This window comes from Bacillus sp. FSL P2-0069 (assembly GCF_038593315.1).
Taxonomy (GTDB): Bacteria; Bacillota; Bacilli; order Bacillales; family Bacillaceae; genus Bacillus; species Bacillus safensis.
In genome coordinates this window covers 1551537-1666879 of sequence record NZ_CP151984.1, presented here as the reverse complement: position 1 = coordinate 1666879, position 115343 = coordinate 1551537, and the positions used below count along the sequence as shown (strand labels likewise).

The window sequence follows — 115343 nt, the reverse complement described above, 5'->3', positions numbered from 1 at the left end:
GGCTTTACAGGAAAATGGTATGAATACAAAAAATCAACCTAATATACTCGTTACGGGCTCAACTGGTGGAGTTGGTAGCATCTCTATACAATTATTATCTAAAATTGGGTACAAAAATATCTTTGCTTTAGTGCGTAAAGATAATCAAGTTGACATAGCAAAATCTTTAGGAGCAAATGATGTCATTTTTGCAAACCAGTTAGGAGAGTTAAAAAAACCATTAAACAAGCAAAAATTTGACTTCGTATTAGATACTGTTGGAGGAGATGTAGCTTCTGTATTAATCCCTCAAATTTCTTACGGTGGAAGCATGAGCATGTGCGGAAATGCAGGTGGAATTAAATTAACAACAACTGTGTTACCTTTTATTTTAAGAGGGATCAACCTTCTGGGGATCGATTCTGTAAATGTGCCAATCAATAAACGCAAAGTAATTTGGAACGAGATAGCAAACGAATGGAATATCTCCCAAACGACTCTAGTCAATGAGATTACTCTCGATACGTTACCTGAAAAAATTGAAGCCATTAAAAATGGCCAACATTTAGGAAGAACAATTATTAAATATTAAAATAAAACAAACTTTATTACACAAGACAAAAATTGAATTTATTGATACAGCTACCCCATCCGGTTCAAGATGGGGTACATTTGTTTTAATATCCCGGATAGAAGTATACAGCAACCAGAGTCTTTTACTGATAATTAAAACTCTTGATTTTAGAGCAAAAAATCAAATGATCTATTGAGACCCAAAACCTTTACATCAATACGGCTCATAACATGACGCTAGACTCGTTCTTAATGACGTTTACCTGTATGAGTTGAATTTAGTAACTCTAATTGAAAGATGGATATCCCCTACCGAAATCATTTTTATTCAATGCATATGAACGTATGCTTAAACAAGCAGCCACACCGAAAATGCTCATCTATGCCCTTCGTTATACCCCAAAAAACAAAAACCCCCTGAAGCCAATGGCTCCAAGGGGTTTTTTATTAATACTGAGACATATACTGATCGCGTTCCCATGGGTGTACTTGGGTGCGGAACATATCCCATTCAATTTCTTTTGATTCGATGAAGTGCTCGAATAGGTGATCGCCTAGTGCGTTGATCATGACTTCGTTTGATTTCAGCAGCTCGAGTGCTTCTGCAAGTGTTGCAGGAAGGTCAGAGATGCCGTTTTCAAGACGCTCTTCTTTGTCCATGACATAGATGTTTCTGTCGATTGGTGCTGGTGCTTCTAGTTTGTTTTTGATTCCGTCAAGACCTGCTGCAAGTAATACGCTTAGTGCAAGGTATGGGTTTGCAGATGGGTCTACGCTGCGCACTTCTACGCGTGTACTGATGCCGCGTGATGCTGGGATACGGATCAATGGGCTGCGGTTTTGTGCACTCCAAGCCACATAGCAAGGTGCTTCATAGCCAGGTACAAGACGCTTGTAAGAGTTTACCGTTGGGTTTGTGACCGCTGTAAAGCTTGTTGCGTGCTTGACGATACCTGCGATAAAGTGTCTAGCTGTCTCGCTTAATTGTAAATCTGCTTTTTCATCAAAGAATGCGTTTTTACCATTTTTGAATAATGATAGGTTACAGTGCATACCAGAACCGTTTACACCGAACAATGGTTTTGGCATGAATGTCGCATGAAGACCATGCTTTCTCGCAATGGTTTTGACAACGAGTTTGAATGTTTGAATGTCGTCACAAGAACGGATCGCGCCTGCATATTTGAAATCAATTTCGTGCTGCCCTGGTGCTACTTCGTGGTGAGATGCTTCAATTTCAAAGCCCATTTCTTCAAGCTCAAGTACGATATCACGACGGCAGTTTTCGCCTAGATCTGTTGGCGCAAGGTCAAAGTATCCGCCTTTATCGTTTAATTCAAGCGTTGGCTCGCCTTTTTCATCTAATTTAAATAAGAAGAATTCTGGCTCAGGTCCAAGGTTGAAATCACTAAATCCTAGTTCTTCCATTTCCTTTAAGATACGCTTTAAGTTGTTACGCGGGTCTCCATCAAATGGTGTCCCGTCTGGCTTATAAATGTCACAAATAAAGCGTGCAACTTTACCTTTTTCTGCTGTCCAAGGGAAAATAACAAATGTGTTTAGATCTGGGTATAGATACATATCTGATTCTTCGATACGTACGAATCCTTCAATAGATGAACCGTCAAACATACATTTGTTATCGAGAGCTTTTTCTAACTGGCTCACAGGAATCTCAACATTTTTAATCGTTCCGAGAATGTCTGTAAATTGCAGACGGATGTACTTTACGTTTTCCTCATTTACTAATTTTACGATATCTTCTCTTGTGTACTTTGCCATTTCGTAAAACTCCTCCCCTACAAAAGGTAAAATGTGTATAGCAATGCTTTTGCTAATTGGTTAACGGAAGAACCTTGACATATCCCCCTGCCTAAAGGTCGTTCCTTGTTGGAAACGTCCAGCCTGAATGAGTTCCTTCTTCAGTAGCTTCCTGAGTTCATCATCTGTCAAGTTGTGCTTAGCTGCAGCTTTTTCCTCCGTCTTTGTATCAGACGATGGATTTTCTGCCTCAGCTTTGGCAAAAAGTTTTTTGATTCCTGCCATGTTTACACCTTGTTCGATGAGGTTTTTAATTTCTAGTAATTTATCAACATCATGAAAAGAAAATAATCGGCGGTTTCCATCACTTCTTGCTGGAAATACTAAACCATTTTCCTCATAATAGCGAATTTGTCTTGCAGATAATTCTGTTAGCTGCATGACAATCCCAATTGGGAATAAAGGCATTGAGCGGCGAATGTTATCACTCATCTCAACTGTCTCCTCCTCTTTGCTTAAATTTATTATATGTCATGTTATATTATGTGTCAACAAGATGTTAGGAATATTAACATGGATTTTTTTATTGAGCAGGTACTTCAATAAAACCTTGTTCCAATAAGGCATCGACAGCACTGCAAATCGCATTTTTCACATGGGCATACGTGAGTCCGCCTTGAACATAGGCAGTATAAGGCGGTCTGATCGGACCATCGGCTGATAATTCGATACTAGCTCCTTGTACAAAGGTGCCCGCTGCCATAATGACATCATCCTCGTAGCCTGGCATATAGCTTGCATGTGGTGTGACGTGACTATTAATCGGAGATGCATACTGGATTGCCTGACAGAACGCAATCATTTTTTTAGGATCCCCAAATTCGACTGATTGAATCAAATCCGTTCTTTTCGCATTCCACGCCGGGTTTGTTTGGAATCCGAGCTTCTCAAGAAAACGAGCCGTAAACACCGCGCCTTTTAAACTTTGAGCTACAACATGCGGCGCCAAGAAAAAGCCTTGATACATTTCTTGGAGCGCATACAGCGATGCACCCGCTTCACTGCCGATGCCTGGAGATGTCATTCGATAAGAGCAAGCTTCTACCCATTTTTCTTTTCCAACGATGTAGCCGCCTGTTTTGGCAAGACCTCCGCCTGGGTTTTTAATGAGTGAACCGGCCATGAGATCAGCTCCGACATGACACGGCTCTTTTAATTCAGTAAATTCACCATAACAGTTATCTACAAACACAATGATTTCTTCATTTATCTCTTTCACAAATGAAATCATTTGCTCAATTTCTTCTATAGTAAAGGAGGGTCTTGACGCATAGCCTTTCGAACGCTGAATGCCGATGACTTTTGTTTTAGAGGAAATTGACTCTTTAACTTTCTCATAATCGACGGATCCATCTTGTCGTAAATCAATGGCTTTGTAGTCAATCTGGAAGTCTTTTAATGAGCCTGTCCCTTCTTTCCCGCGAATCCCGACAATTTCTTCTAGCGTATCGTATGGTTTTCCCGTCATATAGATCAATTCATCGCCAGGTCTCAGCACACCAAATAAGGCAATGGAAATTGCGTGTGTACCGGAAATAATTTGTGGACGCACAAGCCCGCTTTCTCCGCCGAAGACATCCGCATAAATCTTTTCTAATGTGTCTCTCCCCATATCATCGTAGCCATATCCAGTCGTCGGATTAAAGTGAGAGTCACTGACTTTGTGCTTTCGATAGCTTTCAAGCACCCGCCACTCATTTTGTTCACTCGTTTGATCAATTTGCTGATGCACGTGTAAAATCTCTTGTTCTGTTTCTGCTGCTGCTTTTTCTAAAATACTGCCGTGTTTTAATGTGTGAAACATCTTGATTTAATTCCTTTCCAACATATACTTCTTGATTTGACCTAAAATGGTCTGATCCTCACCACTATATCCGGTGATGTCATATATCTCTGCTTCTTTTTGAAATTCTAGTGATTCCACAAGCGTATCTGATTTTAATGCGGAGATGAGCTTGCCTTCATGCGCTGGAATCTTTACATGATATGGTTTTAAAAAGGCTTTTTTCAGCTCAGCCATAATATCCGCTTTTAACCTTTTTACATCTTCTTTGCGCTTAGCACTGATTAAGATGTGGCGATGCTTTGAAGATGGGATGAAATCTGGTCTAATTTGATCTTCCTTGTTATAAACAGTCAGCATCGGAATACGGTCCGCTTCTAATTCTTCTAAAAGCTCATGAACCGTTCGTTCGTGCCCTTCATAATCCTCATTAGAAGAGTCGATGACATGAAGCAAATAATCGGCTTCCTTCACTTCTTCAAGGGTGGAACGAAATGCGGCAATCAGTGTGGTCGGAAGGTCTTGGATAAAGCCAACTGTATCTGAAATCAGCACACTGTAGCCAGATTCTAATGTCATCTTACGTGTCATTGGATCAAGTGTCGCAAACAGCAGGTCCTCTTCATGACTATCCGCTTCTGTTAATTGGTTAAACAAAGTTGATTTTCCGGCATTCGTATACCCGACAATGGCAATTTGGAACACACCATTTTTCTTTCGGCGCTCCCGGTATCTTGTTCGGTGTTCTTTGACTGCAGATAACTGCCCGTTAATTTCATGAATGCGGTTTCGAATATGACGTCTGTCAGTTTCAAGTTTTGTTTCACCTGGACCTCTTGCGCCAATTCCGCCCCCTTGTCTTGAAAGGCTGATCCCTTGTCCACTTAGTCTCGGCAAGGCATACTGAAGCTGGGCAAGCTCTATTTGCAGCTTCCCCTCTCTTGTACGGGCTCTTTTTGCAAAGATATCTAAAATCAGTTGCGTACGATCAATAATTTTCACATCTAAAGCAGTCGCCAAAGCTTTTAGCTGGCTTGGAGAAAGCTCGTCATTAAAAATAATGACATCACATTCGAGTTCCTCGCAAAGCACTTCAAGTTCTTCTACTTTCCCTTTCCCGATATACGTTGCACTGTCTTGTCTATTTCTCTTCTGCGTCATCACGCTGACAGCTTCACCGCCAGCCGTTTTGGTTAACGAAGCTAATTCTTCCATTGAGTATTGAAAGCGTTCATCCGTTACATGCGGCAATTGGCAGCCGACAAGGATCGCTTTTTCAGTCATTTCATGTTCATTCAACGTTAGTTGTTTCCTTTCTGTACTTAAGTTTTCAGTAGTACCATCATACCAAACACATCACACGTATACCACTATTCGGATGGTTTATTTTAGTGACTCTTTATAAAAAGGATACGCCATTTCAAGAAGGCGTATCCTCTTTCATTTGAAGATCGTGACTTTTAATGGTCAGCAGATCTTTTTTATCATAATGATCCACAAGAAGCAGTCTCATCGCCTGGGTTCGTATGGCCTTTTCAATGGTGTTTCGCACAAACCGGCCGTTGCTGAATTTTGCCGGGCTTGTGGTACTTTTAATGTGCATTAAATAATCCCGCAGCTTCCATTCAGCTTCTTGTGTAAATACATATTCTCTGTCTGCCATCATTCGTTTTGCAATATCCATGAGCTGATCGACTGTATAATCAGGAAAGCTGATGTTGATTGGAAATCTTGATTGCAGACCGGGGTTTAAAGAAAGAAAATGATCCATTTCCTTGGAGTAGCCTGCAAGAATGAGAATGAATTCGTGCTGTTTGTCCTCCATATGTTTTACAAGGGTATCAATCGCTTCTTTTCCAAAATCCTTTTCTCCTCCGCGTGCAAGAGAATAGGCTTCGTCAATGAACAAAATACCACCTAATGATTTTTTAATTAAATCCCTTGTTTTTTGCGCTGTATGACCAATGTACTCTCCAACTAGATCACCGCGTTCTGCTTCAATTAAGTGACCCTTTGAGAGCACATTCATTTCAAAGAAAAGCTTCCCGACAAGTCTTGCAACTGTGGTTTTTCCTGTGCCAGGATTTCCTTTGAACATCATATGAAGCGCTTGTTTTCCTACCTTTAACCCTTGTTCCTGCCGTTTTTGATTAACAAAAATCCAGGCATAAATCTCTTTTATGTTTCGTTTCATTTCATCCATACCGACAAGGCTGTTCATTTCACGCTCTATTTCCCGTAAGATGCTGTGTTTTGCCTCATTTTTCTGCAAGGCTTCTAGGTATTCTGCCTCTGAGTCTGCATCAACCAATACTTGCTTTTGTCCGTTAAGTATAATATTGATTTGGCCGTTGTTTTTATATGTGACAGCTCGCTCCAACGTATTCACCTCTCGCTCTTCTCTCTTTATTCTATTCGGGTGGAGCTGTAATCGTGACAATCGCCCGCTTAAGCCCAAGTTTGCTGTCAAAATGACCCGAGATACCGAATATTGTAGGGATTTCTGCGGTTTCCCAGGAAATGATGTGCTATTTCCATTGTATTCATCCCGTTTGGGCGGACAAACCAACAATTTGCTTTTTCTTAGAAAAATGTAGCTTTTTAATCACAAATGATGCAGAAAAGAGTCTCAATGATTTCCGCATTTTGTACAGGCAATTCTTCTATTTTCTCATAAAATAAAGACGAGGTGATGAATAGATGGTGAAAATTTTTATTGATCCTGGCCACGGAGGAACAGATTCTGGAGCTAGTGCTAATGGACTTTTGGAGAAAAATATAACACTTCAAATCGCGCTTTTATTGAGAGACATGTTGATTAGTGAATATGATGGGGTTTCCGTCCGCTTAAGTCGTTCAACTGACCAATCCGTCACTTTGTCCCAGCGTACGAATGCGGCAAACAGCTGGGGGGCAGACTATTTCGTGTCTATTCATATTAATGCTGGCGGGGGCACAGGGTTTGAAAGCTATGTGTATCCTGGCGTTTCAGCACCGACCACCACGTATCGCAATGCCCTTCATGATGAAATTGTCCGCTCGGTTGATTTTGCGAACCGCGGCAAGAAAACTGCGAACTTCCACGTTCTTCGAGAAACTTCTATGCCCGCTATTTTAACAGAGAATGGTTTCATCGATACGGCAGCTGATGCTAATAAGCTCCGCAACGCAACCTTCCTTCAAGGCATCGCTCGCGCTCATGCGACTGGTCTAGAAGAAGCCTTTCAATTGAAAAAAAAAGCAAGTAATCTTTATAAAGTGCAGGCAGGAGCTTTCAAAGTGAAAGCCAATGCAGATGAATTAGCAGCAACACTTAAATCCAAAGGCTTTGACGCGTTTGTTGTATTAGACGGCGGCATGTTCCGAGTGCAAGCCGGGGCTTTCCGTACAAAGCAAAATGCAGATGATCTCGTCGCAAGATTGAAACAGGCCGGTCACGACGCATTCGTTTTCCAATAAGCTGAAGCTGTTGTAACGAAACAAACCGGCTCAAGTCTTCTGCTGAGCCGGTTTGTTGTGTATTCATTTACGCTAAGATGTTAACGACAAATTGAGACCATGTTTCAAGACGATCGAAGTATTCAGGCTTTTTCAAATCGGCTGCTTTCATCCATTTTCCTGAGATTTGATCTGTTTCTTTTACTTCCACATGAGCACCCGGAGATAGTTCAAGTGCTGATAACAGTCCGATGTGCACACGACCGACACTGTTGTCATCGTCATTGATTAATCCAAGGGTTTTCATTTCAAGTTTGTCTTCTTCTTGAATTGAAAGTTCTTCGTCCAGCTCACGATCTGTATTTTCTTTTAAAATCTCAGCAAAGTTTTTTCCTTCGATGAAATTCATATGCCCCCCAAAGCCAAGAGATAACTTATGATGTAAGCGAGTCTCTCCTCCGCCTTGAAGCCTTTCGTATACATACACTTCGTCCTCACGCTTAATCACGACATAAGGAATCGGCTGCTTGAAGTCAGGATTTTCTTCTGCATCGCCTCTTCGCATTTGCTCGAAGTGCTCTTCGATTTCTTTCATAATGGTGCTGATTGTTTTCTCTTCACTGTTCACACCATTAAACGCAAGTGTTTCGTTTTGAAACACGCGTGCGCGTGGTGCTACTAAAATGATTTCGTCCATTTTTCCCATGTTGGTAACCTCCAATATGTAACTATCACATTGTTAGAAATGGCAAAAAGCCAAAACGAGTGATGCGTTTTGACTTTTACGCTTTCCTTATGATTCATCTCCAAAGAAGAAGTCGTCATCTTTTAACGGCTCAACTGTTGCTTTTTTGTAGCCGTTCCCTTTCATTGAGAAGAAGTCATGCGATTTTGTTTTTGTATTGAGTCCGTTCAATACAATAGGGTTGATCTCTTCTTCTTCAAAATAAGGGGCAAATCCAAGGTTCATTAACGCTTTATTGGCATTGTAACGAATGAACTTTTTCACATCATGCGATAAATTGACTTGGTCATAAATATCTTCAGTGTAATGAAGTTCATTTTCATAAAGCTCGTTTAAAAGGTCAATAGAGAAATCATACAGCTCTTTTTGCACGTCAGGTGTTTGTTTGTTGTAAATTTCTTGTGCTAATAATCCAACGTACACACCATGAATCGCTTCATCACGCAAAATTAAGTTGATGATTTCACCACTTTGCATGAGCTTTCCTTGTCCATAGAAATAAAGCGGGTAGTAAAAACCACTATAAAATAGGAAACTTTCTAAATAAACAGAAGCAACCATTGCTTTAAAGAGAGAAATAGGATCGTCCTTTTGAATCGAACGGTATAAACTGACAATCATATCTGCTTTCTTCTGCAGGAATTTATTCTTCTTGACCCATTCAAACACTTCACTGATCGTTTCAGTTGGTGCGAGTGTCATGAAGATATTTGAGTATGATTTCGCATGCACCGCATTTTCCATCATTGCCATAAAGTTTAGTACAGCTTTACGCTGATGGCCGTCCACATGTTCAGCAACAATCGGCATCCCTGTATTTCCTTGTTCTGTATCAAGTAAAGTCAGTCCAGCAAGTACCTTCATGTACGTATCTCGCTCTTTTTCACCTAAATATTTCCATGTTAAGAGATCTCCGTTTAGGGAAATCTCTTCTGGAAGCCAGAACTGCTTCACATTTTGGTTGTAAAACATTTGTGTAAAATCGTCTTCGTGTTTTGACCAGTTGGCTGCATCATAAATTTTTGTCACGTTAAACTCTCCTTTAATCAAACAACACAAGAAAGACAGCCTTCCTGCCCTGTATCCTTCGTTCTTGCATAATAAAGTGTCTTAATGCCTTTATGGTGTGCATAAAGATCGATGCGGTTTAAATCACGCGTTGTCATCGTATCTTTTAAGAATAGTGTAAAGCTGATTCCTTGATCGACGTGCTGCTGAATCGTTGCGATCATATCGACCACTTTAAACATGTCCATATCGTACGCTTCTTTATAGAAGAACCAGTTTTGTGCTGAAAGACCTGGCATTGGGTAATAGGTTTTGCTGTTGCCGTATGTTCTTTCTTCGATACGTTCCATAATTGGCATCACAGAGGCTGTTGCCGATTGAACATAAGAAATGGAACCTGTTGGTGCAATACATAAACGATAGCTGTGATACATGCCATGTTCCGCTACAAATTCTTTAAGTGCTGCCCAGTCTTCTTTTGTTGGAATGTGCATGCCTTCAAATAGCGCTGCTGCTTTTTCTGTTTTTGGTGTGAAATCATTCTCCACGTATTTATTGAAGTACTCACCAGTTGCATAGCCAGAGCCTTCATAACGATGGAATGTTTCTCCTTTTTCTTTCGCAAGCTCACTTGAGCGTTTAATTGAATAATAGTTCACCATCATAAAGAATGTATTTGCGAAATCTCTTGCTTCTTCACTTTCATAGGCAATTTGGTTTTGAGCTAAATACCCGTGAAGGTTCATCGCACCAAGTCCGATTGACTTCATCGCTTTGTTCGCTTTTCGAACAGCTGGTGCATTGCGAATGTCTGTTGTTTCAGACACAAGCGTTAGTGAGTCTGTTGCAAGCTTAACCGTTTTTTCAATCGATTTGTTTTTCATGACATTCATGATATTTAACGAACCAAGGTTACAAGAAATATCAAGACCGATTTCATCTTCTTGATCATAGTCCGTGTAAGAAGAAACCTCTGAAGCCTGAAGCACTTCTGAGCAAAGGTTTGAGAATTTCACTCGTGAAATATGGTTCAAGGCATGCTCTCTGTTTACATTATCTTGGAACATGATATATGGATAGCCTGATTCTGAGCGTAGAACAGCCAATTTTTCAAGAAGCTTCCTCGGATTGACTTTTTCTTTTTTGACTTTCGGGTTTTCTACAAGCTCGTCATACATTTCTTCCATGTCCATCTCATCAAGATGCTGTCCATATTCTTTATAGACTGTATGCGGATAGAAGGTATAAGCTGTTTTATCTTCTCTAGCAAGCTCGATAAATTTATCCGGGATGACGACTCCGATGGACAGAGTTTTCACGCGAACATCTTCATCGGCAGAGATTTTTTTCGTATCTAAGAAATCATTGATATCTCTGTGGAAAATATTCAGGTAAGCACTGCCTGATCCTTGTCTTTGCCCCATTTGATCTGCATATCTGAATGCATTATCAAGAAGCTTCATCACGCCGACGACACCTTTTGTCGCGTTTTCGACATCTTTGATTGCTTCGCCTTTTGCACGAAGTTTTGACAGGTTCAAACTGACGCCGCCGCCTAGTTTTGACAGCTGCATGGAAATATCAATCGCTCTTGAAATATCGTTTAGTGAGTCATTTACTTCAAGCAAGAAGCAGCTCACAAGCTCACCGCGTCTTTTACGTCCAGCGTTCAAGAAGGTTGGTGTACTTGGCTGGTACTCTTGATTGATCATCAGTTCTACAAACTCAAGTGCTTTTTCTTTATCCCCACCTGCAAAGAAAAGTGCTACAACTGAAATGCGGTCTTCATAGCGTTCAAGAATTTTCTTTTTATCATTTGTTTTCAGTGCATAGTCATTGTAAAACTTAAACGCACTCATAAATGATGGGAATCTAAATTTTTTGGCATATGCAGCTTCAAAGACTTCTTTAATATCTGCCATGCTGTATTGTCTTAAAAATTCTTCCTCATAGTAGTCGTTTTCTATTAAGTAATCAATCTTCTCTTCTAGATTGTGAAAAAAGACCGTGTTTTGATTAATGTAATCTACGAAATAACTATGTACAGCTTCTTTGTCCTTATCGAACTGAAACTTTCCTTCTTTTTGAATCATAATCTCGTTATTTAATTGTATCCACTTTGGAACCTGATTTTGTGACAATTCTTTCTACCTCCTGTGTAAACAATTCAACATCCCTTTTTGTTCCGCTTAGTTCAAAGGTGTGCAAAATAGGAACTTGATATTGTTTAGAAATCGTATCGGCGCTTTTTGCAAAATTATCTCCCCACACTTTGTTGCCACTCACCGCAACACCTAGTAAAAGGTGAGCATTTTTCTCTAAAAAGGACTGAGTGGTACTAGGGACTTGTCCAAATCCTGTCGTAAAGGTGACGAGAATAAACGGCGTATCCAAAAACTCTTCTCCAGTCAATTTTCGTTTGTCTGTAAAAGGGGTCTTGTCCAAAAAGCGTTGAACATTTCCTGTTTTTGAATCAAATACGATTTGAATCAATTCCATCACGACCTAGTTTTTAGTATTGTTGATCATTTCGTTATTCACTATATATAGTATACTATGTTTTTTCAAAACACAACATATAGATGTTCAAAACGAAAAAAATCAACCAACCCGGCCGAACCTTCACAGCCGAACTCGTACGTTCAAATAAATAGAGCAGAACAGGATCTAAAAATAGACTGCTCTACTCCCTATTCAACTGAAACCGAAATCTATCATAACACGAAAAAAAATCGCTTAGTAGACTAGACTTTTTGTTTTATTTTTTGTAGGCATCGCACTGTAAATCTTCTGACACTTCTGTAATTTCCACTTCAACACCTAATTCTTTTAGCACCGCTTCAAGCGCAGAGACGATTGAAGCTTCTCTCACTAATTCTTTCCCATTTACAGAAACACTCGTTCCATATTCGAAACAGGAATCGTCTTCACAAGTTTGTTCCCAATGATTAATTTTAATTTTATGTGTCATGAACTCATCCTTTTCTGTCTAGATGTCTGATGCATGATTATAGTGTAGCGGCTTCACATTCATTTGTAAATTTACGTGCTTACTCTTCTTCATCAAGGTCATCATCATATTCTTCGTCGTCCCATTCATCTATGTATTTCGTTGTAACGAGAGTCAGCTCTCCTTCTTTTTCATCAAACCGGTACACATGTACTTGATCATCTTTCACAACAGCAAAATGATTATTTTTTAGTGCAGCAGATGATGGTAAAACTCCATCTGCATTTTCATGAGAATGGTTATTCCAACTTTCTTGTCTCGTTTCAATGTTTGAGACAGCGCACGATCCAAACAAGACAACAATTCCAATCAAAAGGAGGATCACTCTAATCCTTCTTAATTCAAGCTCTGCATTTTCCATATGAATCCCCTCACCCTTCTAATATCCAATAAGGAATTATACGGAAAATTGGCAGAAAAGTTTCATTGCATACAAAATAGCCCCTCTGCACTGACAAAAAACGTAGCGGGTTCCGGCCGGTTTATTCGCAGAGGCATGGGGCTATTTTAAATACAACATATCCTATTCTAATTCTAGATTTACATTCTTTTGAGGTGCAAATGTAGAAATGGCGTGTTTATAAATAAGCTGCTGCTTCCCTTCTGTTTCAAGCAGCACCGTGAAATTGTCAAACCCTTTCACTTGACCGCGAAGCTGAAAGCCATTCAGCAAGAATACTGTGACAAATGTATTGTCTTTGCGGATCTGATTCAAAAACTGCTCCTGAATATTAATCGGTTTCATGTTTCGTCCTCCTTGATTCTGATAACTACAGTTTCGCTTTAAGTCCAAGCTTTCCTGCTATATATGCGAAAATTTCCTCTTTTTTGTCTGAAAAGTGGCAAGGCGGTGTCATATCAAACCAAGTGACCGCCATTTTATTACGGAACCACGTGAACTGACGCTTCGCATATCTACGGGAATTTTGCTTTAATTGCTGGATGGCTTCATCAAGTGAGCAGTCACCTTGAAAATAGGCATACAGCTCTTTATAACCAATGGCTTGAACAGACTGACAATCCTTCAAGCCAGATTGATAAAGTGCTCTCACTTCTTCAATTAAGCCCTCATCTATCATCATATCAATTCTTTGATGAATGCGCTCGTACAAAACCTCTCGATCCATTTTCAGCCCAATGAAGGCTGTATCATAAAGAGGAACTTCTTGATGCCCGTTTTGCATCTCCGACATTTTCTGACCTGTTGTATGAATCACTTCCAGCGCCCGGATCACGCGGCGGACGTTATTTGGATGAATAGCGTTTGCCGCATCAGGATCTACTGCCTTTAGCTTTTCGTGCAGCAAAAGCGCGCCGTGCTGCTGTTCAAAGAGCGTCATTTCTTCTCTAAAAGCAGGATCACTTTTCTCATCCGTAAATGTGTAATCATATAAAACAGATTGGATATAGAGGCCTGTTCCGCCGACAATCATTGGCGTTTTCCCTCTAGCGGCAATCTCTTTGATTTTCGAACGAACCAGCTGCTGAAATTCAGCTGTCGAAAAAGATTCGTCCGGCTGTTTAATATCAATTAAATGGTGCGGGATGCCATTCATTTCTTCAGGAGTGATTTTAGCTGTTCCGATATCCATCCCTTTATAAATCTGCATAGAATCCCCGCTGATAATCTCTCCATTAAATGCTTTGGCTATATCAATGCTCAATTTGGTTTTGCCGACAGCCGTCGGCCCTACTAACACGATTACTGGCTGCTTCGCTTTATTCATAACATCACTCACTTTTACAAAACTGCCTACAGTATAGCATAACTTTTCTTACTCTCCTATATGCTGCCCATCACCAGCCAAGCGGTTCGTTTCCAACCACTTCATATGTTTTTCCTTTTAAACGATGCTTATGGGTTGGCCGATTCTCATCTGGACTATAGACGACACCTCCATATGGGATGGGAACAGAATCGAGATAGGCAGAATAGGTGACTTCCTCAATCTCGTGATAATGCGTTCCATCCACTCTCGGAATTGCAGGCCCTGTGATGCCGTAGTACCTGTGGAAGTGCCCTCTTTCAAAGGAGGTGATCCCCCGATAAAAATGAGTATGCCGGTCGGTATTGCTTCCATTCACAGGCTGAGAAATACCTTCTATTAAATGATAATGCCCCTCCGTTACATCTGTACGTGCTTTATATGCATGAGCATGCGGCGGACATTTTGCCCAATCAGATGGATACAGGCCCATTTCTAACATTCCTCCTTATATTAGGCGTTCACCCAAACATCTGTAGGCTGCTGGAATACACTGATGTCAGTTACAGTGATTTTATGAGAAAGGAGCCTTTTATTATGAATTATTTTGACGCCCCTCCGTTTATTCAAGAAGACATGAGAAGACCTTTTGGATTTGGGTTTGGCCGACCTGGTTTTGGCTTTGGGAGACCTGGTTTCGGATTTGGCCGCCCAGGCTTTGGCTTTGGAAGACCTGGATTCTTTGGACCTCCATTTTTAGGTGGTTTTGCTGGCGGCCTGCTTGCTGGATCTTTGCTTGCTCCAGGATTTGGATATCCTTATCCGCCATTCCCGCCATATGGACCATACCCTTGGTATTAAATATGACGTTTAAGTGAAAACATCCGTTCATAAAATGAATCGATTGACACACTCTTTTTTCATGGGTTAACATTTACTTTACCGACTGTTCAGTAAAGTAGGTGTTTTTTTTATGTCTAAAACCAAAAAAAGCAAATTTTTGATGCAGCTGCCAGTACGATTTTAAAAGAAAGGTTAAGCCAGCTCACCCTTCAGCAGGTGGCAGAGCATGCAAATATGACCAAAGCCGGTCTGCTTTATCATTTTTCAAGCAAGGAAGAGCTCATCCAACAAATGAATGAGCATGCGATTCTTTGTTTTCGTCAGCAGCTCGAGACGTATCAAGAAACATACAAACACGAAAAAGCGCCTTATGTACGCGCATATATATTGGCCACATTACATGATTTAGATATGCAGCATACGACCCAGCTATGTACAAGTATGCTGGCTACGATGTCATTTGATGATGCGCTGCTGCAACCTTGGCGTGATTTTTATGCGGAGTTCAAAGAAAAAGCATCTGAGGAAATAAGCGATCCTGCACTGAGTCAGCTGATCCGCCTTGCATGTGATGGGATATGGTTTTCAGAAATGTTTCAGCTAGAACCGCTGAAAAGAGAGGAAAAAAACCTTTTACTTCATCGGATTTTACACCTATTAGAGGAGGGATGATCATGATCCTCGGATATCTTTTTTTGGCTGTGGCCATTTTTTCAGAAGCCATTGGCGCCGCGATGTTAAAATTATCTCATGGCTTTACGCGCTGGAAGCCTAGCGCGGTTGTTGTGGCTGGCTATACACTTGCTTTTTATATGCTGTCATTGACGCTCAATATCATTCCGCTAAGCATGTCTTACGCAACATGGTCTGGGGTTGGTACGGTCCTCACGGCTATTTTTGGCGTGCTCTTTTTCAAAGAAACCTTGAACAAAAAAGCAGTCATTGGCATGGCGATGCTTGTCTCAGGGGTCGTACTATTGAATATGTCATAAAGGATGTGAGAGATCATGAAAGGAATGCTCTACTTAACAGGAGCCATTTTAACGGAGGTTTTTGGCAGTACAATGCTGAAGCTTTCTCAAGGCTTTACGCAGCTGCTGCCGAGTATTGGGGTACTGATCGGATTTGGCTGCGCCTTTACTTTCCTCAGTTTGGCACTAAAAACCATTGAGCTTTCGTCTGCCTATGCAACCTGGTCTGGCGTTGGAACAGCCCTTACCGCTCTTGTAGGACTTGTGCTGTTTAACGAAACCATCAGCACGAAAGGCTTCATCGGCCTTGCACTTGTCATCTGCGGCGTGATTGTCTTAAATCAGTCCAAGAAGCAACAGAACGAAACCAAAGCACAACTCGATCAAACCGAATGGACGTCATAAAAAAAGTCATTTTCTCCATATTTCAAGAGAAAATGACTTTTTTGTTTTTAACGGCCGACTTGAATGGTTTCTTCTAAAGAAATGTTCACATTCCCCTGAACAGCTCTTGAGATCATACATGAGCTTTCGGCTTTATGCGCAAGCTTACGAGCAAGCTCAATTTCATGTGCAGAAGCGGACTCTTTAAGGGTGATGACAGGTCGATGAATGATTTCCTCATAAGTAAACACACCATTTGTCACATCTACGACGGCTTCAGAGCTCATCGATAGATCCTCTTTCTCTAATTGACTCCGCTCCATCATGGCTGCAAGTGTAATGATATAACACGTAGCCGCTGCACCTAAGAGCATCTCATCTGGATTGGTTCCAACACCAGGACCGTCCATTTCCTTTGGAATCGAAATCTTTGTTTTTAATTGTTCACATGCGATTGTACCCACATCGTTACGCAGACCAGGCCAGCTTGCCTGAAGATGAAAATGATGACGCGCCATATCCGTCTCTCCTTTTGTTATCACTGTTCATAGTGTAACAAGAATTCCCCTGCTTGTCTTAGCATGTGCACGGCCCTTATGTATATTCTTCATCCAGCACTGTCCGAATCGCCCTGACATAACGATAGAATGTTTCGTTTTTTGTACTTGACCGCCTCCGAAAATCGAAACTGTCAAATAAAGCTTCACGCTGACTTCTACTAATCTCAAGCTGCACACTCTGCCCTGTTTTTGTAAGATTATTAATATTATGATTGCTTGTCCCGCTCAGGGTTGCGTGTGCGACAGCTAGTTCAGCAGAAAACCCGTTCCGCTCTAATGAGTTGACAATTTTCTCTGCACGGTCGTAATCTGTTCCGCCGACGAGAGTATGGTCAATTCCTTCCTCGCCTTTGTATCCATGCACTGCTAAAATGTAATCATGTGCTTTTGCCTGCGCGACGCCGATTGGCTCATCAAAGTTTGTACTTGTAATATGAAGTTCTGATGCATTCTCTCTTAGACCTTCAAATAAATACGTCGAAAAATCGTTGTCAAAAAAATGGACGATCTCGCTCACACCGCCTTCGATCCTCCCGCCATGAGGTGACATCACAAGAAGGCGGCTGCCGGGCACTGGGTTGGCTGTAATGTTATAGCTGCTCGTTGATTCGTTTTCTTCAAGTTCTTTAAAATTTCGATAAATATCATTTGAACCGCTTTCGTCTTCCCCACCTGATGACACTGGCTCATCATGTTCCTGTGCTTGCATGGTATAATAAACGCCCCATCCGATCGCAAGCAGGAGAAGCAAAGCAAAAAACTTCTTCATTCCCGTTCTCCTTTAACAGATTTCTAAGCCGTTTCTATGATTTATATTGAATCATCATTTCTTATCATTTTTTCCACATTTTCTCTTCACGTTTGATCATAACACTCTAGATCATGAGATTCCTCAAAAATAAGATAATTGCATTTATATACACAGAAACGCCTCTCCTCTTTGAAAACAGAGTTAGAATAGTATGACAAACAAATGACGTTATGTTTAATATGACCTAGTCCTATCCAGTCTGTTTTCTTTAATTCGGCTTTTTTTGATAAGGATTTGATGTTTTCCATCTGTCACGCATCACATTTATATGAGCATTGACCCTGTCCACAGCCCTCCTTTTTCTGCAAAATCCTTTGTTTCACTGGTTCTCTCAGAAGAACTCTCCCACCTATCATCGGCAGATTCTATATGATTTCCACCTTTTTCTATTATTTTACAAAATGTAAGCGCTTTTCTTTTTTTAAAAAACATAAGCAAGCCGCCAATATAAAGAAAAGGAGGGACAAGAATCCGAACCAAGCAGTTCTCATTCTCATAACGTAAGAGTGTACGAGAATGGATAGCTGAATGGAGGGCATCACATGTTTGGATTTTCTATGGTGCAAATGGTCAGAACACATGCTAGTAAACTAGATCAGCCTTTAAGAGAGACCGTTCTTCACCTTTATAAACCTTTTAAATGGACGCCATGCTTTCTTCATCGTTTTTTCGAAGGCAGGCTGAAGAAGAAAAAGAAGCTTCGTGTGATCATTGAATTTAAGGAAGGTGCAGCCGAAGCAGAGATTCAAAGCACAAAACAGCTCATGAAAAAAAGCAGAAAAACAAATATAAAACGGCATTTTTCACATATCGACTGCTGCGCTGCTGATCTAACGCCTGCTGCTTTAGAGGAGCTATTAGCAAATGGGGAGCATATTCGTAAAATTTATTTAGACCGGAAAGTTCATGCGCTGCTGGATGTAGCCACACAAGCAAGCCATGCTGAAGAAGTCATCCGAAACAGGACAACTTTAACCGGAGAAGGAATTACGGTCGCTGTCATTGACACAGGAATTTATCCGCATGAAGATTTAGATGGAAGAATTCGAGATTTTGTGGATTTCGTCAAACAAAAAACAAAGCCTTATGATGATAATGGCCACGGTACTCACTGCGCGGGAGACGTCGCGGGAGATGGAGCCGCTTCAGACGGCTTATACAAAGGACCTGCCCCAAAAGCAAATCTGATTGGCGTGAAAGTGTTAAATAAACAAGGGGCTGGATCACTTTCTACTATTATAGAAGGTGTTGAATGGTGCATACAGTTCAACGAAGACCACCCTGATGATCCGATTCATATTATCAGTATGTCGCTAGGCGGCGCTGCCCAGCGTTATGATGACGAACAGGACGATCCAATGGTGCGTGCTGTCAATGCGGCTTGGGATCAAGGCATTGTTGTATGCGTCGCTGCAGGAAACTCTGGTCCTAACAGCCAGACAATTGCAAGCCCTGCTGTCAGCCAAAAAGTCATTACGGTCGGAGCCTACGATGACAGGAATACACCAGAATCAAGTGACGATGTCGTGGCACCGTTTTCAAGCAGAGGGCCAACTGTTTATGGGGAAGCAAAGCCTGATATCCTCGCACCAGGCGTAAACATCGTTTCTCTCAGATCACCAAGATCCTTTCTGGATAAACTCGATAAATCAAGCAGAGTCGATGAGGATTATACAACGTTATCTGGCACATCGATGGCAACACCGATTTGTGCTGGTATTTGCGCTCTACTGTTAGAGCATTCACCGGATTTAACGCCAGATGAAGTCAAAACCCTGTTAAAAGAAAATACTGGCAAGTGGTCTGGGGATGACCCGATGATTTATGGAGCAGGTGCAATTGACGCAGAAAAAGCAATCAAAGAATAAAGAAAAAAGCCCTTTACGTTTATGCGTAAAGGGTGTTGTTTGTCTCATTTTTAAGTGTGAAGTCTTTCATCTACTTGAGCAGCTGACATGTTATGCTTCGTTCTCATACATCTCATCTCCTTTTTGAATGTGCGTACGCGCTTCGATCACAATCTCAAAAAAAGTGGAGGATTCCTTGTACATGTCGCGTTCCTTATAATAATTAGCCGCATCAAGTGCTAATTCCTCTAAATCAGCAAACATTTTTTTATTTCTCAGACCAAAAAGGGCCGACCTCAATTGCTCACAGCCGTCTTTCTCTATATAGAGCGCCTGCAAAAATTGGAATTTCAACTGATAAATTTCATCTTCCAATACACAAGCCTCTTTCATTCCTGTAGATATGGCCTCGCCCGCCCGCTGAATATCTCCGAGTTTAAAACAAGTAAGGGCAAGTGAAAACAATGATTTGATCATCGTGGATGCTTGATCTTTCTGATAAAGTGAGATGGCTTGTTCAAAAAAGGCAGTCGCTGTATGGTACGTTCCCATACTATAATGGCAAGTGCCTAAGTTATTAAGAGCCATTGCTTTAAAGTAAGATGTGCATTCTTTTTGTTCCATCGCTTCACAGACCTTTAACGCTTTTTCTAAATAAGGAAGCGCTTTTTGATACTGATTAACATCAATCCAATTACCTGCCATGACAAAATCACATTGAATGCTTCTTTTTCCATAAAGCTGATGTTTCTTGTAGATGTCTCTTGCCTTTTTAGCGTAGTGCATGGAGAAATAGGTTTGTTTCATATGATAGTATACTTCTGCGATTTTATAGTAAAATTCTGCTTTTTCAATCTCATCTGTCACTAAAATCAGTTGATGTTCAGCATGCTTGTAATATGAAATGGCCTCGATATAGCGGCGCTGGATAAACGCATACATTCCATGAAAAAAATGAAAATAATAGCCGAGTAAGCCTGTCATCTCATCTTCTGCATCGTCAATTTCTTTAGGAAAGGACACTGCTTGAAGCGTTTCACTCCCTGCATGGACTGGCGCTAAGTGCTGAAGCATCATTTGATGGCGAAAATCCATTAGAGAATAGTATAGGAGTAAATCTTGATCCTCTTCCATATCATGAATTTCTTCTTCAACAAGGCGCTTCATGCCGTTTGCCTGTTCAACTTCAAATTTGCAAATATGCGTGTACCATTGATTGATCTTTACACCTACTTCGGAAGATGGTATTTTGTGTGCCATCCACTTCAGCCCCATTCTATCATATCAAACTGATAACTATTATTTTACATAATTTATGTTTTTAAGGCAAATTGTAAGTTATTACATATTTTATGTTCAAATCGCATATTCCTATCTTTTTTACCAAGTTTAAATAGAGTACTTTTGCCCATCAAAATTTTATTACGAAGAAGGGTCGAATTCTCTGAGCACTTCTTTTAACGCATTAATATAGCGTCTGAATGCTTTTTTCTTTCCCTTTCTCGTATCAAAATTGTCAAAAAAAGCTTCTCTTTGCGCTGTACTAATTTCGAGCTGAACGCTTTCACCACTCGCATTTCGATTATTTATATTTTTGGGATCTGTACCAGAAAGCCGTTCGCCTTTTTGTACCATTTCTGCGGAAAATCCCCGATCTTTTAGTTCTCGTACAACTGCTCTTTGCATTTTTTCATTTGTGCCGCCAACGAGCGTGTGTCTTTTATCACTTTTATAGCCGTGGATGGAAATTGAAAAAGGATACGTTTTAATCATTTGAACCAAAATGGGTTCATCAAAATTGGTACTCGTGATATGCAGGTCCCGGTTATTGTCTTGCTTTGTACCTTCAAACAAATACGTAGAGTAGCTTTCTTGAAAGGCTTCTACAATTTCACTTGTTCCTGGTTCAATGTCACCTCCATGAGGAGAAAATACGAGTAAATCACTTCCGCCCTTTTCGTGAAATTCTATCTCATAACCGTCTCTTTCATATCGCATGAGCTGTTTAAAGTTTTCATATTGATCGCCTTGTTTTCGCTCTTTTTGATACTTTTCTACCTCTTGATGATGCTGCTTTTGCTCTTTTTTTTCTTGAACAGAATGGCTGCATTTCACCATTAAAAGAGTACACAGAATAAGAAAGATGAATCCACATATTAGTAACCTTTTCATTTCACCGCTCCTTTTTTCTCTTAGGTGTCATCTTACCGCAATATTTTACTATCAATGGCTTAGAAAATTCAAAGGTTGTCCGGCTCATTTGAATGAATCAGGAGAAGTTACCTGTTTTTAATGTTATCTAGGTATTTCAGAGGTCTTTAAATTTTTGTTGTGAACGTACAAACTAAATCGTATGACCTCATTTCAATTTTAGTTAAAACCACCTACAAAAATGGCAATATTACTCTTTTCTTCAAACAAAAAAGCTGTAAACAAAAGGAGTGCCCCCTTCAGTTTACAGCTAGTCTCTGTATATCATCATTACATTCTTAATTCATTCTCTAAAGCTGTCATCACTTCATCTTGCGTCAGTCCCTGTGCAAGTGAAATCTCACTTACTAACATGCCTCTTGCATCTTCAAGCATCTTCTTTTCACTTGAATTTAATGCTTTCTTCTGATTTCGTCTCATTAGATCTTTGACAACGTCTGCACCATCTTCGATCGCACCTGTTTTTAGCTTTTTCAGATTTTCATCATATCTTTGCTTCCAAGTAAGCGTGTCGTCGTTTGTTTCTTCTGCAAAATTGTTCATCACAACTTTCAGCGTTGCTTGATCTGCTACCGGACGTATACCTAATTGATTGATTCTGCCTTTTGGGACCATCATCTGCATATTCGGCATTTGAATCAGGAAATATTCCTGCGTCTTACCTAAAATCTCTTTTTCTTCCATTCCTTCAATCACACCGGCTCCATGCATTGGATAAACAATTTTATCACCTATTTGAAACAAATCCGCCACCTCCGAAAGTATTCACAATATCATTATAACACATTTCATCAGAGGATAAAAATTTATATTTTATCATGTTAATTTAGCACTAGTCAATTCTTTTTATTTGAGTTTTTTCAGAAAAAGGCCTTTTTTTATAAAAGAAGCAAGAGCATCCAGTCCTCATGACTCTTTCTTGCATATACTAGCATTGAGTCACATTTAGGAGGGATGACAATGTGCAAATGCAAGTGCAAACATTCCCACTCACACTGCCATAAAAAGCATGACGATCATTGCCATGAGGATCCATGTAAAGAAAAAAAGTTTTGTCATAAAAAAGATAAATGGTTTGAGAGCGATTTTTGGGATACCTCTCGAAGCTACGATCCCTGTTATTTTCCTAAAAGTGTCTGCAGCAGATGTAAAAAGCGTCGCAGAAGAAGACACAGCTACACAATTTAAGGCTTGACGCTTTACCTGCTTTTCCTTTTCCCGGCTGAAAGGCCGGTTTTTTTCTTTTATATGGATAGGCTCATGAAGCAGATCTGTCTCATAGGATATGGCAACCTGACATAAAGGATGAGATATACATGAACGATATGAACAGCCAAATGAATCATTATCACCAAGAAAATCCCTATCACCAAGAAAATCCCTATCACACATTTGAAAATGTGTATACAGCCAATCATGAGCATATGGTCGCGCCAAACATGCATGATCATATGAATATGCCAAACCATTATCATAGCGGCAAAAAAGATGTGTATAACGCGCACCATCCACATCATCACTCAGTTTATTCACCGTTTCCAAATCAGCATGATACCTTTTCAAAGCATGGTCAAATGAAGGACCATCATCATCTAGGCCATTATGGTGGATACGGGATGATGCCACACCATCCATATGGTTATCAAGATATGCATATGATGATGCCAACAAACCAGCAAATGCCAGGCCATTATTATGGAATGAATCAACCAAATGCGCTATTTTCCCGCTATTACTAAAGAATGACAAAATAAGGGTATAATATCCCATTTAATACCATATGGTAATATGGTAACATTATAGGTAAATAATGGGTGTAATCATCTATTATTTACCTATATTCAACAAGGGGGAAGGAAAAAATGAAAAAAACGTGGACGATTCTTATGATGGGGATGCTCACATTGGTTATGGCACTGTCAGTACCGCTTTCTGCATCTGCTGAGGAAGCCGGCAAAGCAACAACCAATGCAAAACCAGCTGCACTTTACGCAAAAATTACAGGAGCAAGTAAGCAGGAATGGTCTTTTTCTGACATTGAGCTGACGTACAGCCCAAATTCTGTTCTAAGTCTTGGTGCGGTTGAGTTCACTCTGCCAAAGGGTTTCCAAGCAACAACTAAAGACATTATGAACGGTAAAGCATTAAAAGACAGCTACATTTTGAACAACGGACAAACCGTTCGTATCCCGCTCAGACTGGATTTACTTGGAATTTCCAAATATACATTAAAGCTTTCACATAAAGTACTCCCTGCTGCAGGTACATACACGTTCCGTGCAGAAAATCGAGCCATCAGCATCGGTTCCACATTTTATGCAGAAGATACGATTGATATTAATACACGACCAGTTGTGGTCACACCGCCAGATCCTTGCGGATGCTAAATAAAAAAGCGCTCTGATTAGAGCGCTTTTTTTATATCACATCACCCGTTTAAACATCTTCTCCATTTCATAAGTGGAGTGATGAATGATGATCGGCCGGCCGTGCGGACAGGTGAATGGGTCCTTCGTTTGCCGAAGTTCATCTAATAAGGCTTTGATTTCATCATGACGCAAATGACGATTTGCTTTGATTGAGCCTTTACAGCTCATCATAATCGCCGCTTCTTCTCTCAGTTTCTTGATATCAACACGTTTTTCATCAAGCACTTGCTCTATAATCTCTTCGATCAGTTCAGCCTCTTCACCTTTTGGAAACCACTGCGGATGCGACCGAACGATGTAGCTACCTGAACCAAAGGGCTCTAAGAAGACCCCCACTTTCGCTAGAATATCCTTATGCTCTTCAATGATCAGCATATCGTTTTTTGAGTAGTGAAATGTTAAGGGGACGAGCATTTCTTGCACTTCCTGCTTGATCTCTCCCACCTTCTCACGATAATACTCATACTTGATTCGCTCTTGAGCCGCATGCTGGTCGATGATATAAAGACCTCGTTCATTTTGAGCCAAAATATATGTGCCGTGCATTTGTCCAATTGGATACATCACAGGGACGCGCTCATTTTCAGGAATTGTTTCTGTCATTTCTTCGTGCAGTACCGTCTCTTCATATTCAAGTGAAGCGGCGGATTCCTCTAAATGAACACGCTCAGATGAGGCTTCTTCATAACATACTGGTGATGATGCTTCTGTCTTCTCTTGTTTAGGCATTCCGTATGCATCGGTATGACTTGTCTCGTATACGATCGATTCGAGCGGCTCCGGCTGATAAGTTAGCGGTGTTTCCGCTGGGCTTTGATTTCCTTGTTTCGCATCGAAGGTTAAGGATTGCTGCTCATTTTTCACAGCTGGCATTGGTGCTTTTTTTGGTACTGAAGCACTTGGAATGAGCTGCTGCTTTTGAAATACTTCCTTAATTCCTTGTTTAATCAGCTCATGAAGTTCCTGCTCTTTACTTAGTCTCACTTCAAGCTTCGAAGGATGAACGTTCACGTCCACTAGAATGGGATCCATCTTCATCTCAATAAATGTAATTGGATGGCGGCCAATCGGAAGCAGCGTGTGATACCCTTCATGGATGGCTTTCACGAGCGGAAAATGTTTGACATATCGGCCGTTTACAACAGAAGACATATAATTCCGTGATGCCCTCGTCACTTCTGGTAAGGAAATATATCCTTTCACTTCAAAATCAAGTGATTGTACGTGAAGCGGCAGCATTTTTTTAGCCACAGCTGTCCCGTAAATGGCTGCAAGTACATGACGTACATCTCCGTTTCCATTCGTCTGTAGCAGGATTTTCCCTTGATGACGCAAACGGATCGAAACTTCGGGATGAGCTAACGCAATTCGATTGACCACATCCGATATGTTGCCAAGTTCCGTATGAACGGTTTTCATGTATTTTAGGCGGGCTGGCGTATTGTAAAATAAATTGGTGACCACAATCTCGGTGCCGCGGCGGCCAGAGGTTTTTTTCTCTGAAATAATCTTCCCGCCTTGCAAAGCTAAGTGTGTCCCAGCTCCTTCGCCAGTACTTGTTTTCATTTCTAGATGAGAGACGGACGCAATACTTGGCAGCGCCTCTCCTCTGAATCCGAGCGTTCTGACACGAAACAGATCATTTTCGTCTTTGATTTTACTCGTTGCATGACGCTGGAAGGCGAGCTTACAATCTTCAGCATCGATTCCAACACCATTATCAATAATCCTGATAGAAGAAAGACCTGCTTCTTCTACATCGATTTCAATCACTGTACTTTTTGCATCGATCGCATTTTCCACAAGCTCCTTTACAACAGAAGCCGGACGCTCAACCACTTCACCTGCAGCAATTTTATTGGATAGGTCATCGGATAACTGAATAATCTTTGCCATTTCTGCTCACCTCACCTTACATTATAATTTCTTTTGCAATTCATACAGCTTTGTCATTGCTTCAAGCGGCGTCATATCCATTAGGTTGAATGACTTTAATTCGTCGATGACCGCTTGATCCTTCTGTTTTAGCGCAGCTTTCGGCTGCGGTTTTTCTTCTACTTCAAAGAAAGATAGCTGCTGTTTTTCTTCAGCCTTTTCTGCTTTTGGTGCTGCAGATACGGTTGGGGTCACGTCATGTGATCCGCTCTCAAGCTCCGTTAAAATAGTCTGGGCTCTATTAATGATGGCATCAGGCAATTCAGCAAGCTGCGCTACATGAATACCATAGCTTTTATCAGCTGCACCTTCTTTGATTTGATGTAAGAAAACGACCGTGCCTTCATGCTCTTCAGCTCGCACATGAACATTTTTCAGCTCGCTTAATTGAGATTCAAGGACAGTGAGCTCATGGTAATGTGTAGAGAATAGGGTTTTAGCCCCAATATGATCATGAACAAATTCAATGATCGCCTGCGCAAGAGCCATTCCATCATAAGTGCTTGTCCCGCGTCCAATTTCATCAAATAAAATCAAGCTGTTTTTCGTAGCATGCACCATCGCATTTTTTGCTTCGAGCATCTCTACCATAAAAGTACTTTGACCAGAAATCAAATCATCTGCTGCACCAATACGTGTAAAGATTTGATCGAAGATTGGAAGCGTCGCCTTTGACGCAGGCACGAAGCAGCCAATCTGCGCAAGAATCGAGATGAGCGCCATTTGTCTCATATACGTACTTTTCCCTGACATATTCGGTCCAGTGATGAGTAAGGTTTGTCTGCCTTTTCCCATATGGCAGTCATTCGGTACATATTCCTGGTGATCCAGCACTTTTTCAACGACAGGGTGACGGCCATCTTTGACATCCACATCATCCTCTGAGAATTCCGGCCGGATATAACGGCGCTTTTCACTGACAGTCGCAAAGCATTGAAGCGCATCAAGCTCGCTCATTTGTTTTGCAAGCAGCTGTAATCTAGGAATATAGCCTTTTACTTGCTCCCTGAGAGCTGTAAATAGTTCATATTCCAATTCGTTAATATTTGATTCTGCTTCAAGAATCAGTGCTTCTTTTTCTTTTAATTCAGGTGTGATATACCGCTCTGCATTGGCAAGCGTTTGTTTTCTTTCGTAACGCCCTTCCTCCAGCAGATGTGTATTTGCGCGTGTCACTTCGATATAATAACCAAACACTTTATTAAACCCGACTTTTAAGGAGCGAATGCCGGTATATTCTCTTTCCTGCTGTTCAAGCCGTGCAATCCAGTCCTTTCCGTTTCGGCTGGCATCACGGTATTCATCTAATTTTGCATTGTAGCCATCTTTAATCAGATTGCCTTCTTTTATCGTCATCGGCGGATTTTCATGAAGTGCATCTTCTAATAAATCAAGGAGGTCACCACAAGGATCAATCTCATTCGCTCTTGATTTTGCCATTTCCTCTGGTAATGAATGAACGAGTTGTTTAATATCCGGTACTTGTTTTAAGGATTCTTTGAGCTGGATGAGATCACGTGCATTCACGTTGCCAAATGCCACGCGGCCCGCTAAACGCTCAAGATCATATACTTGCTTTAATCGTTCGCGCAGATCCTCTCGCTCAAAGAAATGATCCATCAGAATTTGCACCATTTCCTGACGCTCGTTAATTTGCGAAAGGCGAATGAGCGGCCGGTCGATCCATTGCTTGAGCAGTCTGCCGCCCATCGCTGTTTTTGTTTCATCTAACAGCCATAATAAAGAGCCCTTTTTGCTTTTTGAACGAATCGTTTCTGTTAATTCAAGGTTTCGTTTTGAGTAAAGATCGATTTTCATCGTTTGTTCAAGCTCAAATACTTGAACTTTCTGAAGATGGTCCAAGCTTCTTTTTTGCGTTCTTCTTAAATAGGCATATAGTGTTAAAAATGCTGTTTTTAACTTTTCATCAAGATGGGAAATGAGCTGTTCAGCTTCATCTAATAATTCATCACTATCTTCGTATGAAATGGTCGCTTGGCAGCGTTCTTTAAGGGTTTTGATTGTTTCCTCATCCAGCTGCTTTGACACCACAATTTCTTTTGCACCGACAGAATAAATTTCTGATACGACTTCATCTAATCGATCGATGAAAGCCGCCATGTTTTCACCTGTTGATAAATCAGACAGCGCAAGACCGTACCCATTTTGAAAGCTGGTAACAGACGCAATAAAGTTGTTCTCGTTTTCACTTAAACCTTTACCATCCATGACGGTTCCTGGTGTAATCAGTTGAACGACTTCCCTTTTGACTACACCTTTTGCCGTTTTTGGGTCTTCCACCTGCTCACAAATGGCGACCTTGTAGCCTTTTGAAATCAACTGTTCTATGTATGCAGACGCAGAATGATAAGGAACGCCGCACATTGGAATTGTGCCGCCGTCTCTGCTTGTTAACGTAATTTCTAGTTCTTGCGCGGCTTCCTTTGCATCATCAAAAAACATCTCATAAAAATCGCCTAGGCGAAAAAATAAAAAGGCATCTTGATAATCTGCCTTGATCTTTAAATATTGTTGTATCATGGGCGTATAACTTGCCATATTTCTAATCCCTCACTATATTACTTTCGAATTCATACCATCTCTAATTATAGCATAAAAAATCACCTTTTTTCTCCTAGATCAGGCACAAAAAAACTAGGGGGATATGCGCCCTAGTCATTCATTACTCTTCTGTCTCACCTGCTAGGAATTCTGGATGAATATCCTCTAACTCCTCATCCACTTCTTCTTCCCACTCGTGATCATCTTTTTCTTTCCAGCTTGAATCGACCTCTACGACAATTTTTGTTTCACCGACTACCTCAGCAATGAATTCACGCTCTGCCTGAACGATAATTTTATTGCCATTTGGAGAAATGGTCACTTCTAAGCAATTGGGCTGCTGCAATACTTTCGCAATTACTTCGTGCTCATCATCAAGGAAATTCTTATCTTTATATCTCAGTTTAATGATGTCTACATACTTCACACGCTCTGTGACGACTTCTGTTTTCGTGTTGTCGGCGTAAGAGTACCATACGTTAATATCAAATGTTCCTTCGATCTCAACGGTTTTACCGACCTTTTCAGCATCATACTTATGATTAATGATCCAACCACCTAGGATGCTGGTTGGTTTTTGCGATGGAGAAATGGTGTGTGTGCTTTGGGTGAATTTCCTCCCTTTTGCAACCACCGCTTTTGTAATAATTTCTCTGTATTCAGACATTCCGGCATGCCTCCTTGTTCTTGATCGTTTTATCTTATGCTGGGCATTCGTCTAGTGTGTCACGATTTTGAACTTCATGTTCAATTAAATTCATTTCTGTTTCAGTGTATGCATGGTCGCCCATAAACTTGCCTTGAAAATTGGAAAAGTTGGAGAGTGAGAGGTTTGGAGACGATGAAGCATGAAAAAGAATGGATAGTGCTTTTCAAAAAATGTTAATATGAAAGCAAAAAACCCCGCATCTGCGGGGTTTTCTCATTTAATGGAGCAACTTGGTGATGAGTTTTTCACTTTTGAACCGGTTTCTCCTAATAAGAGGTCACCGCCGGTTGAAAGAATGATTTCATCTGTTACTTGATTCGAAATCGTGTGCGCTACAAGCTGAAGCAGGGAATTGACTTCCATTTGTGATTCTTTGAATTCTTGAATCACTGGGATGTCATCCAGTTCTTCTTGCAGGGCATCGATTTTTTCTTCGACTTGCTTTAAGGCTTCATGTTTGCCATAATGCTTTAAGTTCACAGCTTGTTTTTGAAGCGCCTTAATTTGATTAATGATCGTTGAAATTTTTGTATTTTCATTGATTTGCGCTTCTGCTTTTTTGAAGAAATCAACTTCTTCAGTTTCAGAAATCATTTTAGCGAGCTCTCTTGCGCGCTCGACAATCTCTTTCTTTGAATAAAGTGTCATTTTAATTCACCTCGATAGCTTCTCCAACCATTTCTCCGTCAAGAGACCAAGTTTTGGCTTGTGTGATTTTCACTTTGACGATGTTGCCAATCGCTTCTTTTGGTGCTTTAAAATTCACAAGCTTGCTTTTACTTGTATATCCGGCTAGGATCTCAGGGTTGTTTTTACTTTCACCCTCTACTAATACTTCGACAATCTGCCCTTCATATTCCTTCATTTTTTTCGCAGAAATTTCATTCACAAGTGCATTTAGGCGCTGCAGACGTTCTTTTTTCACACGCATTGGCACGTTGTCTTTCATTTTCGCTGCAGGCGTTCCTTCTCTTGGAGAATAAATGAATGTATAAGCAGCATCAAACTCAACCTCGCGATAGAGGGAAAGTGTTTCTTCAAACTGCTCATCTGTTTCATTTGGGAACCCAACAATAATGTCCGTTGTTAATGAAGCATTCGGCATAGCTTCTTTGATTTTGCGCACAAGATCAAGGTAACGCTCACGGTCATATTTTCTCGCCATAAGTTTCAGCACAGAAGAACTTCCGGATTGAACTGGCAGGTGAATATGATCGAGAAGGTTTCCGCCCTTGGCAAGCACTTCAATTAAGTGATCATCAAAATCACGCGGGTGGCTTGTTGTAAAACGGATACGCGGAATATCAATTTTTCGCAGCTCATCCATCAGGTGGCCAAGACCATATTCCATATCTTCAAAATCTTTTCCATATGCATTCACGTTTTGACCAAGAAGGGTAATTTCCTTATATCCTTCTGCCGCTAAACGTCTGACCTCTTGAATAATTTCATCTGGGCGGCGGCTTCTTTCCTTGCCGCGCGTGTAAGGCACGATACAGTATGTACAGAATTTATCACAGCCGTACATAATGTTCACCCAGCCCTTGATTTTACCTTGACGGGCTCTTGGAAGGTTCTCAATCACGTCGCCTTCTTTTGACCAAACCTCAATGACCATTTCTTTTGAAAGGTAGCATTCAGATAACAGCTCTGGCAGGCGGTGAATGTTGTGCGTGCCAAAAATCAAGTCAACAAATGGGTGTTTCTTCAAAATACGGTTCACGACAGATTCTTCTTGTGACATACATCCGCAGACACCTAAAATTAAATCTGGCTTTTCACGTTTTAATGCTTTTAAATGTCCAAGCTCTCCAAACACTTTATTTTCTGCATTCTCACGAATAGCACAAGTGTTTAATAAGATGACATTTGCATCTTCCGTTGAGTTTGTTGGTTCATAGCCAAGCGCCATAAAAATACCAGCCATCACTTCTGTGTCATGCTCATTCATTTGACAGCCATATGTGCGAATATAAAACTTGCGGCCGTTTCCTAACCCTTGAAACTGCTCGTCAATTTGAAATTGATTGTATTCAACTTCTTCTTTACCCCGTTTTTTTGCATCTTTTAAGGAAGGCGGAATGTACACAGCTTCAAAATATTTGCTGTAGTCCTTCTCGGATTTTTTGTCCGATGAACTCACTTGTCCGCTCGCTTTTCTCTGCTCTTCATTCATGAATTTGTACTCCTTTCAAACCAAGTTCCACCCTACAGTATAGACTATTTTGTGATGAATTGAAAATAAATCATATACGGTTCTTCTATGAAAATTGCCAATTAGTCATAGCCATTTTTCACAAAAGAAAAAGAGAGCCTGCGCTCTCTCAATCAAGTATGTTTAGTTTTTTTGCTTCTTCTTCAATGATTGTCAGTGCCCGGTCTAGTTCTTCTTTTGTGTGCTCGGCTGTGATGATGGCTCTAATTCTTGCCTTGCCTTTTGCTACAGTTGGGAAGGCGATGCCTTGGGCAAACACGCCTCGTTCTATTAAAGTCTTTGAGAAACGAAAAGTAAGTGCTTCGTCTCCAATCATGATTGGGATAATCGGTGTCTCTGTTGGAGCGACTTGAAATCCAAGGCTGATGACTTTTTCTTTAAAATAATCGGCGTTCTCCCAAAGTGTATCGATTCGCTTCGGTTCATCTAACAGCACTTCAATCGCTTCTTCACACGCTCTAGTCACAGCTGGCGGATGTGAGGTGCTGAATAAAAACGGTCTTGCTTTATGTTTTAGATAATCAATTAAAACCGCTGAACCAGCCACGTAGCCGCCGAGCACTCCGACAGCCTTGCTAAGTGTCCCGACCTGAATGTGCACTCTGCCGTCGAGTTTAAAATGGTTGACCGTCCCGCGGCCATTCTCGCCAAGCACGCCCGAGGCATGCGCATCGTCTACCATCACAAATGCATCATATGCTTCTGCGAGCCTGACGATCTCAGGAAGTGGCGCGATATCTCCATCCATCGAGAACACACCATCTGTAACGATGAGGCGGACGCGGTAATTCATTGATTTCTTCAAAATCTTCTCCAGCTCTTCCATATTAGAATGACTGTATACTTTCTTATCTGCTTTGGTTAATCGGATTCCATCAATAATGGAGGCATGATTCAGTTCATCTGAAATGACAATATCATCTTTTGTCAGGATACTGGATAAGACCCCTTGGTTGGTCGTAAAGCCTGATTGGAACACAAGAGCAGCTTCTGTCTTTTTAAATGAAGCAAGCTTTTTTTCAAGGCGTTCATGCATTGTCATTGTGCCGGCGATGGTTCGTACGGATCCTGTACCCGCACCGAATTCATCAATCGCCTCTTTTGCTGCTTTCATCAGCCTTGGGTGCGAGGTGAGGCCTAAGTAGTTATTTGAGGAGAGTTGTATGACAGATTGTTCATTTAATGTAACAGTGGATGATTGTTTTGAGTCGATCTCTTTCAAAGTTTGGTGGGTGCCTTGCTGCTTCATTGTGTCCAATTCATCTTGTAAATACGTGAATTCTTTCATCATTTCTTCCCCCTTTGATATGATGGCATCATCAGTACGACTTTTCCGCACGTACCGCTTTGCATAAGTTCAAATCCCTTTTCGAACTCTTCAAATGGCAGTGTATGAGTGACAACTGGCTTTACATCAATGGTATTCGTTCTTAACAGCTCAGATACTTGACGCCACGTCTCAAACATTTTTCTCCCCGTGATCCCTTGCACGGTTAATCCCCTAAATACAATTTGATTCGTAATATCAATTGTCACTGGTCGTTCTGGCAAGCTTAGTATATTGACTTTTCCTCCATTTGCACAAGCTTCGAGTGCTTGATTAATGGCAGCTGGATGACCTGACATCTCACACATCACGTCTGCCCCTTCCATCCGCGTGAGCTGCTTAATCATCGCGACTGGATCATCTTTTCCAATATCTACAATATGATCTGCACCCATTTTTCGGGCAAGATCGAGCCTGTATTCATTTTTATCAACAGCGAACACTTGAACAGCCCCGGAGGCTTTTGCGACAGCAATTGCCATTAAACCGATTGGTCCGCAGCCAAAAATCGCCACTGACTTACCTGAAACAGGTGTGTGCAGTACAGTATGAACAGCATTTCCTAGCGGCTCTTGTATAGAGGCAAGCTCAACCGGCATTTGGGCTGGATTGTGCCACACATTTTGTTCAGGTACTTTGACATATTCAGCAAAACAGCCATCAATGTCTACCCCTAAAATTTTCGTTTCACTGCACAAATGCTGCTGCCCTGTTAAGCACATATAACATTGATTACATACAACATGCGTCTCAGCCGATACAAAGTCCCCTGCCTTTGCTCGTGAGACCTGCTTCCCCACTTTAACAACTTCCCCTGTAAATTCATGTCCAAAAATGCAGGGCGCTTTGACTCTTCCCTTAGCCCAGTCGTCCCAATTATAAATATGCACGTCTGTTCCGCATATCGAAGTGGCTTTCACTTGGATCAAAACTTCATGATTTTTGATTTCTGGAATCGGCATCTCCATCAACGCCGCTCCGTAAGCGCTTTCTTTTTTAACAATTGCTTTCATCGTTCCACACATGACGTACAACCCCTTTGTTAAAAAACTTCTCCCAATCAGATTTTAACACGTCTTATTTTAGTCGTAAATACCACTGTCCACCAGATAAACACAAATGAACACCCCACATATTTTTTTGGATATTTTTCTAAAAAAAAAAGCAAATCTCCTTTCGATCGGAGATTTGCTTTCATCGTCAGCGTTTCTTTGAAACGGCAACATATAGGGCTGGCACAATGAATAATGTCAGAATTGTTGAGAAAAACACACCTGATACAATGCAGATTGCCAGCGGCTTAAAGAGTGGATCATGACTTAATGCAACAGGCATTAGTGCAACAAGTGCCGTAAATGCTGTTAAGAGAATCGGCTTAATCCTTGCTCTTCCTGCTTCAATGACAGCTGTCTGTTGATCAAACCCTTGCTTGCGCCGCTGCTCAATAAATTCGAAGAGGACGACCGCATTTCGGACGACAATACCAGCCAATGAGACAATTCCCATTGTTGCCATAAAGCTGAATGGTGTTTGTGTAACAAATAGTCCGATAATGGCTCCTGATACGGCTAAGTAAACCGTTCCTAGAACTAACAGCGGAAGCATCAATGAATTGAACTGGAATGCGATGGTCACATAAATGAGCAGCAAGACAACTGCAAATAAGAGGCTAATTTCAATAAAGAACTGGGTCTGATTTTCATTTTCTCCACCTTGTGAAATGGTCAAATCCTTCGCTGCAGAACTTTTTCCTACTTGATTGACGACTTCTTTCATATCGTCTTTAAACGAATCTGATGCACCGGGATACGCCTTCAGCGTAATGGTCGGCACTCCATTTTCATGTGGAATGCTTTCGTACTGCTCTGTTTCTTTTTCTTTTACATATCGGCTAAGCGGCTCAAGTTGAGGCATACCGCCTTCATTTGTCTTCACAGGCACATTCATTTCTTTTAGCTTTAAACCATTTTGATGTGTGCCTGTATCCTGTTTCACCACTAAATCGATATCATTTGTTCCTTGTTGAAAGGTACCTAATGGAATCCCTTCTGTCACAAGACCAAGCTGTCTGCTGACAAATTGAGCACTGAGCCCATCCTCTGCCATTCGCTCGCGGTTTAATTCAAAGGAGATCGTTTTCACCGGCTGATTGACATCGTCCGTAATCAAGCTTGCCCCTTTGTCTTTCATTTCATTTGTCAGCGTTTCTTTGACATCAATGAGCTTTGAAAAAGATTCACCCGCAACCGTTACTGTCACTGGTGCTCCAGCTGGCGGCCCTTGAACAATGGTTTTCATAAAGATTTCTGCCTCATTGAATTTCTCTCGCAAAGGCTCAGTCATACGATCTATCAATGCCTTACTAGTTATCTGATCATTGTCTACTCTCACAACAACTTGACCGGTGTGGTCACTTGCATTTGAAATACTTTCATTAAACAGGTTCGGCACACCGCCGCCTGCAAAAATCGCCGTTTCTTCAATGCCTTTTTGCCGTTTGATCTCTTGTTCTATTTTCTTTAGTGTTTCATTTGTTTTGTCTAGTGTTGTTTCACTTGGAAGTGTGACAGTGACGACCACTTCTTTCTTATTCGCCGCAGGGAAAAATTCAAATGGTGTGACGAAAATAAGTAAAAAAGCAAGCGTTGCAACGAGCAAACCACTTAGTCCAATAACGAGCGGCCGCTTCACAATGTTTGTCAGCACACGGTCTGCATAGAAATCAGCCAGCCTTTTTAATGGTTTCCCTAGGAATCCCGGCTCTTTTTGACTGTTTTTGTTCTTTCTTTTCCGGTTGTTCACAGTATATTGATAGACCGGTACAAGTGTCAGAGAAATCACCATGGATGCAAGCACAGTCGTAACTAGAACAGACGGTAATGCCCGAATAAATGAACCGTTTGCACCTGATAGGAAAACAAGCGGCAGGAAGGCAAATACAACAGCTAGTGTTGATGTCAAAATGGATCCTGCGACTTCTTTCACTCCTGCAATTGTTCCTTTAAGCGGACTTTCGTATTTTTTCATTTGTCTTAAAATATTATCATTGACGACAATGGCATCATCGACAAGTATCCCTAAGGCAATAATAAAGCCGATGATCGAAATTTGATTGAGGTCCACTTGTAAAAATGGCAGCGGAATCGTTCCAATTGTAATCGATAGCGGAATGGCTAGTGAAACGATAAACGCCCCGCCAATCGTTAGTCCAAGTGTGGTAACAATTATGACAGCAATGACCGCAACAATGGCTTCTTTTATTAAATCATTGAAAATGGTATCCACTTCACTTTTTTGTGAATAGTAGTCTACCCACTCCACCCCGTTTGGCAGCTGCTTTTCTTTCTCAATGACATCACTGACTTTGTCATACATTTTAGGAATATCAAGCCCTGGTTTAATATTCACAGTAAATGAATAAGCGGGCTTTCCGTTATACGACACAATATCACTTTTCTGTTTTTCTACTTCTTTTAAACTGCCAAGCTGACTAATTGTGACCGGCTCTCTTTTCGTTTTAGAAAAAAGCTCAATCTTTTTAACCTGATCTAAGCGGTCATATGTATCGATGGACAGCTTCACCTTCTCTTTGCCTGCCCGAATATCGCCTAGCGGAGATGTGTCAAATTCCTGATTGATGGCATTTGTGACATCAGTTACATTGAGCCCTTCACCCTCCAGCTTGTTTGAATCTAAGTTTAATATCGCTTGTTTGTCATTGAAGCCTTTGATAACGACACTGTCTACCCCTTTGATGTCCTCCACTTTTTCCTTCAATGCACGCAGCGATTTCTGACTCTTTGCTAAGTCCGATGATTCACTCGACACAATCATATAAGAACCAACCGGCACGCTGCCAAATTCATCCTTTACTTCCGGCTCCATCACCCCATCAGGAAAAGACGACGCAGCACTTGTGGTTTCATTCTTAATTTGACTTGCCGTCTTTTGAAAGTCGGCTTGGTCCTCAATTTCAATCACAATATTTGAGAAACCAACGGCTGAAACCGAGCTCGTTTTCTCTACACCGTTGATATCAGATAGGGCTGATTCCAGTTTATTGGTGACATCTCTTTCCACCTGTTTTGCATCTGCACCAGGAAAAACGGTAGAAATCGTGACGAGATTCGCCTCGAATTCTGGCAGTTCTCGTTTAGGAAGCTGCGCGAATAAATAGCCGCCAGCAATGAGAACGATAAAAAATAAAATAAAAACTAGCTTTCCTCTTTTCAAAAAAGCTTCGAACATTATTTCACCTACTTAAATATTTATTTTTGATGAAGTAAATTCAACTTAATCTTAATTTATCATCATGGTGAAAAAATGCAAGCTCTAATATGTCATTTTTATCTATTTCACGAACTGAATATGTTATATAAGAAATGTATAGCGGTAAACAAAAACAACCTGCTTACATGATGTAAGCAGGTTGAAAATAATAAAATTAGAATTATCGTGGCTCAACAATCAATTTGATGGCTGTTCTTTCTTCTCCATCGATCAGAATGTCAGTAAAGGCTGGAATGCATATCAAATCCACTCCGCTTGGCGCGACAAATCCCCTTGCAATGGCGACAGCCTTAACCGCCTGATTCAGTGCTCCAGCGCCGATTGCTTGTATTTCCGCTGCACCGCGTTCACGTAAAACGCCGGCTAATGCTCCTGCTACTGAATTCGGATTTGACTTTGCTGAAACTTTTAAAATTTCCATTTCTGCTCCCCCTTAAATTTACAATGGATAAGTGAGTGTTCATTAGAACAATCTTTGTTAGATGATGCTATTTTTTTGAAAATCCATCCCCAAAATGTTTTTCAAAAATAGCAGGCTACCTACCATTTTTACTATATTCACGATAGAGGGCGCATATTCCTTCTTTCTGATTAATATTTTTCTGAAATAAATATGTGAACATTTATTCAAAGAAAATATGGTCATCATTTATCAAAATTCGATCAATTTTGACAGCTTTTTTCGACTGTTCGTCAATTTCTACGATTACTGCACTTAACGTCGTGCGGCCTTCTGCAATTTCAAACCGGACTGGGAGACTTGTTTTGAATCGTTTAATGATCGTTTCTCGGTCAACACCTAAAATGCCATCATAAGGTCCTGTCATCCCGACATCTGAAATATACGCAGTTCCTTTAGGCAATACGCGGTTATCTGCTGTTTGAACATGTGTATGCGTTCCAACGACACATGATGCACGGCCGTCTGTATACCAGCCCATCGCCTGCTTTTCACTTGTGGCTTCACCATGAAAATCAATAAAAATAAACGGTGTCCGTTTGGATGCTTCCGCAATTAATTCATCTACTTTTTGAAATGGGCAGTCAATTGGCGGTAAAAACGTACGTCCTTGCAGGTTGATGACAGCCAGTTCTTTTCCTTGTTTTTTAATAAAGGTGAGACCTTTTCCAGGTGTGCCTTCTGGGAAGTTAGCAGGTCGGACCATATTTGCTGCATCATCGATGAAATCGAAAATGTCTCTTTTATCCCATGTATGGTTACCCATTGTGAGCACATCAGCTCCTGCTTGCAGCAGCTCATGATAGATTTTTTCAGTTAGACCTTTCCCGTGAGCAGCATTTTCTCCGTTGACAATAGTAAAGTGCGGCTGATATTTTTTCTTCAGCTTTGGCAAGTATTCTTTCAGTGTGTCTCTGCCAGGTGAACCGACGATATCTCCAACAAATAATATTTTCATGCGCTTTTGAACCCTTTCTCTTTTAAATTGATCTTCTTATCAGTGTTGCATATTTACACAAAAAAATAAAGCGGCGCTAAGCGCACCGCTCTATTTTGCATACTCTACTGCGCGAGTTTCTCGAATGACTGTCACTTTAATGTGACCAGGGTAATCGAGCTCGTCCTCAATTCGCTTACGAATATCCCTTGCTAGACGGTGAGCTTCAAGATCATTAATTGAATCTGGCTTCACCATAATACGTACTTCACGTCCAGCCTGTATCGCAAACGATTTTTCAACACCTTCATAAGATTCAGAGATATCTTCTAATTTCTCAAGTCTCCGAATGTAATTTTCAAGTGTCTCACTTCTTGCACCAGGGCGTGCTGCAGATAATGCATCAGCTGCCGCAACAAGAACAGCGATAATAGATGTCGGTTCTTGGTCACCGTGGTGAGAGGCAATACTGTTGATGACAACAGGATGCTCTTTATATTTCGTCGCAAGCTCAACGCCAATTTCTACGTGGCTTCCTTCTACCTCATGATCAATGGCTTTTCCAATGTCATGCAGAAGACCTGCTCGTTTTGCAAGCTTTGCATCTTCTCCAAGCTCCGAAGCCATGAGACCTGCAAGATGTGCAACCTCAATTGAATGCTTCAGGACATTTTGTCCATAACTTGTACGGAATTTTAAGCGGCCGAGAATTTTGATCAGATCCGGATGCAGACCGTGAACTCCGACTTCGAATGTCGTTTGCTCACCCATCTCGCGGATATAATCATCGACTTCACGGCGTGATTTTTCCACCATTTCTTCAATTCGTGCAGGATGAATGCGGCCATCCTGGACTAGCTTGTCCAGAGCTATCCTCGCTGTTTCACGTCTAATCGGATCAAAGCCCGATAGTATAACAGCTTCAGGTGTATCATCTATGATCAAGTCAATACCTGTTAACGTTTCTAACGTACGGATATTTCGTCCTTCACGTCCGATAATACGACCTTTCATCTCATCATTTGGAAGATTGACTACAGATACCGTTGTTTCAGCCACATGATCAGCTGCACAACGCTGTAACGCAAGTGAAAGAATGTTTTTCGCCTTTTTGTCAGCCTCTTCTTTCGCTCGGTTTTCAGATTCTTTCGTCATGACTGCAATGTCGTGGGAAAGCTCATTTTCAACTTGATCCAGAATGATTTGTTTCGCTTCATCTCGAGTTAGACTTGAAATACGTTCCAACTCGGCTTTCTGCAAACGAATCATATCATCCACTTTGCTTTCCATCTCTTCAATATGTTGTTGTCGTTCATTCAGAGAATGATCTCTCTTCTCCAACAGGGACTCCCGTTTATCTAAAGATTCGTCTTTGCGATCAAGATTTTCCTCTTTTTGAAGTAAACGGTTTTCTTGTCTTTGAAGCTCATTTCGTCTTTCACGAACTTCTTGCTCCGCCTCTACACGAAACGAATGAATTTCATCTTTCGCTTCCAAGAGCGCTTCTTTCTTCAATGCTTCCGCATCACGCTTTGCATCCTCAACAATTTGTTCGGCCATGTTTCTTGCGCCGGATATTTTTGCTTCTGCAATGGTTTTACGAACAAAGTAGCCAACAACTAAACAGATTAGGCTCAGCAAAATGGAGATGATCGTAAACATCGTAGGCGACATATTTTCACCTCCTCTTGCTATGAACTTGGTTTTACAAATAAAGTGTCGGCATGTACATTGTTTTGTGTCTCAACATACAGGGCCTTCACAGGGAATGAGATCCTCACTGCCCTTGTCAAGTTTAAATTAGTTATCAATCATGTTAAGAAAAACAAGTGATACATTCCCATTGTAATTGTGTCGGAAATACTTGTCAAGCTAGTCAGACTGAGGCGTAAGTCGTTATTTCAAGCAAAGACAGAACTTTTGACCTGCCAGCTGTCATGTAAATGTAAAAAAAAGACGCTTTTCAGCGTCTTTTAGTCTTTTTAGTCATTAAACTCCAATTCTTCTTGTCCTTCTTCTTCAGCTGCTTTCACTCCGTTTGTATCCAAACCGTAGTGTTCGCGAATTTGCTCCTGGATCATCAGCATGATATCTTTATTTTCTTTTAGGAACTGTTTCGCATTTTCACGCCCTTGTCCAAGACGTTCCTCTTGGTAAGAATACCAAGCACCGCTCTTTTGTACGATATCCAGCTCGCTTCCAAGGTCGATGATTTCTCCCTCTTTTGAGATCCCTTCACCGTACATAATGTCTACTTCGGCAATACGGAATGGAGGTGCTACTTTGTTTTTGACCACTTTAATTCTCGTTTTATTCCCCATAATGTCATTGCCTTGTTTCAGCTGTTCAGCACGGCGCACTTCTAAACGAACAGACGAATAGAACTTCAGCGCACGTCCACCAGGCGTTGTTTCAGGGTTACCAAACATGACACCAACTTTTTCACGAATTTGGTTGATAAAGATGGCAATTGTTTTTGATTTGTTGATGGCACCTGATAGTTTACGGAGCGCTTGGGACATCAAACGTGCTTGAAGACCAACGTGTGAATCACCCATGTCTCCTTCAATCTCTGCTTTTGGTACAAGAGCAGCTACAGAGTCAATAACAACAATATCAACTGCCCCGCTTCGGACAAGAGCTTCTGCAATTTCAAGTGCTTGCTCTCCTGTATCCGGCTGAGAAAGTAACAGTTCATCAATGTTGACACCTAGTTTTTGAGCGTAAACTGGATCGAGTGCATGCTCTGCATCAATAAATGCAGCTTGTCCTCCCTGCTGCTGAACTTCAGCAATGGCATGAAGGGCTACTGTCGTTTTACCAGAACTCTCTGGACCATATACTTCGATAATACGGCCGCGGGGATATCCGCCTATTCCAAGCGCAGTATCAAGTGCTAACGAACCACTAGGTACTGTTGAAATACGTGTATCTGTTTGCTCTCCTAGTTTCATAATAGAGCCTTTACCAAACTGTTTTTCTATTTGTTTAAGAGCCATATCTAAGGCTGCTTGACGATCACTCATTCTATTGTTTCCTCCTTTATCAATTCCACTATCTATACTATACCTTGTTTTACGTCATTTGCCAAGAAAAAAACGAACACATATTCGATTTTTTCTTGGCAGATTTTTTAAGAAAAGAGTATTTTCTATTAGAAAAAACGCTCTTTTATAAAGGAGTAAACCTAACAAAAAACAAAATTAACTCTCTTTTAATAAGTTGAGTAAGTGATGCAGACCATATTTCACAGCACGCTTTCGAATGCCCGACCGGCTGCCTGTAAACATCCATTCAAACACGTCCGTCTGGTCTTTCGTAGATAGTCCAATGAACACTTTTCCAACAGGCTGACCCTCTTGGGTATCAGGTCCTGCTACACCCGTAAAGCTAATGCCAATATCACTTCCGGTCAGCTTTCTAACTCCTTCAGCAAGCTCTAAAGCACACTCTTTGCTGACAGCACCATGAGAAGACAATGTTTCCTCCCGGCAGCCAAGTACCTGCTGCTTGACTTGGTTTGTATAACAAACCACACTTCCGTTCAAAATGGATGATGCTCCTTCGAGATCTGTCAGCCATTCGGAGAACATTCCGCCAGTCAGGCTTTCTGCTGCTGCTACTGTTTTTCCGTGCTCGTGCAAGGCTTTGGATGCTTCGCGGACAAGTGATGTATCCCCATATCCGTAGAAGTACTCACCTACCCGCGCCAAAATTTGCGCTTCTGTTTCTTTTAACAGACGCTCTGTTTCTTTTTCATCCTCATGCTTAGCAGTCAGCCTTAGCGTCACTTCACCGTCAGATGCGAGTGGTGCAATTGTCGGATTCGTTTGAGCGTCAATTAAATCTTCTAGGTCTGTTTCAAGCTGCGATTCACCGATTCCGAAGAAGCGCAGAACAACAGACACGATCTTTTCCTTTAAGCCAAGCTTCTCAGAAATCAGCGGCTTTGCCTCGTTTTCAAACATCGGGTGCAATTCACTTGGCGGTCCAGGAAGAAGCATATAAAACGTATCGTCTTCTTGAACAAACATACCCGGGGCCATCCCGAAACGGTTCACGAGCACATCAGACCCTTCTAGAACGAGTGCCTGCTTACGGTTGTTCGGTGACATAACGCGTCCGGTCTTTAGAAAGTAGTCTTGAATCGATTCAAATGCTTCTTCATTTAGTACAAGCTCTTTCCCAAGCGAGCTCGCAATGGTTTCTTTTGTTAAGTCATCTTTGGTTGGTCCAAGACCACCTGAGAAGATAATAAAATTAGATCTTTCCTGCGCCACCTGAATGGCCTGTTTTAAACGCTCTGGATTGTCACCAACTGCTGTATGGTAATAAACATTCACACCAATTTCGGCTAGTTGTTTGCTGATGAATTGTGCATTCGTATTCGTAATTTGCCCAAGCAATAGTTCGGAACCGACTGCAATAATTTCTGCTTTTCTCTCTGACTTCAAAGCGTACACGTCCTTTTTAGTTAGAATTCTTTAAAGCTTCCCAGTTTTTTGCAAAGTAATCCCAGCCTGAGACAACAGTGAAGAACACCGCTACCCACATCGCTAGATCACCAAACGGGAATGACACAAGTTCAAACGGCAGGTTATGCAGTAAAAGTGCTGAAATCGCAATGATCTGCGCCCATGTCTTCACCTTTCCAAGCATATTCGCTGCCACTACTTCACCGCCTCCGGCTAATACAAGCCTTAGACCAGTTACAGCAAATTCACGGCTGATGATCACAATCGCCATCCATGCCGGTGTGAGGTTGTATTGAACAAGTATAATTAAAGCAGCTGAAACAAGCAATTTATCTGCAAGCGGATCTAAAAATTTACCAAAGTTCGTCACCAAATTAAGCTTACGTGCGTAGTATCCATCAATCCAGTCAGTTGTTGAAGCGACGATAAACAAGATCGCTCCAACAAGGTGCGTCACTTCGATGCTGACGTCGCCAAAGCGTGCAACACCCCAATCTAGCGGTGCAAGCATAATGATCATAAAAACAGGGATCAAGGCGATCCTAGAAAGGGTTATTTTATTCGGTAAGTTAAACATGAAATCCAATCCTCCAATAATGCAATTTTTTATGTATATAATAGTAGGAACAAAAGAAAAGTCATCTACTTGCTTAAGATGACTTTTCCTTTCCTTTATTCACAATCACAATGTTTTGTGTCATGGTGTTCTTAGGGTCTAATTCGTACTTAAGTGTCTCGTCATTTACCTTGATATTAATTCCAGACGCATTGCCTAGACGGATATCGACCTGAGAAAGATCAGACAGGTCTGTTTTAAACGATTCGCCATCTTTTAGTTCACCCATCTTCAGCACTTTTCCAGATTCGTCTCTTACGCGCAGCCATGAAGCTTGCGAGGCAGAAATTTTTAACTCCATTTCGTCTGCACCTGATACTTCATACGTTGTTGTCGAGCCTTCTGTATTCGTCGCCTTTAAAGATACAGTTTCATCGTCTTTTGATGAATCATCTTTTTTAGATGATTTTTCTTTATCATCTGACGAAGCTTTTTCTTTTTTCTTTTGATCTTTTGCAAGAGATGAATCCTCAGATACTTCATATTTAGATTCTGATTGCTGAGGGGCCGCCTGATTATTCTTCTGTCCGCTATCATGATTGACCGCCTGCACGATCACATAAATGATGGCGATGACCACAATGATGCCTCCAATAATTAAAATTGTCGGCAATAGTTCAAGCACTTTCGAGGCAGGCTTTGGCAGCTCTCTTTGCGGCTTAATATTCGATAATTTATCAGATACTTCATCGTTATACGTGCTTGGAACATCTTTACGAAATTCTTCGAACAATTGTTCAGGATTCAGTCCAACGGCTTCGGCATATTGTTTAATAAACGCTCTGACGTAAAATTTACCTGGAATAATATCATAGTTTCCTTGTTCGATTGCTAGCAAATAGCGCTTTTGGATCTTGGTAGCCGCCATCAGATCCTCCAGCGACATCCCTTTTTCCTCTCTGGCCTCAACGAGCCGTTTTCCCAATTCAGTCAAAACAAACACCTACCATTACCATATTAAAAATCGAAGCCGGAAAAACCAGAATGATCAAACACTTGTGGTTCTTCAGCGTGTTCATATGTAATCTCTTCGTCTGCGCTATTCCGCAATTCAATGATATAGTCGAAATCATCCATTGTATATTCTGAATTTTGAATAAAGATGTCTGGATGCTCGACCACCTTCGTTGCCGGCAGTCTCATAATTTCCCTTAAAAGCTGCAAATGCTTCTCAGAACCTCTTCTTGTCGACACAATCCCATCAATAATAAAGACGTTATCTGGGCTGTATTCATCTGCGATCAGCTGACTTCGGATCGTCTGTTTCAAAAGAGTTGATGATACAAACAGCCATCTCTTGCTTGCACAAACACTTGAAGCCACAATTGATTCTGTTTTTCCGACACGCGGCATTCCGCGAATCCCAATCAATTTATGTCCTTCTTTTTTAAAGAGTTCAGCCATAAAATCAACAAGAAGACCGAGCTCGTCTCTTTCAAAACGGAACGTCTTTTTGTCATCCGCATCACGCTGTATGTATCTCCCATGACGAACAGCTAAGCGGTCACGAAGCTTCGGCTGTCTTAATTTCGTTACTTTTATCGTTTCCATTGTATTTAAAATTGATTCAAGCCGCTTAATTTGATCTGTGTGGTCACAGCGTAAAAGCATTCCGCGTCTTGATACATCAACACCATTGATTGTCACAATATTAATTGAAAGCATCCCCATTAGAGAAGAAATGTCTCCTAAAAGTCCGGGACGGTTTACCTGTATCTCATATTCAAAATACCATTCGAGCTTTGCCAAATGATATTACCCCCTTCATTGTGGCAAATTTTTACCTTCCTTTATCATAAAGCATTTTCACATTTTTAGAAAGCACAATGTTGTGAAACGGTTAAAATAAAAAGAGAGGCACAAACGACCTCTCTTTTTGTTTAGTGCGAGCTATTATTTTCAACCAGCTTGACCATCATATTTGCAATGGCACGCTGCTCATCTTCTGATGCAACGCTCCAAAGGTCAGCAAGTACTCTTTCCTGCTCGTTCTTTGCCTCAACTTCGTTAGCTAGATATCCGCCAATTTCATACGCAAGGTTATTGATGGTCTCACCTTCTAAACCTTTATCCTGCGCATGATTTAAGCGATCACCTAAAAAGTTTTTCCAATGGTCCCAGTTCTCAAGTACAGACATGTCGATTCCTCCATTCGAAAAGATGAATTACAGCCATAGCTTTTGTCATGGAGAGACGAATTATACACGTTTTTTAACAGTACCAGCCGCCATTGACAGATAAAATTTGACCTGTGATATAACTTGACTGTTTTGAGGCGAGAAACCAAATGACATCTGCAACCTCCTCAGGGGATGCAAGCCGGCCAAGCGGAATTTCTTCTTCCAGCATTGTGATGTCTTCCTGCGTAAAACGATTCATCATGTCAGTTTTGACAGCACCTGGCGAGACAGCATTTGCTCTAATTCCACTTGGAGCAAGCTCTTTTGCTAATCCTTTTATAAATGCATTTTGCGCACCTTTGACCATGCTGTACAGCACTTCACACGATGCTCCCGTTTCTCCCCATATCGAGCTGACCGCAATGATATGGCCTGCTTTCTTTTGAATCATAGCGGGTAAAAGGGATTGGGTAAGCTCATATGGACTTGTGACATGAAGCTGCACCATACTGGCTAATACGTCTTTTTCTGTGTCTGTCACCAATCCGACATGGCTCCTGCCGCTATTTAAAACAAGAATATCTGGACAGAGCGGCAGACGGCTGACAAGCTCATCTGCTCCGCCCGTTTTAGATAAATCTGCTTGAACGACATGCGTTTGAATGGAATATACCTCATCCAAATGAGCGGCGAGGCGCACAGCTGCCTGTTCATTTTTATAATAATGGAGCATCACATGGCAGCCTTCTTGGGCAAGCTTTTTCGCTGCTGCCTGCCCAATCCCGCCACTGGCACCTGTTATCAGCGCCCAACGACTCGTCACATTGATTCCTTCTTTCTATATAGAATACCTATTCTTTTCGTTTAAATGGGAACCAGTTGGCTGATCCGAACAATTTCACCATCACAGGTACGAATAATGGTAGCACAACGAGTGCGTACAGTAAAAGTCCTGTGAGGACAAGTGTTGCAATCTGCAAGAGAGACAGCACACCGGATGGAAGCATGGCGGCAAATGTTCCTGCCAAAATAACAGCAGCAGACATAATGACAGATCCCATATTTTTCATTGATTCAGTCATGGCAAACTGAATGTCTTTTGTTTTATATTCATTGAACCGCTCCATTAAGAAAATCGAATAATCGACTCCGAGCGCCATTAGTATGACAAATCCAAAGAATGGCACAGCCCAGTTAATGCCTGGATACCCGAAGAAATGGGTGAAAATAAATTCAGTTACACCGATTGCGGTAAAGTAAGTCAATATGAGTGAACCTACCAAGTAAAGCGGCATGACAAGCGAACGGAACAAAATCACCAAAATAAGGAAAATACCAATCATCATGTAAAGAACTGTCTTATTGAAATCTTGGTCTGACAGCTGTTTTAGATCAGCGTTCATACTTGATACACCTGAGACGCCAAATGACGCATCTTTTAGGTTTGTTTCAGGAAGTGCCCGCTCAACAGAAGCTTCCACTTGTTTAATCGTCGACAAAGCGTCATTTCCATATGGATTTTTCTCTAAAATGACATCAAGCTTTGTCATCTTGCGATCATCTGACATGTATGAATCAAATACTTGCTTGAATGCTTTATTTTTTAAGACGTCTTTTGGAATAAACCAGCCGGCCATATCTTGATCTGGTGCATTTTTCAGTTCGTCTAAGTAGTCACCTGCACCCATTAAGCCGCTTGAAATTTTCTCCAGTCCTTTCACACTTTTGTTCAGACCGTCTGTCAGCTTGGTCAGGTTATCCCCAAAGCCGCCAATCTTTTCTTTCATTTGCTTTTGGCCATTCATGATGTCGCCCGCTCCATTTGCAAGCTTTGGCATATTATCAGCTAATTGTCCTTGACCTTTAGACGTTTGATCCAGTCCATTTTCAACTGCATCTAAGCCAGCAATGAGTTCATCGATTTGATTTGTCAAGACTTTTTGCTGCTCAGAAGCTTTTGCGATAAAGGCATCAACTGCTTCAAGCTGCTTTCTAGCTTCTTTCGCTTGTTTGGCATAGCTGTCTGCCTGTTTCGCCCCTTCTTGCAAAGTCGCAGAAAGTTCATTGTACGAAGCTTTAATCGCTTGATACGATTGATTTTCTTTTACCTGCGGGATTTGCTTTTCAAGGGTACTAAATTGTGTATTTGCTTGTTTGATTAACGCTTTTACATCTGCTGCGGCAGAGGATGACGTATCCACTTGCGCTAATGCTGCCTTTAATTCTTTGGAAATGCTTTTATACAGTGAAACTTGCTGATTCACTTGTGCGACTTGAGCCATTAATTCCTTTTTTGCACCTTTGATTTCATCTTTAATGGCTGCTACACCTTTTTTATTTTGGTCGATGCCGTTTTGCAATTTTCTTAAGGATTTTTCAACATTTTGAATCCCTGTTTGCACAGATTCTGTACCAGAAATCAATTTGTTAATGCCTTTTCCTGATGATTTGATTTGCGGTGTTTGATCCTCAATGGATTGACTCATTGTCGTCAGTGCATCTTGGATGTTTTTCAAGCCTTCATTGCTTTTATCAAGTCCTGTGTTCAGTTCTTTGGCTTGTGATTTCACGTACAGATCACTCAGCCCTTTACCGACAGGACGGGTGGCACTTCTCACTTTACTGACCCCATCTGTTTGTTCAATTGCACGGCTGAGTTTTTCGATGGCAATCAGCCCTTCATTGTTGTCTAAAAGGTCAGATGATTTCACGACCACTGTTGCCGGAAGTGCTTCACCCGGTCCAAACTTATCAGAAATGGTATTGAATGCGTTAACCGATTCGTATTTATTACCAATTTCATCTAAGCTGTTATAAGAAAGAGTTCCTTTATACATGAGAATTGGCGGAAGCGTAATGATTCCTACAATTAATAAGCTGAAAAGCGGTTTCTTAAATGAAAAACGACCTGCTGTTTCCCACATTTTTGACTGCGGATGGGCAATATCGCCTTTAATCGGCCAAAATAACACCTTTCCTAAAACTGCCATAAAGAACGGCACAATCGTGAGAAGAGCCACAATGAGCACAGCAACCCCAACTGCTACTGCAACAGCTGATTTATAAAGCTGGAATTGTGCCAGACCAATACATGTAAAGCCGATCAGCACTGCAATTCCGCTGAATAAGACGGTCTTTCCTGCTGTTTTATACGTAATCAGAATCGCCTCAATTTTATCTTTACCGTGTGCGATCTCTTCCTTAAAGCGGCTGAGAAGCAGTATGCAGTAATCCGTTCCAATTCCAAACATGATCGCGACCATAAAGATCTGAGTAAAGGTCGAGAGCGGAAAGTCTACATATTTCACTAAATAAGCTACGATTGATTGACTCACCAAGTAAGACAGTGCCACTGCGACTAACGGAACGAAAGGCGCCACAGCTGACCGAAAGACAAGAATAAGGACAACGAGAATAAACCCAATCGTAATGAATTCTGTTTTCTTCAGGCCTTCCTGCGAACTTGTAATAACATCATCATCAATTAACGGCTGCCCTGTCATTTCAAATTTCAGATTTAAGCTTTTCAGCTTTTCATTGACTCTTTCTTTAAAATCGGACGCTTTGATTTTGTTTGAGTCGTATGTAACTGGAACAAGGAGTGTCGTTTGATCTTTAGAGAGCATTTGTTTTTTGATATCTTTATTGGCTTCAAAGTAAGAAGTAATGTCCTCTATGTGGAGATCTTGATCCTTTTCTAAAATATCCATTGCCTTTTTTAAAGATGTTTCTCTTTCTTTCACAATGTTCTTTTCTTGAAAGACAATGACGATTGATTTTTCTGTATCGCCGTTTTCAGACATTTTCTTTAATAACTGATTGGCATATGAGGACGGATAGCCGTCTGGTACAGAAATTTGCCCCTTTTCTTTTGTTAATTGCGCCATATTAGGAGCGGTGATGAGTAACACTGCCGCTAATACGACCCACAGGATCGTGATCAGCCATCTACCCTTTATGATTGCTCTCATTAGAACTTTGTGCCTCCTCTTCGATGATCACTTGATAGATCTTTTCATATGTTTGAATAAATGATTCCATTTCTTTTTCTTCAAGCTTTTCAAAATAAGACCGAACTAAGTCTTGAAGCTGCTTTTCCATTCGGCTGACCACTTCTTTGCCCTCTGGCGTGACGTACAGGTGAACATTCCTTCTGTCAGCTTGATCATGTTCACGAAAAATATAGTTTTTCGTAAAAAGACGATTAGTCATGGATGTTACAGCACTTTTGTTTACATTACATACATAAGCAAGGTCCGTAGATGTACACCCTGGATGTAAATTGATGTATCGAAGCGAGTAATATTGATCAAGTGTCAGCTCTTTATCAAGCTTTTCAGTGATCATACTCGAGACTTTTTTCTCCATCCAGAGATAGACATCTGCATACCTTTGGATGAGCTGGGCAATTTTATTTTGTTCCATACGCTGCTCCTTTTTAGTTTAAGTGTTTAACTATTAAAGAGTTTAACTAATATCCAAAACAAATGTCAATGAATATCCTCGTAAATAAAGCGGCTTTTTCAATGAACATAAAAAAGACAAACTCTGCCGATATGAGTTTGTCTTTTTAAATTTATTTTGTTTTTGGGACGACTTTGAAAACAGACATCCGTTCTTCATCAATTTCTTCATCTAAAATTTGCTGAATATCAGCTAATTGAATTTGTTCCAGCATTGTGACGACATCAAATAAGCTCATGTCTAAGAATGCATATCGAGTAAATTGGTTCGCGATATATTCTGGAGAATTCATGGCTTTTAAAAAGCTGCCGATTTTTTTCTTGCGTGCAAGCTCAATTTTCTCTTCTGTCATGAGGCTTTTTGCTTGAAGAAGGGTTTCTTTTAATACCTTTGCGAGTTGATCAGGATCATTTGTATCCCCGCCAACTGAAGTGAAGCCAAAACCGCCTTCTTCGGTATAATCGTAGCTGAATGTTTCATCAATTAAGCCCTTTTCATACATCTGTTCATATTGTAAGGAGCTTTTGCCAAACAGCGTCTCTAAAATGAGATTCATCCCAAGCTCATGCTTTAGCAGCTGATTTCCTTTTTTATGCGGATTCTTTGTTTTCAAACCGAACATACATTTAGAGCCTTGTACGTTCATTGGAAGTTCGTATTCTTTCCGGTATACACCTTCAGGCTCATTGATGTCTTTTCGTTTGATCTCCGGCTGGTCTGTAAATGGCTTTTTCGCCTGATTCGCTCTGACTTGATCTAAAATTTGCTTCGGATCAACAGGCCCGACAACGAATAGAAGCATATTGCTCGGGTGATAGAACGTTTCATAGCATTCATATAAATGATCTTTTGTAATAGGGGCAATGCTCTCTACTGTTCCAGCAATATCTATTCTCACAGGATGCTCTTGATATAAATTTTCAATCAGACCAAAGAATAAACGCCAGTCCGGATTGTCATCATACATGTTAATCTCTTGACCAATGATGCCCTTTTCTTTTTCGACTGTTTTTTCAGTAAAATAAGGCTCTTGAACAAAATCAATGAGTGTCTCAAGGTTTTGTTCGACATTTGAGGTGCTTGAGAATAAATAAGCCGTTCTTGTAAACGTTGTAAAAGCGTTTGCGGATGCTCCTTGTTTACTAAAAGTATGAAACACGTCTCCATCTTCTTTTTCAAACAGCTTATGCTCTAAGAAATGGGCAATTCCGTCAGGCACTCGAATCATGTCTTCTTTTCCAAGCGGCACAAATTCGTTATCGACAGAGCCATATTTTGTTGTAAAGGTCGCATAGGTTTTGTTAAACCCTTGCTTTGGCAGCACATAGACGTCAAGTCCGCTTTCCATTTTTTCGTGATAGACCGTTTCTTGCAGCTGATCGAATTGAATTGTTTTCACTGTCATGAAGCACCCTCCGTTCCTTTAAGAAAATAGGTCGTATCCCATTCGATTTTCTGACCCACTTTGATGATGTCCTCTTTGGTCACTCGGTCTAATGCTTCTAAAAAGGAATCAAGAGTTTCCCCAGTTGGCACAACGGCATGCTGATACAAATATTCTGCTGTTCCATAAGACGTATCGATCGTTTCAAGCAGCTGGTTTTTGACGACTGCTTTTGTTTGATCAATTGCTTCATCTGAAAAATCACCTTTTTGCATCGCTTCAAATTGTTCTTTGATGATGTCCACTGCCTGCTGGTAGTTGCCGACTTCAATTCCTGACATCACCATCATCAAGCCTTTAAAGCTCTCAAGTCTAGACACAGCGTAGTAAGCAAGACTTGCTTTTTCCCGAACATTAATGAAAAGCTTAGAATGCGAGAAACCGCCGAATATGCCATTAAACAAATGCAGTGCCGGATAATCTTTATCTGCAATCGTTGTATGTGTGCGAAAGCCGATATTCAGCTTGCCTTGTTTTACGTCCTCTTCATCAATGACTTCTTTTGGTCCATTTTGAGCTCTTGCTGATTCAGTCTGCTTTTTGACTGGTTCTCTTTCACTTGTTTTAAAGTACTGGGAGACCATTCGGCTGATGTCTTCTTCGTCAACATCTCCGACAACATAAAAATCAAGCTGGTTTGATTGAAGCGCATGCTCATAAGCTTCAAAGAGCGAGTGAGCTGTGATGGCGTCAATGTCTTCCATTTCACCATTGACGTGCAGTGCATATGGTTCTCCTTTACACATTTCCTGCACGAGTCTTAAGTTCGAATAACGCATTTTGTCATCATAAACTGCCTGAATTCGCTGTTTTAAAGTGCGTTTTTCTTGATCCACATATAATTGACTAAACACCCCATCTTCAACATACGGGTGGAATAATAGGTCGGATAGTAAGGAAATCCCTTTTTCTAGTAAAGGAGTTTGATCCTTTAAATATTTTTCATTCGCCATTTCTAGGCGGAAGGTAATGATGTGATTCTCACCTTTTTTTGCCATGTCTGCCGAAACGGTTGCTCCATAGAGCTCATCAAAATAGGCACGCAGTGCGCCTGTTTTGGGCATCTTTTCTGTTCCTCTTAACAGCACATGCGGGAAAAGAGAACGCATGGTGACGTCATCTTTGGATAGCGGTGCAAGCATTTTAAAAAGAATTGTCACAGTTTTAAATTTTTCTGTTTTGACAATATGAGTATGAAGACCGGATGTGTCCAGTGTCTTCTCTTGTAAGTACGTCATGAGAAACCTCCTTTGTTCATCCTATTTATTATGTATTAGAACATGGCTGATATATACGTGAAACAGCCATTTAATAGACATTATATCAATCAGAGGAAAGGATAGGAAATAAAAACGCCTCTGCTCATAGCAGAGACGCCAGTCGTTATTTCATTCTAAACGGCCACCAATTCCATTTACCAAAAATACGAACCATGACCGGAATAAAGAGGGGCAATACAACAAAAGCATATAATAAAAGTCCAATGAGTACGACCGTTGCAATTTCAACAAGCGATAATACTCCTGATGGCAGCATAGCAGCGAACGTACCTGCTAAAATGGCCACTGCAGAAATAATGACAGAACCCATATTTCTCATCGCTGATATCATCGATGCTTGTACATGCTCTCCCTTCCATTCATTAAAACGATCCATGAGGAAGATGGAATAATCGATCCCGAGCGTCACAAGAATGACAAAGCTGAAAAATGGGACAGCCCAGCTGACACCATCGTAGCCAAAAAATGTTTTAAAGATCCATTCTGTTAAACCGATTGATGTAAAATACGTTAAAATCAGTGAAAGTGTTAAGTATATTGGCATGACGATTGACCGTAATAAAATAATTAAAATAATAAAAATACCAATTAACATGAAGATAACAGTTCGAATAAAGTCACCGTCAGACGTTTCTTTTAAGTCCACATTTAAGCTTGAGATACCAGATACACCGTATTTGGCATTTTTGAGTCCACTTACAGGTAAATATTGATCAAGGGTTTCCTCAATTTTCGCGACACCTTTCATCGCTTCATTACTGTATGGATTCACATTTAAGATGACTTCAAAAGTCGTTAATTTACGATCTGGAGACATATACGTATGAAAGATTTGCTTAAATTCTTGGCGTTTCAGCACTTCTTCCGGAATAAACCAGCCCGTTACTTCTTCATCTGGCGCTTGCTGAAGCTGCTTTAAGTAGCCGTCAGCCTCGGTGAAGCCGCTTTTGACCTGCTCAAGCCCTTCAATACTTTCATCTAATCCATCTGTTAATAACGTAAGTTTTGATGAAAGCTGGCTAAATCCTTTTTTGATGGCTTTTTGGCCGTCTGTCAGCTGATCTGCACCATCTTCGATTTTAGGCATTTCTTTAATCAATTGTTTTTGGCCCTCATTTGTTTGGCCAAGGCCGTCATAAATTTGATCAAGCCCATCCATGAGCGCTTGCACTTGGCGTTTTACTTCTTTTTGCTTGCTTGATAAGGTTTGAATCACTTGATCTGCCTGCTTGATCTTTTGCTTAAAGTGAGCGGCTTCCTCTTCATATACACTCATTTGATCCCCTGCTTGATCAAGCATTCCTTTTGTTTCTTTGAATACCTTCTTGATTTCTTTATATTCATCCATGTCTTTTACTTCTGGAAGACGGTTTTCTAGTGCTTCAAATGATAGATTTTCATAGGATGCTTTTACTTTCTTAATGGTTGTCATCAGCTGCTGATTTGATTTCGCATGGCGTTCAAGTGTATTCACCACACGCTCTAACTCTTGAATCATCGTTTCGCTGCTGCGATATTCTTGCTCTAATTCTTTTTTCGCTTTTTTGATTTTACTTCGAATGGTGCCGACGCCTTCCTTACTGCGTCTCACCCCATCTTCTAAAGAGATTAGGGATTCCCTGACTTCTCCGACACCGCTTTTGATTGCTTTTGTTCCATCAATCAGCTGGTCAATGCCTTGAGCGGATTCTTCAATTTTTGGTTTTTGTTTGAGAAGAGCGAGATTTGTTTCGGTCAAGCCATCTGAAATTTTCCCGATTCCTTCATGGCCTTTGCCAAGTTCTCCTCCCAGCTCTTTCGCTTGAGAGGTGACATAAAGCTGGCTCAGCCCGTCCCCAACAGGACGCGTGACACTGCGGACTGTTTTGACTTCGTCAATGTCATTTAATTTACGAGTCAGTTTTTCAATCATGACAATCTTTTCTTGATTATCTAGCTTATCATCATTTTCGACAAGCACATTCAGCGGCAGCGCTTCACCAAAGCCAAATTGCTCTGATATCGTATTAAATGCAGACACCGACTCATACTTATTCCCAATTTCATTTAAACTGTTATAAGACAGGGTGCCGTCGTACATCAGAATAGGAGGTACCGTAATAAGAGCGACTAACCCTAAGCTGATGAGCGGCCTTTTAAATGAAAAACGCCCAGCCCATTCCCACATTTTACTTTGCGGGTGCCGAATGTTTTCTCTTTTAGATGGCCAGAAAAGAGATTTTCCGAAAACAGACATAAAAAAGGGAACGATGGTGACAAGGGCAATCAGAAGAATGCCCACTCCAACGGCAACACTAACGGCTGATTGATACAATTGGAATTTAGCAAATCCAATACTTGAGAAGCCGACTAACACGGCTAAGCCGCTGAAAAATACCGTTTTCCCTGCACATTGATATGTGACGATAATCGACTCTTTGACATCACGGCCTTGACCGATCTCCTCTTTAAAACGGCTTAACAGCAGGATGCAATAATCCGTTCCGATACCGAACATAATGGCTACCATAAAAATCTGAGTAAAATTAGATAGAGGAAATTGTGTATATTCTACGAGAAAAGCTACAATACACCGGCTGACAGCGTAAGAAATGCCTATCGTAATGAGCGGAACAACAGGTGCCAATATCGATCTGAAAACAATAATTAAAATAAAGAAAATAAAAATCATCGTGATAAGTTCAGTTTTCTTCAGACCTTGTTGAGAGCTTTGAATGACATCTGAATCCACAAATTTTTGGCCCGTTATTTCATATGAGACATGATAGGGCTTTAAAACTTCCTCAATTTGTTCTTTAATCTTCACAGCTTTTGTTTCGTAGTGGTCGAATTTGAATGGAACAAGAAGTGTACTTTTATCCTTTGATAAAAGTTGTTTTTGAATGTCCGGATCTACATGAAAATACGAAGTAATTCCGTCAATGTGGAGTTCTGGGGCATTTGACATGAGTGCAGCTAAAGCCTTTTTTAATTCCTGCTCTTTCGCAGGGAACAGATGTTGTTCGGAGAATACAAGCACACCTGTATCTTTTTTCCCGTTCTTATCTGACAGCTTATCCAATAGGTGAAGTGCCTCAGCTGTTGGTGTCCCCTCCGGAACCTTTAATTGCCCTTTTTCTCTTGTTAATTCCTCTAAATCGGGCGCAGTAATAAACAGAATCACAGCTGTTATCATCCACACCACTAATACAATCCATCTTGCTTTAATTATTTGCAACATAGCTGCTTCAAGCTCCTTCTAGTTCTTCAATCAATTTGCTGTATTTGAGCGTGTCTGAAGTGCTGACTGCGTCTCCTTCAAATGGCAGGATGACTTATTCAATTGTCCTTTCGTGTTGAAGAAGCATATCTCCATCATCAGCACGCGAGCTCAATTTCTGCCTAAAGAAAGACAGAAAATGAATGTTTTTGAACACCTCCAATTTGGGATAATTTAAAAGATATTACTATACATTAGTTTAACTATCAAAATTTTACATGTCAATTTATAAAAAAGAAAAAAGATGGCAAAATACCATCTTTTTTCTATATTTAAACCGTTTTTAATTGTTCACTCTCATCCTCTTCATCTGGCTGGATGAAAAAGAGGACCAAAAATAGTGAAATGAGACTGCAAATGGTCGAGAGAATAAAGACTATGGAGTCCCCTTTATCCATTAGATAGGCAAAAATCGGAGGTCCTAAAGCAACACCGATAAAACGCATACTGCTATAAAATGACGTAATGGTACCGCACTGCTCTTTTTCAATTCCTTCTGTAATCAGCGCATCAAGTGCAGGCAGCACAATACCGATGCCCACTCCGCCAATGCTTAAACAGATAAACAATACGTAAAAGCTGTGATTCCACCATAAAAAAATATAAGAAAGTGATAACAAAGCCATCCCTACAATTAAAAAGATTCTCATTTTTCCTTTTTCTTTTCCAATCGTTTTTCCAGCAATGTAGGAACTGATTGATAGAAAAAGGAGCGGAATACTCAGCAAGAGCCCTTTTTTGACGCCCTTTATTTGATAAGCCGCCTCTAGGTTATCGGATAGGTAAAAAAGCACACCAAAAAGAAGAAACATAATAAAACCGCCAATAGCAAAAATGGCATAAAGCCAGCGTCCCTCATGCTTAAAAATGGTCTTTGTTGATTTTAAAAATTCTTTAAATGTAGGCGGGTCCTCCTCTTTTTTCGCCGACTCTACCATGAACAGTACCATGAGAAAGCTGATGATCGAAAAGAACGGGATGAACCAAAAAGGCACAAACCAAAACCATGAAGCAAGAAGTGCCCCAATAATAGGGCTTAGTACCTTACCTGCTGTATTAGAGGTTTCAATGGCGCCAAGTCCTGCACTGACCTCTTCATCATCATGAAACAAATCTCCAATAAACGGCATAACGACAGGTGCGGCTCCAGCTGAACCAATACCTTGAAGGACCCTTCCAAACAGAATCCACATATAAGGTTCTTTCATGATCGTTGAGGCGACTGCTGCCACAGCTCCTCCAAGTCCGGCGATTAAAAGACACGGCAGCAGTACCTTTTTCCGCCCAATCCGGTCTGATAAGTAACCGGCGATTGGAATACATAAGATGGCTACAACCGAATATACCGTAATAATGAGAGAGACTTGAAAGGAAGTAATCGAGAGTTTCTTTTCTATCTCTGGCAATACTGGTATTAACATCGAGTTCCCTAGTGTCATGATTAGAGGGACTGATGATAATGCAATGATATTCTTTTTACTGACTGTTTTCTCGCCCAACATCATTCACCCAATTCTATATACTGTTACGTATTAGTGTGGCAAGTTTGACGAGTATTATGTATGGGCAAACAAAAAGCAGACGCCTATGGAAGCGACTGCTTGTTAAAATCGTTTGCGTATGACATGAAAGCTGAATTTATCCGCTCGAAAATAATTGAGGGAGTATAAGACCGGCTGATCATCCTGATCATAGTGCATTTGTTTCAGTAATAATAACGCCGTTTCAGGGTCACAATCTAGAATCGGTGAGACCTGATCGTGGTAGCCAATTGGTTCAATGTCAGCAACTGCATATTTAATCCCGCTGTGCGGTTCTCTTCCAAACAGCTCAAAAAGAGACTCTTCTTCATGTGTAAAAGAAGCGGGAAGATGTTTGACCGGAATTTTATCTAAACAATAAACAACTGGCTGCCCATCTGCCGTTCGAACGCGTTCCATTGAAAAAATCCCATCAGATTTATCACACTGAAAACGAATGACATCATTCTCTGTTGGCTCCCCTTCTTGCGAGGATAAAAAGATGGTGCCAGGCGTCATATTGACCTGCTCAATCATTTTCGTGACACTTGTCAGCTGTTCTATGCCTGTCGAAAAAAGCGGTCTTGAATTGACGAAAGTCCCTACCCCATGCCTTCTAATTAAATACTTTTCTTCTTCTAATATACGAAGGGCCTCACGCAGTGTCGCTCTGCTCACACCTAAAAGTTTTGAGAGCTCAAACTCAGAAGGCAGCTTTTCTTTTTCGGCATATACACCTGTTTGAATATCTTCTTTAATACGGTCAATCACTTTCAAATATAAATGGCGATTGTCTGTTTTGGTCGACATGTTTTCCCTCCGTCTAATCAATGCAAATGATAAGATGAGAAATCTCTATTCCGAGATAAGTTGAACATAACTATATCATGTTTTTGCAAATAAATAAATAGTCTGACATCCAGTTAACATAATCATACTATCGTTTACTATTTTTTCAGGAAAGCTCTCTTCAATTATGAAGAGAGCTCGTCATATTGTTCTTTTGAGAGAAGAACTTCTCTCGGTTTACTTCCTTCATATGGGCCTACCACGCCCCGCTCTTCCATTGCGTCAATGAGACGTGCCGCCCGGGTATAACCGATGCGGAATCTTCTTTGCAGCATAGAAACAGAAGCCGTCTGCATGCCGATAATCAATTCAACTGCTTCATCATACAGATCATCTTCCACAGCCGCAAGCTGATCCTGCGTTTCTTCGCTCGGAATCATTTCCTCTTGGTATTGAGCTTTTTGCTGTGTGATCACGTGATCCACAACATGCTCCACTTCTTCATCTGATAAAAAGGCGCCTTGCACACGAACCGGCTTGTTTGCACCAACAGGTAAAAACAGCATGTCCCCTCTGCCCAGAAGCTTTTCTGCGCCTCCCATATCAAGGATCGTCCTTGAATCGGTTTGAGAGGATACGCTAAAGGCAATGCGGGACGGGATGTTGGCCTTAATGACACCTGTAATGACATCGACAGAAGGTCTTTGTGTGGCGATAATCAAATGAATTCCCGCAGCACGAGCCATTTGAGAAAGTCTTGTAATGGAATCCTCCACATCAGAGGAAGCGACCATCATTAAATCTGCAAGCTCGTCTACTATGACAACAATATAAGGAAGCTCTGGCTGTTTAGCATCTTCTGTTTGATTCATCCGTTTAATGTAATCATTGTATCCTTCAATATTTCTTGTCCCCGTATGCGAAAACAATTCATAGCGGCGTTCCATTTCGCTGACTACTTTTTTCAGTGCCTGCGATGCTTTCTTAGGGTCTGTTACGACAGGAGCCAAAAGGTGCGGAATACCGTTATACACATTTAATTCAACCATTTTCGGATCAATCATCATCATTTTCACTTCATGAGGCTTCGCTCTCATGAGAATGCTTGTGATAATACCATTGATACACACACTTTTTCCGCTTCCAGTCGAACCTGCTACAAGCAAATGCGGCATTTTGTTCATTTCAGCAAGCACGGCTTCACCCGAGATATTACGGCCGAGTCCAATGAGGAGCTTGGCATTTGGACGGTCATTTTGCTTCGATTCTAATACCTCTTTTAATGAAACCATAGCAATTTCTGCATTCGGAACTTCGATGCCGATGGCTGATTTGCCAGGAATCGGAGCCTCAATTCGAATATCCTTTGCTGCAAGGGCAAGGGCTAAATCATCACTTAGATTGACGATTTTGCTGACCTTCACGCCAACATCTGGATATACTTCATATTTGGTCACAGCTGGACCTAAATGAACCTGTGTGACTTTTGCTTTCACACCAAAGCTTTGAAATGTTTTTTCAAGCTTTCTGGCATTTTCATAAATATTTTTCTTATCTGTTTGCTGACCTGAATGCTGGGGCTCTGCCAAAATATCAAGTGACGGCAATTCGTAATCTTTGTTTTCAAGTTCTGTAAATGTCATCGGCGGTGCCTCTTTTGGTTCATCGGCTGTATCTGATTGAACTGGTGCACTTTGCACAGAGTCCTGAAGAGGCGCTGTCTCTTTTGCCGCCTGCTTTTTTTGAACCGTCGGGGTGAGAATGTCATCTCTATCTGCAAAGCTTGAAATAATCGGCTGGCTATTATCAGAAGACGGTGTTTCCTCTTCGATCAAGATCAGATCATCCTCGTCTTCTTCTTGAATGCGTGAACGTTTTTTCTTTTCACCTGTTTTCTGAGAGGACGCGCTCTTTTTCGCCTGCCTGATTCCTTTCATATCTTCAACAAACGCTTTCCACTGCTTCACCATAAATTGTGATAGAGGAATCGTCACTTTTTTCACCATTTCCTGAAGGGATCGGTTTGTAATCAGGACAATTCCAATCAGCATCAGAACAATCGCCATGATTTGCGAGCCTGCTTGTGCAAATAAGAAATAAGAAGCAGCAAACAAGACGGCGCCGATCATGCCGCCCCCTAAATCAGGCGATCCTGTTTCACCTTTCATATCCATCAAGAAAAGCTCAAATGTATTTCTAATCACACTTTGAGAGCCAATGACACCAGCAGATGAAAGATGCTGAAAGAGCTTCACATGTGACAAAAGCAAGATGCTCGCAATGATGCAGTAGAGACCTGCTTTTCTTCTTGTTAAAATATCTGGGATTTGTTTTTTCCAGAAAATCGTCACACCAAAAAGAAATAATCCGATAAGGCAGAGAATGAACCATTCACCTGCAAAGAATCGGAATAGATGTACAAAGGTTTGTCCAACAACGCCCAGCTGTAAAATGGCAATGATCGCTATGGCAATACAGACTAACCCATTTAATTCATATTTCAGTTTTAGCTGTTTATTTTGTTTTTTTCTCGTTTTCCGTTTTCTCTTTTTAGCCATACTCATCACCTTACTACGAAAGAAAATATAACCTACCGAAAGATCAGAAAGAAAGCAGCCTGGTTTTGGCTGCATCTTGTTGTAAGTTTTCCCTTTATTATAGCATAGAATCATTCATATGAGTCGGTTTGATTGGTGCCTAAATGTAACTTCAATCGCTTGCCTGGTGCAAGCTCTTGATTGAGAAAATCCATTGGATTGGTGCTCATGACTTGAACGATTTCTGCTTCATCTTCTTTCATTTCAACCATCACTGGCACACCTTGAATGTTTACCTGCTGGAGTTTGCGTTCTCCCTGTTCCTCAGCGTAAATGGCTTCATATGGCATAGGCGTATATAAAATCATTGGATCAGCCCCTCGTTTTGAGATGCCCTGTCTCCGATAAGTTCGTTCAACTTTTTAATCGCTTGTCCTACACCGCCCACTTCATTCATGAGTCCGTATTCTGCTGCCTCATGACCAACGACATTTGTTCCGATGTCTCTCGTCAAATTGCCTTTTGAGAACATAAGCTCTTTAAACTTCTCTTCTGTAATGTTGGAGTGGCTTGTGACAAAGTTAATGACTCTTTCCTGCATTTTATCTAAGTATTCAAAGGTTTGCGGAACGCCAATCACAAGACCTGTTAAACGCACAGGATGAATGGTCATCGTAGCTGTTTCTGCAATATACGAATAGTCACACGATACAGCAATCGGGACACCTATGGAGTGGCCGCCGCCAAGCACAATCGAGACAGTTGGCTTTGATAAAGAAGCAAGCATTTCTGCAATCGCAAGTCCCGCTTCAACATCTCCTCCTACTGTATTTAAGATGATCAGAAGACCTTCTATTTTAGGGTTTTGTTCAACGGCTACGATTTGTGGAATGACATGTTCGTATTTGGTTGTTTTATTTTGCGGTGGAAGCTGCATATGGCCTTCAATTTGTCCAATAATGGTGAGGCAATGGATATTTGTATCTTGCGGCAGCTGCGGAACGGCTGTTTCACCAAGCTGCTGTATTTTGCTCATAATACTGTCTTTTTCTTCTGGCTTTCGCTCAGGCTGCTGTTCATTCTTTTCGTCCATTTGTCTCCATCCTTTCCTCAAACTCTTCTCCTATTATGAACAAATAGGGCATATTCCATCCGCATTCCTCATGCCACATCAAAAAAGCCCAAAGAGCTTATACTCCTTGGGCTTAGCGTGTAGACAAACCCTCGCATTCGCCCGCAGTCCTACGCTTCGGTGCTCACGAATGTCAAATTCGCTCCGCTCCGGTGCTCGTCCTTTCTAGACTGCAAAGGTTTTCTATCACGCTAAAAAGAAGACAAAGTGCTAAAATGAAGTTCATTTTAGCACTTTGTCAACAATCTAAAGCCCAAAGAGCTTATACTCTTTGGGCTTTTCTCATCACACTTCCATAATAATTGGAATGATCATCGGCTTACGTTTTGTTTTTTCATATAGGAATTGATTTAGCACATCGCGCATGGATTGTTTCAATGTTGACCATTCAACAATTGAGTTTTCCGTTTGCTCTTTGACAATCCCTTTGACCATTTCTGTTGCTTTCACAATCAGCTCTTCGGATTCTCTTACATAGACAAATCCTCTTGTGATGATTTCAGGTCCAGAAATTAATTGTTTCTTTTGCTTATCGAGCGTAATGACAACAATCAAGATGCCGTCTTGAGACAATAGACGTCTATCGCGTAACACGATGTTTCCGATATCACCAACGCCAAGACCATCGATCAAAATGTTTCCTTGGTGAACTTTTTCACCGATTTTGACATTCTGTCCTCTAAACTCAACAACATCGCCTTTATCAATCAAGAAAATGTCACTGCGTTTCATGCCTACTTCTTCAGCAATACGAGAATGTGCTTTTTGCATACGATATTCGCCATTCACCGGAATTAAATACTTCGGTTTTAGTAAGTTCAGCATTAGCTTTAACTCTTCTTGGCAGCCATGTCCAGATACATGTACACGTTTTTGCGCAAAAATGACTTGTGCTCCGCTTCTTGTAAGGAAATCCACTGTTTTAGAATATGTGAGTTCTTGTCCAGGAAGAGGTGTAGATGCAATCACAACTGTATCATCTTTTTCAATATGAAGCTGTTTGTGATTTTGCTTCGCCATTTTTGTTAAAGCAGCAAGCGGCTCTCCGTGGCTTCCAGCGGTCAGAATAACTACGTCGTTTTTCGCCATTTTCTTCACTTCTTGAACGGGTACAAATAATTCTTCGTCTGCTGTAACATAACCAAGCTTGATCGCCAGCTGTAGGGTTGTCATCATATTTTTCCCTGCAACTGCAAGCTTACGGCCATTTTGATTTGTTGCATTAATGATTTGCTGCACGCGGTTAATATTAGATGAAGACACAGCAACAATCACACGATTTTCAGCATTGTACATCGCATTTGAGATTTCGTCTTGGACGAGCGCCTCAGAAGGTGTATAGCCTGGTTTTTCAGCATTTGCACTGTCTGAAAGTAGTGCTAAAACGCCGTTGTTCCCAATTTTCGCAATCTCTCCGATGTCACAGGCTTGGTTAAGCGCTGGGGTTTGATCAAATTTAAAATCACCTGTGCATACGATTGAACCAAGAGAGGTTTTGAAGCTGATCCCAACTGAATCAGGAATGCTGTGATTCGTTCTAAAGAACGATACTTTTGTTGTTTCAAAAGTAATGACTGATTTTGCATGTACCTCACGCAAATCAGCTTTTTGATTGAAGCCATACTGCTTTAATTTTTCTCGAAGTAACGCAAGGGTCAGCTTCGTTCCGTAGACTGGTACAGACAATTTGCTCAAGCAATGGAATACGCCTCCGATTGCTTCATCATGTCCGTGGGTAAGAAAAATTGCTTTCACCCGATCAGCACGCTCTGTTAAATAAGAGATATCAGGAATGACGACGTCAATGCCCAGCATTTCATTTTCTGGATGCATTAAACCTGCATCTACTACATATATGTCCGAATCAATCTCAATGACATATAGGTTTTTTCCGATTTCTCCAACGCCTCCGAGTGCAATAATTCTTACGTTCTCTGTATTTTTCTTTTTCAAAATTCTTATCCTCCTAGTCTCAAGCCCGTCCATCATCGCTTAATGCTATTATAACTGAATCTAATTTTAGAAAACAAGATGAAGTCACATTTTAAGAAAGTGTTTATGTATAAAAAACGGTCATACTCAGGGACATCTGAGAATGACCGCTTACGAAATCTTTTGTTTTGATCAGCTGTTTAAAACGCTGCTTAAATCCAGTCTCTCTTCTTCTGACAAAGGCAAAAGCGGAAGACGAACAGATCCGACGTCTAGTCCTTTCAGCTGAAGGGCTGTTTTGACAGGCGTTGGATTTGGTGCTGAGAAAAGCTGTTTCATGATTGGAAGCAGCTTTTGATGGATCAATGCTGCATTCGCTGTTTGGCCTGAAGCATAGCTTTTCAGCATTTGCTGCATATCCAGTCCTACGATATGAGACGCAACCGAGACAACTCCTTTTGCACCAACAGATACAGCTGGAAGTGTTAAGCTGTCGTCCCCTGAATATACGTCGAAATCTTCTGGCGTCTCTGCAATGATTTTTGTCATAGCATCAAGATCGCCGCTTGCTTCTTTAATGGCAACAATGTTAGGTATTTGCGCAAGCTTAATCGTTGTTTCTGGTGCTAATGAAGCTGCCGTTCTTCCTGGTACATTGTAAAGCATGACAGGAAGAGATGTAGACTCGGCAATGGCTTTAAAGTGTGCATACATGCCTTCCTGTGATGGCTTGTTGTAATAAGGTACGACAAGCATCACTGCATCAACGCCCGCTTCTTCTGCTTTTTTCGTTAGTTTGATAGACGCATTTGTATTATTACTGCCTGTTCCTGCAATGATTTTACAACGACCATTTGCTAATTTGACCGATTGCTGAAAAAGAGCGACTTTTTCTTCATTCGATAAAGTTGGCGATTCGCCTGTTGTCCCTGCAACGACTAAGGAGTCACTGCCGTTTTTTAACAAGTAATCAATGAGAATTGATAGCTTTTGGAAATCGATGTTGCCCTTTTTATCAAAAGGTGTAATCATAGCTGTTGCGATATTTCCGAAATTCATTTTTTTCACCTCATCATGATTCAATCACATTTATCTTGAAAGTTCAAACACTTCATGCAGGGCATTGACAGCCGCTCTCATGTTTTCTTCGTTCACTAACACCCAAATGGTCGTATGACTGTCAGCCGATTGTAAAATCGGAATGTTTTGCTCGGATAGAGCCGTTACAATTTTCGATGTGACACCTGGTACACCCATAATGCCTGCGCCAACAGCTGATACTTTCGCACAATTTGTTGTCACAATTGGTGTATAGCCAAGTTCTTTTAGGATCGACGTTGCCTTTTCAGTCATTGCACCTGTCACTGTATACACAATTTCACTCGGTGTGATGTTGAAGAAGTCGACACTGATTTGTGCGTTTGCCATTGCTTTGAAGACCTCTGTTTGTACGCTGTACTGACCTTCTTTTGCAGGGACTTTGATTTGTGTCACATCATTGACATGTGCAATACCCGTAATGAGGCGGTCATACACATCATGGCTCATTTTATCGGAGTAATGTGATGTAACGAGTGTGCCCTCATCATCAGAGTATGTTGAACGCACCCTCATTGGTACTTTTGCCTGCATCGCAATTTCAACAGCTCGCGGGTGAATGACTTTTGCCCCTTGATATGCGAGGTTGCAAATTTCCGTATATGTCACGACTCTCAGCGGTTTTGCATTTTCAACAATGCGGGGATCTGCTGTCATAACGCCTTCTACATCTGTAAAAATATCAATAAAGTCTGCCTGCAATGCAGCGCCTAAAGCTGCTGCGGACGTATCACTGCCACCTCGTCCGATTGTTGTCACGTCTCCATTTTTCGCGGCTCCCTGGAACCCAGCGACAACGACAACATCATGTTCAGACAGTGCTGCTTCCAGACGTTCGCACTTCATGTCAATAATTTTCGCACTTGTATGCTCCTTATCTGTCACAAAGCCCGCCTGAGCTCCAGTCATCGCTACAGCCTTTAGACCGTTTTCATTCAGCATACTTGAAAACACAACAGCTGAGATATTCTCCCCGCAGGAAACAAGTAAGTCTTTTTCTCTGTTTGTCATATGCTGCGCGCTGCCGTAAAGCAGACCGAGCAGCGTATCTGTCGCATAGGGATCGCCTTTTCGTCCCATTGCAGAAACGACAACAACCGACTTATAGCCTTTCTCTTTTGCAGATAAGATATGTGCAAGTGCCCTTTTTCTACCTTGATCATCTTTGACAGATGTACCGCCAAATTTTTGGACAATTATTTTCACTGTTTTCACTCCAAGTTCATTCTGACGTAACAGAAGAGAGCAGGCGAAAGATGCCTAACTCTCTTCTGTTCGTCCTCATCATCCATTGAATGTTAAACTAATTTTAATGCTTTTAAGCTTTCTGCAATTTGAACTGAGTTCCATGCAGCGCCTTTAAGCAGGTTATCAGATACAATCCACATATGGAACCCGTTTGGACGGTCCAAATCTTTCCGAATGCGGCCGACAAATACGTCGTTTTTCCCAACAGCATCTGCAGGCATTGGATAAATTTGCTGAGACGGATCATCTTGCAGCGTAATTCCTGGTGCATCTTTTAGAATTGATTTGAGGTCTTCCACTGTTGCATCATTTGATTCTAGTTCGACGTAGACAGATTCTGAATGACCTGTTTCAATTGGAAGCCTTACGCATGTTGCCGCTACTTCCAGCTCAGGCATATGCATGATTTTTTTCGTTTCATTGATCATTTTCATTTCTTCGAATGTATAACCGTTGTCTTGGAATTTATCAATTTGCGGGATCGCATTAAATGCAATTTGATAAGGCATGACTTCTGGTGTTACATCCTCTTTATTTAAAATGGCTTGTGATTGGCTGTATAGTTCGTCAATGGCTTCATGTCCCGCACCTGATACTGCTTGATACGTAGAGACAATGACTTTTTTCATTCCATATGCCTGACGAAGCGGTTCTAATGCCGCTACCATTTGAATCGTTGAACAGTTAGGGTTTGCAATGATCCCTTGATGATCATGCAAATCTTTTTCGTTTACCTCTGGTACGACAAGAGGGATGTTTTCGTCCATACGAAAAGCACTTGTGTTGTCAACAACAATCGCACCTCGTTTGACTGCTTCAGGAGCCAGCGCTTTAGAAACATTTCCTCCAGCACTGAATAATGCGATGTTCACTCCTTCAAAGCTTTCAGGTGTTGCTTCCTGAACAGTGTACTCTTGACCTCTGAATGTCACTTTTGTTCCAGCAGAACGTTTTGAGGATAGTAGAGTAAGTGTATCCATTTCAAAATCTCTGTCAGCTAGTGTTTTTAACATTTGTTGACCGACAGCTCCAGTCGCTCCAACTACAGCTACATGCAATCCTCTTCCCATCAGTAAAACTCCTTCCGACCCATCCATGATTCTTTTCTTTCGGATGGCCATCCTATGACTTTTTACATTTTATTTTACCATAGAAAAGCAAGGCTTGAAGCATCTTTTTTGAATCTTTCTTGATTTTCTAGTGAATCTATTATTCGTTTGGTCCAATTAAAATTGGTTGAATTTGTCTATGCTGGAGTGCCTCTTCTACTGTTTGAGATAGCAGATCCATGTTCGCGACCATAGAGGTCGGTTTTTTGAATGGATCATCCTGACCAAACGGAATAAAGAAAATATTCTTTGTCGACATCAGCCTCATCAGATTTGTACCATTTAAACCTAACGCATCATTTGTTGAGATACCTAAAACGACAGGTCGATGATTCCGTATGGTTGCTTTAGCAGCCATTAAAACAGGACTGTCTGTCATGGCATTTGCAAATTTCGCCATCGAGTTACCAGTTAGAGGAGCAATAACCATACAATCAAGCGGCAGCTTAGGCCCGAGCGGCTCTGCTTTCACGATTGAGTCAATCGCTTGAAAACCAGTCAGCTTCTCAATCCGGTCGATCCACTCGGCTCCATCTCCAAATCTCGTATTCGTGCTCTGCACCGTGTACGACACCACTGGACGCACCTCTGCCCCTTCTTTTACAAGCGCTTCGATTTGCGGAAAAACAGCTTCATACGTACAGTGGGAACCTGTTAAACCAAAGCCGATTCTTTTCCCTTTTAATGTTGTCATGATTCCATCCCCCTTTTTTCCTCCGCAAGTTCACATAAAAGCCCGGAAAGCACTTTTGCAATGATTTGTCCTGCTGTTTTTGGTGCAACAATCCCCGGGAGTCCTGGTGCAAGAAGTGCCTTCACTCCGTGCTTTTGTGCAAAGTCAAAGTCTGTTCCGCCTGGGCGTGAGGCGATATCCAAAATGAGTGTCTTTGGTGTCATGCTGACGATGACAGATGAATCTAATACAAGACTTGGAATGGTATTGATGATAATATCAACATCCGTTACTTCCTCTTTTAACTGGTCCATTGAAAATGGATTAAGCCCCATCTCAAATGCCCGCGCTAAATGTGCTGTGTCTGCCGCCCCTACTTTTACGTCTGCCCCTAGTGCCCGAAATGTGCGGGCAATGGTGAGTCCTGTTCTTCCAAGTCCGAGAACAGCGACATGAGACCCGTGAATCGTATAGTCCGTTTGCTGAATGGCCATCATGATAATTCCTTCAACTGTTGGAATAGAGTTATATATGGCAATATCATCTCGCTCAAACAGCTTCACAAGCTTCCGGTTCACCTGCTTTGCCAGATTGTCTAAGTACGTATTTGAAATACCTGAGTACAAGATACAATGGGCAGGGGTTCTTTCTAAATATTTAGCTTCCAGCAAGACCTGCTCGTTTGAAAAAACGGTAGCAACAGCGCCTTCATCCGTTGTCCCAGATACTGGCAGGATCATACTGTCTACTTGTTCGAATGGAAGTTCAGACATTTTCAGCTTTTCAGCACCGATAAATCCATGATCCAGCTGGTCAAATCCAACCAAAAATACTTTGGCATGCTGCTGTGACAACTTGCGAATAATTTCAAGCTGCCTTGCATCTCCCCCGATCACCGCAACCGTTAAACCGCTCAACATACTGACCGTTCACCTTCTTTATTTAAAAAAGTCTGTAATATTTTCTGAATCTCCCTTTCAGCATATGAGGAGAGGATTCAGCCTGTGAACGAATCAGAGAGAGAAAAGAAAAAGAGCACCCATTATTATGGGTGCTCTTTTTCTCCGTGCGGCTGAAGTTCTTCAGGCACATCGAGAATGATCATATCTGATCCTATTTTTTGAATGTGATTCCACGGGACGCGGATGTCATTTCCTTGTTTTCGAAAGCCAAACCACTTCACGGAAGGTATAATGAGTGCTGTAATTTGACCGTCCTGTTCATTGATTTCAAGGTCGGTTTGTCCAAGCACGCCAAGCCGCTCCGCTCTTTTAATATCGACGATCTCTTTTCCTGACAGTTCACTCAGCCTCAAAATCGCATCACTTCCCTTCCGTATCATATATGCAGCAAAAGGAAGAAATAGACCATCCTGCTCTTTTCAAGTTATGTATGATGTGAGTTGGTATACCAAACAGGCTTAAGTTGATGAAAGCAATTATGATCTTTTAGCATTCTCTCCACTCGTTTCACCATGTCTTTTACATGTCCCGGATCATAGGAAAGCGTCCAGATGATAGATGAAAAGCAGCTCATTGCTGTATAGATGGAAAAAAGAAGCCAAAAATCGTTTGTAGACTGCGTACTCACGTATTGATCCAGTTGTCCAGCTGAGAACGGAATGCTGCTTTCTCGACTAAATAAGGACAATTTATAAAAGTCATGAACCGGGTCGCCCCAGTCGGATTGATCGAAATCAATCACACCGGCATATTGATTACCTTGTATGATGATATTCCCTAAATGAAAATCATCATGCTGGAACTGGTTAGGCCTCTCTTTTACCGCATCAACATTCGACTTGATAAAATCTAATACAAACTGATCATTGGAAAACGTCACGCCACTTGATTGATAGGCATGTACATACCGTTCATGTTTTGCCATGACTTTCTCATCCCACGGACGAACATGAGAAGGTGCACGGCATGTATGCATCAAACTTAGCTCTCTCGCTGCCCGCCTCCCGATTTCATACTGCTCTTCATTTGTAAGTAGATGGATGGAGTCTCTAGCATTCTCGCCTTCGATAAAGGAGAAAATACGATAGGTACAGTTTAGTTCAGCACTCATTCCAATCTCAATCACTTCAGAACAAAGAATCCCTCGATCTTTTAACTTCCGCTGAAATGATGCTTTTCTTTTATAGCGCGAATACGTTTGAATGTCTGATAACTTAAGCACCAGCTTTTCACTAGATGATATTGTAACCAAAAAGGTGCGATCTCCCGAAAAACCAGATGTCATGGCTTGGAAAGAAGCTTGTGTCAGAAGTGGAGAGAGCTGTTTCAGCTTTTCATGTTCCATGAAAGCAGAACCCCTTTCTTCTTTACCTACAATAAAACGGCAGACTTTTTTGAGTCTGCCGTGTTGTTTACATTATGATGGCTGATCACCCGTCGGACTAATAAGCGAGAGCGCATAATCTTCTGTAAAGATGCGTTTAGATAAGTTATTCACGCCGTCTAATGTGACGCTGTTGATTTCATCAATAATTTCATCGAGTGTCCGATGTTTGCCAAGGAGCAGTTCATTTTTACCGTTTCGGCTCATTTTGCTGTTTGTGCTTTCAAGGCTGAGCATAAGGTTGCCTTTCATTTGCTCCTTAGAGTTCTCTAGTTCTTTCTGCGTGATTCCCTCACGCTTTAAGACGTCTAATGTTTGTAAGATGGTCTCAGAGAGCAGGTTTAGCTGCTTCGCTCCAGTCCCGCCGTAAATCGTCAGCATTCCATTATCTGCAAATGAACTGTGATAGCTGAAGACGGAATAAGCAAGTCCTTTGTCCTCTCTTACATCTTGGAATAATCGGCTGCTCATGCTTCCGCCAAGAACATTATTTAAGACGATTAAGTCATAGATGCCCTTATCTCCAGCTGGAAGGCCATTAAAGCCCAGGCATAGGTGCGCTTGTTCCGTTTCCTTTTTGCGTGTGAGCTTGTCATAATGAAATGCTGGAGCTTCTACAGGCTGCTTCTTCCCTTTTCCTTCATAAGAACCGAACAGCTTTTCAACTTCACGAATAAAGGTCTCATCTACGTTCCCTGCAACAGAGATCACGACGCGGTCCGGTGTGTAGAATTCATCCATATATTTTCTAAGTGAATCTCCGTTAAAGGTAGAGAGTGTTTCCTCTGTTCCTAAAATCGGATATCCTAATGAATGATCACCATAAATGGCTTTGCTTAATAAATCATGAACGATGTCATCAGGAGTATCCTCATACATTTTAATTTCTTCGTACACCACATTTTTTTCTTTTTTCAGCTCTTCTTCATCAAAAGCTGAGTGAAAGAACATGTCGCTTAATACATCGAGGGCGTAGCCAGCATGTGAATCAAGCACCTTCGCATAGTAGCAAGTGTATTCTTTTGATGTAAAGGCATTCACTTGACCACCAATGCGGTCAAAGGATTCTGCGATATCACGTGCAGATCTTGTCTTTGTCCCTTTAAAAAACATATGCTCTAAAAAGTGTGAGATCCCATTAATTTCAGGTGTCTCATGTCTAGAGCCTGTTCCAATCCAGACGCCAATTGCGACAGACCTTACAGTGGGATTGTTTTCGAGTACAATTCTTACTCCGTTTTGGCATGTATACGTTTTGACCAAGTTTTGCTCCTCCTATTCAACAAACAGATCGCATCACGGATGTCTTTTTTCACTTAGGAGGTCAGAAACCGTCCCTAATTCATATCCTCTTTCCTTGATTTGAGTGATAAGTGCGTCAAGACTTTTCGCTGTTGCATCTGTTGGATGCATTAATATCATCGCCCCATTGTGAGTTTTCCCAAGCACCCGCTTTTGTAAAATAGCCGGGGATGGTTTTTGCCAGTCGATGGTGTCTACTGTCCACATAATGGTTTCCATGCCTTCTTGTTTGGCAAGCTTGACTGTTTCTTCTTTAAAGCTTCCGCTTGGAGGCGCAAACCATTTTGGTTTCTTCCCAAGGGATTCTTCAATTTGGCGATTTGTTTTCGTTATCTGCTCTAATGCTCGTTCTCTTGTCAGTGTGCGCATATCTGGGTGATTGTATGAATGATTTCCAATTTCATGACCATCTGCCACGATTTTTTTAGCAAGCTCTGTGCTTTTTTTCACCCATTTGCCTTCTAAGAAAAAGGTCGCCTTGACTTGATGCTTTTCCAGCGTTTTTAACATGTTGATTAAATGCTCGTCACCCCAAGCTACGTTGATGAGGAATGCATTCATTTTTTTATCTGGATGCCCTTTATAAATGGGCTCTGCACCAAGCTCATGTAAATGAATAGATGGTTTTGTTTCATTAAAAACAAGCAGCTTTTCATCGAATGACCCCTGTTTCTTCATTTTTTCATAAGAGGCATCGATATCAACTGTCTGTCCATTTAAGCCAGGCATCTTTTTCCACACTTTATCAATCTTAGCATTTTGCGCCTTTACTTCATAGTCAGAAGACTTCGATTCAATTTCCTGAAATAAAATATCTTTTGAAACAGATGCAACTTCGGCATGCTCTTTCATTGATTCAATATATGTAACAGCAGCCGGCTGCTTCATCGTTTGATATGACACGAGCAGTAAAAATACAAACACAATGAATGGTAACGTTTTTTTCAATGGTTGTCCCTCCCCTATATCACAAATTATGATGGGGAGAAACAAGCTAGAACTATTGTTAGCGCAAGAAAAGAAAGAAGCCTGGCACGGATACCTGGCTTCTAACACATTTTATTTGATCTCATTAAGACTGCTTTTCTTCTTTTTCCTTCTCTTCACGTAAAACAGCTTTCCGAGAAAGGTTCACACGGCCTTGTTTATCGATTTCAGTGACTTTGACAAGTAATTCATCGCCAAGTTTCACGACATCTTCTACTTTGCCCACACGCTCAAGCGCAAGCTCAGAAATATGAACAAGTCCATCTTTTCCACTGAAGATTTCAAGGAAGGCACCGAATTTTTCAATGCGTTTGACTTTACCTAAGTAAAGCTGTCCTACTTCAACTTCTCTCACAAGATCTTCAATAATTTTCTTCGCTTTTTGGTTCATATCTTCTTCTGTAGAAGAAATAAAGATTGTACCATCTTGTTCAATATCGATTTTCACACCGGTATCTTCAATGATTTTATTGATTTGTTTACCGCTTGGTCCAATGACATCGCGAATTTTATCCGGATTGATTGTCATCGTTAAGATTTTAGGTGCATAACGAGACAATTCTCCTCTAGAAGCAGGAATTGTTGACAGCATACTGTCTAAAATTTCCATTCTTCCTTTTTTCGCTTGTTGAAGAGCCTCTTCTAAGATGTCTTTTGATAGACCATCGATTTTGATGTCCATTTGAAGGGCTGTTACACCTTTTGATGTACCTGCCACTTTAAAGTCCATATCTCCAAGTGCATCTTCCATTCCTTGAATGTCTGTCAGCACTGTGTAGTATTCACCAGATTTCACAAGTCCCATTGCAATCCCTGCAACTGGTGCTTTAATTGGAACACCGGCATCCATCATCGCAAGTGTGCTTGCGCAAATACTTGCTTGTGAAGTAGATCCGTTAGATTCTAATACCTCTGAAACGAGGCGAACCGTATAAGGGAAATCTTTTTCGGATGGAATGACTGGTTCTAGTGCACGTTCACCTAGTGCACCATGTCCGATCTCACGACGGCCTGGACCACGCATTGGACCTGTCTCGCCAACACTGAATTGCGGGAAGTTGTAATGGTGCATGAAGCGTTTTGATTCTTCAACACCTAAACCATCAAGAATTTGCACATCACCAAGTGCACCTAATGTACAAATACTGAGCGCCTGTGTTTGTCCTCTTGTAAATAGGCCTGAACCGTGCGTTCTTGGCAGAAGTCCTACTTCTGAAGAAAGTGGACGGATTTGATCTACGCCGCGTCCATCTGGACGTACTTTCTCTTCAGTGATCAGACGGCGAACTTCGTTTTTGACAAGCTTGTTTAATACATCTTTCGCTTGTTTAATCGTTGCTTCGTCACGTTCTTCTGCTTCAAACTTCTCAACTACAGCTTTTTTCACAGCACTGATTGCATCCTCACGCGCATGCTTCTCATGTACTTGAATCGCTTTCAGCAGGTCAGCTTCAGCAAGTGCTTTTACTTCGTCTGCTAACGTTTGATCTACTTCATATAAAGGAATATCGATTTTTTCCTTACCGACTGCCTTCACAATTTCTTCTTGGAATTCGATTAAGCGTTTGATCTCTTGGTGACCGTACATGATCGCTTCAAGCATTGTTTCTTCCGGTACTTCATCAGCACCAGCTTCTACCATGTTGATCGCATCTTTTGTTCCGGCAACCACAAGATTGATGTCACTTTGTTCAAGCTGCTCCACATTCGGGTTAATAATCAGCTTTCCATCCACTCGTCCTACTGTAACGCCGGCGATTGGTCCCTCAAATGGAATGTCAGACACACATAAAGCTAAAGATGAGCCAAACATTGCAGCCATTTCAGATGAGCAATCTTGATCCACACTCATGACGATACTAATGACTTGTACTTCGTTTCTAAATCCATCTGCAAACAGCGGACGAATTGGTCTGTCAATTAAGCGGCTGGCAAGGATCGCCTTTTCACTTGGACGGCCTTCTCTTTTAATGAAGCCGCCAGGAATTTTACCTACTGCGTATAGTCTTTCTTCGTAGTTCACAGTGAGCGGGAAGAAATCAAGTGGTTTTGGTTCTTTAGAAGCTGTTGCTGAGCTAAGCACAGCCGTATCTCCGTAGCGTACGAGGACCGCTCCGTTTGCTTGCTTTGCAAGCTGGCCAGTTTCAACTGTCAGTTGACGTCCAGCCCAGTCTATGGTGAAGACATGTTTCTCTTGTCCCATTCTGAGATAAACTCCTCTCTTATCGTAAAGTTTTAGTTAGTTCTTATTATGAACAAAATGATTTTCACATATCAATGTGAAAGCTGTATGTAGAAGGGTTTTTGCCATTCTTTCAACATTTTAACCATAAAATATTAGTGATTATACGATAAAAAAGCGGGAATCCTCCCGCTTTTTACGATTATCGACGTAAGCCTAGTTTGTTAATTAACTCACGGTAACGAGTTACGTCTTTATTACGTAGATACGTAAGAAGATTACGACGTCTACCTACCATTTTCAAAAGACCGCGACGTGAGTGGTGATCTTTCTTATGAGTACGTAAATGCTCGTTCAAGTTGTTAATTGATTCTGTTAGGACAGCGATCTGAACTTCTGGAGATCCAGTATCAGATTCGTGTGTTTTGAACTCATTAATTAATTGCGTTTTACGCTCTTGAGTAATAGCCATCCTGTTTCACCTCCAAATCATGTTAGCCCCATCTACCTCGCAACCGTCGGTGAAGTCGGCCTGCCAAGTAAGTGGTTTTAAAGCTACAGGAATAATCATACTAAAAATATGCTGAATTTGCAAATGGTAGAGCAGTTTTTCTATGATTTTTTTGTTTGCTTGAGCTGATCTTGAAAAAACTGAATCGCTTCTTCTTTATCTTGACTGATTTGAGCCGTCAGCTCCTGGATTCCGTTAAATTTTCGTTCACTGCGAATGCGCTTGAACCATTGTAATTTAATCGGCTGGCCATATATTTCTTCGTTAAAATCAAAAAGGTTTACTTCAATGGCAGGCTGATCAGGACGTTTTTCATAAAATGTTGGTTTATAGCCGACATTACAAACGCCGTCATATACTTTACCTTTTACTTCTGCTCTTACTGCATATACCCCTGTTGGCGGAATAATGTATTCAGCAGATAAGCCGACATTAGCTGTCGGAAATCCGATCGTCCGTCCGCGTTTGTCTCCATGGATGACAATGCCGCGAAGCTGATAAGGTTTTCCTAAAAGCTCGCTCACATATTCAACATCCCCATTTTTTAATGCGGAACGGATGAGAGTGGAACTGACTTTTCGGTCTTGATTGGACAGCTTAGGTACGATGGTTGCCGTGATACGGCCTTTTCCGTATTCATCGAACGTTTCCATTGTGCCTGCACCAAAACGGCCAAACGTAAAATCAAACCCCGCTACTGCGTGCTTCACATTCAATTCATCCAAATATTGATCCACAAACTCTTGAGGAGATAGAGCTGCAAAGCTCTCGCTGAATTGTACGATGTATAAATAGTCAGCGCCCAGCTGTTCGATAAAATCAATTTTATCCTCAAGCGGTGTAATTAAGTCTTTTGGTTCCCGTGCCTTTTGCAAAACATGTGATGGATGCGGATGAAAGGTCATGACTGCTAAGGCCAATCCTTCTTTTTTCGCAATGCTTTTCGCTTCGTCAATGACTTTTTGATGCCCGAGGTGAACACCGTCAAAGTACCCTAAAGCCATGACAGACGGGACTTGATCCTTTTGATTCAATGTATGTGGGTGTGAAATATGTATAGTCTTCACGAGATGTCACCTTTTCTTTAAGATTGCTTGTCCTGAGATAAGATCTTCGCCGGCTTCATCAGGTTCTGTTTGGTCGGGTGCTTCATATATATTGCCAGACAACGACCTGAAGGAGCAAAAACAGCGACACGATCCTCCTCTGCGAAATGAGCAAATTCATCAGGCATTGGCAGGACTGCACCGTTTTCCACTTTACTTGCTAATGTATCATTTATCTCCCATTTCGGCAAATGATTGAGCGCACGCTCGATCGGGACAAGGTGCTCATCTACAGTTCCTTCCTCGCTTATATCTTGCAGCTCATCCAGCGTAATACATTCATCAAGTGTAAAATCACCAGACCCCGTACGAATAAGATGTGACATGTGGGCTGGAAACCCTAGTTTCTTCCCGATATCAACCGCTAAGGTCCTCACATACGTTCCCTTTGAGCATAGAACAGTAAACCTAAATGACACGCTGCCATCCTCATATGTGACAGGTGTAGTCCGCTCGATACGGTGAATAGTAATTTCTCGGCTTGGCCGCTCAATTTCAATGCCCTCTCTTGCATACTCATAGAGCTTTTTCCCGCCAATTTTCACAGCAGAAAACATGGGAGGAATTTGTTCAATGGTTCCTTCAAACTGCTTCAGCGCCGCATCAATTTCTTTTTCTGAGATCGGTTTTTCCACCTTTTTTTCTTCTACGATCTCACCTGTTTGGTCTTCTGTTGTTGTAGAAAAGCCAATCGTGATTTCTGCATCGTATGTTTTCGATTTATCTGTTAAGTATTCTACAATCTTCGTTGCTCTTCCGATACAAATAGGCAGAACACCTGAAACCTCTGGGTCGAGGGTGCCTGTATGGCCGACTTTTTTTGTGTGTAAAATTTTTCTTACTTTAAACACACAGTCGTGTGAGGTCATGCCTCTTTCTTTATGTAATAAAAGAACACCATTTATCATCTGCGTTCTCTCCTTTCATAAACGATGAAAAAGGACAGACGATCATCGCCTATCCTTATTTCAACGTCTTATTCGTGATCTTTTGTGTTTAACTCAGCAATCAGGCTTTCAATTCGGTTTCCGTAGTCTACGGATTCGTCGAATTCAAAATGCAGTTCTGGTGTTTTGCGAAGTCTGATTCGATTGCCAATTTCAGAGCGGATATACCCTTTAGCCTTTGCAAGACCTTTTAAGGTTTCCTCTCTTTTCTTCTCGTCGCCAAGAACAGAAATGTAGACTTTGGCAATTTGCAAATCACCGGATACTTCGACATCGGTTACAGTCAAAAAGCCGATTCTTGGATCTTTTAGCTTTCTGCCTAAGATGTCGCCCAATTCTTTTTTCATTTGCTCACCCACACGGGTTGCTCTCATACTCATGATCTTATCACCTCTAATTAAAACCACTCAGTTTTCGTGATCGTTCGTTCAATTTCAGGAAAAGAATCGATAAAGCCTAATACACGCTGAAGCTCCTTTTCCACTTGAACCCGAGATGAGGAAATCACGGCGATTCCAATTGATGTACGCTGCCATGTATCCTGGTAATCCATTTCAGCAATGGTTACATTGAATTTATGACGCGTTCTTGTCAATATTCGCTGAAGAACCGCACGTTTTTCCTTCAGTGAGGATGCATCATAGATCATGCACTCACATTCGGTATAACCGATCATTTTCTTTCGATTTCTTGCATAACGAATGATTCCATGACATCACCTTCACGGATATCATTGTATTTCTTTATGGTAATACCACATTCATAGCCTTGTGAAACTTCTTTCACATCATCTTTAAATCGTTTTAACACGTCAACTTCGCCTTCAAAAATAACGACGCCGTCACGGATTAAGCGGATTCCGCTATCTCTTGTAATCGTTCCTTCAGTTACATAGCCGCCAGCAATTGTACCGATTTTAGATACTTTGAACGTTTGACGAACTTCAACTTGACCGATAACTTTTTCTTCATATTCAGGGTCAAGCATTCCTTTCATCGCAGCTTCAATTTCATCGATGACTTTATAGATAATGCGGTGCAAGCGGATATCAACGTTCTCAGTCTCAGCTGTGCTCTTCGCATTTCCATCAGGACGTACGTTAAAGCCAATCACGATGGCATTAGAAGCACTTGCTAAAATGATATCTGATTCCGTAATCGCTCCAACACCCGTATGGATGATTTTCACTTTTACGCCTTCGACCTCAATTTTTTGAAGAGCTGCCGTTAATGCTTCAGCAGAGCCTTGTACGTCTGCTTTCACGATCAAGTTGATATCTTTTACGTCACCTTGTTTGATTTGCTCAAATAGGTCGTCTAGAGATAATTTTGCTTTATCTGAACGCTGTTCGTCCAGCTGTTTAGAAGCACGCGCCTCACCGACTTGACGAGCTGTTTTTTCATCTTTGAATACGAGGAACTGATCCCCTGCATTCGGTACATCGTTTAAACCAGTGATTTCAACAGGTGTAGATGGTCCTGCTGTTTTCACGCGGCGGCCGATGTCATTGACCATTGCACGTACACGGCCAAATGTATTTCCGACAACGATTGGGTCACCTACTTGAAGTGTACCTGTTTGAACAAGAAGGGTTGCAACAGAACCTCTTCCTTTATCAAGCTCAGCCTCGATGACAGTCCCTTTTGCCGCACGATTTGGGTTGGCTTTCAGTTCTGCAACTTCGCTGACAAGAAGGATCATTTCGATCAATTCGTCGATGCCTTCACCTGTTTTCGCAGATAGTGGAACGAAAATGGTTTCGCCGCCCCAAGCTTCTGGTACAAGACCATGCTCAGTTAATTCCTGCATCACGCGGTCAGGGTTCGCTGTTGGTTTGTCAATTTTGTTCACAGCGACAATGATTGGCACTTCTGCCGCTTTCGCATGGTTAATCGCTTCAATTGTTTGCGGCATGACGCCATCATCTGCTGCAACGACTAGAATTGTTGTATCCGTTACTTCGGCACCACGTGCACGCATCGTTGTAAATGCTGCGTGTCCAGGTGTATCAAGGAACGTAATTTTTTTGCCATTTTCTTCGATTTGGTATGCACCGATATGCTGCGTGATTCCACCTGCTTCGCCTTCGACGACTTTTGTCTTACGGATGCTGTCAAGAAGAGTTGTTTTCCCGTGGTCAACGTGTCCCATGATCGTTACAACTGGAGGGCGTACTTGCATATCTTCTTCTTTATCTTCAACTTCATACTTTTCAAGTTCAGTTTCTTCTAAAATGATGACTTCCTCAACTGGAACACCATATTCAGAAGCGATTAACTCAACTGTATCTTTATCAAGCTCTTGGTTGATCGTTGCCATGACACCTAGCATCATCAGCTTTTTGATGATTTCAGCTGTTTCTTTTCCTAGCTCATCAGCCAGCTGGCCGACAGTCATTGAATTTGTAAATTCAATTTTTTCAGGAAGCTCTTTTTTAGGCTTTACAGGTCTAGCTTGCTGATGCTGCGGTTTGTTATTTCCACCGCGTTTGTTTTTGTTTTTATTTTGGTTGTTGTTTTTTTTGTTTTTATTAAATTGATTATTCTGCACGTCATTCTTCTTTCTATCATTGTTTTTGTTAGATGATTGTTTTTTTTGTTCTGCGGGTTTCTCGTTAGCTGTCTCTTTTGCTTTGGCTTTTTTATAGATAGCGTCTAGCTTTTTCACAGTGTCGTCTTCAAGCGTCGCCATGTGGTTGTTCACTTCCACGTTCATATCCTTAAGCGCTGCTATAATATCTTTACTTGAAACATCTATGGCTTTTGCGTATTCATATACTCTCACTTTAGCCATTCGTTCACCCCCAAATAAATTAATCGAGCAAGCTTATGAGCTTCTTAGCGAAGCCTTGGTCAGTGACAGCGACAACTACGCGAGCTTCTTTCCCAATAGAACGTCCGAGAACGGAACGGTCTTCAACTTTTCTAACCGGAACATTATAAAATTTGCATTTGTCAGATACCTTTTTCTCTGTGTTAGATGAGGCATCTGCTGCAAGAAGAACCAGCTTAGCACGCGCATGTCTAATTTCTTTGATCACCAGATCTTCTCCTGACACGACTTTACGAGCTCGATTTGCTAGACCAAGCAAAGGATACCATTCAGATTCATTCATTAGGTTTTTTCACCTTTTCAGCTAGTTCTAGTAATTCTTCAAATATGTGTTCGTCAATCTGTGTCTGAAATTGCTGCTGTAAACTGCGTTTGTTCTTTGCCGCAAGAATGGTTTCTTTATCGAGAGAAAGGTAAGCTCCGCGTCCGTTCATTTTTCCGGTAGCGTCAACAGACACTTCTCCTTCTTTAGAACGAACAACACGGATCAGTTCTTTCTTTGGTTTCATTTCTCCCGTCACGACGCATTTTCTAAGCGGGATTTTTTTTCGGCTTTTCACCTTTAATATCACCTCTTATTCGTCAGATTCCTCAGCTACTGGTTCAGCCTCTAAGAAAAGAGATTCAGAGTCTTCAGTTCTTGGGAAAATACCGAGTTCCCTTGCATCTGTTTCGCTTTTAATATCGATTTTCCAGCTGGTCAGCTTCGCTGCAAGGCGGGCATTTTGACCTCTTTTACCAATCGCTAATGACAGCTGATAATCAGGGACAATAACTGTTGTCGCCTTGTCTTCTTCATTCACAATGACATCAAGTACTTTTGATGGACTCAGCGCATTGGCAACAAATTCAACCGGGTCATTAGACCAATGAACAATGTCAATCTTTTCGCCTTTTAGCTCGTTGACAATTGCTTGTACACGCTGGCCCTTTGGACCAACACAGGAGCCAACTGGATCAACATCAGGATCATCTGTACGAACAGATATTTTAGAACGGTCCCCAGCTTCTCTAGCAACCGATTTAAGCTCTACAGTACCATCATAAATTTCTGGCACTTCAATTTCAAATAAACGCTTTAAAAGACCTGGATGTGTTCTAGACACATAAATTTGTGGTCCTTTTGTTGTTTTTTCTACTTTTGTAATGAACACTTTAATGCGGTCATGCGGTTTGTATTCTTCATTTGGCATTTGTTCATTGACAGGAAGAAGGGCTTCAATTTTGCCAAGTGACACGTAAATAAATTTACTGTCAATCCGCTGAACGATTCCCGTCATAATGTCTTCCTCGCGGTCGATGAACTCAGTGTAGATAACACCACGCTCTGCTTCTCTCACACGCTGCGTCACAACTTGTTTCGCTGTCTGAGCTGCAATACGTCCAAAGTCTTTTGGTGTGACTTCAATCTCAACGACGTCACCAACCATGTAATTCGGGTTAATATTGGCTGCATCATCTACAGAGATTTCAAGGCGAGAATCATACACTTCATCTACAACATCTTTTCTTGCGAACACACGAATCGTTCCCGTTTCGCGGTTTAAATCAACACGAACATTTTGTGCTTGATTAAAATTACGCTTATATGCAGAAATGAGTGCAGCTTCTATCGCTTCAATGATAATTTCTTTACTAATACCCTTCTCTTTCTCAAGAACAGTCAGGGCATCTAACAACTCACTACTCATTTTTATGGTTCCCCCTTATATCAATGAAAAGGTTAATTGAACGAAACTGCTAATCTTGCGTTAGCTATTTTCTCGTATGGAATATTGATCTCTTTCTTTCTTGTCTTGATCTTCACTGTCACTGTTGCAATCTCACCATCAAAGCTTGTAAGCTCACCTTCAAATGCTTTTTCACCATCAATTGGTTCATATGTTTTCATGAAAACATTTTTTCCAAGTGCTTTTTCAAAATCAGCTTTTTTCTTTAATGGGCGCTCCGCTCCAGGAGAGGACACTTCAAGAAAGTAGTTTTGGCTAATCGGATCTGCCTCATCAAGCTTTTCGCTCAAGGCTTCGCTCACTTTGGCACACTCTTCGATATCGACACCTTTATCAGAGTCAATAAACACGCGAAGGAACCAGTTTTGACCCTCTTTGACAAATTCAACATCAACGAGTTCAAGCTGTAAGCCATCTAAAATTGGCTGCACCATTTCGCTTACGACATCCACTACTTTTTTGCTCATTCTCTTCCTCCTTGTGCTTTCGATAAACGCTCTTATCAATCATTCTGCATAAAAACCCTGCTTTATGTGAGCAGGGGGAGCAGAAAACGGATGAATAATGTCGAGACAAAAATTGCCTGTTCAATACAAAAGAGCGGGTTTCCCCACTCTTGTCTCGGTAATCGTTAGCATTTCCATAAAGACTATACCATATCCAATTTTTTTATGCAAATGAAGTTCCTCCTTATAATAGGTACTCGCTTATCGATTAATGCAGCATGTTCAGTACCATTAATACCTCTCTCTTCCTTTATATATAAACGGAAAGCCACTATGAACAGAGCGGACTGATAATAATGCACCTGAATACAATGAGCGAACAACAGAGCTCCCTATGAAAGAAAGTAACATCTACACTAAGTCATCTCTAATTCCAAAAAACTTTGTATGACACAGTATGGTTATTCATATAGAAGCAAAGAGTGTATCAGTAAACAGCCTTCACTTTCCACTTTCTCAAAACCCCCTAATGGATAAGTACTTCAACGTTAAAGAAATAAGCAGTTCAATTTTAATCACACTGCCATTCTCCTTCACTTCAGAGAAACGCGTTCTCATTTTTAGGGAATCGCAATTTAAAAATCATTCATATTGAACTCCCCGAAAAGCAGGCAGAGACTAAACGGATAACCTTCATATTATACATAGAGAAAGAATCATGTTTATATGGAATGAATGTATCCAGACTGTTTAATCAGCCATGCATGTAAAAGTAAAGGTGTCTTCTGTGCTGAACTGCTATGTTCATCTGGAACCTGCCTTAAGGTGTGCTGTAAATTTTCATTTCCTATTAACGATAAAAATTCCATACTAAATGGGCTGAATCCTCCAATTATAGAAGTACCAATCTTATACTTTACATCTTTTCTAGGTTGGGTTATATAGGTGAGTAACTGCTCGAACTCAGATAATGTCAATGAGGCGTGATATTGATCATATAAATACAGTTCTTCTTCTTTGTTCTGAACTGAACTCATTCCACTTTCTATACTATCTCGATTTAAATCAACTATATAAATAATAGATTCATTTGATAAATAAGGAAGGAACTGTTCTAATAATGCTACAGGATCTTCAAATAGCCCAAAACACAGATGTATTAAAATCGCATCATAACTTTTCGCATGTGATGAAAAATTTTCGATATCTGTACAAATAAAATTAGCTTTTATATTCAATTGATTTGCACAATGTATGGCTTCCTCTGATGAATCAATTCCTGTCAAATCAGCTAGAGGTAATTGCTTAGATAAATACTCAAGCATCTGCCCTTGTCCACATCCTATATCTAAAATAGAGGCAGGCTTTTTTTTGAATGTTAGTTGATAATAAGAAATGAAAGTTTCAGCTGATAGACATCGAGTAAATGGCGTTTCTCGATTATCATAATTTGAACTTATTTTTCTTTTTTCTGGATCCAAAAACCATGACTGAGCCAGCGCTCTTTTTCCTTTAAGCTCTTTCATCTTTTCTAGTATTATCACAGGGTTTACCACCTTTATAAAAGCCTCACCAATCAGTTTCAGATAATACGGGAGGTTTCGTTTTGAAGTTGTTTATTTTGAGAGGTTGAAAAAAATGAATGAACAGATTATGTGAAATATGAAATGCTATCGCTGCTAGAATACCAAATGTTAAGTATGAAATAACTGTGATGAATGTAAAAAGCGACATATAAGCAATAGACTTAACACCGCCTATTGGTATATGCAGCAAGATAAATCCTATTGAACTGATACAAATCGATACCGCCACAGATTCCACAGAATTTGTTAGTAATAATAACGGAAGAAAGAACCGCCAAATCAATTCTTCTGATAGAGCAGTTAATGGAAGAAAAAAGATTGAATCAACATTGACAGCATATCTGCCTCTAAATGCAACAACTTTGTTTTTTAATTTCCATAGAACTGACGGTAATAGGACACCTAATAAAAAGAAGAATAAAATACCATACACATTTTTATTATTAGAAATTTCAACTAAGAGCTCTTGAGAAAATGCTCCACAGCATATAGAAGCTCCGATTATCGTGAATCCATCATAGCTCCTCTGAGGAGTGATATATGTTATTAACTTTCGATCGGATATTGGTTTATCTCTCTTGATTTTGATAACCATTTTAGAGCTTAAGGGACCCAAAAAGTGAAGGAGGATCCCTAAAGCTGCTACCATTGAAATCATCTATTTAAGTACCCGCAATCAATGTATAAATTGGAGCGTCATCTACTCCATTAAATCCACCGATCAGTTCCATTAACTCATCATCGATAAACCCTCCGAATGGTCGGCTATTAATCTTCTGTGCAGTAGATAGCAAAATCATATTTTGCATGACATGTCCTGCCTCCATAAAAACGAAGCGATAAGAACGATGTCCATACTTAAATCGAGAACGCCAAAAATTCGCTGAAATGACTACGGCAAATGCAAAATCTTGAACGGATTCTTCTTGTAACATTATTTTCTCAAATTCTTTTTCAGAGTAATCACCCATTTTAGTCAATCCTTTTCTATACGGATCGAAATGATAAATACCTTTGTCTAAAGAATCCACTTTGTTGGCTACAATAAATAGATCTAGAGGATAAAGTGCCCCGCCAGATGGTATAGGGCGTCTAGGTCCTTCTTTACGCTCTACCAATCCATAACTCTTCTGTAAAACTGTTGAGAGTTGTTCTAATGAAACACTCCCCCCGCTAAAATAATCTGCACTTCTTCGTTCCTGAATGACATCGTCTAAAGATATATTTGTATTTAATGGTTTAGGTAGTAAAATTAAAGGCAGGTCATCAAATCTTTTACTTGCATGTGTAGCAATCTTTTGCAAAGTTTGAGATCGCAGCAGCCCTGCAACACCGGGTGCGTCCCATGCCATTGAACCCCTATAGATTTTTGTTGCCTCAAACCAATTTTCAGAAGGATCATCAAACCGTAATGCTTCGTTTCCATACACAACATCAGCCAAATTAGTAGCATGTCTTTCAATACTATTCATATATTTAATCACCTTTCTACGATATTAAGGAAATGGATGCGGAATTGGATTCAGTTCTTCTAACTTAAAAGGTTTATCTACTAAACCTAAATGATAAGAATGTTTTAAAATTCGTTCTCCGCCCAACATTCTACCTCTATAAAGAACGTCAATCGGTTTATATCCAGGAATAATTGATTTTACGACATAGGCACCAGCATCTTTTATATCAGGGCTGGTTAAATCAAAAGTTGCCACATGATATCCTTGTTTTGATAAATGACTGACAAGGTTAGTCCATAGAATGTCTGGAGAACGATCATCAAACGGTGCATAGTCTTTAACGTCCACTAATTTCTCACTTGCTGTTAAAAAATCAGCTTCTTTCACAATAGCTGTTCCCGCATAGAGTTTAATATGATCTTCAAAACTGTTAATATCTCGATGATAATCTACATCCACTAAGGCGTTCCCTAATCGTTGTTCTGTTTTTACCCAAGTTCTTGTATACATTCCCTCTATCGCAGCTTTCTCACATGCTCTTTCAATTGAATGAGCAGAGGCCGCGCCAATAGCAAATGGAGCTAAATCTGTATGAGGATTTCTTATCACTGCCAAAATAGTAGGAACACCAGAAAAAATGCTCATGTCTACTAAATGCAAATCAAGAGAAGTAGGTTTAATATATCTTTCATAGAAGTGTTTTAATCTAGGTGAGGTATTAATATCGATCTGCGGTAAACTTAACTTATTGTACCAAGTAAGCATAAATGCATCTCTTTCAATTGTTTCAAATAAACCTGAGATTGCCGCTTCTTGATATGTAATACCACAAGCTAGTCCATTACTAGTTGCATGACCAATATTGGGGTCTCCTGGCCACTCAGTATAGTTTGCAATATGAATTAATTGAGCAGGCGTCCAAACTTCTTCATTATTTTCAGCAATATGACCTTTTCTCCACCATAATTTTGTATCTTCATTCCATCTATCATGAGGAAAATTCGGGTCTTCATATTGAGTGACAGCATACATCTCCCACTTATCAAAGCCAATTACTGATTTGCCTTCATTGATTAAGTCCTTTTGAGTACCAAAACATACAATATCAGAGTTTAAAGGTAAATAAGCGGCACTATATCTTTCCACCGTTTCACCTATAGCTGCTAATCTGGCTGCAGCTGGATTAGCAGATCCTCCCCCATTATATGAATTAGACGGTACCCCAAATAAAATATTGCTGTCTGTACCATGCGCTCCATATGAATGACCCCATATATCATCAACGTCTCTGAGTTTTCTATACTCTCTACGGACTATCCCAACATAAGGATCTGCCAATTGGTCGAGTATTTCCCATGACTCTTCTAACGTTGTCCATTTATTAGCCATAATTAATTATTCACCTCACCATGAAACCAAACTTGAGGAAAACCTGTATCTGCAGCTGGGGAACACTTCGGGCATCTAGGTACTCTATAGACACGATGATGATTAAATGAGACACCTTTATCATCTAAATTAATTGTTGTAAATCCACCTGGTATTGCACTTGGTGCGTAATCTTTTAGTGTGAGCCATTCTAAAATTAAATTACTTGCAATTCCGATTTGAACTAAATGAATCGGCATATGATAAACCGGTTTCTTTTCAGGATTTATAGGCTTTATTTTCATTAAGTCTGAACGCAATACTTCGTCAGAAAAGTTTGCTGACTTTCGAAGGTTATAGCAATGTAAACAAGCTGATTGATGTGGTATGAAAAATGGACCTACCCAAGATGTCTGTCCATCATATGGCACAATGCTCAACCAAGGTATGTGGTCTTCTAATGCTAGATCATTTATTTCTTCAAAAATCGGGTCTAAATGAGAGTTGCCAATAGCAACCCTGATATCCGGCTGCTTATTTAATTCTCCTTTAAGCACTACATGTAGCCCTGCCTCTTGCAAATGACGAATAAATTCAGCAGCAACTGGATTATGATCTCGCGTAATAACTTCAACAATTCCTGTTTTTAAACGATCTAGTATATCTTCAACCAATACTTGTCCACCGGCTCTTTCATAAGACAAAAGCGCCGTCAAATCAAAGTTCATATCCGTCTTAACACACATTCCGTTTGTAACTAAAAATTCGAGGACATGTTTTAATTGATCACTCTCTACTTCGAAATTCTCCTCTAGTTCTTTAATCGAAACCCCATTATCTTCCGTGAGATAATTAGAAATTTCTTGAATAAATTCAATAATTCCGTCACCTTCAATTTTGGTGACAGTTTGCGCTTTTAAACCAATCAAACTGTCTTCTAGTTTACCTAGCGTAATGTGTGGTGCTAATTTATACCTCGTCATTTCTTGGTCTTTGACAAACATATATTATTCCTCCTTTAAGAATAATTAATTTGTATTTTAGATAATTGGGCCCGAGTTGGGGGGTGACCAATTATTTGTTCAAGCGTGTTCGTAAATGGCTGTAAATGTTTTGAAGAAGAAGCTTCTTGAAAACCGACTAACCATTCTAATACGTCTAAAGGCATATTGTTCTGGGACAATATTGATATGACCTCTTCTTTACTTTTACAATATAATTCAATTTTCATATTTAAATCCTCTTCAAAAATATCCTTCAGCCTACTCATACTTACTAACTCTGGTCCTGTTAAATCATATGCCTTTCCAGCACGATTCCTAACATCTTTTTTAGGGATTAAACATGCCTTTACAACATCTTTTGTATTGATCCAATTAACTCCCTCGGGAGAAAATGCAGTTATTAATTTACCAGTAGCACCTGCCCATCCTCTATAAAGTTCTATATTGATATCAAGCGGTGAAGTCCTATAAAGTATGCTATTCTGATAGATTTTCAATAATTCACTTTCAAGAGAACCTAGTTCATCCTCAACAGTATGCCTTCTATTAGATAAAATAATCGTTTCCGTTTGAAAATCAGTATTATTTATAAAGTATTCTTTGTCATAACTAACAGCCCCGCCCAAATCGATTATTTGAGCAGGATAGTCTTCATACTCAACTTTCATCTTCTCTAAATAGGCTTTGATTGGTTCTCTAATACCGACATAATGAATACTCATAAAGAGCCCCCTCTTCCCCGATCACATTGGGATAAAATGGTTAAAATCTAAGTGAATCAACTTATAATAGAAAAAGTAATCTTCTATTCGAGTTCTTCATAACATAGTAACCTCAACTTTTTTCATACATTTAATTAACTTAATATCTAAATACCCAAAATATTTGATCCAAAATAACGCCGCCCTTCAATCAAAAAAACAACATTAAGACCATATAAACCCTTTAAATACATAAAAATTTTAAATATAGTATTATTTTCCATAGTCATATTAAACCACACTTTTTCAGGGTTATCAACGGACTTTTCAGAAAATATAAAACTTTCACACTTAATCATTGACAAATAAAGACTTATGAACCATCATATGTAATATATCAACTACATATCTATGTTGATAAATTTTAAATAAGGAGGTCTAAAGATGACTAAAATTACAATCCCAACTGCTTTGGCCGCTAAGGTACATGGGGAAGGTCAACATTTATTCGAACCAATGGCTGCGCGCTGCACTTGCACAACAATCATCTCAAGTTCTTCAACTTTCTAATCAACTTTAGTTTTTCGACATATCATTGAAAAGATCGCTCGCCCACCTAGCAAAGAAGACTTAGCTGGGTGGGTGGGCATCTTTTATTTTAAAATAGAAGTTCTCCACATTTATTTTGCTTAACGAAAACCTTGCATTAAACTTTCATATCATGTTATTGGGGCAGCAAGAGATAGTGAATAAAACAAAAATAAAAGGCTATTGAGATTTTTCTCAATAGCCCCTGCTGTATTAAATATCGATTACTTCCACACCCCTTAAATCTGCCCCTTCTCCTTCTAAAATATGATAAGTCATTTTATCCATTGTCACTCCAATAAAGTTTAATTTTTTAATCGTACATGATTTAAAATTAACATTGATTAATTTAGAATTCTCAAAAGAAATGTTTTTAAAATAACAATTTTCAAATAAAACATTGATTAAAGATGATTCATCCATACTAATGTTGGGTAAATGACAGCCATATAAGGATGAATTCGTTATCTCACAATGTTCAAAATGAGATTGAGTCAAATCACTCTTTTCAAAGGTAGTTGAGGAAATTTTAGAATGGCTAATATTAACTTTTCTCAGATAACACCCATTAAAATCTGAATGGCTCATTACTTTTTGTACAATCGATAGTCCTTTAAAATCGCACAACTTATATTTAACATTTATAAATGTTAACCATTCTAAATCAGCATTAACAAATATTTTTTTCACGTGCTCTACGCGGTTATGATCATCAATTACTAATGTATGGTTATCAATGCTTATTTCGCCTGATTTCAGCTTTTCAATAAGCATATCCTGAACCTCTGCATCTTTTAATCCATCATTTTCGAGTTTTAATTTAACATTTCCAAGCAGCTCTAATAATTCTTTTTTCTTTTCTTCATATGTTTTGTCTTTTTTATATGGGCGAAAACAACTTTCAACATACAGTTCTAACTCTTCACTTAACATTGCCTCACTCCTTTTTTTACAGACAGCATACATGCATTGATTTGGCGGCGCATAACATTTAGCTGAAATTTTTAGTGACTAGCCTCTGGCTCTCTTTATATATTTTTTATAGCCAACCAACGAAAGAATAAACCCTAACAGTGTATAGCCTATAAGGACTGCTGTTACTAAGATCAAATTCTCTCCTCCTGGTAGTGTTGATACTGATTGCACTAAGCCTTGATGTGCCCAATACTGCGGGAAGAGCATACCAATTATTTTGAGATAACTAGGTAATTGATCAAATGGAGTCCATAAACCACAAGCAACTGCTGTCCCTAAAGCAATCATGTTTGTCATCACTAAGCCTGTATTCTCAGTTTTAGCAAATGCAGCGATGGCAACTCCCCATGAAGTCACTTGCATTGATAATAGGACAACTACTAAGAAATACGAGCTGTATTGTGTTATTTCAATACCATATAAATAAACCCCTAAAATGGTTAACAACAAAACTTGAAATAAGATAATGATAAAAAACGGAACGCACTTTCCAAGAAAAAAATGATGCGGCTGTAAAGGAGTACTTGCCAGCCTTGACACAATTCCTTTTTCACGATCTTTTACAAAACTAATGACAATTGAAATAATGACAAATGTGGAGAAAAACACGCTCATCCCTGTCACTGATTGAGAAGCAACCAATGTTTTTTGTGCTTGAGAACTACCTGATGTAAATAATTCTATTAAAAGAATAATTGAAGCAACTGGTAATAAAATGGTCCAGAACAACAATGATCGATCTTTCACCTGTTTTATAGATTCGATGCGGACTAGTGGCCACATAAAAATCACTCCCGTTATATTCATTTGATTCCCTTCTATACAACTCTTAAATAATCACATTTTTTATTTATTTTACCATTTGCGGATGTGGCGAATTAGAATTAGTCAAATAATGTTGACTAATTACTTATGATTTTAAATCTACGGTACACACAAATTAATTCTGTTCGTTAGATTTATGCTCTTTCTACATCAGTCACTCTTTTAAGTTATTTTCATTGAAATACGAGAGTGGTTTTCATTCATAAAGGGCATTTTTATTGTAATTGATCACGTAAATCTGTTCCTGTTAATTGAAAAAAGACATCTTCAAGTCTCGGTCTGTACAAAGATAATTGTTGGGGAACCAATGATTCCTTCTTACTCAGTTTAGCCAAATCTTCTAAAGTATCTAATGGTTTTGTAGTTTTAACTAACACTCCACCTTGATAAGTTACAAAATCATACCCGAGATTAGTTAATGTTTTATTAGGAATCTTAGATTCAAAAAAGACTGATGTTTCTGCGTAACGATTCAAAAGCTCATCTATTTTGCCTTCTTCAACAATGTTCCCTTTATCAATGAAAGCCACATAATCACATAAACTCTCTATTTCCTCCATATAATGACTAACATAGATAATAGTTCTTCCCTCTTCCTTCAATTTGTTAATGATGTCGAAAATATAACGTCTTGATTGAGGATCTACCCCCACTGTCGGTTCATCTAAAAGAATTAACTTAGGAGCATGCATTAAAGCGCAGCCAATATTCAAACGGCGTTTCATTCCTCCTGAAAAGCTTTCAACGATATCATTTGCTCTTTCCCACAATCCTACATCTTTTAGTGTCTTTTCTACTCTTTCATCTAATGTTTTCCCTTTTAAACCATAAATTTGTCCAAAAAACTCCATATTTACTTTAGCTGTTAATTTTTCCTCTAAGCTGATGTCTTGCGGTATGTAGCCGAGCGCACTTTTAGATTCACCAACATGCTCAACTTTGCCTTCATATGATTTAATGATGTGAGAGATAATTTTCATCAAGGTTGATTTACCAGACCCATTTGGACCTATTAATCCATAACAAACTCCTTCTGGAATCGTTAATGTAACACTTCTTAACGCTTGGGAAGTTCCATATTTTTTACTGACGTTTTCTATTTGCAACATTCGGCACCCTTTCCTTTCATCTCATTTATTTTTTAAAATGGCTTCAATAACACTCAAATATTCTTTGTAGGCTTGCTCTCCCAAATCTGTTATACTAACGATTGTTTTTGGTTTTTTATCCACAAAGGTCTTTGTAATTAGCACATAGCCTGCTTCCTCTAATTTTTTTAAATGCGAGCCCAAATTACCATCTGTTACAGATAAAGAACTTTTTAAGAAGCTAAAATCACATTTTTCATAAATCATTAATAAACTCATAATCCCTAACCGAACTTTTGGATGGATTAAATCATTTAAACTATTGACATTACTCATTTCCTTGTCCTTTTCTTTTTAAAATCACACCAGTTAATAACAAACTTCCTCCACCTATAAAAGCGAAGATAATGTTCATTAAACTAGGAAATAATAAAAATGTAGTTACACCTAAAACACTTAGCCAGAACCCCATAATAAAGATCTCTTTAGCCAGAACAATACCTAAGAGTAAATACATGATGGAAACCAATAAAACAACATAGAAGGGTAAATTATTTAATGTATATGGTAATAAACCAACACATATTAAAAAAATAAAGATACCTAAAATGATTCCAATACCAAGCCATGTGTATTGCAATTGAGTTCTTAAAAACAAGGGCATCGGTATCATTTTCTTTTGTTTAAAATAAGTAGTTAAAGTGATAACCCAGCCAGCAATGCCTAAAATAAGCCAAAAGACAGCTGCAGTTATAGAATGAGCAAAAAGTAAAGGTATTGAATATCCCATTATCCAAATAAGGCCCCAAATGATAAAATAAATACTGGTTTGTTTACAATACTCTGTTTTATAGTTTGTAATCGTCTTGATATGAGATAAATTCTCTAATATTTCTGAATTATTAAATTTTTCATTAGACATAAATAAACTCCTCTTCCACAAAGAACTCTGTACTACAGAGTATAGAATTAAATTTCCATTTAGTCAAGTTATTGGAAATACCTTTTTATGAATTAAAATAAATATAACCACCCCCTTCCTTTCAACGAAATCTCATAAATACCTTCTGCTTCTTGATCGTTTCTGGAACTTGGTCTCATAACCGCTTCATATTTCAAGAAATTTAAATATAGAAAAAGTGATAAATATTCTGTCTGAAAAGTAAGAATTACTAATTGGAGTGAGCTATATAAACAGTTCCTTATTCAGCAGGCATTCGTCATCGGTTCTTTTCATTCATTCTTTTCGCATGTTCACTGATAAGTGCTGCCTCCCTGCTTCCTTTTATAATGCGGAAACCGTCATAATCCGGATAGAGCGAGTCATCGTCCTGAATGCTTGTTAAAATCCAAAATTGACTGCCAGCCCCTCCGAGCCGCTCTACCGCTGACAGCCAGCTCTGATATACGTCAGGACGAGCTGATTGATTTTGATAGCCAAACTCTTCTAGCACAACTGGCTTTCCGATTGACTTCCCGCGGGTGATATGGTCTTCGATCCATTTCACTCCCCAGGCAGCAGACTTGCTCCAGTGATCTGGGTACAGATGATAGGTTCCATAATCGATATTAGGAAGAGATGTTAAACGGTCCCAATCGACGCCTTCTCCTCCTCCGTAAAACCAATCTTCATGTCCTGGTATGCGAAAGAATCCTTCATCTCCTACTGCAACAAGATGGTGACGATCCAGCGATTTGATCCATGTACTCATTTCATCTGCCCATTTGACTAGTACATTTCCCGTTGGATCTGACTGCATCCGCGGCTCGTTGGCTAATTCCCAAGTCATAATAGCTGGATCGTCTTTATATTGAACACCTGTATACGTATTGGTTCTTTCTAATACATAGCGCACATAATTTTTGTAAGCTTTTTGAATACGAGGATCTGTATAGAAGGCATCATGCGATCCTGCCCCGAACCACTTCACATATTGATTCATACCGCCAAAGTCATCCCAATTGTTCACTAGTGGGATCACAAGCTTTATTCCTTCCTGTCCTGCTTTATAAATCGCATAATCTAGTTTTTGAAAACCAGATTCTTCATAGACGCCTGGACTAGATTGTAAGACTGAGTTTTCTTGAGGAGCCCCGTCGTGAAAGCCCCAAATCCGTATGACCTTTAAATTCATTGCTTTCATATCATCGAACACAGCATCTACCATTTTTTTAGATTTGTAATGGAAATAGTAATTATTTGTGCCGGCGAAGTAAAATGGTTGATTGTTCAGCGTAAATTGTGTACCAGACGTCTGCACATAAGCAGCGGCCTTCATCGTAAGCGAAAACCAGCCAGACCATATAGCGGCTATAAGTATGAAGCAAGACACTCTTTGAGCCCACTTTTTCATTTACATTCTCCTCACAATCTATCTCTATCCTTCTTGAGGCAGGATTACGTCTAGTTGAAACGGTGTTTGTTCATTTGAATCAAGTTCAATCGTCTGCTGTTTGAGCATTTTATTTTCTTTACCGATTCGAATCTCATATGTTCCGTGAAATGCTGGACATTTCACATGGCCATTAGCATCGGTTTTTTCAACTCTTTGGGTCGTCCACTCATTTAGAAGCTTTTCATAACGTCGTCCTGCTTCATTTAAAGACCAATCATAATTCACGATGGCTGCATGTTCACCTCTCCAATGGGCACCTGCCCAAAATCCCCACATCAGCACTCCTTTTACGGCTGGATGACTAAATGCGACGCGATATAAAGCTTCCAGGTTATCCGCTCTTCTATTAGGGTCAGGGTGAACAGAGTCGTACTCTGTGACCCATATTGGAAGACCAAGCTCAGCCAGCACATCGAGCCTCTCTTTGACAATGACTGGATCGACCCGTTCTTCAAAATGGCCTTGAACCCCAATCGCCTCAATAGGTGCGCCTAACTGACGCAGTTCATTGATATGCGCTTTATAGGCATGGTGTTCACCATAAGAGATCACATTATAATCATTCACAAACAATAGTGCTTGAGGGTCAATTTTTTTCGTTTCTTCATACATCCACTTCCAAATATTTTTCCCAAAGCGATCTTTAAAAAATGAACCATGCATCATTTCATTGTTTACATCCCAATGCCGGAACCTTCCCTTAAAGTGATTTCCCGCATGCTCAAGCCGGTTTTTCATGGCTTCATATACTTCGTGATTCGGCAGTGACCTTAGCCAGCTTGGATTCGCATCCTCTACCTCCCAAAATAAAGCGTGCCCCCTCACTGGAAGCTGATGTCGATCTGCAAAATTCAACATCGCATCTGCTTTTTCGTAGGTGATTTTCCCTCTTTCTGGCTCATTCGCATACCATTTTGCTTCATTTTCAAAAACAGCCCAATTAAAATGCTTCACGAAAAAATCAGCATATTGTTGATTAAATAACACTTGATCATTCATCGCTGAACCAAAGGCGAATTCATGTCTGATTTGCTTTATTTCAACCTCTATTCCTGCTATTGGCTTTTTTTCGCCGTTTGTCACGTTGATCACAAGATCTCTTTGTCTATGCTCTAAGATTCGATCATCCGCCTCTTTTTTCCACATCAGATTTTCCTGCCCATTTTCGCCTCTATTGAATGAATGATGAAGAAAGCTTCTTTCTTTGACCATGTGAAATCACCCTTATGTTCATTGGATTGATATTACCTATTCAAACTGCCGGCCAGAAGCCGGCAGCTTGATTTTAACCTCTTAGTTGATCAGACGATGGTATTCAGCATAGGCAGTGGCCATATCCACTTGAGACCAGAAGCGGTGATAAGTGAAAACTGGTGCGCCATTCTCCCATTTGCCTGTAGCTTCATTAAATGAAGACTGATATTTACTTTCGAGTGAAGACCATGCTGGATCTTGTTTAATCTTCGGACGAAGATCAGCAAAACTCGTATAGACCCCATTCCCTCCTCGCTGCGGGTCAGAAGGAATGGTGCTGGCTCCAGGAATCTGATTTCCTTGACCAAATGTCCCGTTCCATCCATTTGGGAAATACACTTCTTTTCTAAAGAAACGGTCATAGTCTTCTCTATCTTCCTCTGTCACTATGCCGACGCCATCATTGTAATTCCATGCAACCTCTAGGAGCTGCGCGGCTGCATCTTTCGCTCTTGCACCAAGCGCTGTATAATCACCTGTTTCCTGCTTTGTGGCTGCAGCAAAAAATATCAAAGCTTTGGCTAGACTTCCTAATACGCCCGTATCCTGAGTCGGATCTTTAGTTACAGCTGTTAAATTTGGATTTCCTGTTGCAGACTGGAACCCATTCCAAGTATCAGGCTGTCCGCTCCAAGCAATATTTCCAGGAAGCCAAAACTCTCCAGCCGCACTTGTTGTAGCAACCGAAACATTCGTTCCTCCTAGAATTCTTTGTCCTTGCTCATCTAAGAAATAACCCTCTTCATCTGACACAGGACGGCTGCCGATAAAAATGTAATCTAAGGCATAGCTGACCCATTTTGTTATGACAGATTTGGCCATTTGGACATTTTCAGATGTCTTGTCGCCATCTTTTACAAAAATATAATAAAGCTCTGCTACGCGCTCCATTGGCCACGCCTGCATTCCAAACCAGTTATTTGAAGGCGGGTCAAGGTAAACAGGTGCATCTTCATATGCCATATCATAAAAAGTACTTCTTCCTGCTGGATAAGCGCTATAGTCTCCATTCCAGCTATTGGTTGCGCCTCCTGCTATGGCTCCTTCTTTCGATTGAAGCCATACGTAAAATTCAAGCTGTCTCTTTAAAGTTTTTTCCCAATCGCTTGCCCCTGTTGCTGAAGATGGCTTTAAGCCTCCTTTATCTGAGGATAAAGCATAAGCAGCGACAGGATTTTGATATCCTTGATGACAATGGCTCGCTCCGATACGCCATGACCAGTTTGCATACTCCCCAAGTCCTCCGCCCCAAGAGGTATACCATGCCATTAAGTAATGACAGGCACCCTTTCCGTTTCCAGGATACGGATTCCCCTGCTTCCCGCTTCCAATCGTTTGAAAATATTTATCGTACATGCCGTAACGGAGGAAATCCCCCATTTTTTTCGCTTTATCAAGATAAGCTGACCGATTATAGCCGAGCTCCTTTGCCCAATACATCGCTTGTATCGCGCGCGCATCAGCATCCGTCGCATTCGTATAGCGCCACTGGGCAGCTGGAGCTTGATTTTCTTTTGTGAACAAGCTCATAAAGCCTTCATTCGGCTTACCAAAAGATTTATCGTCCTGTGATGGATGAGGGATGGACTCCCACACAGATTCTTGCGGACCACGCTGGAATGTGTTCACATAGGCGGCTGTATGTGATGGGTTGAGCAAGTTGCCATAGCCATACCAGTTATCTACGTCAAGGAGCCAGTGCATTAAATACGTTTCATTCGTCCCATAGGTTGATTTTAATTCACTATCAATTGGATCTTGACCAGCAGGACGAGCACCGGTCAGCTGGCTTGGGTATTGATCCGGAAATGGTTTCTCTGCTGCGTATGTGGCTGGGCTGGACGGATTATAAGCGTTCATATGCGGCTGCTCATCATTTCCATCTTCATTGACTGGGATGATGTACTTCTCCATATTGTCCCAAGCTGCCTCTAATTTGCTCCAGTCCCCTGTGTAATGTCCGTACAGCACCTCAAGCCACAGCCAATAGCTATATGCTTCTGAAGTTGTCATATGCCCGTAATCAGGTGCTTCGCAAATGAGTGTCTCGATTGAATGATACGGAATTCCTTCTGTTGAAAAATATCCATTCGCATCGCTTTTAATTTGATGATAAAGCGTTAAAAACCGTTCTTTGTTTGACAAGTCCTTCACCCTTTCAATAAAATCGTTGATTTTTATTTGTCTGGAAGTGTGCCAAATACTAAAACACCATCGTCAAAGACGGGAATCTTTGTTGTTTTTTGCATATTGGATGTTAATCCTTGATAGGAATAATCATTTGAGGCATCCCATATATTCGACCCATTTGAAGCAGATAATCGAAATTGTATTTCCTTCTTATGCTCAGATTCTCCTCTAGGAGAAATAGCTACGCCCGTAAAATCGATTTCTGCAAAATAGACGCGGCTTGATGCGTCATATACCTTTAAAGGTGATAAGGAAGCGCCTTCATTGTAGGCTGCTGTCACTTGAATATCCTTTTCAGTGAACCCCTTTGCAAAGACCTCACTCAGATTAACGTAATATTTAAAGGACAGTGTTTGACTGCTTCTTGCCGGCCAGCCTGACCTGTTGTATAGCACTGCTTTCACTTGAGTAGATGTTGTATCGTTATGCATCACAGCTGCTTCTACAAAAAACTCATCCTCCACTAGTTCTTTAGGCGGGAAATTGGGCAGCTTTGATTGCCCTTGACCAAACAGCTGCACCATTTTGGCGATATTTCCAGTAAAGGCGGCATTATAATCAGTCGCCACTTCGTTTGATACATAATCCGAGATATCATCGTCATATTGATCCTGTGCATTAGGGCCCCCAACAAGTGCTCCATAAAGTGTGTGCCGATGAACTGGAGGATTTGTCAGCTGGTTCGACCATGAGCCATGTGCAGTACGGTGGTGCGGGTGCTTCGGCGGATTCTGGCCAAAACCAACGACATAACTTCTATTCAGCGGATTATCACCTAACATATAGTGAGTTTGCTTAATCGCAAACGATTGGTATCGATTTTTCTTTTCTTGATCAGATACCCAATCAGCATAGACAAAGGCTAAAAATGCTGCATTGGCGGCATAACGAAGTGAACCCCATTGATCAAGCCATGCCAAACCGCCAGGCGTATAAGTGATTCTTTCTACTTTTCCATTTTGAACAAGACCTGTAGTCCAGTAATCAAGATTGCGCTCTGTCGATTCTATAAATCTGTTTTCTTTCGTGATTCTTGCTAGTAAGATTTGTGAAGCAAAAAAAGTATTGTCCCATGACATGGTAAACGTATAATCCCAATCCTTCGGCCATTCCTCTACCGCTTTTAATGCTTTGTTTAAATAGGTTTCTTCATTTGTCGCCAAGTACAGCCAGATTCCGCCCCAAATAAGTTCGTCAACATAGCCGCTCCAGGAGTTGTAAAATGGCTGCGCATTGGTGACACAATCTGTATATTTGCCGCGATACCTGTCAGCAAATGCATATAGCTGTTTGGCGTGCGTCAAAAGCTTTGCTGCATAGGACGCATCTGTTTCTTTAAAAATGATAGAACCTGCTGCTAAAGCCGCCGCAGTTTGTGCAGCTACTTCTGTGCCAGGGCAATGTTCATCAATTTTAAAAGCTGGCCGGTTCATCGGCATCACTTCTGCTGGACCCCACCAAGCATGATCGGCGTTTCCATCACCTACTTGCGCCCAAAATTCATTCGGTCCTGTATGTGCTTTCAAAAAATAATCCGTTGCCCACTTGATTTGATCTAAGATCTCATCAAGCAATTCTGCTTCTTCATAAGCTTCCCGGTATTCATATACTGTCCATGCAAGCACGGCTGCTGAATAAGCCATCGGAAGTCCAAATTTCACATGATCTCCTGCATCATACCAGCCGCCAGTTAAGTCATGCCCAACATCCTTCCCGTCCTCTAGTCCAGAATCTCCCCGCCAGTTAAGACGATTACTTTCCGGAAGCCGGCCTGACCGCTGCGCTTCATAAAACAGCATGGATTTTTGGAGAACCTCTACATAGTTGTAAGATGCCATTTCTCTATTGCTCACCCCTTCTTTTTAGTGAAACATTGATCAATAGATGCGACCGCCTCCTTTCTATCCTTCATTTCGTGATCTGTACAGTTTTGAAAAGAATCAAATATGTTTCAAAAATAAGCATAGTAAACAGCAATCAGCTTTACGCTCATCGAAGGTTTTCTCTTGATTCTCCTTCTGACTGTACCCAGAATGATCATATGTCGCTTGAGAACATTTCAGACGGCGAAATTCTCTTTTGAGCTCTATTTGGGTAGAAAGAATGACATACAATCTCTTCTCTTAAAACATCACGCTAAATCAAGATATATGAATGAATAAGAAAATAATTCCAATTGATGAGAAATCTTTATTAGTTAACATAATAAAATTATTGTATATAGAGAAAAGAACGCCCTTTTAGGGCGCTCTTATTTATACATTAAAATAAAGAAAGCTGGTTTTGATCAGGAAGTGCTTCTAAACAGCCTTGACGATCTAAATATTCAAGGATGGTCTTCGACACTTTTCCGCGTTTTTGTAAATCTTCTTTTGAGAGGAATTCCCCATCTTGCCGCGCGCGGACAATATTTAACGCAACGTTTGTACCAAGTCCAGGGATTGAGTTGAATGGCGGTATTAAACCGTCTCCATCAATGATAAACTCCGTTGCACTTGAGCGGTAGAGGTCAACTTTTTTGAAGTGGTAGCCTCTTTCACACATTTCAAGTGCAAGCTCTAGTACAGTTAATAGGTTCTTTTCTTTCGGTGATGCATCTAGACCTTTAGAATTAATGTCATCCATAACAGCTCGTATCGCATTCGATCCTTTTGTCATCGTTTCAATATCAAAGTCATCCGCACGAACGGTAAAGTAAGCTGCATAGTACAGGAGTGCATGATGCACCTTGAAATAAGCAATCCGAACAGCCATTAACACATAAGCAGCCGCGTGGGCTTTAGGGAACATGTATTTGATTTTTTTACAAGAATCAATATACCAGTTTGGTACATTATTATTCTTCATTTCTTCTTCCCATTCAGGAGGAAGTCCTTTTCCTTTACGAACAGATTCCATGATTTTAAAGGCAAGTGACGGCTCTAAGCCTTGATAGATGAGATAGACCATAATATCATCACGGCACCCAATTACTTCACTTAGTTCACACGTTTTATTGTGAATGAGCTCTTGCGCATTTCCGAGCCAAACATCCGTACCGTGTGATAGTCCAGAAATCTGAACAAGCTCTGAGAAGGTCGTTGGTTTTGTATCCTCTAGCATTTGCCGAACAAATCTTGTCCCAAATTCTGGGATACCGAGTGTACCTGTTTTACAGCCAATTTGCTCTTCTGTTACACCTAGTGGCTCTGTCCCTTGGAAAATCTTCATGACTTCAGGGTCATCTGTTGGAATCGTTTTTGGATCGATTCCGCTTAAATCTTGAAGCATACGAATGACCGTTGGATCATCGTGCCCAAGAATATCCAGCTTGAGCAAGTTATCGTGGATCGAATGGAAATCAAAATGTGTCGTCTTCCAATCGGAACCTGTCGCATCTGCTGGGTATTGAATAGGTGAGAAATCGTAAATGTCCATATAATCAGGCACAACGATAATCCCGCCTGGATGCTGGCCTGTTGTTCGTTTTACCCCTGTACAGCCTTGGACAAGCCGGTCGATTTCAGCGCCTCTCATATGAAGGTTATGATCTCCTGCATAGCCTTTTACGTAACCATATGCTGTTTTTTCTGCAACGGTACCAATCGTACCTGCTCTGTATACATAATCTTCACCGAACAGCTCTTTCGTATAGTTATGTGCGATCGGCTGATATTCGCCTGAGAAGTTTAAGTCAATATCAGGTACTTTGTCTCCTTTAAAACCTAAGAACGTTTCAAACGGAATATCATGTCCATCTTTTTTATACGGCGTTCCACATTCTGGACAGTCCTTATCAGGAAGGTCAAAGCCTGAACCAACAGATCCGTCATTAAAGAACTCAGAGTGCTTACAGCTTGGGCATACATAATGAGGTGCAAGTGGATTCACTTCAGTAATCTCTGTTAATGTCGCAACAAGAGATGAGCCGACAGATCCCCTTGAACCAACGAGATATCCATCATCAAGTGATTTTTTTACGAGCTTATGAGAGATTAAGTAAATAACAGCGAAGCCATGACCGATAATACTTTTTAATTCTTTCTCAATGCGGTCTTCTACGATTTTCGGCAAATCATCTCCGTAGATGCTGCGCGCCATTTGATAGCTCATTTCCCGTATTTCTTCATCTGCACCTTCAATTTTTGGTGTGTAAAGATCATCTTTAATAGGTTTAATGCTTTCGACCATCTCAGATACTTTTTGCGTATTTGTTACGACGATCTCTTTCGCTTTTTCGTCTCCTAGGAAGGAGAAGGCTTCGAGCATTTCATCTGTCGTTCTAAAATGAACTTTTGGCAGTTCATGGCGGTTCAGCGGATTCGCTCCACCCTGTGATGAAATTAAGATTTTACGATAAATTTTGTCCTCTGGATGCAGGTAATGTACATTTCCAGTCGCCACAACTGGTTTATTCAGCTTTTCGCCAAGCTTGACAATGTTTGTGATGATTTCTTTTAACGCACGTTCATCTCGAACAAGCTCAAGTTGCAGCAGGTGCTGATACACTTCTGGCGGATGTACTTCTAAATAGTCATAAAATGCTGCAATGTCTTCCACCTCATCAGGGGACTTTTGCATCATTCCTTCAAATACCTCACCCTTATCACAAGCAGACCCAACAATTAAACCTTCTCGATATTTCTCAAGCTGAGAGCGCGGAATACGCGGGACCCGGTAGAAATAATGAATATGAGAAAGTGAAACAAGCTTAAATAAATTCTTAAGACCTGTCTCATTTTGAGCAATCAAAGTCGCATGGTAAGGACGTGAGCGCTGGTAAGCATTCGACTGCCCCATGTTTTCATTCAATTGATCGTGATAGGCAATCTCTTTTTCAGCCGCATCTTTTAGCATCTTCAGCATGAGATAGCCTGTCGCCTCTGCATCATAAATCGCCCGGTGATGCTGCGTCAGTTCAATATCGAACTTTTTACAAAGGGTGTTCAGCCGGTGATTTTTAAATTCAGGGTAAAGGAACCGGCCAAGTTCAAGTGTATCAATGACAGGGTTTGACGCTTTATCTGTTTTTAACAGGCGTTTATACGCTGCATTTAAAAAGCCCATATCAAAGCTCGCATTGTGCGCAACAAGGATATCTTGTCCAATCCATTCTTTGAAATCCCGTACGACGTCGACGACATCTGGTGCATCTCTCACCATATCATCGGTGATACCTGTTAATTCGATGGTGGTCGCTGATAACGGGTGATGGGGATTTGCAAATGCCTCAAAGCGGTCAATAATTTCCCCGCCTTTTATTTTCACTGCTGCAAGCTCAATGATCGTGTCATAAACAGCTGAAAGTCCAGTTGTCTCTACGTCGAATACGACATACGTCGCATCCTCTAACAAGCGGTGCTCTGGGTTATATGCAATCGGTACCCCGTCGTCTACTAAGTTGATTTCCACACCGTACATCATTTTGATGCCATGTTTTTTACTTGCTGCATACGCATCTGGGAAGGATTGTACAACGGCATGATCTGTCAGGGCAATTGCTTCATGTCCCCATTTTTTTGCTTGTTCAACAAGTCTGCCAATGCCAGTGACAGCATCCATTTGGCTCATAGGGGAATGTAAATGAAGCTCCACACGCTTTTCACCCTCAGGTGCTGTATCTTCTTTCAGCTGCGGTTTCATTTCATTGACATCATTAGCGATCATGACAAGATCTCTGACAAACGTATCATTTTGAATGCTTCCTCTTGCTTTCACCCACATGCCTTTTTTCAATGATTTCATCAGCTGAGCATCTTCTTTTTCTCTTGCAAACATTTTGATCAAAATACTGTTTGTATAATCTGTGATCTTAAAGATACAAAGCGTTCTCCCGCTTTTCAGCTCACGCGTTTCTGCATCGAATACGTAGCCTTGAACGGTAATTCTTCTTTCCTCGTCCATGATACTATCAAGCGTACGAATTTCTTCATTGTCTTTGATTTGATAGCCAATCATCAGAGGGCCTGACGGAGCTTCATTCTGCTCCTCACTTTCTTTCTTCTCCATCTCAGTGAGGGCTTGCATGGCTCTTTCTTGATCTTCAGCAAGCTTTTGTTCTCTGAACTTCTGAATCTCTTGATCTGATACAAAAATTTCTGTATCGAATTGCAGCTCTGGAAAGCCCACTTGTTTAAATGCGGCCTGGAGCATCGTGCTGTACTTCTTCTTAATAGCGAGTGCCTCTGTTTCGCTTTTCGTTTTAATGATGATTTTATGTCCAGACAGCGATGGTTTTTGCTGCTGAAGCAAGCTGATGATTGGGGGAGAAATTCCTTGAAGTTCTTCCACACAATGTGACCAGTACGATTGCACGAGTTCTTCAGATATGTGCGGATCACTCACTTCAATCGTACAAGTGATTTGTGCAATATGTGAAAATGCATTTGTCAGCCTGCTGAGAAACATGGCGTATACTTTGTAAGGCAAAAGCGCCTTAAATTTAAAAAGGAAATGCCAAGTTTTCGTCGCCTTATGCACCGTCAATTTGACGATTTCTCCTTCTTCAAAGTAACGACTGAGGTCATCATCTGTCATTTGAATCTGATTGAGTAATATATGAAATTGCCGCCGTGTGATCGGTAATTGTTCATCCAAGACAGGACCCTCCTTTTGTCAATCAGAAAGGTACCTCTTTTCTACAGGAGGTACCTTCATTTTTTTGTTCGTTTTATGCTTGGCGTATAAATGAAATCAGATCATCAACAGATACTTCATGTGATTCACCTGATTTTCTAAACTTCACTTCTACTATACCTTCTTCTGAACGTTTTCCGCAGCTAATACGAATTGGCAGTCCAATTAAATCACTGTCTGCAAATTTTACTCCTGCACGCTCCTGGCGGTCATCGAAAAGTACGTCGAAATCTTCATCTTCTAATCGCTCGTACAACTTTTCAGCCAGTTCTTTCTGCGCATCGTTTTTCATATTTAATGCAAGGAGGTGAAGGTCATATGGTGCCACTGTTTCCGGCCAAATGATTCCTTTCTCATCGTGATGCTGTTCAACAATCGCTGACAGTGTTCTAGAGATGCCGATGCCATAGCAGCCCATAATCATTGGCTGCGCACGACCATTCTCATCGAGGTACGTTGCATCCATCGACTCAGAATAACGAGTGCCTAGTTTAAAGACTTGTCCTACTTCAATCCCTTTTGCAAACTGGATTGTGCCTTCCCCATCTGGAGAAACATCTCCTTCTTGAATCAAGCGAAGATCTGTGAATTCTTTTACTGACACGTCACGTGCAGGATTGACATTGACATAATGATAATCCGCTTCGTTTGCACCAGCGACTGCATTTGTCATTCCCTTCACAGCAAGGTCCGCATAAATATCGACTTCTGCTTCCAGTTTAACAGGTCCAACAAATCCAGGCTCAGTTCCAATGACTTCCAGCACTTCTTCGCGTGAAGCAAGCTCGACAAGCTGTGCTCCTACCAAGTTTTTCACTTTCACATCATTTACTTCATGATCGCCTCTAGTAAGGATCAGAACATACGCATCATCTGCTTTAAACAAAACAGATTTAATGCAAGCAGCAGGGTCAACTTCTAAAAATTCAGCCACATCTTGAATGGTTTTCACTTGCGGTGTGTGGACTTTTTCAAGTTCTTTGAAGTCCGCAGGATTTGCTTCTTCTCCGTGATATACAGCCTCAGCCATTTCAATGTTTGCAGCATATGAGGAAGTATCAGAATAAGCGATGGTATCCTCTCCGACTTCTGAAAGCGCCATGAACTCATGCGTATCTTTTCCTCCCATTGCCCCAGAATCTGCAATGACTGGTCTAAAATTGAGACCCACTTTTGAGAACACATTAGAGTAAGCCGTAAACATTTTGTTGTATGTCTCATCAAGGCTTTCTGGTGAAGAATGGAATGAGTATGCATCCTTCATGATAAATTCACGTCCGCGCAGCAGTCCAAAGCGTGGTCTCTGTTCATCACGGAATTTTGATTGAATTTGATATAAAGTTAAAGGAAGCTTCTTATACGATTTCACTTCGCTGCGTACTAGTGATGTGATCACTTCTTCGTGGGTTGGGCCAAGCGCAAATTCGCGGCCATGGCGATCCTTCATACGCATCAGTTCTGGACCGTATGTATACCATCTTCCTGACTCTTGCCACATTTCTGCCTGCTGCAGCACTGGCATTAACAGCTCAGCTGCGCCTGCCTTTTCCATTTCCTTGCGGACGATCGATTGAATATGCTGAATGACTTTATGCGCAAGCGGCAGATAATGATAGATTCCACTTGTATTTTGTCTAATAAACCCAGCTCTTACTAAGAGTTGATGACTTTTTGCCTCAGCATCTGCCGGCACCTCTCGAAGAGTTGGAATGAAAGTCAGGGATTGTCTCATGTCGTTACACCTCATTTATGAAATAGGACTTCTCACAAAAACTCTTGTTTCCCGGAATGAGAAACAAGAGAGAATGGTTTTTATAAAAATAACCGCTGAATGTCATTCCACGTTACCACTAACATTAACAGCATGAGGAAAGCAACACCGATAAAGACAACAAGTGCTTCCTTCTCACGATTAATTGGTTTACCGCGAATGGCTTCAACAAATAAGAATAGTAAACGTCCTCCGTCTAATGCAGGAATCGGTAACAAATTCACGATGCCTAGGTTGATACTGAGGAACGCCGCAAACTGCATTAATGTTAAAACACCTTGTTTGGCTACTTCTCCTGTCATGTCATAAATTCCAACAGGACCTGCTAACATGTCTAGTGAAAATTGTCCTGTGACAATTTTTTGCAAATTCGTTAAGATCAGACCTGCCGTTGAAATGACAGTTGTTCCAGAAGATGAAATAACTTTCAAAAATCCATTTTCCGTTGGCGGATATGATCCGAAACGGCCAATGCTTTTCCCATCTGCTTTTACAGCTTCTGGTACAACCTGCACAGTGCTTTCTTTGCCGTCTCGGTCAATGACGACATTCATTTTTTTTTCAGGGTTCTTTTGAACTGTTTGAACGACGTCTGTCCAAGAATTCATTTTCTCGCCGTTAATGGACACGATGTGATCTCCCTGCATGAGTCCAGCCTCAGCCGCTCGGCCGTCTTTCGTCAGCTTACCGAGTACAGGATCATCAACGGTAACCCCTTGAATAAAACCTAAAGCAACCAAAATCACATACGCCAGGATAAAGTTCATAATCGGTCCAGCTGCGATGGCTTTAATTCGCTGCCAAACTGTTTTTGAACCAAATTGACGATTGTATGGTGCGATTTGAATTTCTTCACCATCTGCAATATAGAAGCTTGTTTGACTGACATTGTAGCCAGTCAGAATATCTTCATTTCCAGCTTCATATCCCGAGATTCTCATAGCATGATCTAAATCAATCTGCTCAACTTCGATGACAAGTGCATCAGGATATTTTTCTTTATCATTTAAAATGATCTTTTCTACTTCATTTTGCTCATTGAATAAGAGCCCCACTGTATGACCTGGTTTAATTTCGATAACTTCAGGGTCCTCTCCAGCCATTTTAACAAATCCGCCAATAGGGAGAAGTCTAATGGTATAAACGGTTTCTTTTCGTTTAAAGGAGAAAATCTTCGGCCCAAAACCAATTGCGAACTCGCGGCATAAAATCCCCGCGCGCTGCGCCATAATTAAATGGCCAAGCTCGTGGAAAAAAACGAGCGTTCCAAAAATAATAATAAACGCAATCACTGTATTCACGAACATACCACCTTATGTGAGGATTGATTGAACAAAGTCTCGTGTATCTTTGTCCACTTCATGGATATCTTGCAAACTAGGCGTTGAAATCACATGATGTCTGATTAGTGCCTTTTCAATCAATTCTTCAATTTGCAGGAACGTTACTTTGCCTTTCAGAAATGCATCGACTGCCATTTCATTTGCTGCATTAAGTACAGCAGGCATTGTCCCTCCTATTTTACCTGATTCATAAGCAAAATGTAAGCAGCGATACCTGTCAAAATCCGCTTTTTGGAAATTCAATTGTCCAATCTCCCAAAGGTTCAATGATTTCGCTTCTTGTAACGGCGCCCTGTCAGGGTATGTGAGTGCATATTGAATAGGCACTCTCATGTCAGGTGTCCCTAATTGAGCCATGACGCTTTTGTCGTGAAATTCCACCATCGAATGGATAATGCTCTCTTTATGTAGCAGCACATCAATTTGTTCATAAGGGATATCAAACAACCAATGTGCCTCGATCACCTCGAGCCCTTTATTCATCATCGTCGCTGAATCAATGGTGATTTTCGCTCCCATCGACCAGTTCGGGTGGTTCAGCGCTTCTTCAACCGTAACACCTTCAAGTTCAGTTCGTTTTTTATCTCGGAAACTACCACCTGAAGCTGTCACGATTAAGCGTTCAATATTTTTAGCTTGTTCACCTTGCAGGCATTGAAAAATAGCGGAATGCTCACTATCGACAGGAAGTAAAGGTACATCATATGTTTTAGCGTACTCTTTTACTATATGACCAGCTGTCACAAGTGTTTCCTTATTTGCGAGAGCAATCGTCTTTTTTTGTTCAATGGCCTTTAATGTTGGAACAAGTCCAACACTCCCTACAAGTGCATTGACCACTACGTCCACTGCATCATAGGTCGCTGCCTCGATGTTCGCTTCATCACCAGCAGCCAGCTTCACATCGTATGCAAATGAATAATTTTTTAGCATGTGATAGGTTTCTTCGTCTACACAGCCGACGAATTCAGGCTGAAAGCGCTCAATGATCGGAATCGCCTTTGCTATATTTCTGCCAAATGTCATGGCTTTCAGCTTAAACTTGTCCGGGTGCTGACTGATCACATCTAACGTTTGTTCTCCAATTGATCCTGTTGCGCCTAATAGCGAAATATATTTCAAATTGCCACTCCTTCTCTCGTTCAATAAGTTTCTATGAGGTTAGCTGGCAAACGTTGCGAGCAGTAAGTATAAAAACGGCAGAACGAATAAAAAGCTGTCAAACCTGTCCAAAATCCCGCCATGGCCAGGGAGAATTGTCCCTGAATCCTTCACGTGATAATGACGCTTTAAAGCAGATTCCACAAGGTCGCCTAGCTGTCCAAAGATACTGAGTAAAAGAGTAATAAACATCACAAGCAGATATGATGGCAAAAATCCTGTAACCGCCTGAAACACAAGTGACAACACGACTGCTGTGACGATTCCGCCGATAAATCCTTCTACTGTTTTGTTTGGGCTGATTTCTGGCCAAAGCTTTCGTTTCCCCATAGATTTCCCAATAAAATAGGCTCCTGAGTCAGTAGACCAAATAATCACTGCTGCGAAGAAGATCGCACTCATGCCATATAAGCCTCTAATTTGGATAAAATAATAGAAACTAACGCCAATATATAATGTGGCTAATACAACAAAAGCAACCTCATCGAATGTGAAAGAGTTTTTGCTCAAAACTGTATAAGTTAAAAGTATTAAGACTGCAAATAAAGCAATCTGCATTTTTGATGCGTCCACGTTTGGGAAGAAGCTGTTGTCTCCGCCCATTAAAAGCCAAAGCAATATTAAGCTGACAATACCAGGAAAGCTGAAAATCGAGATCTTTTTCATTCTTAAAAGCTCAAAGAGAGCGACACTTCCCATTAAATAAATCAGCAGGGTAAATGGCATCTGTCCATATATAACTGCAAGCAAAAAGACTGCAGCTGCCAAAACACCCGTCAAAATTCTTTGTTTCATCTGCACCACCCTCTAAATTCCACCGAACCTCCGGCCGCGGCGCTGGTACTCCCCGATAGCGCCTATAAGGTGCTCATCAGAAAAGTCAGGCCAAAGCACATCCGTAAAGACAAACTCGCTGTACGCAATTTGCCAAAGCATAAAGTTGCTTAATCTAATTTCTCCACTCGTGCGAATGAGCAAATCCGGATCTTGAAGAGATTCTGTCATTAAATAAGCTGAAAACATCTCTTCTGTGATGTCTTCTGCTCGAAGCTTACCTTCTTTGACCTTTTCAGAAATTTGTCTGCATGCGGAGACGATTTCTGTGCGCCCACCATAGTTGAGCGCAAAGTTCAAAATGAGTCCGTCGTTGTTCGCCGTACTCTTTACTGCGTTCTCTACCGCTTTTTTCGTATGCTGCGGGAGGCCGTCTGGATCACCTGTTAAACGCACACGGACATTTTCTTCGATGAGTTCAGGCAGGTAGATGTTTAAAAATTCTTCAGGAAGTTTCATTAAAAAGTCTACTTCTAGTTTTGGACGTTTCCAATTTTCCGTAGAGAAAGCATACAAAGTCAGCACTTTGACATTCAGCTCATTTGCAAGCTTTGTCATGCGCTTGACGACTTTCATTCCTTCATGATGACCTGCTACCCGTGGAAGAGCACGTTTTTTCGCCCATCTTCCGTTCCCATCCATGATAATGGCGATATGTTCAGGAATTTCTCCATTTAATATGTCTTCTTTTGTCAGGCTTTCTAAGTTGGAAGCTGCTGTTTGCTGATTCTTCCAATTTTTGAGTATATTGAGCATGAGATTCCTCCATCACCCAAAAAGGTTGCGTTCCCGCTAAATAATATAGTCATCAACAGTATTAACAAAAAAACCCCCTGTAAACATGAAGAGGGTCTTTTCACTATTATCTATTGTACATAGTTTTTTCTTAAACTTCCATGATTTCTTTTTCTTTATCTTTCGTCACGTCATCAATTTTAGCGACATATTCATCTGTCAATTTTTGAACATCCTCTGTCGATGATCTTAATTCATCTTCAGTGATCTCCCCATTTTTCTCAAGCTTTTTCAAATCATCGTTTGCATCACGACGCACGTTACGAACAGCTACTTTTGCTTCTTCTGAGTATTTTTTCACGACTTTCACAAGCTCTTTACGTCTTTCTTCTGTCAGCGCAGGAATCGCAATGCGGATCACATTTCCGTCACTTGTTGGCGTGATGCCAAGGTCAGACTTTTGGATCGCTTTTTCGATATCACCGATTGCTGTTTTATCGTAAGGTGTGATAATCAGCATACGTGCTTCTGGCACTGTGATCGACGCAATTTGGTTAAGCGGTGTTTGTGCACCGTAATAATCCACTGTCACTTTATCAAGCAGTGAAGCATTTGCACGGCCAGCACGAACAGTTGCAAGCTCACGTCCGTAGGCTTGTACGGCTTTTTCCATTTTTTCTTTCGTTTGGTTCAACACTTCTTTTGACACGTTATTTCCCCCTCACGATCGTTCCGATTGATTCGCCGTTTACGGCACGTTTAATATTTCCTTCTTCCATAATGGAGAATACGATTAATGGAATGTCATTGTCCATACATAATGAGGACGCAGTAGAATCCATTACAGCAAGCCCTTCTTTAAGTACATCAAGATATGAAAGCTTATCATATTTTACTGCATCCGCATCTGTACGAGGATCAGCACTGTAGACACCATCTACATTATTTTTCGCCATTAAAATGACATCTGCTTCAATTTCTGCTGCACGAAGTGCTGCCGTAGTATCTGTAGAGAAATAAGGGTTTCCTGTTCCTGCAGCAAAAATGACGACACGTTTCTTTTCAAGATGACGGATCGCTTTTCTTCTTATGTATGGTTCTGCAACCTGTCTCATTTCGATAGAGGTTTGCACTCTAGACTGAATGCCAAGCGTTTCTAGGCTGTCCTGTAACGCCAGTGAGTTCATCACTGTTGCCAGCATCCCCATGTAGTCTGCTGTTGCACGGTCCATTCCTAGATCACTGCCTGTCTTTCCGCGCCAAAGGTTTCCTCCGCCTACAACGACTGCAACTTCAACATCGAGCTCTGCAATTTCTTTTACTTGCTTTGCAATTGATTGAATGACAGTTGGGTTAATTCCATTTCCAGCATCACCCGCTAGTGCTTCGCCACTTAGCTTCAGTACAATGCGATTATATTTCGGTTTGCTCATGATAACCTCCAAGTGTAAACTATACCGTCTCTTATTATGCGTAAGAAACTGTCTTTTGTAAATCAATATCCTCTAAAAAATAGGGAACACAGTGCTTGTGCTCCCTAAAAAAGCCCCAGAGAGCTTTTCAAACATTATTTTTTCACTTGGCTCATAACTTCTTCAGCAAAGTTGTCTTGACGTTTTTCGATACCTTCGCCCACTTCATAGCGAACATAAGTTTGAACAGTTGCGTTTTTCGCTGCTACAACTTGTTTCACTTTTTCATCTGGGTTTTTAACGAACGCTTGGTCAAGTAAGCAAATTTCTTCGAAGAATTTGTTTAGACGGCCTTCTACCATTTTAGCTACGATGTTTTCAGGCTTTCCTTCTTGAAGAGCTTGCTGTGTTAATACTTCACGCTCACGGTTTGCTTCTTCTTCTGACACTTGGTCACGAGAAATGTATTTAGGGTTTACAGCTGCAACGTGCATAGCGATGTCTCTTGCAAGCTCTTCGTCAGTTGTTCCGTTAAGAACAGCTAACACACCGATACGTCCGCCCATGTGCAGGTAAGAACCGAATGCAGCATTATCTTCTTTTGTGATGACAGAGAAACGGCGTAGAGTGATTTTCTCTCCGATTTTCGCAATTGCAGATGTGATATGCTCTTCAACTGTTGAACCGTTTTCCATTTTAGAAGCATGAGCTTCTTCAAGTGTTGCAGGTTTAGCAGCAAGCAAATGATCAGCAAGTTCGTTAAGAAGTGCTTGGAATCCTTCGTTTTTCGCAACGAAATCAGTCTCAGAGTTCACTTCTAGGATCACGCCTGTGTTGCCGTCAGTTTTGATAAGAGTTAATCCTTCTGCCGCAATACGGTCTGCTTTTTTCGCAGCTTTTGCGATTCCTTTTTCTCTTAGAAGGTCGATTGCTTTCTCGATGTCACCATCAGTTTCTGTTAACGCTTTTTTACAGTCCATCATACCTGCACCAGTTTTTTGACGCAGTTCTTTAACTAATTGAGCAGTAATTGCCATTTTACATTTCCTCCTTCTATGTTAAAACACGGATTACTAGGTGAAAAAAAGGTGATAAAAGGCATTTCCCTCTTATCACCTTTTGAATAGGTTACGCAGTTGTTGTTTCAGTTTCTGTCGTTTCTTCTACAACAGCTTCTTCTTCGCCTTGTTTAGACTCAAGAATCGCATCTGCCATTTTAGCAGTTAGAAGTTTTACAGCACGGATTGCATCATCGTTTGCAGGGATCACAACATCAATTTCGTCTGGATCACAGTTTGTGTCAACGATACCGATGATTGGGATATTCAATTTACGAGCTTCTGCAACTGCAATACGCTCTTTACGAGGGTCGATAATGAAAAGTGCATCCGGAAGACTCTTCATGTCTTTGATTCCGCCTAGGAATTTTTCAAGACGCTCTAATTCTTTTTTCAGTTGAACGACTTCTTTCTTAGGAAGAACTTCGAACGTACCGTTTTCTTGCATTTTTTCAATATCTTTTAAACGTTTAATACGTTTTTGGATTGTTTCAAAGTTTGTTAAAGTTCCACCAAGCCAGCGTTGGTTCACATAGAACATACCAGAACGGATTGCTTCTTCTTTCACTGAATCTTGTGCTTGCTTTTTCGTACCAACGAAAAGGATTTTTCCTCCGTCAGCAGCAAGGTTTTTCGTGAAGTTGTAAGCTTCTTCTACTTTTTTCACCGTTTTTTGAAGGTCGATGATGTAGATACCGTTACGCTCTGTAAAGATGTAACGCTTCATTTTTGGGTTCCAACGGCGAGTTTGGTGACCGAAGTGAACACCAGCTTCTAGCAATTGTTTCATAGAAATAACTGACATTTTGTTGCCTCCTAATATAATGGTTTTTTTTCCTCCGCTTAAGTCATGTTCACATAAAACTGCGCCACGGCAGCACCTTCATACGAATCATTAAGCGTGTGTATTTAACACCAAGAAATAATATAACACATGATGGACTGACAATCAAGAATCCTTTACAGCTTTCCGCTAAATTTTAATAAAAGCTCGATTTCTGTCTTGCCAGTTTTCATTTCTTTCGCTATTTCTTCTAGTGACCGCCCTTCATCATATAGGGTCTTCACTTGGTCCTCGAATGTTTCTTCTATTTCACTTTTAGAAGGCATAGAAGCCTCTGTTTCGAGTTGTGGAACGGGTTCGTTTACCTTCTCTTCCTGCACCTCAACTTCGCTAAGGAGAGCCGACAGGTGCTCTGGTACGGGATCTTCACTTTCGACCGATTGCTGGGATTCAATTGGTGGTTGTGGCTGCTTTGGTGTCTGAAGATCCGATTTCAGCTCTTCAGCAGAAAAATCAGGGGAAGCGGCTGCCACTTTTGATAGTTTGTCATTCTCTTCTTTGACCTCCATCAAAAATGCAGCCAGGGTATTTTCCGTTTCTTCTAGAAGTTCTCGCTGCTTTTGTTCTGTTGCCTTCAGCGAATTCATTCTCGTATATAAAATAATCACAAAATAAATAAGTGCAGCATGAAGCATGAAGCTAATCAGCCATAACATATTTTTTCACTCACTAACTCTTTAAGATTGAATGGCTTTATCAAGCAGATGCTTAAGCTTGAACAAGGCCTTTGAATGAATTTGCGAAATGCGCGAGGTAGATAAATTGAGCACTTGACCGATTTCTGTTAATGTCAGTTCTTCTTTATAGAAAAGACTGATCACAAGCTTTTCTTTTTCTGAAAGCTCTGTGATTTTTTCAGAAAGCTGTTCAATTAATTCATCTTTCAGCATTTTCTCTTCTGGAGTCACAGACTTCTCGTCGCGAATCATGACTTGGACGTTCTCTCCGTCTTCTTGATCATGCAGCTTCTCATCAATTGAGAGCAGATTTGCAAAGAATCCTTCATTCATCGTTGTAACGACATCCTGTTCACTCATGCCGAGTTCCTCAGCCACCTCTGTCGGCGTCACATTACGCAAATACCGCTGTTCAAGCTTTTCAATAGCCGCTTCTACTTTTTTTGTTTTTTCTCTTGATGTACGAGGCAGCCAGTCCTCTTTACGAAGACCGTCGATAATGGCCCCGCGGATTCTGAAGGATGCATATGTATCAAACTTCAGATCTCTTCCGGGATCAAATTTTTCAAGGGCATCATATAAACCGAGCATCCCTAGACTGATCAAGTCTTCTTTATGCACTGACTTCGGGAGACCGATGGAAATTCTTCCAACATGATATGTGACGAGCGGCATATAGCGGCGCATAAGATCATCTCCAGCAGCTGGGTCTTTCCACTCTTTCCATCTAGCCCATAGCGCCTGATCTTCGTAATTTAAGGATTGCATCTTTATCCCCCTATACTTCCTTAGTTATATCTTCATAATGCCTTGCTTCACAGTACG

Annotated in this window: 105 protein-coding genes (2 of these 105 cut by a window edge); 9 read left to right on the top strand and 96 right to left on the bottom strand. The window is 40.8% G+C overall.

Annotated elements, in window-relative coordinates; genetic code table 11:
- Positions 1–571, top strand: the 3' portion of a protein-coding gene (locus tag NSQ34_RS08405) for a YhdH/YhfP family quinone oxidoreductase (protein ID WP_098676905.1). Its footprint begins 416 nt before the window's first position; 571 of the gene's 987 nt are visible here — the last part of the coding sequence; the start codon falls outside the window, past its left edge; it ends in the stop codon at positions 569–571.
- Positions 572–999: 428 nt separating this feature from the next.
- On the opposite strand, the gene glnA is transcribed toward NSQ34_RS08405, so the two are convergent.
- The 5 genes from glnA to spoVK all read right to left on the bottom strand — a co-directional run bounded on the left by glnA (position 1000) and on the right by spoVK (position 6536).
- Positions 1000–2334: a type I glutamate--ammonia ligase gene (glnA, locus tag NSQ34_RS08400; protein ID WP_024427046.1), complete on the bottom strand. Its 1335-nt coding sequence runs from the start codon at positions 2332–2334 to the stop codon at positions 1000–1002.
- 60 nt (positions 2335–2394) lie between these two features.
- Positions 2395–2805 (bottom strand): MerR family transcriptional regulator, encoded by a 411-nt coding sequence (locus NSQ34_RS08395; protein ID WP_024424081.1) that lies wholly within the window; start codon positions 2803–2805, stop codon positions 2395–2397.
- Between the two features lie 91 nt (positions 2806–2896).
- Positions 2897–4177 carry an aminotransferase class I/II-fold pyridoxal phosphate-dependent enzyme gene (locus NSQ34_RS08390; RefSeq protein WP_056766536.1) on the bottom strand — a complete coding sequence of 427 codons (1281 nt, stop codon included), beginning with the start codon at positions 4175–4177 and terminating at the stop codon, positions 2897–2899.
- Positions 4178–4183: 6 nt separating this feature from the next.
- Complete coding sequence (gene hflX, locus NSQ34_RS08385) at positions 4184–5455, bottom strand: GTPase HflX (RefSeq protein ID WP_061109894.1); 1272 nt, start codon at positions 5453–5455, stop codon at positions 4184–4186.
- 121 nt (positions 5456–5576) lie between these two features.
- On the bottom strand, positions 5577–6536 hold the full coding sequence (spoVK, locus tag NSQ34_RS08380) for a stage V sporulation protein K (protein ID WP_024424083.1): 960 nt from the start codon (positions 6534–6536) through the stop codon (positions 5577–5579).
- A gap of 320 nt (positions 6537–6856) precedes the next feature.
- Between spoVK and NSQ34_RS08375 the strand changes: the two genes are divergently transcribed.
- Positions 6857–7615, top strand: coding sequence for an N-acetylmuramoyl-L-alanine amidase (locus tag NSQ34_RS08375; protein ID WP_176967420.1), 759 nt, complete (start codon positions 6857–6859; stop codon positions 7613–7615).
- A gap of 67 nt (positions 7616–7682) precedes the next feature.
- On the opposite strand, the gene NSQ34_RS08370 is transcribed toward NSQ34_RS08375, so the two are convergent.
- The 9 genes from NSQ34_RS08370 to NSQ34_RS08330 all read right to left on the bottom strand — a co-directional run bounded on the left by NSQ34_RS08370 (position 7683) and on the right by NSQ34_RS08330 (position 14556).
- A complete protein-coding gene (locus tag NSQ34_RS08370; RefSeq protein ID WP_024424084.1) occupies positions 7683–8300 on the bottom strand; it encodes a hypothetical protein in 618 nt (205 codons plus the stop codon).
- Positions 8301–8387: 87 nt separating this feature from the next.
- On the bottom strand, positions 8388–9368 hold the full coding sequence (gene nrdF / locus NSQ34_RS08365; RefSeq protein WP_024424085.1) for a class 1b ribonucleoside-diphosphate reductase subunit beta: 981 nt from the start codon (positions 9366–9368) through the stop codon (positions 8388–8390).
- A gap of 17 nt (positions 9369–9385) precedes the next feature.
- A complete protein-coding gene (nrdE, locus tag NSQ34_RS08360) occupies positions 9386–11488 on the bottom strand; it encodes a class 1b ribonucleoside-diphosphate reductase subunit alpha (RefSeq protein WP_024424086.1) in 2103 nt (700 codons plus the stop codon).
- Positions 11448–11840 (bottom strand): class Ib ribonucleoside-diphosphate reductase assembly flavoprotein NrdI, encoded by a 393-nt coding sequence (nrdI, locus tag NSQ34_RS08355; protein ID WP_008360380.1) that lies wholly within the window; start codon positions 11838–11840, stop codon positions 11448–11450. The genes nrdE and nrdI overlap by 41 nt, the downstream gene beginning before the upstream one ends.
- Before the next feature lie 265 nt (positions 11841–12105).
- On the bottom strand, positions 12106–12318 hold the full coding sequence (locus tag NSQ34_RS08350) for a hypothetical protein (protein ID WP_003212415.1): 213 nt from the start codon (positions 12316–12318) through the stop codon (positions 12106–12108).
- 79 nt (positions 12319–12397) lie between these two features.
- The gene (locus NSQ34_RS08345) at positions 12398–12718 is read right to left on the bottom strand and encodes a YmzC family protein (protein WP_081124418.1); all 321 of its coding nucleotides are present in this window, start codon (positions 12716–12718) and stop codon (positions 12398–12400) included.
- 162 nt (positions 12719–12880) lie between these two features.
- The gene (hfq, locus tag NSQ34_RS08340; RefSeq protein WP_024424088.1) at positions 12881–13102 is read right to left on the bottom strand and encodes an RNA chaperone Hfq; all 222 of its coding nucleotides are present in this window, start codon (positions 13100–13102) and stop codon (positions 12881–12883) included.
- 25 nt (positions 13103–13127) lie between these two features.
- A complete protein-coding gene (gene miaA, locus NSQ34_RS08335; RefSeq protein WP_034281931.1) occupies positions 13128–14084 on the bottom strand; it encodes a tRNA (adenosine(37)-N6)-dimethylallyltransferase MiaA in 957 nt (318 codons plus the stop codon).
- A gap of 70 nt (positions 14085–14154) precedes the next feature.
- Complete coding sequence (locus NSQ34_RS08330) at positions 14155–14556, bottom strand: YmaF family protein (protein WP_176967563.1); 402 nt, start codon at positions 14554–14556, stop codon at positions 14155–14157.
- Positions 14557–14660: 104 nt separating this feature from the next.
- On the opposite strand from NSQ34_RS08330, the gene NSQ34_RS08325 reads away from it, so the two are divergent.
- The 4 genes from NSQ34_RS08325 (at position 14661) to NSQ34_RS08310 (ending at position 16282) form a co-directional block, all read left to right on the top strand.
- Entirely contained in the window at positions 14661–14924 is a 264-nt protein-coding gene (locus NSQ34_RS08325; protein ID WP_025093279.1) for a hypothetical protein, read from the top strand.
- Between the two features lie 135 nt (positions 14925–15059).
- Positions 15060–15578 (top strand): TetR/AcrR family transcriptional regulator, encoded by a 519-nt coding sequence (locus NSQ34_RS08320; RefSeq protein WP_254001737.1) that lies wholly within the window; start codon positions 15060–15062, stop codon positions 15576–15578.
- 2 nt (positions 15579–15580) lie between these two features.
- Positions 15581–15898, top strand: coding sequence for a multidrug efflux SMR transporter (locus NSQ34_RS08315; RefSeq protein WP_176967422.1), 318 nt, complete (start codon positions 15581–15583; stop codon positions 15896–15898).
- Positions 15899–15913: 15 nt separating this feature from the next.
- Positions 15914–16282 carry a multidrug efflux SMR transporter gene (locus tag NSQ34_RS08310; protein ID WP_034281925.1) on the top strand — a complete coding sequence of 123 codons (369 nt, stop codon included), beginning with the start codon at positions 15914–15916 and terminating at the stop codon, positions 16280–16282.
- 47 nt (positions 16283–16329) lie between these two features.
- On the opposite strand, the gene NSQ34_RS08305 is transcribed toward NSQ34_RS08310, so the two are convergent.
- Both NSQ34_RS08305 and NSQ34_RS08300 read right to left on the bottom strand, forming a co-directional pair.
- Positions 16330–16779 (bottom strand): OsmC family protein, encoded by a 450-nt coding sequence (locus tag NSQ34_RS08305; RefSeq protein ID WP_034281924.1) that lies wholly within the window; start codon positions 16777–16779, stop codon positions 16330–16332.
- Between the two features lie 76 nt (positions 16780–16855).
- Positions 16856–17590, bottom strand: coding sequence for a poly-gamma-glutamate hydrolase family protein (locus NSQ34_RS08300; RefSeq protein ID WP_024427035.1), 735 nt, complete (start codon positions 17588–17590; stop codon positions 16856–16858).
- A gap of 584 nt (positions 17591–18174) precedes the next feature.
- Between NSQ34_RS08300 and NSQ34_RS08295 the strand changes: the two genes are divergently transcribed.
- Positions 18175–19500 carry a S8 family peptidase gene (locus NSQ34_RS08295; RefSeq protein WP_342501067.1) on the top strand — a complete coding sequence of 442 codons (1326 nt, stop codon included), beginning with the start codon at positions 18175–18177 and terminating at the stop codon, positions 19498–19500.
- Between the two features lie 90 nt (positions 19501–19590).
- Here the strand turns inward: NSQ34_RS08295 and NSQ34_RS08290 are convergent, their stop codons facing one another.
- From NSQ34_RS08290 to NSQ34_RS08280, 3 genes are all read right to left on the bottom strand, one after another.
- Positions 19591–20739: a Rap family tetratricopeptide repeat protein gene (locus NSQ34_RS08290; protein ID WP_176967423.1), complete on the bottom strand. Its 1149-nt coding sequence runs from the start codon at positions 20737–20739 to the stop codon at positions 19591–19593.
- Between the two features lie 162 nt (positions 20740–20901).
- Entirely contained in the window at positions 20902–21651 is a 750-nt protein-coding gene (locus tag NSQ34_RS08285) for a poly-gamma-glutamate hydrolase family protein (protein ID WP_034281917.1), read from the bottom strand.
- 309 nt (positions 21652–21960) lie between these two features.
- Complete coding sequence (locus tag NSQ34_RS08280) at positions 21961–22434, bottom strand: CarD family transcriptional regulator (RefSeq protein ID WP_024424099.1); 474 nt, start codon at positions 22432–22434, stop codon at positions 21961–21963.
- Positions 22435–23006: 572 nt separating this feature from the next.
- On the opposite strand from NSQ34_RS08280, the gene NSQ34_RS08275 reads away from it, so the two are divergent.
- Positions 23007–23429 carry a hypothetical protein gene (locus tag NSQ34_RS08275; protein ID WP_061109891.1) on the top strand — a complete coding sequence of 141 codons (423 nt, stop codon included), beginning with the start codon at positions 23007–23009 and terminating at the stop codon, positions 23427–23429.
- Between the two features lie 123 nt (positions 23430–23552).
- Entirely contained in the window at positions 23553–24077 is a 525-nt protein-coding gene (gene bslA, locus NSQ34_RS08270; RefSeq protein WP_024424102.1) for a biofilm surface layer hydrophobin BslA, read from the top strand.
- A gap of 36 nt (positions 24078–24113) precedes the next feature.
- Here bslA and mutL read toward each other — a convergent pair whose 3' ends face one another.
- From mutL to NSQ34_RS07885, 77 genes are all read right to left on the bottom strand, one after another.
- Positions 24114–26015, bottom strand: a complete 1902-nt coding sequence (gene mutL / locus NSQ34_RS08265; RefSeq protein WP_061109890.1) for a DNA mismatch repair endonuclease MutL — start codon at positions 26013–26015, stop codon at positions 24114–24116.
- A 21-nt stretch (positions 26016–26036) separates the two neighbouring features.
- Positions 26037–28613, bottom strand: a complete 2577-nt coding sequence (mutS, locus tag NSQ34_RS08260) for a DNA mismatch repair protein MutS (RefSeq protein ID WP_176967425.1) — start codon at positions 28611–28613, stop codon at positions 26037–26039.
- 124 nt (positions 28614–28737) lie between these two features.
- The gene (cotE, locus tag NSQ34_RS08255; RefSeq protein ID WP_024424105.1) at positions 28738–29283 is read right to left on the bottom strand and encodes an outer spore coat protein CotE; all 546 of its coding nucleotides are present in this window, start codon (positions 29281–29283) and stop codon (positions 28738–28740) included.
- Positions 29284–29538: 255 nt separating this feature from the next.
- Complete coding sequence (locus NSQ34_RS08250) at positions 29539–29973, bottom strand: RicAFT regulatory complex protein RicA family protein (protein ID WP_008358013.1); 435 nt, start codon at positions 29971–29973, stop codon at positions 29539–29541.
- 1 nt (position 29974) lies between these two features.
- Entirely contained in the window at positions 29975–31501 is a 1527-nt protein-coding gene (gene miaB / locus NSQ34_RS08245; protein WP_024427027.1) for a tRNA (N6-isopentenyl adenosine(37)-C2)-methylthiotransferase MiaB, read from the bottom strand.
- A gap of 148 nt (positions 31502–31649) precedes the next feature.
- Positions 31650–32828: a glycine C-acetyltransferase gene (locus tag NSQ34_RS08240; RefSeq protein WP_342501066.1), complete on the bottom strand. Its 1179-nt coding sequence runs from the start codon at positions 32826–32828 to the stop codon at positions 31650–31652.
- Positions 32828–33892: an L-threonine 3-dehydrogenase gene (gene tdh / locus NSQ34_RS08235; RefSeq protein WP_326136422.1), complete on the bottom strand. Its 1065-nt coding sequence runs from the start codon at positions 33890–33892 to the stop codon at positions 32828–32830. Before tdh ends, NSQ34_RS08240 begins: the two co-directional genes overlap by 1 nt.
- A gap of 175 nt (positions 33893–34067) precedes the next feature.
- Positions 34068–37115 (bottom strand): efflux RND transporter permease subunit, encoded by a 3048-nt coding sequence (locus tag NSQ34_RS08230; protein ID WP_176967427.1) that lies wholly within the window; start codon positions 37113–37115, stop codon positions 34068–34070.
- Positions 37116–37317: 202 nt separating this feature from the next.
- On the bottom strand, positions 37318–37578 hold the full coding sequence (spoVS, locus tag NSQ34_RS08225) for a stage V sporulation protein SpoVS (protein WP_003211281.1): 261 nt from the start codon (positions 37576–37578) through the stop codon (positions 37318–37320).
- Between the two features lie 202 nt (positions 37579–37780).
- The gene (locus NSQ34_RS08220; protein ID WP_024424109.1) at positions 37781–38575 is read right to left on the bottom strand and encodes a TIGR00282 family metallophosphoesterase; all 795 of its coding nucleotides are present in this window, start codon (positions 38573–38575) and stop codon (positions 37781–37783) included.
- A gap of 90 nt (positions 38576–38665) precedes the next feature.
- Entirely contained in the window at positions 38666–40228 is a 1563-nt protein-coding gene (gene rny / locus NSQ34_RS08215; RefSeq protein WP_003211958.1) for a ribonuclease Y, read from the bottom strand.
- 308 nt (positions 40229–40536) lie between these two features.
- The gene (recA, locus tag NSQ34_RS08210; RefSeq protein ID WP_034281901.1) at positions 40537–41580 is read right to left on the bottom strand and encodes a recombinase RecA; all 1044 of its coding nucleotides are present in this window, start codon (positions 41578–41580) and stop codon (positions 40537–40539) included.
- A gap of 177 nt (positions 41581–41757) precedes the next feature.
- Positions 41758–43008 carry a competence/damage-inducible protein A gene (locus tag NSQ34_RS08205; RefSeq protein WP_041117442.1) on the bottom strand — a complete coding sequence of 417 codons (1251 nt, stop codon included), beginning with the start codon at positions 43006–43008 and terminating at the stop codon, positions 41758–41760.
- Between the two features lie 16 nt (positions 43009–43024).
- Positions 43025–43606, bottom strand: a complete 582-nt coding sequence (gene pgsA / locus NSQ34_RS08200; RefSeq protein WP_008358030.1) for a CDP-diacylglycerol--glycerol-3-phosphate 3-phosphatidyltransferase — start codon at positions 43604–43606, stop codon at positions 43025–43027.
- A 73-nt stretch (positions 43607–43679) separates the two neighbouring features.
- Positions 43680–44579, bottom strand: a complete 900-nt coding sequence (locus NSQ34_RS08195; RefSeq protein WP_120206993.1) for a helix-turn-helix domain-containing protein — start codon at positions 44577–44579, stop codon at positions 43680–43682.
- Positions 44580–44602: 23 nt separating this feature from the next.
- Entirely contained in the window at positions 44603–45394 is a 792-nt protein-coding gene (locus NSQ34_RS08190; RefSeq protein ID WP_003211480.1) for a DUF3388 domain-containing protein, read from the bottom strand.
- Between the two features lie 131 nt (positions 45395–45525).
- On the bottom strand, positions 45526–45783 hold the full coding sequence (locus NSQ34_RS08185) for a DUF3243 domain-containing protein (protein WP_041109118.1): 258 nt from the start codon (positions 45781–45783) through the stop codon (positions 45526–45528).
- Positions 45784–45856: 73 nt separating this feature from the next.
- Positions 45857–46588 (bottom strand): SDR family oxidoreductase, encoded by a 732-nt coding sequence (locus NSQ34_RS08180; RefSeq protein ID WP_176967428.1) that lies wholly within the window; start codon positions 46586–46588, stop codon positions 45857–45859.
- 28 nt (positions 46589–46616) lie between these two features.
- Positions 46617–49736, bottom strand: a complete 3120-nt coding sequence (locus NSQ34_RS08175; RefSeq protein WP_176967429.1) for an MMPL family transporter — start codon at positions 49734–49736, stop codon at positions 46617–46619.
- Positions 49714–50190, bottom strand: a complete 477-nt coding sequence (locus NSQ34_RS08170) for a MarR family transcriptional regulator (RefSeq protein WP_046311014.1) — start codon at positions 50188–50190, stop codon at positions 49714–49716. Before NSQ34_RS08170 ends, NSQ34_RS08175 begins: the two co-directional genes overlap by 23 nt.
- Positions 50191–50341: 151 nt before the next feature.
- The gene (locus NSQ34_RS08165) at positions 50342–51634 is read right to left on the bottom strand and encodes a pitrilysin family protein (protein ID WP_025092606.1); all 1293 of its coding nucleotides are present in this window, start codon (positions 51632–51634) and stop codon (positions 50342–50344) included.
- The gene (locus NSQ34_RS08160) at positions 51631–52911 is read right to left on the bottom strand and encodes a pitrilysin family protein (RefSeq protein ID WP_176967430.1); all 1281 of its coding nucleotides are present in this window, start codon (positions 52909–52911) and stop codon (positions 51631–51633) included. Before NSQ34_RS08160 ends, NSQ34_RS08165 begins: the two co-directional genes overlap by 4 nt.
- A gap of 145 nt (positions 52912–53056) precedes the next feature.
- Positions 53057–56173: an MMPL family transporter gene (locus NSQ34_RS08155; RefSeq protein ID WP_176967431.1), complete on the bottom strand. Its 3117-nt coding sequence runs from the start codon at positions 56171–56173 to the stop codon at positions 53057–53059.
- Positions 56174–56484: 311 nt separating this feature from the next.
- A complete protein-coding gene (locus NSQ34_RS08150; RefSeq protein WP_170825840.1) occupies positions 56485–57717 on the bottom strand; it encodes an MFS transporter in 1233 nt (410 codons plus the stop codon).
- A 99-nt stretch (positions 57718–57816) separates the two neighbouring features.
- The gene (locus tag NSQ34_RS08145) at positions 57817–58542 is read right to left on the bottom strand and encodes a GntR family transcriptional regulator (RefSeq protein WP_024424122.1); all 726 of its coding nucleotides are present in this window, start codon (positions 58540–58542) and stop codon (positions 57817–57819) included.
- 164 nt (positions 58543–58706) lie between these two features.
- Positions 58707–61079: a DNA translocase FtsK gene (locus NSQ34_RS08140; RefSeq protein ID WP_141545648.1), complete on the bottom strand. Its 2373-nt coding sequence runs from the start codon at positions 61077–61079 to the stop codon at positions 58707–58709.
- A 110-nt stretch (positions 61080–61189) separates the two neighbouring features.
- Positions 61190–61426, bottom strand: coding sequence for a YlzJ-like family protein (locus NSQ34_RS08135; RefSeq protein ID WP_008344712.1), 237 nt, complete (start codon positions 61424–61426; stop codon positions 61190–61192).
- A complete protein-coding gene (locus NSQ34_RS08130) occupies positions 61423–62151 on the bottom strand; it encodes a ClpP family protease (protein ID WP_024424124.1) in 729 nt (242 codons plus the stop codon). Before NSQ34_RS08130 ends, NSQ34_RS08135 begins: the two co-directional genes overlap by 4 nt.
- Positions 62152–62475: 324 nt before the next feature.
- Positions 62476–64143, bottom strand: a complete 1668-nt coding sequence (gene rnjB / locus NSQ34_RS08125) for a ribonuclease J2 (protein WP_012010007.1) — start codon at positions 64141–64143, stop codon at positions 62476–62478.
- A 171-nt stretch (positions 64144–64314) separates the two neighbouring features.
- A complete protein-coding gene (gene dapA / locus NSQ34_RS08120; RefSeq protein ID WP_024427012.1) occupies positions 64315–65181 on the bottom strand; it encodes a 4-hydroxy-tetrahydrodipicolinate synthase in 867 nt (288 codons plus the stop codon).
- Between the two features lie 30 nt (positions 65182–65211).
- Positions 65212–66426, bottom strand: a complete 1215-nt coding sequence (gene dapG / locus NSQ34_RS08115) for an aspartate kinase (RefSeq protein ID WP_024427011.1) — start codon at positions 66424–66426, stop codon at positions 65212–65214.
- Positions 66427–66518: 92 nt separating this feature from the next.
- Positions 66519–67538: an aspartate-semialdehyde dehydrogenase gene (gene asd, locus NSQ34_RS08110; protein WP_024427010.1), complete on the bottom strand. Its 1020-nt coding sequence runs from the start codon at positions 67536–67538 to the stop codon at positions 66519–66521.
- 139 nt (positions 67539–67677) lie between these two features.
- Positions 67678–68271 carry a dipicolinate synthase subunit B gene (dpaB, locus tag NSQ34_RS08105; RefSeq protein WP_025092602.1) on the bottom strand — a complete coding sequence of 198 codons (594 nt, stop codon included), beginning with the start codon at positions 68269–68271 and terminating at the stop codon, positions 67678–67680.
- Positions 68268–69170 carry a dipicolinic acid synthetase subunit A gene (dpaA, locus tag NSQ34_RS08100; protein ID WP_024424129.1) on the bottom strand — a complete coding sequence of 301 codons (903 nt, stop codon included), beginning with the start codon at positions 69168–69170 and terminating at the stop codon, positions 68268–68270. The genes dpaB and dpaA overlap by 4 nt, the downstream gene beginning before the upstream one ends.
- Before the next feature lie 125 nt (positions 69171–69295).
- The gene (locus NSQ34_RS08095; protein WP_073205208.1) at positions 69296–69565 is read right to left on the bottom strand and encodes a YlmC/YmxH family sporulation protein; all 270 of its coding nucleotides are present in this window, start codon (positions 69563–69565) and stop codon (positions 69296–69298) included.
- A gap of 71 nt (positions 69566–69636) precedes the next feature.
- Entirely contained in the window at positions 69637–70557 is a 921-nt protein-coding gene (locus tag NSQ34_RS08090) for an aminoglycoside phosphotransferase family protein (protein WP_034623581.1), read from the bottom strand.
- A gap of 72 nt (positions 70558–70629) precedes the next feature.
- Entirely contained in the window at positions 70630–71859 is a 1230-nt protein-coding gene (locus tag NSQ34_RS08085) for a pitrilysin family protein (protein WP_025092599.1), read from the bottom strand.
- Positions 71860–71892: 33 nt separating this feature from the next.
- A complete protein-coding gene (locus NSQ34_RS08080) occupies positions 71893–72846 on the bottom strand; it encodes a polysaccharide deacetylase family protein (protein ID WP_098676889.1) in 954 nt (317 codons plus the stop codon).
- Positions 72847–72970: 124 nt separating this feature from the next.
- Positions 72971–75088 (bottom strand): polyribonucleotide nucleotidyltransferase, encoded by a 2118-nt coding sequence (gene pnp / locus NSQ34_RS08075; protein WP_024424134.1) that lies wholly within the window; start codon positions 75086–75088, stop codon positions 72971–72973.
- Between the two features lie 181 nt (positions 75089–75269).
- Entirely contained in the window at positions 75270–75539 is a 270-nt protein-coding gene (gene rpsO / locus NSQ34_RS08070; RefSeq protein WP_008354438.1) for a 30S ribosomal protein S15, read from the bottom strand.
- A gap of 140 nt (positions 75540–75679) precedes the next feature.
- Positions 75680–76645 (bottom strand): bifunctional riboflavin kinase/FAD synthetase, encoded by a 966-nt coding sequence (gene ribF, locus NSQ34_RS08065; RefSeq protein WP_098676888.1) that lies wholly within the window; start codon positions 76643–76645, stop codon positions 75680–75682.
- Positions 76646–76662: 17 nt separating this feature from the next.
- Positions 76663–77592: a tRNA pseudouridine(55) synthase TruB gene (truB, locus tag NSQ34_RS08060; protein ID WP_098676887.1), complete on the bottom strand. Its 930-nt coding sequence runs from the start codon at positions 77590–77592 to the stop codon at positions 76663–76665.
- 68 nt (positions 77593–77660) lie between these two features.
- A complete protein-coding gene (rbfA, locus tag NSQ34_RS08055) occupies positions 77661–78011 on the bottom strand; it encodes a 30S ribosome-binding factor RbfA (RefSeq protein WP_007499525.1) in 351 nt (116 codons plus the stop codon).
- A gap of 17 nt (positions 78012–78028) precedes the next feature.
- Positions 78029–78307 (bottom strand): DUF503 domain-containing protein, encoded by a 279-nt coding sequence (locus NSQ34_RS08050; RefSeq protein ID WP_061109857.1) that lies wholly within the window; start codon positions 78305–78307, stop codon positions 78029–78031.
- Entirely contained in the window at positions 78304–80424 is a 2121-nt protein-coding gene (gene infB, locus NSQ34_RS08045) for a translation initiation factor IF-2 (protein ID WP_047202190.1), read from the bottom strand. The genes NSQ34_RS08050 and infB overlap by 4 nt, the downstream gene beginning before the upstream one ends.
- Positions 80425–80443: 19 nt before the next feature.
- Positions 80444–80746, bottom strand: coding sequence for a YlxQ family RNA-binding protein (locus NSQ34_RS08040; protein WP_024424138.1), 303 nt, complete (start codon positions 80744–80746; stop codon positions 80444–80446).
- Entirely contained in the window at positions 80739–81023 is a 285-nt protein-coding gene (locus tag NSQ34_RS08035) for a YlxR family protein (protein WP_024424139.1), read from the bottom strand. The genes NSQ34_RS08040 and NSQ34_RS08035 overlap by 8 nt, the downstream gene beginning before the upstream one ends.
- Positions 81024–81038: 15 nt before the next feature.
- On the bottom strand, positions 81039–82154 hold the full coding sequence (nusA, locus tag NSQ34_RS08030; RefSeq protein WP_024424140.1) for a transcription termination factor NusA: 1116 nt from the start codon (positions 82152–82154) through the stop codon (positions 81039–81041).
- A gap of 32 nt (positions 82155–82186) precedes the next feature.
- Positions 82187–82660 carry a ribosome maturation factor RimP gene (gene rimP / locus NSQ34_RS08025; RefSeq protein ID WP_003211398.1) on the bottom strand — a complete coding sequence of 158 codons (474 nt, stop codon included), beginning with the start codon at positions 82658–82660 and terminating at the stop codon, positions 82187–82189.
- 701 nt (positions 82661–83361) lie between these two features.
- Complete coding sequence (locus NSQ34_RS08020) at positions 83362–84183, bottom strand: class I SAM-dependent methyltransferase (RefSeq protein ID WP_141545647.1); 822 nt, start codon at positions 84181–84183, stop codon at positions 83362–83364.
- Between the two features lie 25 nt (positions 84184–84208).
- Positions 84209–84874, bottom strand: coding sequence for a CPBP family intramembrane glutamic endopeptidase (locus NSQ34_RS08015; RefSeq protein WP_061109856.1), 666 nt, complete (start codon positions 84872–84874; stop codon positions 84209–84211).
- A 13-nt stretch (positions 84875–84887) separates the two neighbouring features.
- Positions 84888–85697, bottom strand: a complete 810-nt coding sequence (locus tag NSQ34_RS08010; RefSeq protein ID WP_034281835.1) for a SagB/ThcOx family dehydrogenase — start codon at positions 85695–85697, stop codon at positions 84888–84890.
- A 24-nt stretch (positions 85698–85721) separates the two neighbouring features.
- Entirely contained in the window at positions 85722–87068 is a 1347-nt protein-coding gene (locus tag NSQ34_RS08005) for a YcaO-like family protein (RefSeq protein ID WP_065214363.1), read from the bottom strand.
- A 2-nt stretch (positions 87069–87070) separates the two neighbouring features.
- Positions 87071–88051: a TOMM precursor leader peptide-binding protein gene (locus NSQ34_RS08000; protein ID WP_034281831.1), complete on the bottom strand. Its 981-nt coding sequence runs from the start codon at positions 88049–88051 to the stop codon at positions 87071–87073.
- A 14-nt stretch (positions 88052–88065) separates the two neighbouring features.
- Complete coding sequence (locus tag NSQ34_RS07995) at positions 88066–88773, bottom strand: protein involved in maturation (RefSeq protein ID WP_041117408.1); 708 nt, start codon at positions 88771–88773, stop codon at positions 88066–88068.
- Between the two features lie 780 nt (positions 88774–89553).
- Positions 89554–90273, bottom strand: coding sequence for a pentapeptide repeat-containing protein (locus tag NSQ34_RS07990; RefSeq protein ID WP_176544436.1), 720 nt, complete (start codon positions 90271–90273; stop codon positions 89554–89556).
- Positions 90274–90351: 78 nt separating this feature from the next.
- On the bottom strand, positions 90352–91122 hold the full coding sequence (locus NSQ34_RS07985) for an ABC transporter permease (RefSeq protein WP_242026060.1): 771 nt from the start codon (positions 91120–91122) through the stop codon (positions 90352–90354).
- A 233-nt stretch (positions 91123–91355) separates the two neighbouring features.
- Positions 91356–92249 carry an ABC transporter ATP-binding protein gene (locus NSQ34_RS07980; RefSeq protein ID WP_034281828.1) on the bottom strand — a complete coding sequence of 298 codons (894 nt, stop codon included), beginning with the start codon at positions 92247–92249 and terminating at the stop codon, positions 91356–91358.
- 21 nt (positions 92250–92270) lie between these two features.
- On the bottom strand, positions 92271–92564 hold the full coding sequence (locus NSQ34_RS07975) for a transcriptional regulator (RefSeq protein ID WP_098676882.1): 294 nt from the start codon (positions 92562–92564) through the stop codon (positions 92271–92273).
- Complete coding sequence (locus NSQ34_RS07970) at positions 92557–93150, bottom strand: hypothetical protein (protein WP_034281824.1); 594 nt, start codon at positions 93148–93150, stop codon at positions 92557–92559. The genes NSQ34_RS07975 and NSQ34_RS07970 overlap by 8 nt, the downstream gene beginning before the upstream one ends.
- Positions 93151–93448: 298 nt before the next feature.
- Positions 93449–94582: a cellulase family glycosylhydrolase gene (locus tag NSQ34_RS07965; protein ID WP_024426998.1), complete on the bottom strand. Its 1134-nt coding sequence runs from the start codon at positions 94580–94582 to the stop codon at positions 93449–93451.
- A 24-nt stretch (positions 94583–94606) separates the two neighbouring features.
- Positions 94607–95836 (bottom strand): endo-1,4-beta-xylanase, encoded by a 1230-nt coding sequence (locus tag NSQ34_RS07960; protein WP_024426997.1) that lies wholly within the window; start codon positions 95834–95836, stop codon positions 94607–94609.
- Positions 95837–95917: 81 nt separating this feature from the next.
- Positions 95918–98023: a glycoside hydrolase family 48 protein gene (locus NSQ34_RS07955; protein WP_098676881.1), complete on the bottom strand. Its 2106-nt coding sequence runs from the start codon at positions 98021–98023 to the stop codon at positions 95918–95920.
- A gap of 32 nt (positions 98024–98055) precedes the next feature.
- Positions 98056–99906 carry a glycoside hydrolase family 9 protein gene (locus NSQ34_RS07950; RefSeq protein WP_268456174.1) on the bottom strand — a complete coding sequence of 617 codons (1851 nt, stop codon included), beginning with the start codon at positions 99904–99906 and terminating at the stop codon, positions 98056–98058.
- 424 nt (positions 99907–100330) lie between these two features.
- A complete protein-coding gene (locus NSQ34_RS07945; RefSeq protein WP_268456250.1) occupies positions 100331–104584 on the bottom strand; it encodes a PolC-type DNA polymerase III in 4254 nt (1417 codons plus the stop codon).
- Between the two features lie 133 nt (positions 104585–104717).
- On the bottom strand, positions 104718–106415 hold the full coding sequence (locus NSQ34_RS07940) for a proline--tRNA ligase (RefSeq protein WP_098676878.1): 1698 nt from the start codon (positions 106413–106415) through the stop codon (positions 104718–104720).
- Positions 106416–106495: 80 nt separating this feature from the next.
- The gene (gene rseP, locus NSQ34_RS07935) at positions 106496–107761 is read right to left on the bottom strand and encodes an RIP metalloprotease RseP (protein ID WP_087975441.1); all 1266 of its coding nucleotides are present in this window, start codon (positions 107759–107761) and stop codon (positions 106496–106498) included.
- A gap of 6 nt (positions 107762–107767) precedes the next feature.
- The gene (gene dxr, locus NSQ34_RS07930; protein WP_254001686.1) at positions 107768–108919 is read right to left on the bottom strand and encodes a 1-deoxy-D-xylulose-5-phosphate reductoisomerase; all 1152 of its coding nucleotides are present in this window, start codon (positions 108917–108919) and stop codon (positions 107768–107770) included.
- 39 nt (positions 108920–108958) lie between these two features.
- Complete coding sequence (locus NSQ34_RS07925) at positions 108959–109753, bottom strand: phosphatidate cytidylyltransferase (protein ID WP_024424148.1); 795 nt, start codon at positions 109751–109753, stop codon at positions 108959–108961.
- A gap of 12 nt (positions 109754–109765) precedes the next feature.
- Complete coding sequence (locus tag NSQ34_RS07920; protein WP_034281803.1) at positions 109766–110548, bottom strand: isoprenyl transferase; 783 nt, start codon at positions 110546–110548, stop codon at positions 109766–109768.
- Between the two features lie 130 nt (positions 110549–110678).
- Positions 110679–111236: a ribosome recycling factor gene (frr, locus tag NSQ34_RS07915; protein ID WP_024424150.1), complete on the bottom strand. Its 558-nt coding sequence runs from the start codon at positions 111234–111236 to the stop codon at positions 110679–110681.
- Position 111237: 1 nt separating this feature from the next.
- A complete protein-coding gene (gene pyrH / locus NSQ34_RS07910) occupies positions 111238–111960 on the bottom strand; it encodes a UMP kinase (RefSeq protein ID WP_008344767.1) in 723 nt (240 codons plus the stop codon).
- Between the two features lie 134 nt (positions 111961–112094).
- On the bottom strand, positions 112095–112976 hold the full coding sequence (gene tsf / locus NSQ34_RS07905; protein WP_024424151.1) for a translation elongation factor Ts: 882 nt from the start codon (positions 112974–112976) through the stop codon (positions 112095–112097).
- A gap of 91 nt (positions 112977–113067) precedes the next feature.
- Positions 113068–113802, bottom strand: coding sequence for a 30S ribosomal protein S2 (rpsB, locus tag NSQ34_RS07900; RefSeq protein WP_024426991.1), 735 nt, complete (start codon positions 113800–113802; stop codon positions 113068–113070).
- 155 nt (positions 113803–113957) lie between these two features.
- Positions 113958–114497, bottom strand: coding sequence for a hypothetical protein (locus tag NSQ34_RS07895; protein ID WP_024426990.1), 540 nt, complete (start codon positions 114495–114497; stop codon positions 113958–113960).
- A gap of 21 nt (positions 114498–114518) precedes the next feature.
- Positions 114519–115286 (bottom strand): FliA/WhiG family RNA polymerase sigma factor, encoded by a 768-nt coding sequence (locus NSQ34_RS07890; RefSeq protein ID WP_024424154.1) that lies wholly within the window; start codon positions 115284–115286, stop codon positions 114519–114521.
- Between the two features lie 24 nt (positions 115287–115310).
- Positions 115311–115343: the 3' portion of a chemotaxis protein CheD gene (locus NSQ34_RS07885; protein WP_024426989.1), read on the bottom strand. The gene runs 468 nt beyond the window's last position; the window shows 33 of its 501 coding nt (coding positions 469–501); its start codon lies beyond the right edge, outside the window; its stop codon occupies positions 115311–115313.

Coding starts and splice junctions, on each gene's coding strand:
- glnA (WP_024427046.1), bottom strand. CDS start 2,334: ATGGCAAAGTACACAAGAGAAGATATCGTAAAATTAGTAAATGAGGAA.
- NSQ34_RS08395 (WP_024424081.1), bottom strand. CDS start 2,805: ATGAGTGATAACATTCGCCGCTCAATGCCTTTATTCCCAATTGGGATT.
- NSQ34_RS08390 (WP_056766536.1), bottom strand. CDS start 4,177: ATGTTTCACACATTAAAACACGGCAGTATTTTAGAAAAAGCAGCAGCA.
- NSQ34_RS08375 (WP_176967420.1), top strand. CDS start 6,857: ATGGTGAAAATTTTTATTGATCCTGGCCACGGAGGAACAGATTCTGGA.
- NSQ34_RS08370 (WP_024424084.1), bottom strand. CDS start 8,300: ATGGGAAAAATGGACGAAATCATTTTAGTAGCACCACGCGCACGCGTG.
- NSQ34_RS08350 (WP_003212415.1), bottom strand. CDS start 12,318: ATGACACATAAAATTAAAATTAATCATTGGGAACAAACTTGTGAAGAC.
- NSQ34_RS08345 (WP_081124418.1), bottom strand. CDS start 12,718: ATGGAAAATGCAGAGCTTGAATTAAGAAGGATTAGAGTGATCCTCCTT.
- hfq (WP_024424088.1), bottom strand. CDS start 13,102: ATGAAACCGATTAATATTCAGGAGCAGTTTTTGAATCAGATCCGCAAA.
- miaA (WP_034281931.1), bottom strand. CDS start 14,084: ATGAATAAAGCGAAGCAGCCAGTAATCGTGTTAGTAGGGCCGACGGCT.
- NSQ34_RS08330 (WP_176967563.1), bottom strand. CDS start 14,556: ATGGGCCTGTATCCATCTGATTGGGCAAAATGTCCGCCGCATGCTCAT.
- NSQ34_RS08325 (WP_025093279.1), top strand. CDS start 14,661: ATGAATTATTTTGACGCCCCTCCGTTTATTCAAGAAGACATGAGAAGA.
- NSQ34_RS08315 (WP_176967422.1), top strand. CDS start 15,581: ATGATCCTCGGATATCTTTTTTTGGCTGTGGCCATTTTTTCAGAAGCC.
- NSQ34_RS08310 (WP_034281925.1), top strand. CDS start 15,914: ATGAAAGGAATGCTCTACTTAACAGGAGCCATTTTAACGGAGGTTTTT.
- NSQ34_RS08305 (WP_034281924.1), bottom strand. CDS start 16,779: ATGGCGCGTCATCATTTTCATCTTCAGGCAAGCTGGCCTGGTCTGCGT.
- NSQ34_RS08300 (WP_024427035.1), bottom strand. CDS start 17,590: ATGAAGAAGTTTTTTGCTTTGCTTCTCCTGCTTGCGATCGGATGGGGC.
- NSQ34_RS08295 (WP_342501067.1), top strand. CDS start 18,175: ATGTTTGGATTTTCTATGGTGCAAATGGTCAGAACACATGCTAGTAAA.
- NSQ34_RS08290 (WP_176967423.1), bottom strand. CDS start 20,739: ATGGCACACAAAATACCATCTTCCGAAGTAGGTGTAAAGATCAATCAA.
- NSQ34_RS08285 (WP_034281917.1), bottom strand. CDS start 21,651: ATGAAAAGGTTACTAATATGTGGATTCATCTTTCTTATTCTGTGTACT.
- NSQ34_RS08275 (WP_061109891.1), top strand. CDS start 23,007: ATGAACGATATGAACAGCCAAATGAATCATTATCACCAAGAAAATCCC.
- bslA (WP_024424102.1), top strand. CDS start 23,553: ATGAAAAAAACGTGGACGATTCTTATGATGGGGATGCTCACATTGGTT.
- mutL (WP_061109890.1), bottom strand. CDS start 26,015: ATGGCAAAGATTATTCAGTTATCCGATGACCTATCCAATAAAATTGCT.
- mutS (WP_176967425.1), bottom strand. CDS start 28,613: ATGGCAAGTTATACGCCCATGATACAACAATATTTAAAGATCAAGGCA.
- cotE (WP_024424105.1), bottom strand. CDS start 29,283: ATGTCTGAATACAGAGAAATTATTACAAAAGCGGTGGTTGCAAAAGGG.
- NSQ34_RS08250 (WP_008358013.1), bottom strand. CDS start 29,973: ATGACACTTTATTCAAAGAAAGAGATTGTCGAGCGCGCAAGAGAGCTC.
- miaB (WP_024427027.1), bottom strand. CDS start 31,501: ATGAATGAAGAGCAGAGAAAAGCGAGCGGACAAGTGAGTTCATCGGAC.
- NSQ34_RS08240 (WP_342501066.1), bottom strand. CDS start 32,828: ATGAAAGAATTCACGTATTTACAAGATGAATTGGACACAATGAAGCAG.
- tdh (WP_326136422.1), bottom strand. CDS start 33,892: ATGTGTGGAACGATGAAAGCAATTGTTAAAAAAGAAAGCGCTTACGGA.
- NSQ34_RS08230 (WP_176967427.1), bottom strand. CDS start 37,115: ATGTTCGAAGCTTTTTTGAAAAGAGGAAAGCTAGTTTTTATTTTATTT.
- spoVS (WP_003211281.1), bottom strand. CDS start 37,578: ATGGAAATTTTAAAAGTTTCAGCAAAGTCAAATCCGAATTCAGTAGCA.
- NSQ34_RS08220 (WP_024424109.1), bottom strand. CDS start 38,575: ATGAAAATATTATTTGTTGGAGATATCGTCGGTTCACCTGGCAGAGAC.
- rny (WP_003211958.1), bottom strand. CDS start 40,228: ATGTCGCCTACGATGTTTACGATCATCTCCATTTTGCTGAGCCTAATC.
- recA (WP_034281901.1), bottom strand. CDS start 41,580: ATGAGTGATCGTCAAGCAGCCTTAGATATGGCTCTTAAACAAATAGAA.
- pgsA (WP_008358030.1), bottom strand. CDS start 43,606: ATGTTTAACTTACCGAATAAAATAACCCTTTCTAGGATCGCCTTGATC.
- NSQ34_RS08185 (WP_041109118.1), bottom strand. CDS start 45,783: ATGTCTGTACTTGAGAACTGGGACCATTGGAAAAACTTTTTAGGTGAT.
- NSQ34_RS08175 (WP_176967429.1), bottom strand. CDS start 49,736: ATGAGAGCAATCATAAAGGGTAGATGGCTGATCACGATCCTGTGGGTC.
- NSQ34_RS08170 (WP_046311014.1), bottom strand. CDS start 50,190: ATGGAACAAAATAAAATTGCCCAGCTCATCCAAAGGTATGCAGATGTC.
- NSQ34_RS08165 (WP_025092606.1), bottom strand. CDS start 51,634: ATGACAGTGAAAACAATTCAATTCGATCAGCTGCAAGAAACGGTCTAT.
- NSQ34_RS08160 (WP_176967430.1), bottom strand. CDS start 52,911: ATGACGTACTTACAAGAGAAGACACTGGACACATCCGGTCTTCATACT.
- NSQ34_RS08155 (WP_176967431.1), bottom strand. CDS start 56,173: ATGTTGCAAATAATTAAAGCAAGATGGATTGTATTAGTGGTGTGGATG.
- NSQ34_RS08150 (WP_170825840.1), bottom strand. CDS start 57,717: ATGATGTTGGGCGAGAAAACAGTCAGTAAAAAGAATATCATTGCATTA.
- NSQ34_RS08145 (WP_024424122.1), bottom strand. CDS start 58,542: ATGTCGACCAAAACAGACAATCGCCATTTATATTTGAAAGTGATTGAC.
- NSQ34_RS08140 (WP_141545648.1), bottom strand. CDS start 61,079: ATGGCTAAAAAGAGAAAACGGAAAACGAGAAAAAAACAAAATAAACAG.
- NSQ34_RS08135 (WP_008344712.1), bottom strand. CDS start 61,426: ATGATTTTATATACGCCTATGCCATATGAAGCCATTTACGCTGAGGAA.
- NSQ34_RS08130 (WP_024424124.1), bottom strand. CDS start 62,151: ATGGACGAAAAGAATGAACAGCAGCCTGAGCGAAAGCCAGAAGAAAAA.
- dapA (WP_024427012.1), bottom strand. CDS start 65,181: ATGAATTTCGGAAATATCGCAACAGCTATGATTACACCTTTTGATAAA.
- asd (WP_024427010.1), bottom strand. CDS start 67,538: ATGGGAAGAGGATTGCATGTAGCTGTAGTTGGAGCGACTGGAGCTGTC.
- dpaB (WP_025092602.1), bottom strand. CDS start 68,271: ATGACAACATTAAAAGGGAAAAGAATCGGCTTTGGTTTAACAGGTTCC.
- dpaA (WP_024424129.1), bottom strand. CDS start 69,170: ATGTTGAGCGGTTTAACGGTTGCGGTGATCGGGGGAGATGCAAGGCAG.
- NSQ34_RS08090 (WP_034623581.1), bottom strand. CDS start 70,557: ATGGAACATGAAAAGCTGAAACAGCTCTCTCCACTTCTGACACAAGCT.
- pnp (WP_024424134.1), bottom strand. CDS start 75,088: ATGGGACAAGAGAAACATGTCTTCACCATAGACTGGGCTGGACGTCAA.
- rpsO (WP_008354438.1), bottom strand. CDS start 75,539: ATGGCTATTACTCAAGAGCGTAAAACGCAATTAATTAATGAGTTCAAA.
- truB (WP_098676887.1), bottom strand. CDS start 77,592: ATGATAAATGGTGTTCTTTTATTACATAAAGAAAGAGGCATGACCTCA.
- rbfA (WP_007499525.1), bottom strand. CDS start 78,011: ATGAGTATGAGAGCAACCCGTGTGGGTGAGCAAATGAAAAAAGAATTG.
- NSQ34_RS08050 (WP_061109857.1), bottom strand. CDS start 78,307: ATGATCGGTTATACCGAATGTGAGTGCATGATCTATGATGCATCCTCA.
- infB (WP_047202190.1), bottom strand. CDS start 80,424: ATGGCTAAAGTGAGAGTATATGAATACGCAAAAGCCATAGATGTTTCA.
- NSQ34_RS08040 (WP_024424138.1), bottom strand. CDS start 80,746: ATGAATGAATCTGAATGGTATCCTTTGCTTGGTCTAGCAAATCGAGCT.
- nusA (WP_024424140.1), bottom strand. CDS start 82,154: ATGAGTAGTGAGTTGTTAGATGCCCTGACTGTTCTTGAGAAAGAGAAG.
- rimP (WP_003211398.1), bottom strand. CDS start 82,660: ATGAGCAAAAAAGTAGTGGATGTCGTAAGCGAAATGGTGCAGCCAATT.
- NSQ34_RS08015 (WP_061109856.1), bottom strand. CDS start 84,874: ATGGTAGCAGCTTTAGGGATCCTCCTTCACTTTTTGGGTCCCTTAAGC.
- NSQ34_RS08010 (WP_034281835.1), bottom strand. CDS start 85,697: ATGAATAGTATTGAAAGACATGCTACTAATTTGGCTGATGTTGTGTAT.
- NSQ34_RS08005 (WP_065214363.1), bottom strand. CDS start 87,068: ATGGCTAATAAATGGACAACGTTAGAAGAGTCATGGGAAATACTCGAC.
- NSQ34_RS08000 (WP_034281831.1), bottom strand. CDS start 88,051: ATGTTTGTCAAAGACCAAGAAATGACGAGGTATAAATTAGCACCACAC.
- NSQ34_RS07995 (WP_041117408.1), bottom strand. CDS start 88,773: ATGAGTATTCATTATGTCGGTATTAGAGAACCAATCAAAGCCTATTTA.
- NSQ34_RS07990 (WP_176544436.1), bottom strand. CDS start 90,273: ATGTTAAGTGAAGAGTTAGAACTGTATGTTGAAAGTTGTTTTCGCCCA.
- NSQ34_RS07985 (WP_242026060.1), bottom strand. CDS start 91,122: ATGAATATAACGGGAGTGATTTTTATGTGGCCACTAGTCCGCATCGAA.
- NSQ34_RS07980 (WP_034281828.1), bottom strand. CDS start 92,249: ATGTTGCAAATAGAAAACGTCAGTAAAAAATATGGAACTTCCCAAGCG.
- NSQ34_RS07975 (WP_098676882.1), bottom strand. CDS start 92,564: ATGAGTAATGTCAATAGTTTAAATGATTTAATCCATCCAAAAGTTCGG.
- NSQ34_RS07970 (WP_034281824.1), bottom strand. CDS start 93,150: ATGTCTAATGAAAAATTTAATAATTCAGAAATATTAGAGAATTTATCT.
- NSQ34_RS07965 (WP_024426998.1), bottom strand. CDS start 94,582: ATGAAAAAGTGGGCTCAAAGAGTGTCTTGCTTCATACTTATAGCCGCT.
- NSQ34_RS07960 (WP_024426997.1), bottom strand. CDS start 95,836: ATGGTCAAAGAAAGAAGCTTTCTTCATCATTCATTCAATAGAGGCGAA.
- NSQ34_RS07950 (WP_268456174.1), bottom strand. CDS start 99,906: ATGGCATCTTACAACTATGTAGAGGTTCTCCAAAAATCCATGCTGTTT.
- NSQ34_RS07945 (WP_268456250.1), bottom strand. CDS start 104,584: ATGACAGATGATGACCTCAGTCGTTACTTTGAAGAAGGAGAAATCGTC.
- NSQ34_RS07940 (WP_098676878.1), bottom strand. CDS start 106,415: ATGAGACAATCCCTGACTTTCATTCCAACTCTTCGAGAGGTGCCGGCA.
- rseP (WP_087975441.1), bottom strand. CDS start 107,761: ATGTTCGTGAATACAGTGATTGCGTTTATTATTATTTTTGGAACGCTC.
- NSQ34_RS07925 (WP_024424148.1), bottom strand. CDS start 109,753: ATGAAACAAAGAATTTTGACGGGTGTTTTGGCAGCTGCAGTCTTTTTG.
- NSQ34_RS07920 (WP_034281803.1), bottom strand. CDS start 110,548: ATGCTCAATATACTCAAAAATTGGAAGAATCAGCAAACAGCAGCTTCC.
- pyrH (WP_008344767.1), bottom strand. CDS start 111,960: ATGAGCAAACCGAAATATAATCGCATTGTACTGAAGCTAAGTGGCGAA.
- tsf (WP_024424151.1), bottom strand. CDS start 112,976: ATGGCAATTACTGCTCAATTAGTTAAAGAACTGCGTCAAAAAACTGGT.
- rpsB (WP_024426991.1), bottom strand. CDS start 113,802: ATGTCAGTTATTTCTATGAAACAATTGCTAGAAGCTGGTGTTCACTTC.
- NSQ34_RS07895 (WP_024426990.1), bottom strand. CDS start 114,497: ATGTTATGGCTGATTAGCTTCATGCTTCATGCTGCACTTATTTATTTT.
- NSQ34_RS07890 (WP_024424154.1), bottom strand. CDS start 115,286: ATGCAATCCTTAAATTACGAAGATCAGGCGCTATGGGCTAGATGGAAA.